The organism is Allobosea massiliensis, assembly GCF_042655245.1.
GTDB classification, from domain to species: domain Bacteria; phylum Pseudomonadota; class Alphaproteobacteria; order Rhizobiales; family Beijerinckiaceae; genus Allobosea; species Allobosea massiliensis.
Genome location: NZ_JBHSLU010000008.1, coordinates 1 through 111,834 on the forward strand (window position 1 = coordinate 1; position 111,834 = coordinate 111,834).

General features: G+C 67.6%; 105 protein-coding genes and 3 tRNA genes. 69 read left to right on the top strand and 39 right to left on the bottom strand.

The genetic code is table 11. The features are described from left to right. Positions 1–303 precede the first annotated feature (303 nt). From urtA to urtE, 5 genes are all read left to right on the top strand, one after another. A complete protein-coding gene (gene urtA / locus ACFPN9_RS05250) occupies positions 304–1,533 on the top strand; it encodes an urea ABC transporter substrate-binding protein (RefSeq protein WP_082732986.1) in 1,230 nt (409 codons plus the stop codon). A gap of 148 nt (positions 1,534–1,681) precedes the next feature. Beyond that, complete coding sequence (gene urtB / locus ACFPN9_RS05255; protein ID WP_377815811.1) at positions 1,682–3,283, top strand: urea ABC transporter permease subunit UrtB; 1,602 nt, start codon at positions 1,682–1,684, stop codon at positions 3,281–3,283. Continuing rightward, positions 3,280–4,419, top strand: coding sequence for an urea ABC transporter permease subunit UrtC (gene urtC / locus ACFPN9_RS05260; protein ID WP_066716484.1), 1,140 nt, complete (start codon positions 3,280–3,282; stop codon positions 4,417–4,419). The genes urtB and urtC overlap by 4 nt, the downstream gene beginning before the upstream one ends. A gap of 5 nt (positions 4,420–4,424) precedes the next feature. Further along, entirely contained in the window at positions 4,425–5,189 is a 765-nt protein-coding gene (urtD, locus tag ACFPN9_RS05265) for an urea ABC transporter ATP-binding protein UrtD (RefSeq protein ID WP_066716481.1), read from the top strand. Positions 5,190–5,191: 2 nt separating this feature from the next. After that, complete coding sequence (gene urtE, locus ACFPN9_RS05270) at positions 5,192–5,887, top strand: urea ABC transporter ATP-binding subunit UrtE (RefSeq protein ID WP_066716478.1); 696 nt, start codon at positions 5,192–5,194, stop codon at positions 5,885–5,887. Between the two features lie 117 nt (positions 5,888–6,004). Here urtE and ACFPN9_RS05275 read toward each other — a convergent pair whose 3' ends face one another. After that, positions 6,005–6,466: an Lrp/AsnC family transcriptional regulator gene (locus ACFPN9_RS05275; RefSeq protein ID WP_377815815.1), complete on the bottom strand. Its 462-nt coding sequence runs from the start codon at positions 6,464–6,466 to the stop codon at positions 6,005–6,007. 159 nt (positions 6,467–6,625) lie between these two features. On the opposite strand from ACFPN9_RS05275, the gene ACFPN9_RS05280 reads away from it, so the two are divergent. Then, positions 6,626–7,636: a 1-aminocyclopropane-1-carboxylate deaminase gene (locus ACFPN9_RS05280; protein ID WP_066716472.1), complete on the top strand. Its 1,011-nt coding sequence runs from the start codon at positions 6,626–6,628 to the stop codon at positions 7,634–7,636. Between the two features lie 5 nt (positions 7,637–7,641). Further along, on the top strand, positions 7,642–7,944 hold the full coding sequence (locus tag ACFPN9_RS05285; RefSeq protein WP_066716469.1) for a hypothetical protein: 303 nt from the start codon (positions 7,642–7,644) through the stop codon (positions 7,942–7,944). Between the two features lie 52 nt (positions 7,945–7,996). On the opposite strand, the gene ACFPN9_RS05290 is transcribed toward ACFPN9_RS05285, so the two are convergent. From ACFPN9_RS05290 to argH, 4 genes are read right to left on the bottom strand one after another with little or no spacing between them, the layout of a single operon-like run. Further along, positions 7,997–8,827 carry an ABC transporter substrate-binding protein gene (locus tag ACFPN9_RS05290; RefSeq protein WP_066716600.1) on the bottom strand — a complete coding sequence of 277 codons (831 nt, stop codon included), beginning with the start codon at positions 8,825–8,827 and terminating at the stop codon, positions 7,997–7,999. Between the two features lie 49 nt (positions 8,828–8,876). Further along, the gene (locus ACFPN9_RS05295) at positions 8,877–9,653 is read right to left on the bottom strand and encodes an amino acid ABC transporter ATP-binding protein (protein WP_066716598.1); all 777 of its coding nucleotides are present in this window, start codon (positions 9,651–9,653) and stop codon (positions 8,877–8,879) included. Then, positions 9,646–10,515, bottom strand: a complete 870-nt coding sequence (locus ACFPN9_RS05300) for an amino acid ABC transporter permease (protein ID WP_377815820.1) — start codon at positions 10,513–10,515, stop codon at positions 9,646–9,648. The genes ACFPN9_RS05295 and ACFPN9_RS05300 overlap by 8 nt, the downstream gene beginning before the upstream one ends. Continuing rightward, positions 10,512–11,936, bottom strand: coding sequence for an argininosuccinate lyase (argH, locus tag ACFPN9_RS05305; protein WP_066716464.1), 1,425 nt, complete (start codon positions 11,934–11,936; stop codon positions 10,512–10,514). Before argH ends, ACFPN9_RS05300 begins: the two co-directional genes overlap by 4 nt. A gap of 138 nt (positions 11,937–12,074) precedes the next feature. Here argH and ACFPN9_RS05310 point away from each other — a divergent pair, with 138 nt between their 5' ends. Genes ACFPN9_RS05310 through ACFPN9_RS05320 form a run of 3 tightly spaced genes read left to right on the top strand, consistent with a single transcriptional unit; the run spans position 12,075 to position 14,550 of the window. Next, positions 12,075–12,983, top strand: coding sequence for a LysR substrate-binding domain-containing protein (locus ACFPN9_RS05310; protein ID WP_066716461.1), 909 nt, complete (start codon positions 12,075–12,077; stop codon positions 12,981–12,983). A 46-nt stretch (positions 12,984–13,029) separates the two neighbouring features. Next, complete coding sequence (gnd, locus tag ACFPN9_RS05315; protein WP_066716458.1) at positions 13,030–14,016, top strand: phosphogluconate dehydrogenase (NAD(+)-dependent, decarboxylating); 987 nt, start codon at positions 13,030–13,032, stop codon at positions 14,014–14,016. 6 nt (positions 14,017–14,022) lie between these two features. After that, positions 14,023–14,550: a gluconokinase gene (locus ACFPN9_RS05320; RefSeq protein ID WP_066716455.1), complete on the top strand. Its 528-nt coding sequence runs from the start codon at positions 14,023–14,025 to the stop codon at positions 14,548–14,550. A gap of 15 nt (positions 14,551–14,565) precedes the next feature. Here ACFPN9_RS05320 and ACFPN9_RS05325 read toward each other — a convergent pair whose 3' ends face one another. Further along, a complete protein-coding gene (locus tag ACFPN9_RS05325) occupies positions 14,566–14,967 on the bottom strand; it encodes a DoxX family protein (RefSeq protein WP_066716451.1) in 402 nt (133 codons plus the stop codon). After that, positions 14,967–16,403 (bottom strand): multicopper oxidase family protein, encoded by a 1,437-nt coding sequence (locus ACFPN9_RS05330; RefSeq protein ID WP_066716448.1) that lies wholly within the window; start codon positions 16,401–16,403, stop codon positions 14,967–14,969. The genes ACFPN9_RS05325 and ACFPN9_RS05330 overlap by 1 nt, the downstream gene beginning before the upstream one ends. A 190-nt stretch (positions 16,404–16,593) precedes the next feature. Between ACFPN9_RS05330 and ACFPN9_RS05335 the strand changes: the two genes are divergently transcribed. The 5 genes from ACFPN9_RS05335 to lon all read left to right on the top strand — a co-directional run bounded on the left by ACFPN9_RS05335 (position 16,594) and on the right by lon (position 23,420). After that, positions 16,594–16,678 (top strand) — tRNA-Leu (locus ACFPN9_RS05335). An 87-nt stretch (positions 16,679–16,765) separates the two neighbouring features. After that, complete coding sequence (gene tig, locus ACFPN9_RS05340; protein WP_066716445.1) at positions 16,766–18,208, top strand: trigger factor; 1,443 nt, start codon at positions 16,766–16,768, stop codon at positions 18,206–18,208. 176 nt (positions 18,209–18,384) lie between these two features. Further along, complete coding sequence (locus ACFPN9_RS05345; protein WP_066716441.1) at positions 18,385–19,008, top strand: ATP-dependent Clp protease proteolytic subunit; 624 nt, start codon at positions 18,385–18,387, stop codon at positions 19,006–19,008. A 287-nt stretch (positions 19,009–19,295) separates the two neighbouring features. Beyond that, positions 19,296–20,564, top strand: coding sequence for an ATP-dependent Clp protease ATP-binding subunit ClpX (gene clpX / locus ACFPN9_RS05350; RefSeq protein ID WP_066716439.1), 1,269 nt, complete (start codon positions 19,296–19,298; stop codon positions 20,562–20,564). Positions 20,565–20,996: 432 nt separating this feature from the next. Then, positions 20,997–23,420 (top strand): endopeptidase La, encoded by a 2,424-nt coding sequence (gene lon, locus ACFPN9_RS05355; RefSeq protein WP_066716438.1) that lies wholly within the window; start codon positions 20,997–20,999, stop codon positions 23,418–23,420. A gap of 63 nt (positions 23,421–23,483) precedes the next feature. Here lon and ACFPN9_RS05360 read toward each other — a convergent pair whose 3' ends face one another. After that, on the bottom strand, positions 23,484–23,657 hold the full coding sequence (locus ACFPN9_RS05360; protein ID WP_197426509.1) for a hypothetical protein: 174 nt from the start codon (positions 23,655–23,657) through the stop codon (positions 23,484–23,486). Between ACFPN9_RS05360 and ACFPN9_RS05365 the strand changes: the two genes are divergently transcribed. Beyond that, on the top strand, positions 23,656–25,338 hold the full coding sequence (locus ACFPN9_RS05365; protein ID WP_377815828.1) for a methyl-accepting chemotaxis protein: 1,683 nt from the start codon (positions 23,656–23,658) through the stop codon (positions 25,336–25,338). The genes ACFPN9_RS05360 and ACFPN9_RS05365 overlap by 2 nt on opposite strands. A 10-nt stretch (positions 25,339–25,348) precedes the next feature. On the opposite strand, the gene ACFPN9_RS05370 is transcribed toward ACFPN9_RS05365, so the two are convergent. Continuing rightward, positions 25,349–25,424: transfer RNA gene (locus tag ACFPN9_RS05370), tRNA-Val, on the bottom strand. Positions 25,425–25,614: 190 nt separating this feature from the next. On the opposite strand from ACFPN9_RS05370, the gene ACFPN9_RS05375 reads away from it, so the two are divergent. Both ACFPN9_RS05375 and ACFPN9_RS05380 read left to right on the top strand, forming a co-directional pair. After that, a tRNA-Asp gene (locus ACFPN9_RS05375) sits at positions 25,615–25,691 on the top strand. Positions 25,692–25,848: 157 nt separating this feature from the next. Then, a complete protein-coding gene (locus ACFPN9_RS05380; RefSeq protein ID WP_066716595.1) occupies positions 25,849–27,045 on the top strand; it encodes an amidohydrolase family protein in 1,197 nt (398 codons plus the stop codon). Positions 27,046–27,054: 9 nt separating this feature from the next. Here ACFPN9_RS05380 and ACFPN9_RS05385 read toward each other — a convergent pair whose 3' ends face one another. From ACFPN9_RS05385 to ACFPN9_RS05415, 7 genes are all read right to left on the bottom strand, one after another. Beyond that, positions 27,055–28,539, bottom strand: coding sequence for an amidohydrolase family protein (locus ACFPN9_RS05385; protein ID WP_066716436.1), 1,485 nt, complete (start codon positions 28,537–28,539; stop codon positions 27,055–27,057). A 43-nt stretch (positions 28,540–28,582) separates the two neighbouring features. After that, positions 28,583–30,298 carry a dipeptide ABC transporter ATP-binding protein gene (locus ACFPN9_RS05390; RefSeq protein ID WP_377815831.1) on the bottom strand — a complete coding sequence of 572 codons (1,716 nt, stop codon included), beginning with the start codon at positions 30,296–30,298 and terminating at the stop codon, positions 28,583–28,585. Continuing rightward, positions 30,295–31,134 carry an ABC transporter permease gene (locus tag ACFPN9_RS05395; RefSeq protein WP_082735425.1) on the bottom strand — a complete coding sequence of 280 codons (840 nt, stop codon included), beginning with the start codon at positions 31,132–31,134 and terminating at the stop codon, positions 30,295–30,297. Before ACFPN9_RS05395 ends, ACFPN9_RS05390 begins: the two co-directional genes overlap by 4 nt. Positions 31,135–31,199: 65 nt before the next feature. Continuing rightward, entirely contained in the window at positions 31,200–32,168 is a 969-nt protein-coding gene (locus tag ACFPN9_RS05400) for an ABC transporter permease (RefSeq protein ID WP_066716429.1), read from the bottom strand. Positions 32,169–32,196: 28 nt separating this feature from the next. Further along, entirely contained in the window at positions 32,197–33,765 is a 1,569-nt protein-coding gene (locus ACFPN9_RS05405) for an ABC transporter substrate-binding protein (RefSeq protein ID WP_066716426.1), read from the bottom strand. 86 nt (positions 33,766–33,851) lie between these two features. Further along, entirely contained in the window at positions 33,852–35,246 is a 1,395-nt protein-coding gene (locus ACFPN9_RS05410; RefSeq protein ID WP_066716423.1) for an amidohydrolase family protein, read from the bottom strand. Next, positions 35,243–36,733 (bottom strand): chlorohydrolase family protein, encoded by a 1,491-nt coding sequence (locus ACFPN9_RS05415; RefSeq protein WP_066716422.1) that lies wholly within the window; start codon positions 36,731–36,733, stop codon positions 35,243–35,245. Before ACFPN9_RS05415 ends, ACFPN9_RS05410 begins: the two co-directional genes overlap by 4 nt. 21 nt (positions 36,734–36,754) lie before the next feature. On the opposite strand from ACFPN9_RS05415, the gene ACFPN9_RS05420 reads away from it, so the two are divergent. Beyond that, entirely contained in the window at positions 36,755–37,690 is a 936-nt protein-coding gene (locus ACFPN9_RS05420) for an EAL domain-containing protein (protein ID WP_068075045.1), read from the top strand. A 9-nt stretch (positions 37,691–37,699) separates the two neighbouring features. On the opposite strand, the gene ACFPN9_RS05425 is transcribed toward ACFPN9_RS05420, so the two are convergent. Both ACFPN9_RS05425 and ACFPN9_RS05430 read right to left on the bottom strand, forming a co-directional pair. Then, on the bottom strand, positions 37,700–38,956 hold the full coding sequence (locus tag ACFPN9_RS05425) for a pilus assembly protein TadG-related protein (RefSeq protein ID WP_066716418.1): 1,257 nt from the start codon (positions 38,954–38,956) through the stop codon (positions 37,700–37,702). A 1-nt stretch (position 38,957) separates the two neighbouring features. Beyond that, on the bottom strand, positions 38,958–39,395 hold the full coding sequence (locus ACFPN9_RS05430) for a response regulator (RefSeq protein ID WP_197426507.1): 438 nt from the start codon (positions 39,393–39,395) through the stop codon (positions 38,958–38,960). A gap of 143 nt (positions 39,396–39,538) precedes the next feature. On the opposite strand from ACFPN9_RS05430, the gene ACFPN9_RS05435 reads away from it, so the two are divergent. Both ACFPN9_RS05435 and ACFPN9_RS05440 read left to right on the top strand, forming a co-directional pair. Further along, positions 39,539–42,187: an ATP-binding protein gene (locus ACFPN9_RS05435; RefSeq protein ID WP_377815837.1), complete on the top strand. Its 2,649-nt coding sequence runs from the start codon at positions 39,539–39,541 to the stop codon at positions 42,185–42,187. 140 nt (positions 42,188–42,327) lie between these two features. Next, positions 42,328–43,098 carry a molybdate ABC transporter substrate-binding protein gene (locus ACFPN9_RS05440; RefSeq protein ID WP_066716413.1) on the top strand — a complete coding sequence of 257 codons (771 nt, stop codon included), beginning with the start codon at positions 42,328–42,330 and terminating at the stop codon, positions 43,096–43,098. A 3-nt stretch (positions 43,099–43,101) separates the two neighbouring features. Here ACFPN9_RS05440 and ACFPN9_RS05445 read toward each other — a convergent pair whose 3' ends face one another. Then, entirely contained in the window at positions 43,102–43,728 is a 627-nt protein-coding gene (locus tag ACFPN9_RS05445) for a YcbK family protein (protein WP_377815839.1), read from the bottom strand. A gap of 5 nt (positions 43,729–43,733) precedes the next feature. Next, entirely contained in the window at positions 43,734–44,048 is a 315-nt protein-coding gene (locus ACFPN9_RS05450) for an HdeA/HdeB family chaperone (RefSeq protein WP_066716408.1), read from the bottom strand. 297 nt (positions 44,049–44,345) lie between these two features. Between ACFPN9_RS05450 and ACFPN9_RS05455 the strand changes: the two genes are divergently transcribed. From ACFPN9_RS05455 to der, 28 genes are all read left to right on the top strand, one after another. Continuing rightward, complete coding sequence (locus ACFPN9_RS05455) at positions 44,346–44,711, top strand: NADH-quinone oxidoreductase subunit A (RefSeq protein WP_156446405.1); 366 nt, start codon at positions 44,346–44,348, stop codon at positions 44,709–44,711. A 70-nt stretch (positions 44,712–44,781) separates the two neighbouring features. Beyond that, positions 44,782–45,360 (top strand): NuoB/complex I 20 kDa subunit family protein, encoded by a 579-nt coding sequence (locus tag ACFPN9_RS05460; RefSeq protein WP_377815898.1) that lies wholly within the window; start codon positions 44,782–44,784, stop codon positions 45,358–45,360. Between the two features lie 128 nt (positions 45,361–45,488). Then, entirely contained in the window at positions 45,489–46,094 is a 606-nt protein-coding gene (locus ACFPN9_RS05465) for an NADH-quinone oxidoreductase subunit C (protein WP_066716591.1), read from the top strand. A gap of 12 nt (positions 46,095–46,106) precedes the next feature. Next, positions 46,107–47,297, top strand: coding sequence for an NADH-quinone oxidoreductase subunit D (locus ACFPN9_RS05470; protein ID WP_066716400.1), 1,191 nt, complete (start codon positions 46,107–46,109; stop codon positions 47,295–47,297). Then, entirely contained in the window at positions 47,297–48,226 is a 930-nt protein-coding gene (gene nuoE, locus ACFPN9_RS05475) for an NADH-quinone oxidoreductase subunit NuoE (RefSeq protein WP_066716394.1), read from the top strand. Before ACFPN9_RS05470 ends, nuoE begins: the two co-directional genes overlap by 1 nt. A gap of 10 nt (positions 48,227–48,236) precedes the next feature. Next, positions 48,237–49,541 carry an NADH-quinone oxidoreductase subunit NuoF gene (gene nuoF, locus ACFPN9_RS05480; RefSeq protein ID WP_066716391.1) on the top strand — a complete coding sequence of 435 codons (1,305 nt, stop codon included), beginning with the start codon at positions 48,237–48,239 and terminating at the stop codon, positions 49,539–49,541. Between the two features lie 5 nt (positions 49,542–49,546). Then, a complete protein-coding gene (locus ACFPN9_RS05485; RefSeq protein WP_066716589.1) occupies positions 49,547–49,777 on the top strand; it encodes a hypothetical protein in 231 nt (76 codons plus the stop codon). A gap of 11 nt (positions 49,778–49,788) precedes the next feature. Next, positions 49,789–51,852, top strand: a complete 2,064-nt coding sequence (gene nuoG, locus ACFPN9_RS05490; protein ID WP_066716388.1) for an NADH-quinone oxidoreductase subunit NuoG — start codon at positions 49,789–49,791, stop codon at positions 51,850–51,852. Positions 51,853–51,858: 6 nt separating this feature from the next. Then, complete coding sequence (gene nuoH, locus ACFPN9_RS05495; protein ID WP_066716386.1) at positions 51,859–52,878, top strand: NADH-quinone oxidoreductase subunit NuoH; 1,020 nt, start codon at positions 51,859–51,861, stop codon at positions 52,876–52,878. Continuing rightward, the gene (locus ACFPN9_RS05500; RefSeq protein WP_066716384.1) at positions 52,878–53,087 is read left to right on the top strand and encodes a hypothetical protein; all 210 of its coding nucleotides are present in this window, start codon (positions 52,878–52,880) and stop codon (positions 53,085–53,087) included. The genes nuoH and ACFPN9_RS05500 overlap by 1 nt, the downstream gene beginning before the upstream one ends. 2 nt (positions 53,088–53,089) lie before the next feature. Further along, positions 53,090–53,320 (top strand): hypothetical protein, encoded by a 231-nt coding sequence (locus ACFPN9_RS05505; RefSeq protein ID WP_066716381.1) that lies wholly within the window; start codon positions 53,090–53,092, stop codon positions 53,318–53,320. An 18-nt stretch (positions 53,321–53,338) separates the two neighbouring features. Continuing rightward, a complete protein-coding gene (nuoI, locus tag ACFPN9_RS05510) occupies positions 53,339–53,827 on the top strand; it encodes an NADH-quinone oxidoreductase subunit NuoI (RefSeq protein ID WP_066716373.1) in 489 nt (162 codons plus the stop codon). Between the two features lie 131 nt (positions 53,828–53,958). Next, on the top strand, positions 53,959–54,582 hold the full coding sequence (locus ACFPN9_RS05515; protein ID WP_066716370.1) for an NADH-quinone oxidoreductase subunit J: 624 nt from the start codon (positions 53,959–53,961) through the stop codon (positions 54,580–54,582). Next, on the top strand, positions 54,579–54,887 hold the full coding sequence (nuoK, locus tag ACFPN9_RS05520) for an NADH-quinone oxidoreductase subunit NuoK (RefSeq protein WP_066716367.1): 309 nt from the start codon (positions 54,579–54,581) through the stop codon (positions 54,885–54,887). The genes ACFPN9_RS05515 and nuoK overlap by 4 nt, the downstream gene beginning before the upstream one ends. A gap of 24 nt (positions 54,888–54,911) precedes the next feature. Then, positions 54,912–56,957 carry an NADH-quinone oxidoreductase subunit L gene (gene nuoL / locus ACFPN9_RS05525; RefSeq protein ID WP_066716364.1) on the top strand — a complete coding sequence of 682 codons (2,046 nt, stop codon included), beginning with the start codon at positions 54,912–54,914 and terminating at the stop codon, positions 56,955–56,957. A gap of 4 nt (positions 56,958–56,961) precedes the next feature. Beyond that, a complete protein-coding gene (locus ACFPN9_RS05530) occupies positions 56,962–58,473 on the top strand; it encodes an NADH-quinone oxidoreductase subunit M (protein WP_066716586.1) in 1,512 nt (503 codons plus the stop codon). A gap of 11 nt (positions 58,474–58,484) precedes the next feature. Next, complete coding sequence (gene nuoN / locus ACFPN9_RS05535; RefSeq protein ID WP_377815848.1) at positions 58,485–59,912, top strand: NADH-quinone oxidoreductase subunit NuoN; 1,428 nt, start codon at positions 58,485–58,487, stop codon at positions 59,910–59,912. Positions 59,913–60,071: 159 nt separating this feature from the next. Then, positions 60,072–60,848 (top strand): biotin--[acetyl-CoA-carboxylase] ligase, encoded by a 777-nt coding sequence (locus ACFPN9_RS05540; RefSeq protein ID WP_066716357.1) that lies wholly within the window; start codon positions 60,072–60,074, stop codon positions 60,846–60,848. A gap of 119 nt (positions 60,849–60,967) precedes the next feature. Beyond that, entirely contained in the window at positions 60,968–62,638 is a 1,671-nt protein-coding gene (locus ACFPN9_RS05545; RefSeq protein WP_066716354.1) for a ribonuclease J, read from the top strand. Positions 62,639–62,666: 28 nt separating this feature from the next. Further along, entirely contained in the window at positions 62,667–63,071 is a 405-nt protein-coding gene (mce, locus tag ACFPN9_RS05550) for a methylmalonyl-CoA epimerase (RefSeq protein WP_377815851.1), read from the top strand. Between the two features lie 4 nt (positions 63,072–63,075). Next, the gene (locus tag ACFPN9_RS05555; RefSeq protein WP_066716350.1) at positions 63,076–63,486 is read left to right on the top strand and encodes a RidA family protein; all 411 of its coding nucleotides are present in this window, start codon (positions 63,076–63,078) and stop codon (positions 63,484–63,486) included. After that, the gene (locus ACFPN9_RS05560) at positions 63,483–63,713 is read left to right on the top strand and encodes a DUF1467 family protein (RefSeq protein ID WP_066716349.1); all 231 of its coding nucleotides are present in this window, start codon (positions 63,483–63,485) and stop codon (positions 63,711–63,713) included. The genes ACFPN9_RS05555 and ACFPN9_RS05560 overlap by 4 nt, the downstream gene beginning before the upstream one ends. A gap of 401 nt (positions 63,714–64,114) precedes the next feature. Next, the gene (locus ACFPN9_RS05565) at positions 64,115–64,669 is read left to right on the top strand and encodes a peptidylprolyl isomerase (RefSeq protein ID WP_066716346.1); all 555 of its coding nucleotides are present in this window, start codon (positions 64,115–64,117) and stop codon (positions 64,667–64,669) included. A 4-nt stretch (positions 64,670–64,673) separates the two neighbouring features. Further along, entirely contained in the window at positions 64,674–65,339 is a 666-nt protein-coding gene (locus ACFPN9_RS05570; protein WP_066716344.1) for a hypothetical protein, read from the top strand. Next, a complete protein-coding gene (locus tag ACFPN9_RS05575) occupies positions 65,339–65,809 on the top strand; it encodes a peptidylprolyl isomerase (protein WP_066716341.1) in 471 nt (156 codons plus the stop codon). Before ACFPN9_RS05570 ends, ACFPN9_RS05575 begins: the two co-directional genes overlap by 1 nt. Before the next feature lie 7 nt (positions 65,810–65,816). Further along, positions 65,817–66,914 carry a tRNA preQ1(34) S-adenosylmethionine ribosyltransferase-isomerase QueA gene (queA, locus tag ACFPN9_RS05580; RefSeq protein WP_066716339.1) on the top strand — a complete coding sequence of 366 codons (1,098 nt, stop codon included), beginning with the start codon at positions 65,817–65,819 and terminating at the stop codon, positions 66,912–66,914. Positions 66,915–67,025: 111 nt separating this feature from the next. Then, entirely contained in the window at positions 67,026–67,688 is a 663-nt protein-coding gene (locus ACFPN9_RS05585) for a tetratricopeptide repeat protein (protein WP_066716336.1), read from the top strand. 172 nt (positions 67,689–67,860) lie between these two features. Continuing rightward, positions 67,861–69,288 (top strand): ribosome biogenesis GTPase Der, encoded by a 1,428-nt coding sequence (gene der, locus ACFPN9_RS05590; protein WP_377815857.1) that lies wholly within the window; start codon positions 67,861–67,863, stop codon positions 69,286–69,288. Between the two features lie 86 nt (positions 69,289–69,374). Here der and ACFPN9_RS05595 read toward each other — a convergent pair whose 3' ends face one another. The 10 genes from ACFPN9_RS05595 to rpsF all read right to left on the bottom strand — a co-directional run bounded on the left by ACFPN9_RS05595 (position 69,375) and on the right by rpsF (position 79,382). Beyond that, complete coding sequence (locus ACFPN9_RS05595) at positions 69,375–70,115, bottom strand: SDR family NAD(P)-dependent oxidoreductase (protein WP_066716330.1); 741 nt, start codon at positions 70,113–70,115, stop codon at positions 69,375–69,377. Positions 70,116–70,279: 164 nt separating this feature from the next. Beyond that, complete coding sequence (gene purF / locus ACFPN9_RS05600) at positions 70,280–71,767, bottom strand: amidophosphoribosyltransferase (RefSeq protein ID WP_067254953.1); 1,488 nt, start codon at positions 71,765–71,767, stop codon at positions 70,280–70,282. 43 nt (positions 71,768–71,810) lie between these two features. Continuing rightward, positions 71,811–72,491: a CvpA family protein gene (locus ACFPN9_RS05605; RefSeq protein ID WP_066724860.1), complete on the bottom strand. Its 681-nt coding sequence runs from the start codon at positions 72,489–72,491 to the stop codon at positions 71,811–71,813. A 106-nt stretch (positions 72,492–72,597) separates the two neighbouring features. Beyond that, a complete protein-coding gene (gene radA, locus ACFPN9_RS05610) occupies positions 72,598–73,995 on the bottom strand; it encodes a DNA repair protein RadA (protein ID WP_066724861.1) in 1,398 nt (465 codons plus the stop codon). Between the two features lie 156 nt (positions 73,996–74,151). After that, on the bottom strand, positions 74,152–75,282 hold the full coding sequence (gene alr / locus ACFPN9_RS05615) for an alanine racemase (protein ID WP_082735417.1): 1,131 nt from the start codon (positions 75,280–75,282) through the stop codon (positions 74,152–74,154). Continuing rightward, positions 75,279–76,766, bottom strand: coding sequence for a replicative DNA helicase (locus tag ACFPN9_RS05620; protein ID WP_066724863.1), 1,488 nt, complete (start codon positions 76,764–76,766; stop codon positions 75,279–75,281). The genes alr and ACFPN9_RS05620 overlap by 4 nt, the downstream gene beginning before the upstream one ends. Before the next feature lie 168 nt (positions 76,767–76,934). After that, complete coding sequence (gene rplI / locus ACFPN9_RS05625; protein ID WP_066724865.1) at positions 76,935–77,498, bottom strand: 50S ribosomal protein L9; 564 nt, start codon at positions 77,496–77,498, stop codon at positions 76,935–76,937. 37 nt (positions 77,499–77,535) lie between these two features. After that, complete coding sequence (locus ACFPN9_RS05630; RefSeq protein ID WP_066724867.1) at positions 77,536–78,495, bottom strand: DUF2232 domain-containing protein; 960 nt, start codon at positions 78,493–78,495, stop codon at positions 77,536–77,538. A 179-nt stretch (positions 78,496–78,674) separates the two neighbouring features. Next, positions 78,675–78,920 carry a 30S ribosomal protein S18 gene (gene rpsR / locus ACFPN9_RS05635; protein ID WP_038367644.1) on the bottom strand — a complete coding sequence of 82 codons (246 nt, stop codon included), beginning with the start codon at positions 78,918–78,920 and terminating at the stop codon, positions 78,675–78,677. Between the two features lie 3 nt (positions 78,921–78,923). Then, the gene (gene rpsF / locus ACFPN9_RS05640) at positions 78,924–79,382 is read right to left on the bottom strand and encodes a 30S ribosomal protein S6 (RefSeq protein ID WP_067990871.1); all 459 of its coding nucleotides are present in this window, start codon (positions 79,380–79,382) and stop codon (positions 78,924–78,926) included. Between the two features lie 346 nt (positions 79,383–79,728). Here rpsF and fabD point away from each other — a divergent pair, with 346 nt between their 5' ends. The 7 genes from fabD (at position 79,729) to gmk (ending at position 86,485) form a co-directional block, all read left to right on the top strand. Beyond that, positions 79,729–80,664, top strand: a complete 936-nt coding sequence (gene fabD, locus ACFPN9_RS05645) for an ACP S-malonyltransferase (RefSeq protein ID WP_066724871.1) — start codon at positions 79,729–79,731, stop codon at positions 80,662–80,664. 41 nt (positions 80,665–80,705) lie between these two features. Next, the gene (gene fabG / locus ACFPN9_RS05650) at positions 80,706–81,443 is read left to right on the top strand and encodes a 3-oxoacyl-[acyl-carrier-protein] reductase (protein WP_066724874.1); all 738 of its coding nucleotides are present in this window, start codon (positions 80,706–80,708) and stop codon (positions 81,441–81,443) included. A gap of 257 nt (positions 81,444–81,700) precedes the next feature. Then, positions 81,701–81,934, top strand: a complete 234-nt coding sequence (locus tag ACFPN9_RS05655; RefSeq protein ID WP_056713189.1) for an acyl carrier protein — start codon at positions 81,701–81,703, stop codon at positions 81,932–81,934. A 54-nt stretch (positions 81,935–81,988) separates the two neighbouring features. After that, positions 81,989–83,260, top strand: coding sequence for a beta-ketoacyl-ACP synthase II (gene fabF / locus ACFPN9_RS05660; protein WP_066724875.1), 1,272 nt, complete (start codon positions 81,989–81,991; stop codon positions 83,258–83,260). Positions 83,261–83,453: 193 nt separating this feature from the next. After that, positions 83,454–84,830 (top strand): endolytic transglycosylase MltG, encoded by a 1,377-nt coding sequence (gene mltG / locus ACFPN9_RS05665; RefSeq protein WP_245282483.1) that lies wholly within the window; start codon positions 83,454–83,456, stop codon positions 84,828–84,830. Between the two features lie 122 nt (positions 84,831–84,952). Continuing rightward, positions 84,953–85,834, top strand: a complete 882-nt coding sequence (locus ACFPN9_RS05670; protein ID WP_066724877.1) for a YicC/YloC family endoribonuclease — start codon at positions 84,953–84,955, stop codon at positions 85,832–85,834. Positions 85,835–85,840: 6 nt separating this feature from the next. Then, positions 85,841–86,485, top strand: a complete 645-nt coding sequence (gmk, locus tag ACFPN9_RS05675; protein ID WP_066724880.1) for a guanylate kinase — start codon at positions 85,841–85,843, stop codon at positions 86,483–86,485. A gap of 9 nt (positions 86,486–86,494) precedes the next feature. On the opposite strand, the gene rsmA is transcribed toward gmk, so the two are convergent. The 5 genes from rsmA to lptF are packed head-to-tail and all read right to left on the bottom strand — an operon-like array spanning position 86,495 to position 93,276. Further along, the gene (gene rsmA / locus ACFPN9_RS05680) at positions 86,495–87,343 is read right to left on the bottom strand and encodes a 16S rRNA (adenine(1518)-N(6)/adenine(1519)-N(6))-dimethyltransferase RsmA (protein WP_066724882.1); all 849 of its coding nucleotides are present in this window, start codon (positions 87,341–87,343) and stop codon (positions 86,495–86,497) included. Next, the gene (gene pdxA, locus ACFPN9_RS05685; RefSeq protein ID WP_066724885.1) at positions 87,340–88,362 is read right to left on the bottom strand and encodes a 4-hydroxythreonine-4-phosphate dehydrogenase PdxA; all 1,023 of its coding nucleotides are present in this window, start codon (positions 88,360–88,362) and stop codon (positions 87,340–87,342) included. Before pdxA ends, rsmA begins: the two co-directional genes overlap by 4 nt. Before the next feature lie 45 nt (positions 88,363–88,407). Next, the gene (locus tag ACFPN9_RS05690) at positions 88,408–90,942 is read right to left on the bottom strand and encodes an LPS-assembly protein LptD (RefSeq protein WP_377815866.1); all 2,535 of its coding nucleotides are present in this window, start codon (positions 90,940–90,942) and stop codon (positions 88,408–88,410) included. 58 nt (positions 90,943–91,000) lie between these two features. Further along, complete coding sequence (lptG, locus tag ACFPN9_RS05695; protein WP_066724891.1) at positions 91,001–92,089, bottom strand: LPS export ABC transporter permease LptG; 1,089 nt, start codon at positions 92,087–92,089, stop codon at positions 91,001–91,003. Next, complete coding sequence (gene lptF / locus ACFPN9_RS05700) at positions 92,089–93,276, bottom strand: LPS export ABC transporter permease LptF (protein WP_066725007.1); 1,188 nt, start codon at positions 93,274–93,276, stop codon at positions 92,089–92,091. Before lptF ends, lptG begins: the two co-directional genes overlap by 1 nt. 165 nt (positions 93,277–93,441) lie before the next feature. On the opposite strand from lptF, the gene ACFPN9_RS05705 reads away from it, so the two are divergent. The 4 genes from ACFPN9_RS05705 (at position 93,442) to ACFPN9_RS05720 (ending at position 96,111) form a co-directional block, all read left to right on the top strand. Further along, positions 93,442–94,935, top strand: coding sequence for a leucyl aminopeptidase (locus ACFPN9_RS05705; RefSeq protein ID WP_066725010.1), 1,494 nt, complete (start codon positions 93,442–93,444; stop codon positions 94,933–94,935). Between the two features lie 50 nt (positions 94,936–94,985). Continuing rightward, a complete protein-coding gene (locus tag ACFPN9_RS05710) occupies positions 94,986–95,438 on the top strand; it encodes a DNA polymerase III subunit chi (protein WP_066724893.1) in 453 nt (150 codons plus the stop codon). Then, entirely contained in the window at positions 95,435–95,857 is a 423-nt protein-coding gene (locus ACFPN9_RS05715) for a hypothetical protein (protein ID WP_245282485.1), read from the top strand. Before ACFPN9_RS05710 ends, ACFPN9_RS05715 begins: the two co-directional genes overlap by 4 nt. Before the next feature lie 74 nt (positions 95,858–95,931). Then, a complete protein-coding gene (locus ACFPN9_RS05720) occupies positions 95,932–96,111 on the top strand; it encodes a hypothetical protein (protein WP_066724901.1) in 180 nt (59 codons plus the stop codon). Between the two features lie 95 nt (positions 96,112–96,206). Here the strand turns inward: ACFPN9_RS05720 and ACFPN9_RS05725 are convergent, their stop codons facing one another. The 3 genes from ACFPN9_RS05725 to ACFPN9_RS05735 form a co-directional block, all read right to left on the bottom strand. Beyond that, positions 96,207–96,551: a DUF6968 family protein gene (locus tag ACFPN9_RS05725; protein WP_066724903.1), complete on the bottom strand. Its 345-nt coding sequence runs from the start codon at positions 96,549–96,551 to the stop codon at positions 96,207–96,209. An 8-nt stretch (positions 96,552–96,559) separates the two neighbouring features. Next, positions 96,560–96,967 carry a hypothetical protein gene (locus tag ACFPN9_RS05730; RefSeq protein WP_156446656.1) on the bottom strand — a complete coding sequence of 136 codons (408 nt, stop codon included), beginning with the start codon at positions 96,965–96,967 and terminating at the stop codon, positions 96,560–96,562. A 72-nt stretch (positions 96,968–97,039) separates the two neighbouring features. Further along, positions 97,040–98,914 (bottom strand): ABC-F family ATP-binding cassette domain-containing protein, encoded by a 1,875-nt coding sequence (locus ACFPN9_RS05735; protein ID WP_377815872.1) that lies wholly within the window; start codon positions 98,912–98,914, stop codon positions 97,040–97,042. 152 nt (positions 98,915–99,066) lie between these two features. Between ACFPN9_RS05735 and ACFPN9_RS05740 the strand changes: the two genes are divergently transcribed. From ACFPN9_RS05740 to dnaE, 8 genes are all read left to right on the top strand, one after another. After that, the gene (locus tag ACFPN9_RS05740) at positions 99,067–99,189 is read left to right on the top strand and encodes a hypothetical protein (RefSeq protein WP_280939919.1); all 123 of its coding nucleotides are present in this window, start codon (positions 99,067–99,069) and stop codon (positions 99,187–99,189) included. A gap of 117 nt (positions 99,190–99,306) precedes the next feature. Beyond that, complete coding sequence (locus ACFPN9_RS05745) at positions 99,307–100,185, top strand: hypothetical protein (RefSeq protein ID WP_377815874.1); 879 nt, start codon at positions 99,307–99,309, stop codon at positions 100,183–100,185. After that, a complete protein-coding gene (locus ACFPN9_RS05750) occupies positions 100,169–101,392 on the top strand; it encodes a methyl-accepting chemotaxis protein (protein ID WP_377815876.1) in 1,224 nt (407 codons plus the stop codon). The genes ACFPN9_RS05745 and ACFPN9_RS05750 overlap by 17 nt, the downstream gene beginning before the upstream one ends. Positions 101,393–101,448: 56 nt before the next feature. Then, on the top strand, positions 101,449–101,961 hold the full coding sequence (coaD, locus tag ACFPN9_RS05755) for a pantetheine-phosphate adenylyltransferase (RefSeq protein WP_066725012.1): 513 nt from the start codon (positions 101,449–101,451) through the stop codon (positions 101,959–101,961). Positions 101,962–102,083: 122 nt separating this feature from the next. Continuing rightward, complete coding sequence (proS, locus tag ACFPN9_RS05760) at positions 102,084–103,415, top strand: proline--tRNA ligase (RefSeq protein ID WP_066724908.1); 1,332 nt, start codon at positions 102,084–102,086, stop codon at positions 103,413–103,415. Continuing rightward, entirely contained in the window at positions 103,412–104,710 is a 1,299-nt protein-coding gene (locus tag ACFPN9_RS05765) for a lipoprotein-releasing ABC transporter permease subunit (protein WP_066724911.1), read from the top strand. Before proS ends, ACFPN9_RS05765 begins: the two co-directional genes overlap by 4 nt. 6 nt (positions 104,711–104,716) lie before the next feature. Then, positions 104,717–105,415 carry an ABC transporter ATP-binding protein gene (locus ACFPN9_RS05770; protein WP_066724914.1) on the top strand — a complete coding sequence of 233 codons (699 nt, stop codon included), beginning with the start codon at positions 104,717–104,719 and terminating at the stop codon, positions 105,413–105,415. Positions 105,416–105,770: 355 nt separating this feature from the next. After that, positions 105,771–109,247 carry a DNA polymerase III subunit alpha gene (gene dnaE / locus ACFPN9_RS05775; RefSeq protein ID WP_066725015.1) on the top strand — a complete coding sequence of 1,159 codons (3,477 nt, stop codon included), beginning with the start codon at positions 105,771–105,773 and terminating at the stop codon, positions 109,245–109,247. Between the two features lie 21 nt (positions 109,248–109,268). Here dnaE and ACFPN9_RS05780 read toward each other — a convergent pair whose 3' ends face one another. Beyond that, positions 109,269–110,435, bottom strand: coding sequence for a GGDEF domain-containing protein (locus tag ACFPN9_RS05780; RefSeq protein ID WP_066724916.1), 1,167 nt, complete (start codon positions 110,433–110,435; stop codon positions 109,269–109,271). A 260-nt stretch (positions 110,436–110,695) separates the two neighbouring features. On the opposite strand from ACFPN9_RS05780, the gene ACFPN9_RS05785 reads away from it, so the two are divergent. Then, positions 110,696–111,706 (top strand): 30S ribosomal protein S2, encoded by a 1,011-nt coding sequence (locus ACFPN9_RS05785; RefSeq protein ID WP_066724919.1) that lies wholly within the window; start codon positions 110,696–110,698, stop codon positions 111,704–111,706. Positions 111,707–111,834: the final 128 nt, after the last annotated feature.

A 111,834-nucleotide genomic window follows, 5' to 3' on the forward strand; every position in this document is an offset into this window, starting at 1 on the left:
CGGGGATCTCTCGGTTCAGGGTTGGCGTTCACAACCCAAACCTAACCGGCAATCGCCGGTGACCACCGTCAGCTACACCACGCTATGGGACACGACCTCGGGCGGCCTCTGGTGACAGAGATTTGTGGTGCGGTGCAGCGGTATTCCCGAGGTTGGCACGTCCTTTGCCAGCCACCTGAACCGGGCCGGGGAGGCCCGCCGACGCCTCGGTCCGCAGGCGCGGCCAACCAGGGTCGGTTCGGGGGATCATCCGTGAACACCACACGTCGCACAGTTCTAGGCGCCGCTCTCGCGGGCGCCACCATGCTTGCCACCCTTCTGCCGGCGGCGGCGCAGGAGACCATCAAGGTCGGCATCCTCCACTCGCTCTCGGGCACGATGGCCATTTCCGAGACGACGTTGAAGGACGTCATGCTCATGCTCATCGAGGAGCAGAACAAGAAGGGCGGCGTGCTCGGCAAGAAGCTCGAGCCGGTCGTGGTCGACCCTGCCTCGAACTGGCCGCTCTTCGCCGAGAAGGCGCGCGAACTCATCACTAAGGACAAGGTCTCGGTCGTGTTCGGCTGCTGGACCTCGGTGTCCCGCAAGTCCGTGCTGCCGGTCTTCAAGGAGCTGAACTCGATCCTGTTCTACCCCGTCCAGTACGAGGGCGAGGAGAGCGAGCGCAACGTGTTCTATACGGGCGCCGCGCCGAACCAGCAGGCGATCCCCGCCGTCGACTATCTCGCCAAGGAAGAGAAGGTCCAGCGCTGGGTGCTGGCCGGCACCGACTACGTCTATCCGCGCACGACCAACAAGATCCTCGAGGCCTATCTGCTCGCCAAGGGCGTGGCCAAGGAGGACATCATGATCAACTACACGCCGTTCGGGCATTCCGACTGGCAGACGATCGTCTCCGACATCAAGAAGTTCGGCACCGCCGGCAAGAAGACGGCCGTGGTCTCGACCATCAACGGTGACGCCAACGTGCCGTTCTACAAGGAGCTCGGCAACCAGGGCATCAAGGCGACCGATATCCCGGTCATCGCCTTCTCGGTCGGCGAGGAAGAGCTGGCCGGCATCGACACCAAGCCGCTGGTCGGCCATCTCGCCGCCTGGAACTACTTCCAGTCGGTGAAGACGCCGGAGAACGAGGCCTTCATCAAGCAGTGGAAGGCCTTCAAGAAGAACGACAAGGCCGTCACCAACGACCCGATGGAGGCCCATGTCATTGGCTTCGCCATGTGGGTGAAGGCGGTCGAGAAGGCCAAGAGCTTCGATCCCGACAAGGTGATCGACGCGCTGCCGGGCATCACCGCGCCGAACCTGACCGGGGGCATCTCGACGATGCTCCCCAACCACCACATCACCAAGCCCGTCCTGATCGGCGAGATCAAGGCCGACGGCCAGTTCGACGTGGTCTCGAAGACCGATCTCGTTCCCGGCGACGCATGGTCCAAGCACCTCGAAGGCTCCAAGGACCTGATCGGCGACTGGGTCGAGAAGAAATGCGGCAACTTCAACACCAAGACCGGCAAGTGCGGCGGCGCCTGACGACTTGAGAGGGGGAGGGCCGGCACGGGCGCCATAAGGCCCGGCCGGCCCTCGCAATCAGCGGCACCCCCGGCTCGGGCCGGGGGTGTTCGCCACAGACGATCCGGCGCCGCGCCCCGCCCGCCGACGGACCATGCGAAGCGAGCCCATGCGGATCCTGCCCTGCCTCCTGCGCACCCTGGCGCTGGCGATGTTGCTCGCGCTCCATCCGGGTGCAGCCCCCGCCCAGAGCGCCGACGACGCCTTTGCCCGGCTCGGTGCCGACAGTTTCTCCGAAACCAACCGCGCCATCGAGCTGCTGATCGCCCAGGCGCATCCGCAGGCGGCGTTGATCATCGAGGCGCTGGCCGAGGGCCGGCTGCTGGCCGGTGGCGGTGCCGTCGTGGTGCGGATGCCCGACGGCCGCATCCTCGACGCCCGCACCGGCGCGACCCTGCCCGCGGCGCCCGCGGGTCTTGCGGCCGTGCGGCTCAACAACAGCGTGCGCCGCACCATCCAGGGCGCGCTCGGCGGGCTCGGCCTGCTCAATCCCGACGCCGGCAAACGCATCGCCGCGGCGGAGGCCGTGTTCAAGTCGCGCGACGCCTCGCTGCTGCCCGTGCTCGAAGGCGCCATCGCCAAGGAGACGAATGCCCGCGTCAAGGCGGCGCTGCGGCAGGCACAGGCCGCCATCCTCGTCGCGAAATCCGACGCGCCCCCCTTCGACCGGATCGCCGCCATCGACGTGCTGCGCGAGCGCGGCGACCAGGATGCGCTGGCGACGCTGCGCTCCCTGCCGGCCGATGCCTCCGCCTCGCTGAAGGAGGCGCAGGCCCGCGCCATCTCCGACATCGAGGGCCGGCTGGCGCTCTGGCGGGCCGGACAGAACCTCTGGTATGGGCTCTCGCTCGGCTCGGTCCTCCTGCTCGCCGCCATCGGGCTCGCCATTACCTTCGGTGTGATGGGCGTGATCAACATGGCCCATGGCGAGATGGTCATGATCGGCGCCTACACGACCTTCATCGTCCAGGAGGTCATCCGCGCCCGCTTCCCGGGCCTGTTCGACTATTCGCTGCTGATCGCCGTGCCGCTCGCCTTCCTCGTGGCGGGGCTGGTGGGCATCGCCATCGAGCGCGGCGTGATCCGCTTCCTCTATGGCCGGCCGCTGGAGACGCTGCTGGCGACCTGGGGCATCAGCCTGATCCTGCAGCAGGCGGTCCGCACCGTCTTCGGGCCGACCAACCGCGAGGTCGGCGCGCCCGCCTTCATGTCGGGCGCCTTCGAGATCGGCGAGATGGCGATCACCTGGAACCGGCTCTGGATCATCGTCTTCGCGATCCTCGTCTTCGCGGCCCTGCTGGCGATCCTGAAGCTGACGCCGATCGGCCTGCAGATGCGCGCCGTCACCCAGAACCGGCGCATGGCCTCGGCCATGGGCATCCGGACCGGCCGCGTCGATGCGCTCACCTTCGGGCTGGGCTCCGGCGTGGCGGGGCTGGCGGGCGTCGCGCTCTCGCAGATCGACAATGTCAGCCCCAATCTCGGCCAGAGCTACATCATCGACAGCTTCATGGTCGTGGTCTTCGGCGGCGTCGGCAATCTCTGGGGCACGCTGGTCGCCGCGATGACGCTGGGTGTCGCCAACAAGCTGCTCGAACCCTATGCGGGGGCGGTGCTCGGCAAGATCGCGCTGCTCGTCTTCATCATCCTCTTCATCCAGAAGCGCCCGCGCGGCTTGTTCGCGCTCAAGGGCCGGGCGGTGGAAGCATGATCGCGCGCTTTCTCCTGCAGGACATGGACCGGCGCGGCGCGATCTTCCTCGCCCTCATCGCCGGGCTTGCCATCCTGATCCCGGCTTTGAACCTGCTCGTGCCGGCCGGCTCGCCCTTCCACGTGCCGACCTCGACCATGTCGCTCTGGGGCAAATATCTCTGCTACGCGCTGCTGGCGATCTCGCTCGACCTCGTCTGGGGCTATTGCGGCATCCTCTCGCTCGGCCACGGCGCCTTCTTCGCGCTCGGCGGCTATGCGATGGGCATGTATCTGATGCGCCAGATCGGCTCGCGCGGCACCTATGGCAACCCGATCCTGCCGGATTTCATGGTCTTCCTGAACTGGAAGGAGCTGCCCTGGTACTGGTACGGCTTCGACTCCTTCCCCTTCGCGATGCTGATGGTGCTGCTCGCGCCGGGGCTGCTCGCCTTCGTCTTCGGCTGGTTCGCCTTCCGCAGCAGAGTCACCGGCGTCTATCTCTCGATCATCACCCAGGCGCTGACCTACGCCCTGCTGCTCGCCTTTTTCCGCAACGACATGGGCTTCGGCGGCAACAACGGCCTGACCGATTTCAAGGACATCCTCGGCTTCAACGTCCAGGCGCAAGCGACTCGTGCGGCTCTGTTTTCCATGACCTGCGTCATGCTGATCGCGGGCTTCCTGATCGCGCGCGGCATCGTCGTCTCGAAGCTCGGCAAGGTCGTCATCGCGATCCGCGACGCGGAATCGCGCACGCGCTTCCTTGGCTACCGGGTCGATCGCTTCAAGCTCTTCGTCTTCACCGTCTCGGCCTGCATGGCGGGTGTCGCGGGGGCGCTCTACGTGCCCCAGGTCGGCATCATCAATCCCAGCGAATTCGCCCCGGCCAACTCGATCGAGACCGTCATCTGGGTCGCGGTCGGCGGCCGCGGCACGCTGGTGGGTGCGGCGCTCGGCGGCGTCGTCGTCAACTACGCCAAGACGATCTTCACCTCCGGCTTCATGGCACCCTACTGGCTGTTTGCGCTCGGCGCGCTCTTCGTCTTCGTCACCCTGTTCATGCCCAAGGGCATCCTCGGCACGGCGCAGGACTGGTGGGAGAAGCGGCGCAGGCCCGCTCCCGCGACGACGCCCGAACCGGCCCCGGCGGAGTGACGCGCATGAACGCTCCCACCCCCGGCCAGCTCACCTCGTCACTGCTCTATCTCGACGGCGTCAGCGTCTCCTTCGACGGCTTCAAGGCGATCCGCGGCCTCTCGCTGACGATCGAGCCCGGCGAAATGCGCGCCATCATCGGCCCCAACGGTGCCGGCAAGACGACGATGATGGACATCATCACCGGCAAGACCAAGCCAGACGTCGGCACGGTGATGTTCGGCGGCTCGATCGACCTGACGCGGCTCGACGAGGCGGCGATCGCCAATCTCGGTATCGGCCGCAAGTTCCAGAAGCCGACCGTCTTCGACTTCCACACCATCGAGGACAACATCCTTCTGGCGCTGAAGGCGCCGCGCACGGTGGCGCGGACCCTGTTCTGGAAGACGGCGGCGGCGCAGCAGAAGCGCATCGACGACATCCTCGGCATCATCAAGCTGGGCGATGCGCGCGAGCGGCTCGCGGGTTCGCTCTCGCACGGCCAGAAGCAGTGGCTCGAGATCGGCATGCTGCTGGCGCAGGACCCCAAGCTCCTGCTCGTGGACGAGCCCGCCGCCGGCATGACCGACGGCGAGACCGCCGAGACGGCCGTGCTCCTCAAGGAGATCGCCAGGGACCATTCGGTCATCGTGGTCGAGCACGACATGGGCTTCATCCGCGAACTCGGCGTGAAGGTCACGGTGCTGCACGAGGGCTCGGTCCTGGCCGAGGGGCCGCTCGACCAGGTCAGCGCCAATGAGCGCGTCGTCGAAGTCTATCTGGGGCGCTGAGCATGCTGACCGTCGACGCCATCGACCTGCATTACGGCGCCGCCCAGGCGCTGCGGCGCGTCTCGATCACCGCGCAGGCCGGCCAGGTCACATGCGTGATGGGCCGCAACGGCGTCGGCAAGACCACGCTGATGCGCGCCATCGTCGGCCAGCAGCCGATCAGCGGCGGCAAGATCGGCTTTCGCGGCGAGGATATCTCGACCTTGCGCACCGAGGACCGCGCCCGTGCCGGCATCGGTTTCGTGCCGCAGGGCCGCGAGGTCTTCCCGCTGCTCAGTGTGAAGGAAAACCTCGAGACCGGCTTCGCGCCGCTGCCGCGCCGGGAGCGCTATGTCCCGGACGAACTCTTCGACCTGTTCCCCGTGCTCAAGTCCATGCTGGGCCGACGCGGCGGAGACCTCTCGGGAGGCCAGCAACAGCAACTCGCGATCGCGCGGGCGCTGGTGACCCGACCCAAACTGCTGGTGCTCGACGAGCCGACCGAGGGCATCCAGCCCTCGATCATCAAGGATATCGGCCGCGCGATCGATTATCTGCGCTCCAAGGGCGACATGGCGATCGTGCTGGTCGAGCAGTATTTCGACTTCGCCCGCGATCTCGCCGACACGATGTTCGTGATGGACCGCGGCGAGGTCGTGCTGTCCGGCGCGATGAAGGACCTCGACGCCAACCAGGTGCAGCGGCTGATCCAGGTGTAGGGGCGACCTTTCGCCGTCATTGCGACCGAAGCGAAGCAATCAAGGAGACGTAGATTACTGCCGCTCTGGATTGCTTCGCTCCGCTCGCAATGACGGAAGGGCCAGCCACGGCCCCCGTCAAAACGCCAGCGGCGCGTTGTCGACGACCTCCTTCATCACGAAGAAGGTGCGGGTCTGCCGCACGCCGGGAAGCGCGATCAGCTTGTCGCCGTGGAGCTTGTTGAAATCCGCCATGTCCCGCACGCGGATCTTCAGGATGTAGTCGAAGTCGCCGGCGACGATGTGGCAGTCGAGCACGACCGGCATCGCCCGGATCGCCGCCTCGAAATCGCCGAAGCTCTCCGGCGTCGATCTGTCCAGCACCACGACGAAGGCCAGCGTGCCCATCTCGACCTTTTGCGGCGAGACCTGCGCCCGCACACCCGTGACGTAACCCTCCGCGAACAGGCGCTGGATCCGCCTGTGGCAGGTCGCGGCGCTGGTGTTCACGCGCTTGGCGATCTCGGCATTGCCCATCCGTCCGTCGCTCTGCAGCAGCCGCAGAATCTTGAGGTCGGTCCGGTCGAGTTTGGGCTCCATGAAAGGATCTTCCAGAACAGCCGCCGATTATGGTTTGATATGTAAGCAGCCGAGCAGCCATCGTCGTCAAGACGTCATCCACGCCTCCCACTTCGGAAGCACCTTTCAGGCAATTCTCGCTAGTTTTTTCCGAACTTCAATCCGGAGCAAGCAAGAACCATGCTGTCGAAATTCGAGCGCTATCCGCTGACCTTCGGCCCGACGCCGATCGAGCCGCTGCCGCGTTTGTCGGCCCATCTCGGCGGTCAGGTCGAGCTCTTCGCCAAGCGCGAGGACTGCAATTCCGGCCTCGCCTTCGGCGGCAACAAGCTGCGCAAGCTCGAATACATCGTGCCGGATGCGATCGCGTCTGGAGCCGACACGCTGGTCTCGATCGGCGGCGTCCAGTCCAACCACACCCGCATGGTCGCGGCGACCGCCGCCAAGATCGGCATGAAGTGCCGCCTCGTGCAGGAGAGCTGGGTGCCGCATGACGATGCCGTCTATGACCGCGTCGGCAACATCCTGATGTCGCGGGTGATGGGCGCGCATGTCGAGCTGGTCGACGAGGGCTTCGATATCGGCATTCGCGCAAGCTGGGAGAAGGCGCTGGAGGATGTGAAGGCGAAGGGCGGCAAGCCCTATCCGATCCCCGCCGGCGCTTCCGTCCACAAATTCGGCGGCCTCGGCTATGTCGGCTTCGCCGAGGAGGTGCGGGCGCAGGAGGAACAGCTCGGCTTCAAGTTCGACTACATCGTCGTCTGCACCGTGACGGGCTCGACCCATGCCGGCATGGTCGTCGGCTTCGCCAAGGACGGCCGCCAGCGCAACGTCATCGGCATCGACGCCTCCTTCACCCCGGCCCAGACCAAAGCGCAGGTGCTCGACATCGCGCAGAAGACCTCGGCCCTGGTTGGCGGCAAGGACATCGTCGCAGACGACATCGTTCTGAACGAGGACTACGCCTATCCGGTCTACGGGGTCCCCTCGAAGGAAACGATCGAGGCGATCCGGCTCTCCGCCAGGCTCGAGGGCATGATGACCGACCCCGTCTATGAGGGGAAATCGATGCAGGGCATGATCGACCTGGTGAAGAAGGGCTTCTTCCCCGCCGGCTCGAAGGTGCTCTACGCCCATCTCGGCGGCGTACCGGCGATCAACGGCTACAGCTACACCTTCCGTAACGGCTGAGCGCGATGGAGGTCGTCCTCCTGGTCGAGTTCGAGGCGGGGGCGCCAGAACGCGCCGCTCTGCTGGAGCGGCTCGGTGCGCTTGCGCTGACGGGGCGAGGCCGGCTCAGCTTTCTCGGCACCGCCCCGGGCGAGGCGGGTCGGCCGGGCCGCGAGGTCCTGGCTGTCGGGGTGACGCGGGCGGCCGAGGCCACCGCGCTCGTCGCGCGCTGGCGCGAGGAGGGGGCGCTTCCGGTCGAGGCCTCGGTGCGGCCTCTCGCCGTCCAGCCGCTCTGGTCGATGGAGCCCTTAGCGCTGATGTTTCCCTGAAACGGCACGCTCGCCCGGCGGCCTGCGGCACACCGGGCGAGGGCAGGAGGGCTCACTTGCCTGCGTTGACCGTGATCGCCGGCAGGGCGCTGCTCTGCAGGCCGTATTTCGCGAAGATCGCGTCATAGCCGCCCTTGGCCTTGAGCCGGTCGAGAGCGCCCTTGACCGCGTCGCGCAGCTGGTTGCCCTCCGCGGTCTTGGCGAAGGGGATGCCGGCGCGGACATCGGTGAAGGGCGTGCCCAGCGGCACATAGGTGTTGGGCTCGAGCTTCAGGAAATAGGGCATCGTCTCGCTGCCCTGGACAGCCGCCTGCAGCCGCTGCGTCTTGAGCTGCGTGCGGGCATCGACCGAGCCCTCGGTCCCGACGATCGTCATCGCCGGCTTGCCCTTGGCGACGCAGTTGGCCTGGCTCCACTTCTCCATTTCGGCCGGCCAGGTGGTGGAGCGGCTGGCGCCCACGCTCTTGCCGCAGAGGTCGTCGGTGGTCTTGATGCCCGAGGCCGCCAGCGCCGTGATCGTGTAGAACTGCGCGCCGGACGCGAAGTAGTTGACGAAATCCACGGTCTCGCGCCGGGCTGCATTGTCCGACATGCCGGCCATGACCATATCGACGCGGCCCGTCTGCAGCGAGGGCAGCATCTGCGCGAAGGCGGTTTCCTGCCATTCGATCTTGACGCCGAGTTCGGCGCCGATCGCCTCGCCAAGCTCGATGTCGAGCCCGGTCAGCGTGTTGGTCGCCGTGTCCTTGAAGGTGATCGGCGGGTAGTTCGGCTGCGTTGCGACCACGATCTTGCCGGCGGACTTGATGCGCGCCGGAAGCTCCTGGGCCGAAGCGGCGGCAGGCAGGGCGAGGGCGAGCGCGGCGATCAGGCTGCGGGTCATCTGGGACATGGGAAACTCCTCTGGAAGCGGCGCTTGATGATGGGGTGGGTCAGCTCAGGACGGCGGCGATGAAGTCGCGGGTGCGCTGCTGCTGCGGCGCTCCCAGAACCTGGGCCGGCGGGCCCTGCTCGACGAGCCGGCCCTGGTCCATGAAGACGACCCGGCTGGCGACTTCGCGGGCGAAGCCCAGCTCATGCGTCACCACGATCATCGTCATGCCGCTGCGGGCGAGGTCGCGCATCACGGCCAAGACTTCGCCGACGAGTTCGGGATCGAGCGCCGAGGTCGGCTCGTCGAACAGCATCAGGCGCGGCTTCATGGCCAATGCGCGGGCGATGGCGACGCGCTGCTGCTGGCCGCCGGAGAGTTCGGACGGATAGGCGTCGCGTTTCTCCGCCAGGCCGACGCGCGCGAGCAGCGCCTCGGCTTCGGCGATCGCATCGCGCCGCTGGCGCTTCAGGACCGTCACCGGCCCCTCGATGATGTTCTGCAGCGCCGTCATATGGGCGAAGAGATTGAAGCGCTGGAAGACCATGCCGCTGGCCAGCCGCTGCCGGGCGATGTCGCGGTCGGTCAGCTCGACCAGCCGTCCGCCCTCCTGCCGGAAGCCGGTGAGTTCGCCATCGACCCAGATCGCGCCGGAGTCGATGCGCTCGAGCTGGTTGATGCAGCGCAGCAGCGTCGATTTGCCGGAGCCCGAAGGCCCGACGATGCAGACGACCTCGCCGGGTGCGATCTCGAGCGAGACGTCGTCGAGCGCGGCCAGCGTGCCGAAGCGCTTGGTGACCGACAGCGCCTTGACCATCGGGATGCCGGTCTCAGCCATGTCGACCTCCCGCGCCGGCACGCCCCTTGGCGAAATGCCGTTCGAGCGCGATCTGGCCGAGCGACAGGATCGACACCACGATCAGGTACCAGCCGGCGGCGACGATCAGCAGTTCGATGACGCGGGCATTGGCGTAATAGATCGTCTGGGCGTTGCGCAGGATCTCGGAGAACTGGATCACGCTGGCGATCGAGGTCAGCTTGACCATGCTGACCACCTCGTTGCCGACGGGCGGGATGATCACCCGCATCGCCTGCGGCAGCACGATCCGGCGCAGCGTCGTCAGCCGTGTCATGCCGATCGCCTTGGCGGCTTCGGTCTGGCCGTGATCGACCGAGAGGATGCCGGAGCGGACGACCTCCGCCGTATAGGCCCCCTGATTGATGCCGAGCCCCAGCAGCGTCGCCATGAAGGGCCCGATCACGTCGATCGTCCGGACCGAGAACAGGCCGGGGATGCCGAGGGTCGGGAACACCAGCGCGAGGTTGAACCAGATCAGCAGCTGCAGGATCAGCGGCGTGCCGCGGAAGAACCAGATGTAGAAGGCGGCGCAGCCCCGCATCACGCCATTGGGCGACATCGCCATGATGGCGAAGAGGACGCCCAGCGCGATGCCCAGCGCCATGGCGGAGACCGTCATGATGACGGTGTTGACGAGCCCGCCGAGGATGGCCGGCGCGGTGAAGAACTGGCCGACGACCTTCCAGGCGATGTCGCCCTCGGCGAAGGCCTTGATCACCAGTGCCAGGGCCAGCAGCACCAGCGCGGCCGAGAGCCAGCGCCCGAGATGCAGGCGTCCGACCCGGGGCAGGCTCAGGATGGCTGGGTCGAAGTGAGATGCCGTCCGCGTGGGCTGGGTCATGGCGTCGGCCCCCGGTACTCCAGCGCCCAGGCGCGCTGCCGGGCCAGATCGCGCGACAGCCGCTCGATCTGCTCGGCGACGCGTGCTGGCGAGGTACCGCCCCGGGCCATGCGGGCGTCCAGCGCGGCCTCGAGCGTCAGATGCTCGCGGATATCGGGCGTCAGGCGAGGATCGACGGCCGCCAGATCGGCATCGTCGATCTCGTGGAGCTCGCAGTCGCGCTCCTCGCAGAGTCGCACCAGCGCGCCGGTGATGTCATGCGCCGTGCTGAAGGGAACGCCCTTGCGCGCCAGGAAATCGGCGACCTCGGTGGCGAGCGTGAAGCCCTGCGACGCGGCCTTCCGCATCGTCTCGGTCTCGACGGTCATCGTCGCGACCATGCCCGCCATCGCCGGCAGCACCAGCGCCAGCCCGTCGACGGCCTCGAAGGCGGCGCGCTTATCCTCGGCGAGGTCGCGGTTGTAGGACAAGGGCAGGCTCTTCAAGGCGGCCAGCATCGTGGTCACGCCGCCGATCAGCCGGGCCGAGCGTCCGCGCGTCAGCTCGGCGATGTCGGGGTTCTTCTTCTGCGGCATGATCGAGGAGCCGGTCGCGAAGGAATCGTGCAGCGAGATCCAGCGATAGGGCTGGGTGCACCAGATCACGATCTCCTCGGCCAGGCGCGACAGATGCACCGCGAGCATTGCGGCGACGAACAGGAATTCGGCGACATGGTCCCGCGCGCCGACCGCGTCGACCGAATTCTCGAAGGAGGCGTCATAGCCGAGCTCTTCGGCCGACAGCTCGGGATTGAGCGCAATCGCCGAGCCCGCCAAGGCCGCGGCCCCCAGCGGGGAGACGGCATTGCGCGCATCCCAGTCCATCAGCCGGCCTGCATCGCGCGAGAAAGCCTGGGCATGGGCGAGAAGATGATGGCCGAAGGTGATCGGTTGGGCCGCCTGGAGATGGGTCACGCCGGGCACCGGCGTCGCCTTGTGGGCCTGCGCTTGGGCGACGAGCGCATCCTGCAGCGCCATGAGCTCCGTCATCAGCGTCCGCGCCCGGTGGCGCAGGAACAGCTTGAGATCGTTGGCGGCCTGGTCGTTGCGCGAGCGCCCGGCGCGGATCTTCCCGCCGAGCGGTCCGAGCTTCTGGGTCAGCACCCGCTCCAGGAAGGTGTGGACGTCCTCGTCCTCCGGCCAGGGCTCGATCAGCCCGGCGGCATGCTGCTGCGCCACCTCGTCGATGGCCCTCAGGATTGTGGCGATCTCGCCATCGTCGAGAAGCCCGGCGCGGCCGAGTTCGCGGATATGGGCGCGCGAACCGGCCAGATCATAGGGCGCGAGCCGGAAATAGCTCGGCTCCGAGCGGGAGAGGCGAGTCAAAGACGGATCGGGCTCGGCGCCGAAGCGGCCACCCCAGAGGCGCAAGGGCTGGTTCACAGATCAACTCCGGCACGATGTCTCTTCGGGGAAGCCTAGGGCGAGGACGGCCCCGCCGGCAAAGGAGATGATTTCCCACGATCATTCCATTTCGGAATACCTCTTTGCCGGATCGGCAACGTCCCTTAAAATGTCGGGATGAGCGGGCCGTCGCATCCCTTGCCGTCGACCACCGGCCTGCGCGTCGTCGAGGCCGTGGCGCGTCACGCCTCCTGCTCCGGCGCGGCGCTCGAACTCAACATGACGCAGAGCGCGGTCAGCAAGCAGCTCAAGGCCGTCGAGCAGATCGTCGGCGTGCCGCTGTTCAGGCGCAACCGCCGCGGTCTCGAGCCCACCGAGGCCGGCCGCGCCTTCATCGAGCCGGCGCGCGCGGCCCTGTCGGGTCTGGTGGCGGCCGTCGCCGGGATGGCGCCGTTTCGCCCGGCACAGCACCGCGTCAGGCTGCATGTGCTGCCGATCCTGGGCGATCGCTGGCTGGTGCCGCGCTTCTCGGGCTTTTCCGACCGGCATCCCGAGATCGACGTGCAGTTCACCACTTTCGTCACCCATGACACCAGTGAGCCGCCCGACGCCATCTTCCGCTTCGGCGAGGGCGACTGGCCCGGCCAGGTCTGCGACTATCTCTTCGGCCGCGACGTGGTTCTGGTCGGCGCTCCCGATGTCTTCGGCCGCTTCGGCGGTCTCGAGAGCGCAGCCGACGTCGCGCGATTTCCGGTGCTCGACCATTTCCAGACGCCGCTGCGCTGGAGCGACTTCGGCGAGGCGAACGGCGTCGTCGGCCTCGCGCCCCAGCGGGTGATTCGGTTCGGCTTCTATGCGCTCGTCATCCGCGCCGCCATCGCCGGCCAAGGACTGGCGCTGGTGCCCCGCACGCTGGTCGGCGAGGAATTGGCGAGCGGCCAGCTCGTCAATCCGGCCGGGCTCGGTTTTCGCAGCCGCCACGGCTACTGGCTGACCTATCCCTCCGATCGCCCCCCGAGCCCGGCCTTCGCGCTGTTGCGGGACTGGCTTGTCGCGGAGGCCGCCGGGATGCGAGAAGCGCGCTGAAAATCCGTGGCCTCGCATCGCGAGGGCGGCGACGAAAGGATTCCCGATGCAGCTTGGAATGGTCGGCCTCGGCCGGATGGGTGGCAACATCGTGCGCCGGCTGATGCGCGCCGGGCATGACTGCGTCGTCTACGACCGCGATCCCAAGCCCGGCGCGGCCTTGGCGGCGGATGGCGCGGTCGTCGCGGCCGATCTCGCCGACATGGTCGCCAAGCTCCAGGCGCCGCGCGCGATCTGGGTGATGCTGCCGGCCGGCAAGATCACCGAGGCGACACTGGCCGAGCTCGCCGGCCTGCTCTCGCCGGGCGACACGCTGATCGACGGCGGCAACGCCTTCTGGAAGGACGATGTCCGCCGTGGGCGCGAACTGGCGGCCAAGGGCCTGCACTACATGGATGTCGGAACCTCGGGCGGCGTGCATGGTCTCGACCGCGGCTACTGCCTGATGATCGGCGGCGACAAGGCGGCCTTCGACCGGCTCGAGCCGATCTTCGCGACGCTCGCGCCCGGCAAGGGCGAGATCGAGCCGACGAAGCATCGCGAGGGCCGCAATCCGACGAGCGAGCAGGGCTACCTTCACTGCGGACCCGTCGGCGCCGGCCATTTCGTCAAGATGGTCCATAACGGCATCGAGTACGGCATGATGCAGGCCTTCGCCGAGGGCTTCGACCTGCTGCGCAACGCCTCCGCGACGGAAGGCCTGCCGCCCGAATACGGCTTTTCCTTCGATACGGCCGAGATCGCCGAAGTCTGGCGCCGCGGCTCGGTCGTGACCTCCTGGCTGCTCGACCTGACGGCCGAGGCGCTGGCCGCCGACGAGGAGCTCTCGGCCTATTCCGGCCATGTGTCCGACTCGGGCGAGGGGCGCTGGACCGTCGATGCCGCGGTCGAGACCGCGACGCCGGCGGAGGTGCTGACCTCGGCGCTGTTCGCGCGCTTCCGCTCGCGCGTCGACCACACCTTCGGCGAGAAGGTGCTCTCGGCGATGCGGGCCGGCTTCGGCGGCCATGTCGAACCCAAAAAGCAGGGCTGATTCCGGATGGTTGCCTCGCATGCGACGGTCAAGCCGGCCGTCATCGTCGTCATGGGCGTCGCCAGCTCGGGCAAGACCTCGCTGGGGGAGCGCCTCGCCGGCCAGCTCGGCTGGCCCTTCCGCGACGCCGATTCGTTTCACCCGCCGGAGAACGTCGCCAAGATGGCGGGCGGCACGCCGCTGACCGACGAGGACCGCAAGCCCTGGCTCGCCGCCATCGCCGCCTGGATCGACGATCTGCGCGCGTCGGGCGGCCACGGCATCGTCACCTGCTCGGCGCTGAAGCGCGCCTATCGCCGCGTCATCGTCGGCGACCGGGCGGATGTCGCGCTGGTCTATCTCAAGGGCTCGCGCGAGCTGATCGGCGAGCGCATGGCACAGCGGCAGCATCACTTCATGCCGACGGCGCTGCTCGACAGCCAGTTCGCCACGCTCGAAGAGCCAGGCGAGGACGAGCGACCGCTCGTCGTCTCGGTCGAATCGTCGAAGGACGCGATCGTCGCCGACGTGCTGACTCGGCTCTCGCTGGCTTGAGCCCGGCGGGGAGCGTCAGGGGCGCTTGAACGGCCAGCGGATGACACCGCCGGCCTGGAGCGCCCACCAGACCAGCACCGGCTGCAGCGCCAGGCGCGGCGCGTGATACCACCAGCTCGAGGGAAGGCCTGTCACGGCAACGCCTTCCAGCGCATGCTTGATGTTGGCCGGGAACACGCAGGCCGCGTAGAGCGCGAGCCCGATGCCGGCCGCCGGGCGCAGGCGCGGGATCATCAGGCCGACGGCACCGGCGATCTCCGCAACGCCGGTGGCGATCACGACCGCAAGAGGCGCCGGCACCCAGTCCGGCACGATCGGCAGGAAACCCTCGGGTCGGGCGAGATGCAGCAGGCCGGCCGCGAGATAGAACGCCGCCAGCAGCCACCGCATCCCCCGGCGCCAGCGGCTTTCAGCCATCACGTCACCTCGAACCAGGTCCACAGGCCGCGGTCGAAGCGCTCCAGCACGGTCGAAGAGATCAGCCAGCGGCCGGGATTCTCGGCGATGAAGGCGATGTGCAGGCGCTTGCCGTCCGGGATCTGCACGGTGTCGAGGAAGTAGGGCTCCCAGCCATCGTCGAGCGGGTGAAGCAGGCGGAAGCAATGGCCGTGGACATGCAGCGGCTGCAGGAAGGCGGTCCGGTTGTCGATCGCGAGCACGATCGGCGTGCCGCGCTTGACGCTGAAGAGCGGCTTGCCCGCGGCATCGCCGACCCCGCCATTGAGGCGCCAGGGCCGCGCTGGATCGACGCTCGCCATGTCGAGCTTCAGGTCGGCACCGAGCTTCGCCCCGCCCTCGATCACGATCTGCGGTCGCACCGCATCCTGCAGGCGCACCGCCGCCGGCAGCGTCGGGTTGGCCTTGAGGGCCATCGGCGCGGTCGAGACCGGCCGGGCGGTGCCCTCGGTGACAAGCCGGACCAGCGGCACGCCCGAGCCGACGAGCGCCGTGACGATCGCGGTCGCCCCGGCCTCCGCCGGCATGTCGACCAGGAGGTCGTAGCGGGTCCCCGGCGCGAAGGGCAGTTGCGAGCGCACCGGCTCGAAGGATTCGGTCGGTTGCCCGTCGACCGCGATGACCACCGCCTTGATGCCGTCAAAGCGCAGCCGCATGATCCGGGCGTTGCAGGCATTGGCGAGCCGCAGCCTCACCCGCGCTCCGGGCGCCACCGGCACACGCTGCGGCGGCGCCGCGCCGTTGACGGTCACCCAGCTCCCGAGCCGCCCGGCGGCCGCAACGGCAGGGCTGTCGGGCGCGAAGGGCTGGACCGCATTGTCGTCGCCGAGCAGCCAGTCGGTGACCAGAACGGGCAGGTCGAGCGTGACCGGTGGCGGTTCGGGCTCCTCGACGACGAGCAGGCCGCTGAGCCCCCGCCCGGCGGGCTCGGCGGCACCGCCGAGCACCAGCGGCCGATACAGGATGGTGCCCGAATCCGGCGGCTTCAGGCGATAGGTGAAGCGCTCGCCTGGCGCGATCGCGGGCTGGCTGAAGCCGCCGACCCCGTCCATCGCCGCGTCGCCCCGCAGCCCGTGCCAGTGCAGTGACAGCGGCCCGCTGGTGTTGTTGAGCAACTCGAGGCGCAGCGCCTCGCCCTGGCGGATCCTCAAAGTGGGCCCCGGCGTGGCGCCATCGAAGGCCCAGATCTCGCTGTCGAGCGCCGGTGCCGGGCGCAGACGCGCTTTCGCAGGCGCCGCGGTGAGCGTGCGCAGGGGCGGCTCGGCGGCAGCCGCCGGGGGCGAGGCCGACTGGGCGCTGGCCCCGCCGGGCAGGGCGGCGAGCGCGCTCGCGGCGGCCAAACCGGTCAGCGCGGCGCGGCGGGTCGGTAGGGCGGGGCTGTCGATCGTGTCGGTCATGCACAACCGCATAATCGGCGGCGGGAGCGAAGGCGAGAGGCCGTGCCCTTGCGATCGCGTGAGGACGGCCGCCCGGCGTCTTTTGCAGAACCGTCATTTTTTTGCTGCATGGGCCGCCTGAAATGCGTATAGCACCGGCGCCCAATGATGGCCGCGCTGCGCTTTTGCGCATGCTGGCGCCATCGGGCCGGCGGGCGTGGCGGAACTGGTAGACGCACTGGTTTTAGGTACCAGCGGCGAAAGTCGTGGGGGTTCGAGTCCCTCCGCCCGCACCATCGAATGGTTTTCGTGAGCGCGGCGGCGGTCTCCCCGGCGTCGCGCTTTGGACATTGAAGTAACGAGCTGTTGGCGGATCGAAAACGATGAACGTGACCGAAACCCTCTCGCAGGGCCTCAAGCGCGAATTTCAGGTGGTGCTGAACGCCGCCGACCTCAAGACGCGGCTCGATGACGGCCTCCAGGGTCTGCAGGGCAAGGCGCGCATCAACGGCTTCCGCCCCGGCAAGGTGCCGGTCGGGCATCTGCGCCGGCTCTATGGCCGCTCGGTCATGGCCGATGTCGTCCAGAACGCGGTCAACGAAGCCAATCAGAAGATCGTCGCCGATCACGGCCTGAAGCTCGCCTTCGAGCCGCAGATCAAGTTCCCCGAGAACAAGGACGAGATCGAGGCCGCGATGGAGGCCAAGGGCGATCTCGCCTTTACCGTCGCGCTCGAGGTCCTGCCGAAGATCGAACTCGCCGACCTCTCGGACGTGGCGCTGACCAAGCCGGTCGCCGAGGTTCCGGACGCCGATGTCGACGCCGCCCTGGAGCGGATGGCGTCCTCGAACCGCAGCTTCTCCAACAAGGGCGAGAAGGCCAAGGCCGAGAAGGGCGACCGCCTGATGATCTCCTTCGTCGGCACGCTCGAGGGCAAGCCCTTCGACGGCGGCACGGGCGAGGGCATCGCGCTGGACGTCGGCGCCGGCCAGTTCATCCCCGGCTTCGAGGAGCAGCTCGAGGGCGCGAAGGCCGGCGAGACCCGCACCGTCAAGGTGACCTTCCCGGAGAACTATACCGCCCAGCATCTCGCCGGTAAGCCGGCCGAGTTCGAGGTCACCGTCACCGAGGTCCAGGCTCCCGAGCCGGTCAAGATCGACGACGAGCTCGCCAAGGCGTTCGGCCTGGAGTCGCTCGACGCGCTGAAGACCGCGATCCGCGAGCAGATCGGCCGCGACTTCGCCACCCAGTCGCGCCGCAAGCTCAAGAAGAGCCTGCTCGACGCGCTCGACGGCAAGTACACCTTCGAGCTGCCGCCGACGCTCGTCGAGCAGGAGTTCGGCAGCGTCTGGAGCCAGGTCGAGGCCGACATGAAGGACGCCAAGAAGTCCTTCGAGGACGAGGGCACGACCGAGGAGGCCGCCCGCGCCGACTACCGCAAGATCGCCGAGCGCCGCGTCCGTCTTGGTCTCGTGCTGGCCGAGATCGGCGAGCAGGCCAAGGTGCAAATCTCGGATGACGAGGTCACTCAGGCTCTCGTCGAGCGCGCCCGTCAGTTCCCGGGCCAGGAGAAGCAGGTCTGGGAGTTCTACCGCAAGAACCCGCAGGCTCTCGCCGAGATCCGCGCGCCCATCTTCGAGGAGAAGGTCGTCGACCACCTGCTCGGGCAGGTGAAGGTCGAGGACCAGACCGTCTCGCGCGAGGCGCTCTTCGCCGACGAGGACGCCGACGCGGCCGCCGAGGCCAAGCCGAAGAAGGCGGCCGCCAAGAAGGCGAAGAAGGCCGACAAGGCCGAGGATTCCTCCGGCGACGACGCATCCGTCTGACGATACGGAAACCTTATTCTCAACATTCGCGCCGCTCGGCCCCGTGCCGGGCGGCGCTTCTCTTTTCAGCCGCGTTTGCCGTGCTTATGTGTGTGGCTCTCACGACAGTCACGATTCGACCGACCGCCGGTTCCCGGCCTCCGCTCTTCCGGCCTCTTCCATCCAAGGACATCTCCATGCTTCGCGATCCGATCGAGACCTACAACAATCTCGTCCCGATGGTGGTCGAGCAGTCGAGCCGCGGCGAGCGTGCCTTCGACATCTATTCGCGCCTGCTGCGCGAGCGGATCATCTTCCTGACCGGGCCGGTCGAGGATTACTCGGCGTCGCTGATCGTGGCGCAGCTCCTGTTCCTCGAGGCCGAGAACCCCAAGAAGGAAATCTCCTTCTACATCAACTCGCCCGGCGGCGTGGTCACCTCCGGCCTGTCGATCTATGACACGATGCAGTTCATCCGCTGCCCGGTGACGACGCTCTGCGTCGGCCAAGCCGCCTCGATGGGCTCGCTGCTGCTGACCGCCGGCGCCAAGGACATGCGCTTCGCCCTGCCGAATGCCCGCATCATGGTGCATCAGCCCTCCGGCGGCTATCAGGGCCAGGTCACCGACATCCTGATCCATGCCCGCGAGGTCGAGAGCCTGAAGCGCCGGCTGAACGAGATCTATGTCAACCACACCGGCCGCACCTATGCCGAGATCGAGGCGGCTCTCGAGCGCGACAATTTCATGACCGCCGAGGCGGCCCGCGAGTTCGGGCTCATCGACAAGGTCATCGACAAGCGCCCCGAGGACCCGGCCTGATCGCGGCTGCGACCAGCGGGCGCGTTGCAGATGGGTTGGCTCGGCCTCGCCGAGTCCCCATATTGCCAGGTGGCCGGCCCCGTGTTTGCATGGGGAATCGGACGGATGCGGGATGATCCCGCCGGTGTCCCACGCTGATCCGCTTGTGGATCAGCCGCGAAATCAGGCGTCTCGGAACGGGCCGTTAACCTGATGATCGTGAACTGGACGCCTATGATGACGAAGAGACGACGGTTGCATCCGCTTAGGGCTGATGTGGTCTCCGGCTCCGAGAATGGAGATGGACGATGAGTAAGGTCAGCGGCGGCGATTCCAAGAGCACGCTCTACTGCTCCTTCTGCGGCAAGAGCCAGCACGAGGTTCGCAAGCTCATTGCGGGTCCGACCGTGTTCATCTGCGACGAATGCGTCGAGCTCTGCATGGACATCATCCGCGAGGAATCGAAGTCCGCGCTGGTCAAGTCCAAGGACGGGGTGCCGACGCCGAAGGAGATCCGCAAGGTTCTGGACGACTACGTCATCGGCCAGGAGCACGCCAAGAAGGTGCTCTCCGTCGCTGTCCACAACCATTACAAGCGCCTCTCGCACGCGACGAAGCACAACGACGTCGAGCTGGCGAAGTCCAACATCCTGCTGATCGGGCCGACCGGCTCGGGAAAGACGCTGCTCGCGCAGACGCTGGCCCGCATCCTCGACGTGCCCTTCACCATGGCCGACGCGACGACGCTGACCGAAGCCGGCTATGTCGGCGAGGATGTCGAGAACATCATCCTCAAGCTGCTCCAGGCCTCCGACTATAATGTCGAGCGGGCGCAGCGCGGCATCGTCTACATCGACGAGATCGACAAGATCAGCCGCAAGTCCGACAACCCGTCGATCACGCGCGACGTCTCGGGCGAGGGCGTGCAGCAGGCCCTGCTCAAGATCATGGAAGGCACCGTCGCCTCCGTGCCGCCGCAGGGCGGGCGCAAGCATCCGCAGCAAGAGTTCCTGCAGGTCGACACCACCAACATCCTCTTCATCTGCGGCGGCGCCTTCGCCGGCCTCGACAAGATCATCGCGGGCCGCGGCAAGGGCACCTCGATCGGCTTCGGTGCGACCGTGAAGGGCCCCGACGAGCGCCGCACGGGGGCGATCTTCCGTGAGGTCGAGCCCGAGGATCTGCTGAAGTTCGGTCTGATCCCGGAATTCGTCGGCCGTCTGCCGGTCCTGGCGACGCTGGAGGATCTCGACGAGGCCGCGCTGAAGACCATCCTGACCGAGCCGAAGAACGCGCTGGTCAAGCAGTATCAGCGTCTCTTCGAGATGGAGGACACCGAGCTGACCTTCACCGACGAGGCGGTTGGCCTGATCGCCCGCAAGGCGATCGAGCGCAAGACCGGCGCGCGCGGCCTGCGCTCCATCATGGAGGGCATCCTGCTCGAGACGATGTACGAGCTGCCGGGCCTCGAGGGCGTCGAGCAGGTCGTGATCGGCCCGGAGGCCGTGGAATCCAAGTCTCGCCCTCTGTTCATCTACTCGGAGCGCGAGGACGAGGCGAAGTCGGCCTCGGCCTGAGACGCCGCGTGATCGGGCCGGGCTGGTATTGGGCGGGTGTCCGAAGCGGCCCTGCCTGTGCCTTGCCAGATAACAAATCGTCGAACGCGCGCCGTCTGGCGCGCGTTTTGCGTATCCGGCCCGGCGTCTGCTTGGGCCCTCGCGGCGAATGCTTGACCGGTCTGTCTCCTGCCCTGGTGGCGGTGGCGCGAAATCGGGCCGCCGTCTCGGCTGGAGCAAATTGACGCGGTGCAATTGTCTGGGGCCAACTGTCGCCGGATCGCTTGAAAGCCGGTGAGGAAGTCTCCACTTTAGGCTCACTCGCGAGAGTCGCATGCCTGTCGAGGGTGCGATGCGCGGGGGCGGATGGGCGAATGGTCGCCACGTCCGCTTACGTCCGGCGCCGACGCCCATTGCGGGGAAGACGGCGGGCGCAACCACAAAGGAATAGTCATGACTGGCTCGGCGCCCCGCGCTCCTTTCGTGCCCGGTGAAACCGGCACCTATCCGGTTCTCCCCCTGCGCGACATCGTCGTTTTCCCCCACATGATCGTGCCGCTCTTCGTCGGCCGCGAGAAGTCGATCCGTGCGCTCGAGGAGGTCGTGAAGACCGACGGGCTGATCCTGCTCGCCACGCAGAAGAACGCCGGCGACGACGATCCGGAAACCAAGGACATCTACGAGATCGGCACGCTCGCCCGCGTGCTGCAGCTGCTCAAGCTGCCTGACTCCACCGTCAAGGTGCTGGTCGAGGGCGTCGGCCGCGCCAAGGCGACGGCCTATGTCGCCGACGAGGCTTTCTACCAGGCCGAGGCCGTCGGCCTCGCCGAGGAGGAGGGCAAGAAGGTCGAGGTCGAGGCGCTGGGCCGCTCGGTCGTCAGCGAGTTCGAGAGCTATGTGAAGCTCAACAAGAAGATCTCGCCCGAAATCGTCGCCGCCGTGTCGCAGATCGAGGAGCCCTCGAAGCTCGCCGACACCGTGGCCTCGCATCTGGCCGTCAAGATCGCCGACCGTCAGGCGGTGCTCGAGATCACCCATGTCGCGCATCGGCTCGAGAAGGTGCTCTCGCTGATGGAAAGCGAGATGTCCGTGCTCCAGGTCGAGAAGCGCATCCGCTCGCGCGTCAAGCGCCAGATGGAGAAGACCCAGCGCGAATACTACCTCAACGAGCAGATGAAGGCGATCCAGAAGGAGCTCGGCGACGGCGAGGAAGGCCGTGACGAGCTCGCCGAGCTGGAAGAGCGCATCGCCCGCACCAAGCTCTCCAAGGAGGCCCGCGACAAGGCCATCGCGGAGATGAAGAAGCTGCGCCAGATGTCGCCGATGTCGGCCGAGGCGACGGTCGTGCGCAACTATCTCGACTGGATGCTCGGCATTCCGTGGGGCAAGAAGTCGAAGATCAAGAAGGACCTGCCGGCCGCCCAGGCTGTGCTGGACGACGATCATTTCGGTCTCGACAAGGTCAAGGACCGCATCGTCGAGTACCTCGCCGTGCAGCAGCGCGCCAACCGGCTCGCCGGCCCGATCCTGTGTCTCGTCGGTCCTCCCGGCGTCGGCAAGACCTCGCTCGGCAAGTCGATCGCCAAGGCGACGGGTCGCGAATTCGTGCGCATGTCGCTCGGCGGCGTGCGTGACGAGGCCGAGATCCGCGGTCACCGCCGCACCTATATCGGCTCGATGCCCGGCAAGATCATCCAGTCGATGAAGAAGGCGAAGACGGCCAACCCGCTCATCCTGCTCGACGAGATCGACAAGATGGGCCAGGACTTCCGCGGCGATCCGTCGGCGGCCCTGCTCGAAGTGCTCGATCCGGAGCAGAACGGCACCTTCAACGACCACTATCTCGAGGTCGATTACGACCTGTCGAACGTCATGTTCGTGACGACGGCGAACACGCTGAACATCCCGCCGGCCCTTCTGGACCGCATGGAGGTGATCCGCATCGCCGGCTACACCGAGGACGAAAAGACCGAGATCGCCCGCCGCCACCTGATCCCGAATGCGATCAAGAAGCACGGGCTCGAGTCGAAGGAGTGGTCGATCGAGTCCGATGCGCTGCAGACCCTGGTCCGCCGCTATACGCGGGAGGCCGGTGTCCGCAATCTCGAGCGCGAGCTGTCCAACACCGTCCGCAAAGCGGTGAAGGACATCGTCCTGACCAAGAAGAAGAAGGTCACCGTCACGAGCGAGCTGCTAGAGGAGTATCTCGGCCCGCCGCGCTATCGCTACGGCATGGCGGAGACGGAGGATCAGGTCGGTGTCGTCACGGGCCTGGCCTGGACCGAGGTCGGCGGCGAGCTGCTGACGATCGAAGGCGTCATGATGCCCGGCAAGGGCAAGATGACCGTCACCGGCAACCTCAAGGAGGTGATGAAGGAATCGATCTCCGCGGCGGCGTCCTATGTCCGCTCGCGCGCCGTCGATTTCGGCATCGAGCCCCCGCTCTTCGACCGTCGGGACATCCATGTCCATGTTCCCGAAGGAGCGACCCCCAAGGACGGACCGTCGGCCGGTATCGCGATGGCGACCTCGATCGTTTCGATCCTGACCGGCATCCCGACCAACCGCGACGTCGCCATGACCGGCGAGGTCACGCTGCGGGGCCGGGTGCTGCCGATCGGCGGGCTGAAGGAGAAGCTCCTCGCGGCGCTGCGGGGCGGCATCAAGAAGGTGCTGATCCCCGAGGACAACGCCAAGGATCTGGTCGATCTGCCGAAGTCCGTGAAGGAGGGCATGGAGATCGTGCCGGTTTCGCGGATGGAGCAGGTCCTGCAGCATGCCCTGACGCGGCAGCCCGTGCCGATCGTCTGGGAAGAGGATCTGAAAGCGCCTCCCAAGGTGGCCGAGGACGATGCGGCCGGCGTCGTCGCTCACTGAAGCTGGCTGACGTTCAATCGAAAGGCCGCCGGGCAACCGGCGGCCTTTCCCTATGGGAAAGCCTTAACCATCCGCTGGCATGTTCGGAGCGTCCGAGTTGGTCGCAGCGGTCATGGCTAAGGCGAGAGTAAGTTTGGGAGACGCGCCCGGAAGGCCGGCCCCGCCCGCCGCGTTCGGTTCCAGATCGCTGATCTGGTCCATCGTGCTACCGGGCGTCTCGGCCATCATGATGCTCATGATCGCGCTCTCTGCCTATTTGCCGGGCTCGATCATCGCGGTCGAGGTGCGCGCGGCGCGAGAGCGGGCCGTCGCGGGCGCGATGCGGCTCGTGGCGCTGCGGGCCTTCTACTCCGACGCCGTCATCGCCCGCTTGTCGCCCAAGGCCGAGGGGGCGGCCAAGTCCGGATACGGCCCGGATCTGCATGCGATCCCCGTGCCCACCAGCTTCCTGCTCGACTACACCGAGAAGCTGGCCGCCGGGGGCGATCAGATCAGGCTCGTCAGCCCCTTTCCCTGGCCACAGCGGCCGCGGCGGGAGAGCCTCGACGCCTTTCAGGCGGCCGCCTGGAAGGCCCTGACGGAGGACAGGACGCCCTCCTTCAGCGCGATCGAGGGCGAGGGCGCCGAGGCCATCCTGCGCGTCGCCGTGGCCGATCGCATGACGCAGAGCTGTGTGGACTGTCACAACAATCATCCGGCCTCGCCGGCGCGGCACTGGAAGGTCGGGGATGTGCGCGGCCTGATCGAGATCAGGCAGCCTCTCGCCACCGTCACGCGGGAGGCGCGGGAGATCGGCTGGCGGCTGGCCCAGGGCGGGCTGCTGGCGGCTGCGATCCTCGATCTCACCTTCATCGCCGTCGGGCTTCGCGTGGTCCGGCCCCTGCGCGACCTGACCGCCACCATCGGGCAGCTCGCGCATGATCGTGGGGGAGAGGTCGCGATACCCTATGTCGGCCGGCGTGACGAACTGGGCGTTGTCGCGCGAGCCCTGGAGATGTTGAAGCAGGAACGACGCGCGGCTCACAGCGCGCAGCGGGAAGCGGATGAGGAGGCCCGTCAGCGGCTGGAGCGCGCCGGCCGTCTGCATCGCTTCAGCGCCGGGTTGGGCGAGGATCTCCACCGCCTGCGTGCCGAAGCGGCGTCGTCCTCGGAGGCGATCCGCGGGGCGGTGGACGAAGTCGCCACGCTGTCGGTCGTTAGCGGCGAGCTCGTGCATCAGGCCGGCACCCACGCCGCCCGGCTGGACGAGGCTGGGCGGGCGGTGATCGCGCTCGGCACGGACATCGGCACGGCCGTGCAGGCGGTGGAAGCCCATCTCGATCTCGTCGGCCATCAGGCCGAGCACGCCGTGCGTCGTTCGCGCGATGCCGAGGAGCGGACCCGCCGCCTCGCCGCCGAAGCCACCCGGGTCGGCGATGTCGTCGGGGTGATCCGGGACATTGCCGAGCAGGTCAATCTGCTCGCCCTCAACGCGACCATCGAGGCCGCCCGGGCAGGGCCGGCCGGGCGCGGCTTCGCCGTCGTCGCCGGCGAGGTCAAGGCGCTGGCCGAGCGCACGGCATCCGCGACCGAGGATATCGCCGATCGGATCCGCCAGATCCAGCAGGCCTCGGGGGAGGTCGCCGCCCAGATCACCGACATGACCGGCGGTCTCGTCGGCGACGGGGCCACGGCCCGCGATCTGGCCCAGCGGCTGCGCGACGACGTTGCCGTCTCGGCCGATATCGAGCGCCATATGCGGACGGTGTTCGAGGAGGCGAATGCCCTGGTCGCCGCTCTTGATCGCGTCCGGAGCGAAACGGCGGCCGCGGGCGGCACCGTGCAAGCGCTCGACGAGGCGTCTTCGCGGGTCGCGGACGCGGTCAAGCAGCTAGACCGCCACGCCGAATCGCTCTCGCGCGAGATCGCCACAGCCTGAGGGGGCTGGATGGTGGGCGGTGACGGGCTCGAACCGCCGACCCTCTCGGTGTAAACGAGATGCTCTACCGACTGAGCTAACCGCCCGCGCAGCCGCATGTAAGCCGTGCGGAGGCGGCCATCAAGCTTTCCGTGGTGGGAGGACGGGATGGACGGTGGACGCATCGCCTGCTCCATCCCGGCCATCTGCATTTTGCCGGCGCTGCGCGCTTGACACTTCGGGCCGGTCGCCATAATCCACACCTCGCCGACGGCCACAGCGCCTCGGATGCCCTGCGCGGGCGTAGCTCAGTTGGTTAGAGTGCCGGCCTGTCACGCCGGAGGTCGCGGGTTCGAGCCCCGTCGCCCGCGCCATTTCTTCAATAATCTCAAAAAATTGCCGGCAGAAGCGGATCCGTTGGTTCGGATGCCGCTTGAGGCGCTTTTGCGTGCTGCCTATGCTGGAAGCCGGCTGCGATTTGCCTCGATGTCGAGGACGCTTTGGCCGCGAATCCGCGAGGCTTTTCCGCTCATGACGGCTTCCCTTTTGCTGCGCGACGTCCGCCCCTTCGGCGCTGCGGCGACCGACATTCTGATCGAGAACAGCCGCATCGCCCGGATCGCGCCGGCCATCGCGGCGCCCGGCGTCGCGGTAGAGGAGGGACGCGGCGAGATCGTCGTGCCCGGCCTCGTCGAGGCCCACACCCATCTCGACAAGAACCTGCTCGGCCTGCCCTGGTATGTGAACGAGGTCGGCCCGAATCTGCTCGACAAGATCGACAATGAGCGGATGAACAAGAAGAGGCTCGACATCGAGCCCGCCCGTCAGTCGGCCCGGCAGGCGGTGCGAGCCTCGGTCTTCGGCGCGACGCATATCCGCAGTCATGTCGATGTCGACACTGAGCATGGCCTTTGGGGCATCGAGGGCGTCATGGCGACGCGCGACGCCTGGCGCGACATCGTCGACATCGAGCTGGTCGCCTTCCCGCAATCGGGCCTGCTGCGCCGCCCGGGAACGCTCGAGGTCATGGACGCGGCCATGAAGGCCGGTTGCGAGGTCGTTGGCGGGCTCGACCCCTGCGGCATCGACCGCGACCCCAAGGGCCATCTCGACGCGATCTTCGGGCTCTGCCAGCGCTACGGGAAGCCGCTCGACATCCATCTCCACGAGCCCGGCGAGATGGGTGCCTTCTCGCTCGACCTGATCATCGAGCGCACGCGGGCGCTGGGCATGAAGGGCAAGGTCGCGATCAGCCACGCCTTCTGCCTGGGCACGCCCGATCCGGCGCTGGTCGATCCGCTGATCGAGCAAGTTGCGGCGCTCGACATCGCCATCGTCACCACCGCGCCGGCGAGCCGCCCGGTTCCCGCGGTCAAGCGCATGCTCGCCGCCGGCATCCGCATCGCCGCCGGGTCCGACGGTATCCGCGACACCTGGAACCCCTATGGCAATGGCGACATGCTAGAGCGCGCCGTGCTGGTCGGCCTGCGCAACAATCTCCGCCGTGACGACGAGGTCCGGCTCGCGCTCGACACCTGCACCGTCGAGGGCGCGAAGCTGATGGAGGTGGCCGATTACGGGCTGGCCGAGGGCTGCGCCGCCGATCTGCTGATCCTGCCCGGCGAGACACTGGCCGAGGCGGTCGTCAACCGCTCGCCCAACCGCCGCGTCCTGAAGCGCGGCCGCATCGTCGCCCGCGACGGGGTGCCGCTTCGGCCTGCGACCTGAGGCTGCAGCTCAGTTCTTCTTGAGCCCCGACAGGCTGCGCGCCTCGACCTGGTCCATGGCGCGCACCTGGCCCCAGAAGCTCGCCGGCGTCTCCAGCAGAGGCCGGAATCCGCAATAATCTAGCATCCATTCCGTCTGCGCCTGCGCCGTGTCGAGCACCGCATCCTCGTTGACGAATAGCGCCTTGCGGCCACGCAGCGCGATCCGGCCGTCGACGATGACGGTGTCGACGTCGTTGCCATTGGCGAAATAGACCAGCCGGAACAGCGGCATGTTGGCCGGGTAGAGATGTGGCCGGCGCCAGTCGAGCAGCACGACATCGGCCTTCTTGCCGACCTCGAGCGAGCCGATCTCGTCGGCCATGCCGAGCGCGCGCGCGGCATCCACCGTGCACATCTCCAGCACGCGGCCCGGCGGCAGCCAGCTCGGATCGTGGTGGAAGGTGCGGTGGTAATGCATGCATTGCTGCATATGCCGGAACATGTCGCCCGAGCGGTCCGGCGCCGTCGCATCCGAGCCGAGGCAGACATTGGCACCGGCCTCGAGCAGCTCCGTCACCGGGCAGCGGGCCAGGATCGAGGCGACGGCGGACGGATTATGGACGATATGCGTGCCGGTATCGGCGACGATCGCGATCTCCTCGTCGGTCAACGCTGTCGAATGCGAGAGCAGCGCATGGGGCCCGAGAACGCCGAGCTCCCTGGCATAGGCGACGCTGCCCTTGGTGTGCCCGTCCTGCGTGAAGACGAGGCCGGCCTCCCGGGCGAAATCGGACATGCGACGGCCCTGCGCACGCGCATCGGCCAGATCCGACGCGCTGAGCCCGGCCTCGTGCTCGGCCCGCAGCGTCGGCGTGATCAGCGCGATGTTGAGCCGCTTTCCGAGCCGGCCATGCTGCGACTCGACCAGCGATTGGCAGGTCGCGAACATGTCTTCAAAACTCGTGGCGTGTTCCTTCACCTCGCCGTTCTCGAAGCGGGCATAGGTGCGCGGGAAGGGCGGGCGCGTCGCGCCGACCGCCAGCACCGAGCGCGTGCCGACCTCGGCGACGCCGTCGAGATGCGCCTCGCCATAAACCGGCTCGTCGCAGCGCATGATGGTGTCACCGCCGCCGAGCAACGCGACCGCCGTGGTCACGCCGAAACGCAGTCGCTCCAGCGCCGCGAGCTGCGCCTCCGCGCGCCACCATTCCGGCGTCGAGGCGACGGTGTAGACGGTGTGGCAGACCTCGTACCATTCGTCGCTGCGCCCGCCGCCCATGGTCTTGATCAGGCCGTGGCCGGCATGGGTGTGCGCGTCGATCAGGCCCGGCATCACGATCTTGCCGCCCGCGTCGATGATGGTCTCGGCATCGCCATGGCTGATCGCGAGCTCGGCGCTGGTGCCGACGGCGACGATGCGGTCGCCTTTGATCGCGACGGCGCCGTCCTCGATGACGCGGCGGGTGCCGTCCATCGTCACGACCACGCCGTGCTGGATCAGGATGTCGGTCATGGTCGTCTCCTCAGGCCGGATGTTTGGTTCGGTGAAGCGGCCGTCAGGCCTCGCCGCGAATGCGCTCGAGCGTCGGCACGAGCGAGAGCAATTGCCGGGTGTAGTCGGCCTGGGGCGCCGTGAAGAGCGTCTCGGCGGCCGCCATCTCGACGATGCGACCCGCCCGCATCACCGCGACCCGGTCGCACATCTGGCGGATGACCGCGAGGTCATGACTGATCAGCAGAAGCGTCAGCCCGGTCGCGTCGCGCAGATCCTTCAGCAGGTTGAGGATCTGCGCCTGGACCGAGACGTCGAGCGAGGAGGTCGGCTCGTCGCAGACGATCAGCCGCGGCCGCGCGCCCAGCGCCCGCGCGATCGAGAGCCGCTGGCGCTGGCCGCCGGAGAAGGCATGTGGGAAGCGCTGCGCGGCTTCCGCCGGCAGGCCGGCGGCCTCGATCAGCAGGCCGACATCGGCCTCGGCCTCGGCCCGCGTCCGGGCCAACTCGTAGAACAGGATCGGCTCCGCCAGGATGCGGCCGACCCGCATCCGCGCGTTCAGCGAGGAATAGGGATCCTGGAAGATCATCTGGATCGCGCGCCGGGCCTTGCCCTTGCGCGGGGCCGCCTCCGCGCCGGCGATCACCTGGCCATCGAAGCGGATGCTGCCGCCGGTCGGCGCCCGCAGGCCCGCCACCACATTGGCGATCGTGGTCTTGCCGCAGCCGGATTCGCCGACGAGGCCGAAGACCTCGCCTTGCCGGATCTCGAAGCTCACCCCGTCGACGGCCCGGAAGGCGCGGGCGCCACGGCCGGCCAGGAAGCCTGCCCCGTAGTCGACGCTGAGATTGTCGACGCTGAGTAGCGGCACGTCGCGACCCGACGACGGGTCCCCGACGGCCAGGGCCTTTTCCCGTAGCTGGTCTCGCGCGGCGCCGGCCTCGGTCTGGTTCGCCCCGTCGAGCATGGGAAAACGGTCGAGCCGGATGTCGATGCGCGGCACGGCGCCGATCAGGGCCTTGGCATAATCCGCCTGCGGCGTGCGCAGCACCTGCGCCACCGGCCCGCTCTCGACGATGCGGCCGCGGTGCATGATCGTCACCGTATCGGCGATCTGCGCGACGACGCCCATATTGTGCGTGACGAGCAGGATGCCGATGCCGCGCTCATCCGCCAGCCCGCGCAGCAGATCGAGGATCTGCGCCTGAATCGAGACGTCGAGCGCCGTCGTCGGCTCGTCGGCCACCAGCAGCCGCGGCTCGCAGGCCAGGGCGCAGGCGATGACGACGCGCTGGCGTTGCCCGCCGGAGAGCTGGTGCGGATAGGCCGACAGCCGTCGCTCCGGCTCGGGAATGCCGACCGCCTTCAACAGATCGAGGGCGCGCGCCCGCGCCGCGGCCCGGTCGAGCGGCAGATGCGCCCGCAGCGTCTCGACGATCTGGCTCTCGATCGTGAAGAGCGGGTTCAGGCTCGTCATCGGGTCCTGGAAGACCGCGCCGATGTCGCGCCCGAGCCGGATCGCGCCCGGCTTCAGCGGGTCGAAGGGCTGGCCGTCGAGGGCGATCGTGCCCGAGGCGATGCGGCCCGGCTTTTCGAGCAGGCCGAGCACGGCATTGCCGATCGTCGTCTTGCCCGCGCCGGATTCGCCGACCAGCGCATGGATCTCGCCCGGTGCGATGGTCAGCGACGCGCCTTCCACCGCCGTCAGCACGCCACCATCCGCAAGCGGGTATTCGATCCGCAGCCGGTCGATGGCGAGGATGGGGGCAGGGGCGCTCATCCGCGCCCCCGCAGCTTCGGGTTGAACAGGTCGCGCAGCCAGTCGCCGACGATGTTGACGCCGAGCACCAGCAGCACCAGCAGAAGCGCCGGGAACAGCGCGATCCACCAGACGCCGGAGAAGACGAACTCGTTGCCGATGCGGATCAGCGTGCCGAGTGAAGGGTAGGTCGGCGGCATGCCGACGCCGAGAAAGGAGAGGGTGGCTTCCGTCAGTACGGCAGCCGCGAGGTTGATCGTCGCGATGACCAGCACCGGCCCCATCACATTGGGCAGGATGTGCCGCAGCATGATCTGGCGGGAAGGCAGGCCGATCACCTTGACGGCGCGGACATAGTCGCGCGCGCTCTCGACCATCGTCGCGGCCCGCACGGTGCGGGCATACTGCACCCATTCATGGATGGCGATCGCGCCGACGAGGATGAAGGGCGCCCATTCGGCCGAACTCGCGGCCGGAAACAGCATCCGCGTCACGCCCGCCACCAGCAAGGCGAGCAGGATGGTCGGGAAGCTCAGGATGATGTCGCCGAAGCGCATGATCGCGGCATCGACCCAGCCGCCGAAATAGCCCGCGACCAGGCCGAGCCCGACGCCGACCACTGCGGCGACCAGCACCGCCCCGCCGCCGATCAGGATCGAGACCCGCGCGCCATAGAGCATGGCCGAGAGCAGGTCGCGGCCCTGGTTGTCGGTGCCGAGCAGGAAGCGCGGATCGCCCTCGGGCGAGAAGCGCGGCGGCAGCTCCGCATCGATCAGGTTGAAGCTGGTCAGGTCGGTCGGATCGAAGGGCGCGATCAGCGGCGCGAGCGCGGCCGCCGCGACGATGACGACGGCCATCAGCCCGGCGAGCCAGACCGACAGCGGGACGCGTCTCAGGCGGCGGGAGAGGGAGGCGGCCACGCTCAACCCCTCACGCGCAGGCGCGGATCGACCAGCGCATAGAGCAGGTCGACGGCGGTGTTGATCAGCACGAAGAGCAGACCGACGAAGAGCAGATAGGCCGCCATCACCGGCACGTCCGAGAAGCTGACCGCCTGGATGAAGAGCAACCCCATGCCCGGCCACTGGAAGACGGTCTCGGTGACGATGGCGAAGGCGATCAGCGAGCCGATCTGCAGGCCGGTGACGGTGATCACCGGCATCAGCGCATTGCGCAGAGCCAGCGTGAAATGGATGTGCCGGGCCGATAGGCCCCGCGCCCGGGCGAAGCGGATATAGTCGCTGGAGAGCACGTCGATCAGCTCCGATCGCACCAGTCGCATGATCAGGGTGAGCTGGTACAGCGCCAGCGTGATCGAGGGCAGGATCAGCGCCTTGAGCCCGCTCGCGGTCAAAAGCCCGGTCGACCAGGGTCCGATCTGCACGGTCTCGCCCCGGCCGAAGGAGGGCAGGAGCCCGAGCGTCACCGCAAAGGTCAGGATCAGCACGATTCCCGTCACGAAGGTCGGCGTCGAGATGCCGATCAGCGACACCGCCTGCACCAGTCGTGCCGCGATCCCCTCCGGCTTCAGCGCGCAGAGCACGCCGAGCGGGATGCCGAGCGCCAGCGAGAGGATCGTCGCGACCAGAACCAGTTCCAGCGTCGCCGGCAGCCGCTCCGCGATCAGCGCCGCCACGGGGCGCTGGTTGCGGAAGCTGATCCCGAAATCGCCCTGCACGATGCGGCCGAGGAAGCCGGCGTATTGCACCAGCACCGGCCGCTCGAGCCCGAGCGCCTCCCGCAACTCTTGTTTCTCCTCCACCGTCGCGTTTTCGCGCGACAGGGCCGAGACCGGATCGCCGACGAAACGGAACATCCCGAAGGAGACCGCCGAAACCGCGAGCATCACGAGCACGGCCTGTCCGAGCCGGGCGATCAGGAGGGGCAGCATGGCAGCCGGTCCGGCCTCTATCGGCGCGTCACTTCACCTGTGCGAACCAGAGGCGGACATACTCGTCCGGGAACTGCGGCACATCCAGGCCCTGGCGCGAGGCCCAGGCCACCGGCTGCAGATGCAGGGGAATATAGGCGACCGTGTCCTTCGCAACCTTCAGCGCCTGCACCATCATCGCGCGGCGCTTGGTCTCGTCGAGTTCCACGGCCGCCTCCCGGGTCAGCCGCTCGATCTCGGGGTTGGTGTAACCCATCGGGTTCGACCCGCCATAGCCGTCCTTCGGCGCGGTCAGCAGGGCCGAGAGCACGCTGAATCCGTCCATCGGTGGCAGGGTGGCCCAGCCGAGCATGAACGCGTCGAACTCGCCGCGGTCCTGCTTCGGGAAATAGGTCGCGCGCGATTCCGTCTTCACCTCGGTCTGCACGCCGATGCGGCTCCACATCGCGGCGACGGCGACGCAAATGGCCTCGTCGTTGATGTAGCGGTCGTTGGGGCAGTTCAGTCCGAGCTTGAAGCCGTTGGGATAGCCCGCTTCGGTGAGCAGCGCCTTGGCCTTGTCGGCGCTGTAGCCGGGCAGGGTGTCGTTGGCCTTGTCGTAGCCCGGCACCGGCGGCGCCACGAGCGTGCCGGTGTTCTGCGACTTGCCGCGCATGACGCGCTTCTGGATCGCGTCGAGATCGATGCCCTGCCAGAGCGCCTGGCGGACCTTGAGCTCTTTGAGCGGGTTCTTCTGCCCCGGCATCGACTTCAGTTCGTCACGCTGGCTCAGGCCGAGGAAGATCAGGCGCAGGGATGGCTCCTCGATCACCTTGAAGGCGCTGTTGGCGCCGATGCGGGCGAGGTCCTGCAGCGGAGCCGGCGCGATCAGGTCGAGCTCCCCCGAGAGCAGGGCGGCGACGCGCGTGGCGTCCGACTTGATCGGTTTGAACTCGATGCGGGTGACATTGTGGGCCGGCTTGTCCCACCAGTCGGGATTCACGACCATCGTCGTCCCGGCATCCGGCTTGAAGGATTCGAGCTTGAACGGCCCCGTGCCGATGGCGGTGTTGGAGGCGGCGGTGCTGACGCCGGTGGCGATGTTGCCGGGCTTGAGCGAGCCGGTCTGCTCCATCCACTCCTTGTCGAGGATGTAGATGCCGGCGAGGTCGTTCAGCAGCAGGGGGTAGGGGCCCTTGGTGATCAGATCGACCGTGAAATCGTCGACCTTCTCGGCGCGGATCACCTGCGAGAGATTGCCGCGCGCCCGTGCACCGGGGTCGAGCAGACGGGTGATCGAGGCGACGACGTCGTCGGCCGTAAAGGCATTGCCGTTGTGGAACTTCACGCCCTTCCGCAGCTCGAAGCGCCAGGTGTCGGGCTTGACCGTCTTCCAGCTCGTCGCCAGCGCCGGCTCGAGCTGCATCGTCCGCCCGCGGCGCACCAGCGGGTCGAAGACGTGGTGGAGCATCGCCGTGGTGAAGCTCTCGGTCTGGGCATAAGGGTCGAGGGTGGCGATGTCGGTCGGCGCGGACCAGCGCACCGTGTTCGCACCAGCCGCGGTGGCAGCGAGAGCGACTGCCGAGGCAGCCACCAGAAGCGTGACGATCCGGTTCATCTGATACCCCCCACAGCAAAGAATTGCATGCTGTATCTTACGCAAACTGCATGCAATTGCGTCAAGCGGGGAATCCGCGCTCTCGCTCAGATTCCTGCCCGTTCTTTCATCAGCGCATAGGCAGCGCCCGCCCGGTCGAGAACCGCGCCGGCATCCATTGTGAGTGGCGCGCGGTCGCGCAGCAGGAGGCGGCCATCAACCATGACATGGCTGACATCGGCGGCGTTGGCGAAGAAGACCAGTCGTTCTACCGGCAAGTCGGCGGGATGGAGATGGGCGCCCCGCATCGACACCACGACGAGATCGGCCCGCTTGCCCGGTTCGATCGAGCCGAGGCTGTCGCCGAGACCGAGCGCGGCGGCGCCACCCCGTGTCGCCATCTCCAGGATCGTCCAAGCGTCGATGGCGGACGGGTCCTTCCAGCGGATCGCTTGGTGGCGATGGGCCATGAACATCGTTCGGAACAGATCGAGCGAGCGATCCGGCGCCGGTCCGTCGGTGCCGAGCCCGACGCGCAGCCCCGCGGCGAGCATGGCGGGCGCCGGGCAATAGCCGAACACCGCCATCAGCGAACTCGGCGTGTAGGCGGCCGCGCAGCCGCGCGCGACCATCGTGGCGATGTCGGACTCCGTCAGGTCGATGCAATGGGCCAGGACCGAGTGTTCGTCGAACAGGCCGAAGCGCTCGGCCATGAAGGCGACCGACCCGTCGCGATGGCCGTCCTGCACGAAGCGGCTGCCGCTGCGACGCGCGAGGTCCCAGGCGGCGATGACGCTGTCGGCGATGGCACGCTGCGCCTGCGGATCGCCGGCTGCGAAATCGGCCGCGCTGACGACCGGAGCGGACACGGCGACGTCGATCCGGCCATCGGCGGCCTCCCGCCAGGATGTGACGACAGCCTCAATGGTCGCGAGCTGGTCCGCGAGCCCGATGGCGCGCTCGGCCCCGCCGCGGCCCCAGTCGCGTCGGCGCTTCGGAAAGGGCGGGCGATCGATGCCCATCACCAGAATTTCGCGCAGGCCGCTCGCCGCCACGGCGGCGAGATGCGCCTCGGCGAAGGCGGGGTCCTCGCTGCGCATGACATTGTCGCCGCCGCCGAAGAAGGGCACGGCGAGCGTCGTCCCGCCCATCAGCCGCTCCAGCGCCTGGAGCTCGGCATCCGCCGTCCAGAAGGCGAGATCGGAATGCAGCGCATAGACGTCGCCGACCGTCGCCATCCAGTTGTCGACGCCGCCGCCGAGATTCTTCGTCAGGCCGTGGCCGGCATGCAGATGCAGATCGATCAGGCCCGGGATCAGGATGGCACCCTCGCAATCGAGGCGCTCGGCCTCGGCGGGAAACGGCTCGGGCCAGCGCCCCTCTGCGACCGTGATGATCACGCCGTCCGAGACGACGACATGGCCGCGGTCGAGGATCAGTCGGCTCCCGTCGACGGGAATGACGACGGCGTTACCGAGGACCGTGAGCCTAGCCTCCGTCATGGCGCCGCCTCGACGGGATAACTCGGCTGGAAGATCTCCGAAACCGGAGGGTGCCCCCAGGTCCTCTCTGGATACTTGGCGATCAGCCCGTCGAACTGCCGCTGCGCGCGGGCATGGGCTGCTGCCGCGTCGAAGCCGGGGATGGCACCGTCCACGAGCACATGGCGCCCCTCCACGAAGACGTCGGTGACGTCGCGCCCCGCGCTGGACTGCATCAGGGTCTGGATCGGGTCGATCACCTGCCCGATCCGGTCATGGCCGAAATCGATCGCGATCAGATCGGCCCGCGCGCCGGGCATCAGCCGCCCGAGATCGGGGCGACCGAGTGCATCGGCTCCGGCCGAGGTCGCGGCGTCGAATAGCTGCGCGCTGCTCGGCTGGCTGACCGAGCCGGCCATCACCCGGCCGAGCATCAGCCCGACCTGCATGTTGAGGATCATGTCCGGCGGCCAGGTGTCGGTCCCGAGCCCGATGCGCAGTCCCCGTGCGACGAGATCGGACAGGCCTGCGAGCGCCGCGCCGTTGCGCGCCATCACCACCGGGCAATGGACGACCGTCGCATCGGCCGCGAGCAGGGCGGCGAGGTCGGCGTCGCGCGTCGAAACGCCGCCGACGCTCGGAAAATCCGTGAAATGCGGCAGCAGCACACGGGGGCCGAGCACGCCGAGACTGTCCAGCCACGAGGTCGGCGAGAGCCCGTGCAGCCGCATCACCGTCTCGACCTCGAAGCGCGACTGGTGGCAGTGCAGCCGCAGCGGTACGTCGAGATCGCGCGCCGCGGCCGCGGTGCGGCGCAGAAGTTCCGGCGTGCAGCTCTCGATCCGGTCCGGTGCCAGCATGGTCCGGACCCGTCCGCCAGCCAGCCCTTCCATGTCGCGGCAGAAGCGGATCGCCTCGTCGAGACCCGCGAGCCCGCGCGCCTCGTCCATGAAGAGGCTGACCGCGCCGGCCTCGTCGACTTGCGTGTGGCCGCTGCGATAGGCCGGTCCGAGATAGACCCGCAGGCCGAGATCCTCGGCCGCTTCGGCGGCCGCGGCGAATTCCTGATAGGTCTCGCCCCAGGCGCGGTAGAACAGGGACGCGATGGGCAGCGCCGTGGTGATGCCATTGCGCAGAAGCTGCGCCAGTCCATAGCGCTTCTGGAAGGCGAGTTCCTCGGGCCTGTACATCTCATAGGGCCCGCGCGCGATATAGCTTGTCGGCCAGATGCGCCCCTTGCGCCAGGAGGGCGTGTTGTCGAGGCTCAGCACGGCGGTATCGAGATCGCAGACCGCATCGAGATCGATGAAGCCCGGTGCGATCAGGGCGTCCGGCCGGTCGACCCGGCGCGCGACCTCGCCGGGAAAACCGTGCCCGACGAAGACGATCTCGCCGCCCTCGAACACCACCTCGCCGCGCTCGATCAGGACATGCCGGCCGCCGCGATGGCCGACGACCCATCGCCCGCTGACCAGCGTGCGTCCCCTGCTGTCCGTGCCGAATGTCATGCGGCGGCTCCTGCAACCCATGTGCCGCCCGCCTCGCAATCTGCGGGTTGGCCGACCAGGAGAACCATTCAAACGCCCCATCACGGCCGCGGCAATGATGTCGCCGGTTGCAGATCCACGCCACCACGCCCGGGCATTGAGCCGGCGCGGCGCTTCGCCTACATCTGGAAGAGACGAATCCCCCGCAGGATCGGCGTCGGCTCAACCTCCGAGGACGACATTCTCGACAGCGCTCGACTTTACTATCAGCCGCAGGTCGGTTCGGACGGGAAGACGTTCGTCGGGGTCGAATGCCTGCTGCGATCGGTCAACGCCGACGGATCGGTGGCGGGGCCGGGAGGCATCCTCGACAAGGTGGTCGATGATGCGACGGCCGATGCGCTGGACTGGTGGGTGATCCGGCAGGCCTGCACGGATGGGCTGCGCTGGCCGCAGCTCACGATTGCGGTGAACATCAGCGCGCGGCAGTTCCAGGCGCCGGACTTTGCCGCAAGGCTGCTGGCGGTCATCGCGGAATTGGGTAGCGCGCCCGCCCAAATCGAGCTCGAACTGCTCGAGAGCGGGATCATCGAGAATTTCGAGCGGGCCATCGAAACGATGGAGGTGCTGCGGCGCGCCGGCATCCGCATCGCGCTGGACGATTTCGGCACGGGCTATTCGAGCCTCGGCTATCTGCAGAAGCTCCCGATCGACAAGCTCAAGCTCGACAAGTCTCTGGTGGACGGCACCGGCGAGCTGAAAGCGGCCGCGATCGTTCAGGCAGTGACGGCGCTGTCGCGGGCACTCGGCCTCAAGGTCGTGGCGGAAGGGGTCGAGACCCGCGCGCAGCAGCAGTTCCTGCGCATTGCCGGCTGCCACCTGCTTCAGGGCTATCTGTTCTCGCCAGCTGTCCCCGCCGAACGGATCGATCAGTTCTTGCGCGGGGGCTGGCCGGCGGTCGCCGACACGCCGGCCTGAGGCGGCGGGTCAGCGCGCTAGATGCGCCGCCGTCGAGCCGGGACCGACGCCTTCCGGCACCGGGATGTTGGTCGACGAGTACTTCGCGTTCATCACCATGGTCGGCCCGGCCGAAAGGGTGAACCGCCGTGCCACCACGATGGTGTAGGCCGAATCAGCCGCGACAGGCTTGTTGGCGCCGATGTTCAGTTCGCCCTGCGGCAGGTAGAGCGTGCCGAGCAGAACCTTGGCGTCGTTGCTCAGGATCTCGTGTTTCTGGTTCAGCGGCGAGCTGCGGTCCTCGAAAACCAGCATGCCGGCCATCACACCGTCACGCGGCGCGGTCAGATCGATCTTCGTATCGGCATCGAAGCGCAGAACGGCGCCCTTTCCGGTGAAATAGAGCCCGACATTCGCCCCTTTGAGCGTCGCGCCGCCGGAGACGTCCAGCTTTCCGTCCTTGAAGGCGTAGATTCCCGGGTTCAGCGTGACGACGGCGCCCTTGCTGATGCGCACGCCGCCACAATAGGTGCCGGGGCTGAGCGTGGTGCTGGATGTCACCTTCAGATCCGTGGCGGCGCAGGCGCCGGTCGACGGGGGCGGGCGCGAAGCGAGTGGGTCCTTCAGCACCGGGCAATCCAGCGTCGGGCTCGGCACGAAGCTGTCGTATTTGTCCTTGTAGCTGCCGCCGGCCGAGCAGATGAAGCGGGCGCGGATCTGCGAATTCTGCATCGCCTTGAGGCCATGCGTCATGTTCGAGTTGGAATAGACGGCGCATTCCGGCGCCTCGAGCTTGGCTTCCTTCTCGAGATAGATCGTCTCGTTCTTCGTGGTTTCGAGCCCGACGACGCAGATCGAGGCCGTGCCGAGCACGCGCGCGGTCGCGCTCGCCGCCACCGTGACCATGTCCTGGCCGAACATGTGCATGATGTTGGTCCGCGCCACGGTCGACACGTCGACCGTCACCGAGAACTTCTTGAGGTCGACGGAGGTCGCGACGGTAGCGGTCTGGTTGACGGCCGCGAGCTGTGCCTTGGCGAACTTCTCGGCGGCGGTCTGGACCGTCGCCGGCGTGGCGTTGGCGAGGCGGAACTCGCGGGCGGCCGCCAGGGCCGAGGCGTCAGCGACGGTCTGGAAGGCCTGGCGCTGCTCGGACAGGATGCCGTAATCGACGACAACGCCGGCGCCCATCGCCAGCACCGGCAGCGCGACGCCCATCGCGACGATGGTGCCGCCCCGCTCGCAACCGAGCAGGCGCCGCAGCAGCCCTGTCAGCCGCGCCGCCATCTCAGGCCGCCGCCAGGGCGCGATGCGCCCGGACCATGAAGCGGATCTGGTGGCCGAGCAGCCGCCAGTTGACCGGCTTGCACATGAAGGAGGTCGCGCCGGCCGCATAGGCCTCGTCGATCGACAGGACGTCCTCGCGGCCGGTGATGACCATCACGGGGAGGTCGTCGAAGCGCCGGTCGGCCCGCAGACGGCGGACCATTTCGATGCCGTTGATCCCCGGCATGTCGACATCGACCAGCGCGACGCCGAAGGCGGTGGTCTCCAGCAGCGCGAGGCCTTCTTCCGCGGAGGCGGCCGTGGTGACGTCGGCCTGCGGGCCGGCGAGATAGACGGCGCAGAATTCGCGCTGGATCGGGTCGTCATCGACCGCCAGGATCGAGAGTCGATCGTTCAGCACGTAAGTGAATGGGATGCAGGCTTCGCCCGTCATCGTCATCGCAACGCTCCCGCGGCACCGTTCTGGTGCCTGAGCGAGAACCCTGACGCGCAGATGCAAATAAACCGTTCCGACTCTTTCGACTTATTCGCAATCGAGTTTGGAATTGGGAAAGCATGGGCGGCCTATCGTCAGGCATGCGCATGCGTCTTCAGCTGTCGATCCGTACCCGCCTGATCCTCCTCGTCGTGGCTTCGACGCTGCTGGCGAGCGGGGTGCTCGTGGCCGTCTCGGTGTGGCGCGAGACTGAGAGCTATGGTGTCTCGCGGCGCGACGCCGTGCTCGACACCGGCTTCGCCATCGCCGCCGCCGCTGCCCGTCCCACGGCCGACCACGATTCCGCAGCAGCTCAAGAGGCGATCAACGCGATTTCGCGCCTGAAGGGCATCACCTATGCCGGCATCGAGACCAGCGACGGTCGCGCTTTGGCCGAGATCGGCGCGACCGAGCAACTCGCGGGCGATCTCGTCGTGGACGGGCCGCAGACGCGCTGGTCGCTTTCGGCGATCCTCCGCAGCCGCTCGATGGAGGCCGTCGTGCCGGTCATTCATGGCGGCGCCGCGGTCGGCAGCCTGCGGGTCATCGCCGACACGCGCGACCTGCCGGCGCTGATCCGCCGCGCTGTCGAGGAGACGCTGCTGACGGGCGCGGTGGCGACGCTGGTCGCGATTGCGCTGGCGCTGCGCCTGCAGGGACGCATCACGGGTCCCCTCGGCGTGCTGACGCAGACCATGATGCGCGTGCGCCGGGAGCACGACTACACGGTGACGCTGCCGGCCGGGCCCCGCGACGAGATCGGCATCCTGGTCGACAGCTTCAACAGCATGCTCGGTGACATCCGCGAGCGCGACCAGAGGCTTGCCGACCACCGCAACCGGCTGGAACGCGAGGTCGCCGACCGCACCGCCGACTATCAGCGCGCCGCGCTCTCGGCCGACCGCGCGAACCAGGCGAAGTCCGACTTCCTGGCGACGATGAGCCACGAGATCCGCACGCCGATGAACGGCATCCTCGTGATGGCCGAGCTACTGGCCGCCGGCGAGCTGCCGCAGCGCGCCCGCCGCCAGGCGGAGGTCATCGCGCGCTCCGGCACCAGCCTGCTCGCGATCATCAACGACATTCTCGACATTTCGAAGATCGAGGCTGGCAAGCTCGAGGTCGAGACGCTCGAGATCGACCCCGAGGAATCGGTGGACGCGGTACTCCAGCTCTTCGGCGATCGCGCCCTGTCCAAGGGACTCGACCTCTGCGGCCTGTTCGAGACGCCGCCAGGTCTGACGATCACGGCCGATCCCGTGCGCCTCGGCCAGGTGCTGGGAAATCTCGTCAACAATGCACTCAAATTCACGGAGGCGGGCGGCGTCACCGTGGCGCTGACGCGGGAAGGCGAGGGGGCGCTTCGCTTCTCGGTCACCGACACCGGCATCGGCATCCCGGCTGACAAGCTCGGCACGATCTTCGAATCCTTCTCCCAGGCCGACCAGTCGACCACCCGCACCCATGGCGGCACGGGGCTTGGGCTCTCCATCGCGCGCCAGCTCGTCGCCGCCATGGGCGGAACGCTCGAGGTCCGCAGCACACTCGGACAAGGCAGCACCTTCTCCTTCGCACTGCCGATCGCCGCTGTCCCCGCGCTCAACGAGCGGCCGGCGCTCTCCGGTCAGCGCCGGAGTGCGGCCATCCTGCTCGAACAGGGCCAGACGGCGGCCATGCTGGCGCGCGCGCTGGCCGTGGGAGGCTACGAGGCGGGCGAGCCCGCGGCCGCCGGCCTCGATCTGATCGTGACCTCGCCCGCGGGGCTTGCGGCGGCCAAGGGCAGGGCGGCGGTGGTCCTCGTCGTCGCAGCTGCGACCCAGGATCCCAGCGCCCTGATCGAAGCGGGCGCGGACGAGGTGCTGACCTGGCCGGTTCAACAGCGCGATCTCCGGGCGGTGCTATCGGCGCTGCGCGAGGGCGCGCCGCTGCGGCGTGCGGAGATCCGCCGCGCCGTGGCGGGCGAGACCCCGCACTATCCGGCTCTGCGCGTGCTCGTCGCTGACGACAGCGAGGTCAACCGCGAGGTCGCCGATGCCGCGTTGCGTCGCTTCGGCATCGTGGCGCGTTTCGTCGAGGACGGGCTGCAGGCCGTCGCCGCGGTGGAGCGCGAGGCCTTCGATCTCGTGCTGATGGACGGCAGCATGCCCGGCCTGGACGGTTTCGAGGCCGCCCGCGCCATCCGAACCCGCGAGGCCGAGACGGGGCGGGCCCGCTTGCCCATCGTCGCCCTGACCGCTCATGTCGTCGGCACGGCGGCCGATGCCTGGCGCGAGGCCGGCATGGATGACGTGGTCCACAAGCCCTTCACGCTTGCACGACTAGGTGAGGTTCTCTCGGCCTTCGCGGCGGGAGAGGAAGGCCGGCCCGCGCCGGAGGCTGTGTCCGAAGCGGCGCCCGACGAGACACCCTGCCTGAACGAGTCGGTGCTGCAGGATCTGATCGCCATGACCAATGGCTCGATCGAGACTGCTCAGCGCATCGCCGAGCTCTACAGGGTGAAGTCGCTGGAGGAGGCGGACCGTCTGGCCGAAGCCACGCGGGCCGGCGATGTCGACAGGATCGCAGCCTGTGCCCATGCGTTGAAATCGATGAGCGCGAACCTCGGTGCCAAAAGGCTGGCGGCGTCTGCGGCCGAGATGGAGCGCGCGGCGCGCGAGGACCAGACACCGCCGGGCGCGGAGCAGATCGCGGAGGTCTCGGGCCTGTTGCTGCAGACCCATCGCGAGATCGCGGCGGCGATGGCCCGCGCTGCGTGAGGACGCTGCGCTCCCCAGCTCACCAGCCTGTGATCGGCGGCCGCGAAACAGTGGCATCTGTCCCGTTGCTGCGGTCACGGACAGCCCCTAGTCGTGACGCCACCAGAGGGAGCCCGGTCGCGCGGGCGGGGGAGTTCACCATGCGTCTTCGTTCAGCCATTGTCCTGGCCGCCGCCGGCCTGCTGTCCTGTCTCTCCGCACCGGCCTCGGCCCACGAGATCAAGATCCTGACGGCGGGGGCCTTCAAGCCGATCGTGACCGCCGTCGCACCGGAGTTCGAGAAGAGCACCGGCCACAAGCTCGTCATCGACAACGATACGGCCGGCGGACTGCTGCGCCGCATCGGCGGGGGCGAGGCCTTCGATGTCGCGGTGCTGACGCCCGCCGCGGTGAACGAACTGGTGGCCAGCGGCAAGATGGCAGCGGGGACCCCGGTCAATCTGGCGCGGACCTCTGTCGGCGTCGCGGTGAAGGAGGGGGCGCCGCGTCCCGACATCGCCACAGTCGCTGCCTTCAAGACGGCGCTGCTGGAAGCCCGCAAGGTGGCCTATATCGACCCGGCCGCCGGCGGCTCGAGCGGCATCTACTTCTCGAAGCTGCTCGAGACCATGGGCATCGCCGAGCCGATCCGTGCCAAGGCCGTGCTGGTGCCGGGCGGACTCGTCGCCCAGCGGCTGGTCACCGGCGAGGCGGATCTCGCCATCCACCAGATCAGCGAGATCCTCGCCGTTCCCGGCGCCGTCTTGGTCGGGCCGCTGCCGGCCGAGATTCAGAACTACACCGTCTACACCGGCGGTCTCGCCACCGGCTCGGCCAGCTCGGCTCCGGCGAAGGCGTTCCTCGCCTTCCTGCAGGGCGATGCCGCGCGGCGCATCTTGGCCGAGAAGGGCATGGAGCGCGCGCCGGAGTGAGCCTCACCAGGGGCGCCGCGGCCCCGTGTCGATATGCAGGATGCCGTTCCAGTAGACCTTGTGCCCGCCGACCTCGGGCAGGGTCCGGACCCATTCGATGACGGCGCGCGGTCGGACCCCCGGCACGCGGAAGTCCATCGCCTCGCAGCGCTTGTGATAGGAGCCGCGCCGCGCCCGCCAGGGCGGGCGCCAGGTCGAGGTGACCTTCACCGCCCCGTATTTGTCGGAAATCTGGTTCAGGATTGTCTTCAGCCGTGGCGGCAGGCAGGCGATCGAGGTGCCGGGATCGGTTGAGATGCCGGGACGCTCCGGCTTTTCGTTGGGGTCGAAAGCGGGCTCGGCGCCAGCCTTCTGTCCCGGCGTGAGTTGCGGCCATTCCGGCCCCTCATCCTCGTCCGGCTCGCTGGTCAGCGGAGCGTTGGCGGCCGGGGGAGGGCCGTCGGCAGCCGGAGCCGGCGGCACGATGATCGGCGGCAAGGGCGGGCTGCCCAGAAGATCCAGATCGAAGGGACGTTGCGGCGGCAGCGGCGCGCGCATCATCTGCCCCTCCTGCTGCGCCAAGACGGTGCCAATCGGCGCGCAGGACAGGGCCAGCGCCAGGCTCGGCGCGATCGGGAAGCGTCGGGCCATGAAAATCAGGGCGTCGGCGCCGGGATGAAGACGGCGCGCGTCTCGGCCCCGACGAGGGCGAGTTGCGGGGATTTGGCACAGAGTTCCGCCAGCGCGGCGGGCGCGGCTGTCACCTTGTCGGTGTCCAGCAGCGGACGCATCGCACTCCCGGCGAAATAACCCGCCAGCCAGAGCGAGAGCTGGGTGCGGTCGTTCTCGTTCATCGAGACGAAATCGGCACAGCTCGCCCGCGACAGGTCGAGCGCCTCAGCCTGCGCGAGCTGCAGCCCGGCGACCAGGAGGAGCGGGGCGGCGAACAGAGACCGGAGATGCGCGGGCATGGGTGCCTCTTCTGGGACATCGCGGCGAAACGCGGATGAGTCGATTCGACGCGAGTGTGTCGTGTCGCGTCCTGTGCGGCTAGCGGGAAGCCGGCATTCTGCGGCGAAATTCGGGCGATGCCGCCGGAGGCCGCGGCGCGATCGAGAGAAATCGTTCATCCTGCGCGGTATTCAACCCCGCTGCGCGATGCTGCAGCGCGGCAGAGTCTTGCTTCATTCTAAAGCAAGGTCTAATCGACAGCGGCGGCGCGGTGCCGCGTCCGTTTTGAGGCGGGATCGTCCATGCAAGCTCTTCCGGTGCCGTCGCTGCTGAACGACTATCTGCCGCTGGTGATCTTCCTCGGCGTCTCGGCGTTCATCGGCCTGGCGCTGCTGATCGCTCCCTTCGCGATCGCCTATTCGAAGCCGGACCCCGAGAAGCTCTCGGCCTATGAGTGCGGCTTCAACGCCTTCGACGATGCGCGCATGAAGTTCGATGTGCGCTTCTATCTGGTGGCGATCCTGTTCATCATCTTCGACCTCGAAGTCGCTTTCCTCTTCCCCTGGGCGGTCGCTTTCGGCGAGCTCGGCTGGTATGGTTTCTGGTCGATGATGGTCTTCCTGGGCGTGTTGACCGTCGGCTTCGTCTACGAATGGCGCAAGGGTGCGCTCGAGTGGGACTAACTGTCGCCTCGCAGGCGCAAAGCGCGAGGCATATCTGACGGTTACGGTTCACGAGGATACGAGAATGGCAATGACAGCGATCGACCGCGGGAACCCGCTCGTCGCGCCCGCGCCCAAGGGGCTCGTCGGGCCGGACGGCTTGCCGGTCGGCCAGCGCGACCCCTTCTTCACGGCGATCAACAGCGAACTCGCCGACAAGGGCTTCCTCGTCACCGCGACCGACGACCTGATCAACTGGTCGCGCACCGGCTCGCTGATGTGGATGACCTTCGGCCTTGCCTGCTGCGCGGTCGAGATGATGCAGCTCTCGATGCCGCGCTACGATGTCGAGCGCTTCGGCTTCGCGCCGCGCGCCTCGCCGCGCCAGTCGGACGTGATGATCGTCGCCGGCACGCTGACCAACAAGATGGCTCCGGCGCTGCGCAAGGTCTACGACCAGATGCCCGAGCCGCGCTACGTCATCTCGATGGGCTCCTGCGCCAATGGCGGCGGCTACTACCACTACAGCTATTCGGTGGTGCGCGGCTGCGACCGCATCGTGCCGATCGATATCTATGTGCCGGGCTGCCCGCCGACGGCGGAGGCGCTGCTCTACGGCGTGCTACTGCTGCAGAAGAAGATCCGGCGCACGGGCACGATCGAGCGCTAGGCCGTATCCGTCGGTCGGGCCTCGCCCGGCCGGCTCGCGACGGACAGGACAGGGATTGGGCCCAATCCTGCATGAGACGGTCGGGCCAGACCCCACCGTGACGCAGATGGGTCAACGAAGGTGAGATGATGAGCGAAGCGCTCGTACAACTCGGCGAAGAGATCAAGGCGGCGCTGCCGGGCGCGGTCACCGAGGCCGTCGTCGCCTTCGACGAGCTGACCATCCATGCCGAAGCGGCCTCGATCGTCGAGGTGATGAAGACGCTCTGCGGCGACCGCCGCTTCCGCTTCGTCAATTTCACCGACATCGCCGGCGCCGACTATCCCGGCCGCGAGAAGCGCTTCGACATCGTCTACCATTTGCTGGCGCCCTATTCGAACCGCCGCATCCGCGTGAAGGTGCAGACCGACGAGGCGACGCCGGTCCCGTCGATCATCGAGGTCTTCCCGGCCGCGAACTGGTACGAGCGCGAGGCCTATGATTTCTACGGCATCCTGTTCTCGGGCCATCCGGATCTGCGCCGCATCCTCACCGACTATGGCTTCGAGGGTTATCCGCTGCGCAAGGACTTCCCGCTGACCGGCTATGTCGAGGTCCGCTACGACGACGAGCAGAAGCGCGTCGTCTACGAGCCGGTGAAGCTCAACCAGGAATTCCGCAACTTCGATTTCCTCTCGCCCTGGGAAGGGACGGATTACGTCCTGCCGGGCGACGAGAAGGCGAAAACGGTCTGATCGGAGCCGGACATGACCGAGCACAACATCCGGAACTTCTCGATCAATTTCGGCCCGCAGCATCCGGCGGCCCATGGCGTTCTGCGCCTCGTGCTGGAACTCGACGGCGAGATCGTCGAGCGCGTCGATCCGCATATCGGCCTGCTGCATCGCGGCACCGAGAAGCTGATCGAAGCGAAGACCTATCTCCAGGCGATGCCCTATTTCGACCGGCTCGACTATGTCGCGCCGATGAACCAGGAGCATGCCTACTGCCTGGCGGTCGAGAAGCTGATGGGCGTCGAGGTCCCGCGCCGCGGCCAGCTCATCCGCGTGCTCTATTCCGAGATCGGCCGCATCCTCTCCCATCTGCTCAACGTCACCACGCAGGCGATGGACGTCGGCGCGCTGACGCCGCCGCTTTGGGGCTTCGAGGAGCGCGAGAAGCTGATGGTCTTCTATGAGCGGGCCTCGGGCGCGCGCATGCATGCGGCCTATTTCCGGCCCGGCGGCGTGCATCAGGACCTGCCGCCCTCGCTGATCCACGACATCGCCGAGTGGTGCGACCCGTTCCTGCAGACCTGCGACGACCTTGAGGGTCTGCTGACCGACAACCGCATCTTCAAGCAGCGCAATGTCGACATCGGCGTCGTCGATCTCGAGACCTGCTGGAAATGGGGCTTTTCGGGCGTGATGGTGCGCGGCTCCGGCGCCGCCTGGGACCTGCGCAAGTCGCAGCCCTATGAGTGCTATGCCGAGATGGATTTCGACATCCCCATCGGCAAGAACGGCGACTGCTACGATCGCTACTGCATCCGCATGGAAGAGATGCGCCAGTCGGTGCGCATCATGAAGCAGTGCTGCGAGAAGCTGCTCTCGGCCGATGGCGGCGGGCGGATCTCGGCGCTCGACGGCAAGATGGTGCCGCCCAAGCGCGGCGAGATGAAGCGCTCGATGGAAGCGCTGATCCATCACTTCAAGCTCTACACCGAGGGCTTCAAGGTCCCCGAGGGCGAGGTATACGCCGCCGTCGAGGCGCCCAAGGGCGAGTTCGGCGTCTATCTCGTCGCCGACGGCACCAACAAGCCCTACCGCGCCAAGATCAAGGCGCCGGGCTTCGCCCATCTCCAGGCAATGGACTTCATGTGCCGCAAGCACATGCTGGCGGACGTTTCCGCGATCCTCGGCTCCCTCGATATCGTCTTTGGTGAAGTTGACCGCTGATGTCCGTCCGTCGTCTCGCCCCCGATGCCGTCCAGCCCGCCTCCTTCGCCTTCGACGCGGCGAACGAGAACTGGGCCGACCAGCAGATCGCCAAATATCCGGAGGGGCGTCAGGCCTCGGCCGTGATCCCGCTGCTGTGGAAGGCGCAGGAGCAGCATGACGGCTGGCTGCCGCGGGCCGCGATCGAGGCGGTCGCGCGCAAGCTGGGCATGGCGCCGATGCGGGTGATGGAGGTCGCGACCTTCTACACCATGTTCAACCTGCAGCCGGTCGGCGAGCATTTCGTCCAGCTCTGCGGCACCACGCCCTGCGCGCTGCGCGGGGCGGAGGCGCTGAAGAAGGTCTGCCTCGACGTGATCGGTCCGCAATCGACGGTCAGCGCCGACGGCAAGCTTTCCTGGCTCGAGGTCGAGTGCCTCGGCGCCTGCTGCAACGCTCCGATGGCGCAGATCAATTTCGACTATTACGAGGATCTGACGCCCGAGAACTTCAAGGCGCTGCTCGAGGATCTGCGCCATGGCCGCCCGGTCAAGACGGGCTCGCAGATCGGCCGCTCCGGATCCGAGCCGGTCGGCGGCGGCGAGACGCTGAAGGACCCGGCCCTCTATGACGGCTCGGTGATCGGCGCCGGCGACTGGCAGAAGCGCGTCACCGAGCAGCGCAAGGCGGCCGCCGAAGCCGCCGCCGCCAAGGCCGCGGCCGAGGCGGAGGCCAAGAAGGCTGAAGCGAGCAAAACCGACGCGACGCCGGCTGCGGCGACAAAGCCGGCGACGGAGACCGCGGCGCCGGGCCGCCCGAAGCCGTCCGAACCGGGCCAGCCGACGAGCGCCGCCAACGACACCCCGGCCGCCGGTGGCAAGGTCGATGCGAAGTCCGCCGCGGAGTCGGCCAAATCCGCCGGCGCGCCCGCCGACAAGCCGGTGAAGTGAGGTCAGGACGATGCTCGCCGATCGCGATCGTATTTTCACCAATCTCTACGGCCTTCACGACCTCTCGCTGAAGGGCGCCATTGCGCGCGGCGCCTGGGACGGCACCAAGTTCCTGCTGGAGCAGGGGCGCGACTGGATCATCGACGAGATGAAGAAGTCGGGCCTGCGCGGGCGCGGCGGCGCCGGCTTCCCGACCGGGCTGAAATGGTCCTTCATGCCCAAGCAGAACGACGGGCGGCCGCATTACCTCGTCGTCAATGCCGACGAGTCGGAGCCCGGCACCTGCAAGGACCGCGAGATCATGCGCAACGACCCGCATACGCTGGTCGAGGGCTGCCTGATCGCCTCCTTCGCCATGGGTGCCCATGCGGCCTACATCTATATCCGCGGCGAATATATCCGCGAGCGCGAGGCGCTGCAGCGCGCCGTCGACGAGGCCTATGAGGCGAAGCTGATCGGCAAGGACAACGTCCACGGCTATCCCTTCGATCTCTACGTACATCACGGCGCCGGCGCCTATATCTGCGGCGAGGAGACGGCCCTGCTCGAAAGCCTCGAGGGCAAGAAGGGCATGCCGCGGATGAAGCCGCCATTCCCGGCCAATGTCGGCTTGTATGGCTGCCCGACCACGGTGAACAACGTCGAGTCGATCGCGGTGGCACCGACCATCCTGCGCCGCGGCGCGGCCTGGTTCTCGGCGCTGGGCAACCCCAACAATGTCGGCACCAAGCTATTCTGCGTCTCTGGCCATGTGAACAAGCCGTGCAATGTGGAAGAGGTGATGGGCATCACCTTCCGCGAGCTGATCGACCGGCATTGCGGCGGCATTCGCGGCGGCTGGGACAACCTCAAGGCGGTCATCCCGGGCGGCTCCTCGGTGCGCATGGTCCCGGCCGAGCAGATCATCGACACGCCGATGGATTTCGACTCGCTGTCGAAGCTGAAGTCGGGCCTCGGTACGGCGGCCGTGATCGTCATGGACAAGTCGACCGATATCGTCCGCGCCATCGCCCGCATCAGCCATTTCTACAAGCATGAGAGCTGCGGCCAGTGCACGCCCTGCCGCGAGGGCACGGGCTGGATGTGGCGCGTCATGGAGCGCATGGCCGAGGGCCGCGCCCAGAAGCGCGAGATCGACATGCTGCTCGACGTCACCAAGCAGATCGAGGGACACACGATCTGCGCGCTCGGCGATGCCGCCGCCTGGCCGATCCAGGGCCTGATCGCGCATTTCCGTCACGAGATCGAGCAGCGCATCGACGACTATGCCGCCAACCCGCACAGCGAGCCCGTGCGCATGATGGCGGCGGAGTGACGACGATGAGCGAAGAGCCCGACAACATCGTGCTGGTGATGCTTCGGCGCATGGACGCGAAGCTGGACCGTGTCATCGACGATGTCCGGGATCTCAAGGTTCGCATGACGAACGTCGAAGAAGGCTTGGCGAAGGTCGAATTGTCGATCGCCGGCGTGAATCGGCGTATCGACGGGGTTGAAGCGCGGCTGGACCGGATCGAGCGCAGGTTCGATTTGGTCGACATGCCGCACTGAGAGAAAATACGATGACCAAACTCATCATCGACGGCATCGAGGTCGACGTACCCGCCGAATACACGGTCCTGCAGGCCTGCGAGGCGGCGGGTGCGGAGGTGCCGCGCTTCTGCTTCCATGAGCGGCTCTCGATCGCCGGCAATTGCCGCATGTGCCTCGTCGAGGTGAAGGGCGGCCCGCCCAAGCCCCAGGCCTCATGCGCCATCGGCGTGCGCGATCTGCGCCCCGGCCCGAATGGCGAGCCGCCGGTCGTCTCGACCAAGTCGCCGATGGTCAAGAAGGCGCGCGAGGGGGTGATGGAGTTCCTCCTCATCAACCACCCGCTGGATTGCCCGATCTGCGACCAGGGCGGCGAGTGCGACCTGCAGGACCAGGCGATGGCCTATGGCGTCGACACCTCGCGCTATGCCGAGAACAAGCGCGCCGTCGAGGACAAGTATATCGGCCCGCTGGTCAAGACCTCGATGACGCGCTGCATCCAGTGCACGCGCTGCGTCCGCTTCACCACGGAGGTCGCGGGCGGTTCCGATCTCGGCGCCATCGGGCGCGGCGAGGATATGGAGATCACCACCTATCTCGAGCAGGCGATGAGCTCGGAGCTGCAGGGCAATGTCGTCGATCTCTGCCCGGTCGGCGCGCTGACCTCGAAGCCCTACCAGAACAAGGCCCGGCCCTGGGAGCTGTCCAAGACCCAGTCCATCGACGTGATGGACGCGGTCGGCTCGGCCATCCGCGTCGATTCCCGCGGCAAGGAGGTCATGCGCATCCTGCCCCGCCTCAACGAGGCGGTGAACGAGGAGTGGATCTCCGACAAGACCCGCCACATCGTCGACGGGCTGCGCACGCAGCGTCTCGACCGGCCCTATATCCGCGAGAACGGCGCGCTCCGCCCGGCCTCGTGGAACGAGGCCTTCGCGCTGATCGCCGGCAAGGTGAAGGCGGCGAAGCCTGAGAAGATCGGCGCCATTGCCGGCGATCTCGCGGCGGTGGAGGAGCTGTTCGCGCTGCAGAGCCTGATCGGCTCGCTCGGCTCGCCCAATCTCGATGCCCGCCAGGACGGCACCAGGCTGCATCCGAAGTTCGGCCGCGCCAGCTACGTTCTCAATGCTGGCATCGCAGGCATCGAGGAGGCGACCTCGCTGCTGATCATCGGCGCCAATCCGCGCCGCGAGGCGCCGATCCTGAACGCCCGCATCCGCAAGCGCTGGCTGCGCGGCGATTTCAAGATCCAGCTCATCGGCGAGCAGGCCGACCTGACCTATGACTATGATTACCTCGGCGCCGGCACCGACACGCTGGCCGATCTCGCCGGCAAGGCGGAGAAGGCGGGCGAGCGGCCGATGGTGCTGATCGGGCAGGGCGCTCTCGCCCGCGCCGACGGCGAGGCCGTGCTGGCGCTGGCGGCGAAGGCCGCCCAGTCGCTCGGCGCCGTGAGCGAAGGCTGGAACGGCTTCGGCGTGTTGCACACCGCCGCCGCCCGCGTCGGCGCGCTCGATCTCGGCTTCGTGCCGGGCGAAGGCGGTCTCGACGTCGCCGGCATGCTCGCGCCCGGCGCGCTCAATGTGCTGTTCCTGCTCGGCGCCGACGAGGTCGAGGTGCCGGCAGGCGCCTTCGTGGTCTACCAGGGCACCCATGGCGACCGCGGCGCCCACCGCGCCGACGTCATCCTGCCCGGCGCCGCCTACACCGAGAAGTCGGCGACCTATGTGAACACCGAAGGGCGCGTGCAGATGACCGCGCGCGCCACCTTCCCGCCGGGCGATGCCCGCGAGGATTGGGCGGTGCTGCGGGCGCTCTCGGCCGCGCTCGGGAAGACGCTGCCCTTCGACTCGCTGGCCGGGCTGCGCCAGGCGCTCTATGCGGCGCACCCGCATTTCGCCGCGCTCGACACGCTGCAGACGACGGATGCCAGCGGCTTGGCTTCTCTCGCCGGGCTCGGCGGCAAGCTCGACAAGGCGGGCTTCGCCTCGCCCGTCGCGGATTTCTACCAGACCAACCCGATCGCGCGCGCTTCCGCCGTGATGGCCGAATGCTCGGCGCTGGCCTCGGGCCGGCTTCGGCAGGCGGCGGAGTAACCGGCCATGAACTGGGACCTCGTTCTCGATCTCGCGATCATGCTGGGCAAGAGCCTGCTACTGCTGGTCTGCCTGCTCGTCTTCATCGCCTACATCCTGCTGGCGGACCGCAAGATCTGGGCGGCGGTGCAACTGCGGCGCGGCCCCAACGTGGTCGGCCCCTTCGGCCTGTTCCAGAGCTTCGCCGACCTGCTGAAGTTCGCCTTCAAGGAGCCGATCATTCCGTCGGGCTCGAACAAGGGCGTCTTCATCCTGGCGCCCTTCGTCTCCTGCCTGTTGGCGCTCGGCGCCTGGGCGGTGATCCCGGTCGCGCCGGGTTGGGCGATCGCCGACATCAATGTCGGCATCCTCTACATCCTCGCCATCTCCTCGCTCGGCGTCTACGGCGTCATCATGGCGGGCTGGGCGTCGAACTCGAAATACCCCTTCATGGGCGCGCTGCGCTCGGCCGCGCAGATGGTCTCCTACGAGGTCTCGATCGGCTTCGTCATCATCACCGTGCTGCTCTGCGTCGGCTCGCTGAACCTCACCGCCATCGTCGAGGCGCAGAACACCAAGGCCGGCCTGCTGGGCTGGTACTGGCTGCCGCTCTTCCCGATGTTCGTGATCTTCTTCATCTCGGCGCTGGCCGAGACGAACCGCCCGCCCTTCGATCTGCCGGAGGCGGAGTCGGAGCTCGTCGCGGGCTATATGGTCGAGTACTCCTCGACCCCGTATCTGCTGTTCATGCTCGGCGAATACGTGGCGATCATGACCATGTGCGCGCTGACCACGATCCTGTTCCTCGGCGGCTGGCTGCCGCCGTTCCCGATCGCGCCCTTCACCTGGCTGCCGGGCGTGTTCTGGTTCGCGCTCAAGGTCTGCCTGGTCTTCTTCATGTTCGCGATGGTGAAGGCCTTCGTGCCGCGCTACCGCTACGACCAGCTGATGCGGCTGGGTTGGAAGGTCTTCCTCCCGCTCTCGCTGGTCTCCGTGGTGGTGGTCGCCTTCGTGCTGCAGCTGACGGGCTGGGGCCCGGCGCGCTGATGGTTGCGTCCGTCCTCGGCGGGGTGGCCGGGATGGTGGCGGGCGGCGGGCTGTTCTTCGCGGGGTGCTACTTCGCTTGGCGCGGTCAGTGGTTCGGTGCAGTCGACGCGATGTTCGACTTCGCCTGGAACGGGTGGATCTTCGCGGTCTTTCTCGGGGGCCTCCTCGGGAGCCGCGCCGTGCAATGGCTGGGGCTGGTGCCGGGATGAGCATGGCGGGCGCGATCGGAGCCGTCCTCGGCTTCGCGTTGGGGCTGCTGGAATACAGGATCGTGTCGGGCGTCGTCATCGCGGCGCTGCGCCGGACCGATCGTTCGACGACGCAGGCGGAACGCGACGACTACGAGCGCCGCATCCGCGTGCTGAAGCTGGCGCTGGCCGTTCTGATGATCGGTGTCACGCCGGTGCTGGGTTATGTGATCGGCCGGACGCTGTTCGGCTGAGAGGGAAGGACGAAGGCGATGTCGCTCGCACAAGCCGCCAAGGGCCTGCTGCTGAAGGAGTTCGTCGGCGCGTTCGCGCTGTCGATGCGCTATTTCTTCAAGCCGAAGGCGACCATCAACTACCCCTTCGAGAAGAACCCGCAGAGCCCCCGCTTCCGCGGCGAGCATGCGCTGCGCCGTTATCCGAACGGCGAGGAACGCTGCATCGCCTGCAAGCTCTGCGAGGCGATCTGCCCGGCGCAGGCCATCACCATCGAGGCCGGCCCGCGTCGCAACGACGGCACGCGCCGCACCACGCGCTACGACATCGACATGACGAAGTGCATCTATTGCGGCTTCTGCCAGGAGGCCTGCCCGGTCGATGCGATCGTCGAGGGGCCGAATTTCGAGTTCGCCACCGAGACCCGCGAGGAACTGTTCTACGACAAGGACCGGCTGCTCGCGAACGGCGCCCGCTGGGAGCGCGAGATCGCGCGCAACATCGCGATGGACGCTCCCTATCGCTGAGGGTCCGGCAGGCTCAGGGCGCGGTTGTCGCAGCCGGTGGGCCTGACTATAGACGCTCCAAACGACGCCCGGCGAGAGTCGGGCGGCACGGAACACGAGAGCCGCCGGCAGGGGCGGAAAGGCTGACCGAGATGAATGCCGCAGCGGCCTTCTTCTATCTCTTCGCAGGTGTCACCGTCGCCTCGGCGTTCATGGTGGTGGCCTCGCGCAACCCCGTCCATTCGGTGCTCTACCTGATCCTCGCCTTCGTCAACGCGGCGGGGCTCTTCCTGCTGCTGGGCGCCGAGTTTTTGGCGATGCTGCTGATCGTCGTCTATGTCGGCGCGGTGGCGGTGCTGTTCCTCTTCGTCGTGATGATGCTCGACGTCGATTTCGCCGAGTTCCGCCAGGGCTTCCTGAACTATCTGCCGATCGGGGCGCTGATCGGCCTCGTCTTCGCGGTCGAGCTGCTCCTTGTGGTCGGCGCCTGGGTGATCGACCCGCAGATCGTGCGCGCGCCCGTCGCAGCGATCCCATCCGGCATCACCAACACCGAGGCGCTCGGGCGGGTACTCTACACGCAATATGTCTACTACTTCCAGGCGGCGGGCCTCGTCCTGCTCGTCGCGATGATCGGCGCGATCGTGCTGACCCTGCGCGAGCGCGTCGGCATCAAGCGCCAGGACATCGTGCAGCAGAACGCCCGCACCAAGGCGACCGCGATGGACGTCAAGAAGGTGCAGCCGGGCGCGGCCCTGCCGGAGGAGACCGTCTGATGATCGGCCTTGGCCACTATCTCGCTGTCGGCGCGATCCTGTTCACGCTGGGCGTGCTCGGCATCTTCCTGAACCGGAAGAACGTCATCGTCATCCTGATGTCGGTCGAGCTGATCCTGCTCTCGGTCAACCTGAACTTCGTCGCCTTCTCGAGCTTCCTGAACGACATCGTCGGGCAGGTCTTCGCGCTGCTGGTCCTGACGGTGGCGGCGGCCGAGGCGGCGATCGGCCTCGCCATTCTCGTCGTCTACTTCCGCAACCGCGGCACGATCGCGGTGGAAGACATCAACATGATGAAAGGCTGAGGCGCCAGCGCCCGGATCCGCCCCATGTATCACGCGATCGTCTTCCTCCCCCTGATCGGCTTCCTGATCGCCGGCCTCTTCGGCCGGCTGATCGGCGCGCGCGGCTCGGAAATCGTCACCACCTCGCTGCTCGTCGTCTCGGCCGTCCTGTCCTGGATCGCCTTCTTCAATGTCGGCTTCGGCTCGGGCACCACGCGCGTCCAGGTCGCGACCTGGATGTCCTCGGGCGGGCTGCAGGTGGACTGGGCCTTCCGCATCGACACGCTGACCGTGGTGATGCTGGTCGTCGTGAACACCGTCTCCTCGCTCGTGCACCTGTACTCGATCGGGTACATGCACGAGGATCCGCACCGGCCGCGCTTCTTCGCCTATCTCTCGCTCTTCACCTTCGCCATGCTGATGCTGGTGACGGCGGACAACCTGCTGCAGATGTTCTTCGGCTGGGAGGGCGTCGGCCTCGCCTCCTATCTGCTGATCGGCTTCTGGTACCAGAAGCCCTCCGCCTGCGCCGCCGCCATGAAGGCCTTCATCGTCAACCGCGTCGGCGATTTCGGCTTCCTGCTCGGCATCTTCCTGGTCTTCGTGCTGACCGGCTCGGTCGCCTTCGACACCATCTTCCCGCAGATCGCCGGCCTGACCGAGAAGAGCTTCCGCTTCCTCGGCTATGACTGGAACGCGCTGACGCTGACTGCGCTGCTGCTGTTCATGGGCGCGATGGGCAAGTCGGCCCAGTTCCTGCTGCACACCTGGCTGCCGGACGCGATGGAGGGCCCGACCCCGGTCTCGGCCCTGATCCATGCGGCGACCATGGTCACCGCCGGCGTTTTCATGGTGGCGCGCCTGTCGCCGATCTTCGAATACGCACCTGTGGCGCTCACCGTCGTCATCGTCGTCGGCGCGACGACCGCCTTCTTCGCCGCCACGGTCGGCCTCGTTCAGAACGACATCAAGCGCGTCATCGCCTATTCGACCTGCTCGCAGCTCGGCTACATGTTCGTCGCGCTGGGCGTCGGCGCCTATTCGGCCGGCGTCTTCCACCTCTTCACCCACGCCTTCTTCAAGGCGCTGCTGTTCCTCGGCGCCGGCTCGGTCATCCACGCGATGCATCACGAGCAGGACATGCGGAACATGGGGGGACTGCGGAAGCACATCCCGCTGACGGCCGCCGCCATGACGATCGGCACGCTGGCGCTGACCGGCTTCCCGCTGCTCGCCGGCTACTTCTCCAAGGACGCGATCATCGAGAGCGCCTATGCCGCCGTGGCGCATAAGGGCTTCGCGGCGTCTTACGCCTTCGTGCTGCTGGTCGTCGCCGCCTGCTTCACCTCCTTCTACTCCTGGCGGCTCTACTTCATGACCTTCGAGGGCAAGCCGCGCTGGGCCGGCCACGGCCACGACGCGCATGGTCATGCTGATCAGGCTCACGCCGCCCATGGTCACGACGATCACGCCCACGCCCATGCCGCTCATGCGCATGACGACCACCACGGCCATGGCCATGACCACAAGCCGCATGAGAGCCCGCTGGTGATGCTGATTCCGCTCGCCGTGCTCTCGCTCGGCGCGCTGGGCGCCGGATGGGCCTTCAAGGAGGCGTTCATCGGCCACGACTACGAGCACTTCTGGAAAGCCGCGCTCTTCACGGGCAAGGACAACCACATCCTGCACGAGATGCACGAGGTGCCGAAATGGGTGATCTGGTCGCCCTTCGTCGCCATGCTGATCGGCCTGGCGCTGGCGTGGTACATGTATGTCCGCCGGCCTGACGTGCCGGGCAAGCTCGCCGCCGCCAATCCGGTCCTGTACCGCTTCCTGCTCAACAAGTGGTATTTCGACGAGATCTACGACTTCCTGTTCGTGAAGCCGGCGATGTGGATCGGGAAATTTCTCTGGAAGAAGGGCGACGGCTTCGTCATCGACGGCATGGGCCCGGACGGCATCTCCGCCCGCGTCGTCGACGTCACCAACCGGGTCGTGCGGCTGCAGACCGGCTATCTCTACCACTATGCCTTCGCCATGCTCATGGGCGTCGCGGGCCTGGTGACCTGGTATCTCGTGGCGCGCGGGTGAGATGATGTTCGGTTTCGGAATCCTCACCGGTCTTCTCGTCCTGCCGCTGGTCGGCGCGGCCTTCATCCTGGCGCAGCGTGGCGACCAGGCCTCGGTCGAGTCCAATGCGCGCTATGCCGCGCTCGCCGCCACGGTCGCGACCTTCGTCCTGGCCTGCGTCGCCTGGGCGAAGTTCGACCCCGCCAATCCCGGCTTCCAGATGGTCGAGACCCATGCCTGGGTCTCCGACGCCATCCAGTTCAAGCTCGGCGTCGACGGTTTCTCCTTCCCTTTCGTGGTGCTGACCGCCTTCCTGATGCCGTTCTGCATCCTGGCGTCCTGGCATGCGATCACGAAGCGGGTGCGCGAATACATGGTCGCGTTCCTGATCCTCGAGACGCTGATGATCGGCGTCTTCGTGGCGCTCGACCTCGTGCTGTTCTACCTCTTCTTCGAGGGCGGCCTGATCCCGATGTTCCTGATCATCGGCATCTGGGGCGGCAAGCGGCGCGTCTACGCCTCCTACAAGTTCTTCCTCTACACGCTGCTGGGCTCGGTGCTGCTGCTGCTGGCGCTGATGGCGATGTACTGGAACGCTGGCACCACCGACATCCCGACGCTGCTGGCGCACAAGTTCCCGGCCGGCATGCAGACCTGGCTCTGGCTGGCCTTCTTCGCCTCCTTCGCGGTGAAGATGCCGATGTGGCCGGTCCACACCTGGCTGCCCGACGCCCACGTGGAGGCGCCGACCGCCGGCTCCGTCGTGCTTGCCGCGATCATGCTGAAGATGGGCGGCTACGGCTTCATCCGCTTCTCCATCCCGATGTTCCCGGAGGCCTCGGCCTATTTCGCCTCCTTCGTCTTCGCGCTGTCGGTCATCGCCATCGTTTACACCTCGCTGGTGGCGCTGATGCAGGAGGACATCAAGAAGCTCATCGCCTACTCCTCGGTGGCGCATATGGGCTTCGTCACCATGGGCCTCTTCACCCTGACGCCGCAGGGCATCCAGGGCGCGATGTTCCAGATGGTCAGCCATGGCCTGGTCTCCGGCGCGCTCTTCCTCTGCGTCGGCGTGATCTATGACCGCATGCACACCCGCGAGATCGCGGCCTATGGTGGATTGGTGAACCGAATGCCGGTCTACGCCGTCATCTTCATGGTCTTCACCATGGCCAATGTCGGCCTCCCGGGCACGGCCGGCTTCGTCGGCGAGTTCCTGACGCTGATGGGCGCCTTCCGCGCCAACCCCTGGGTCGCCTTCATCGCCTGCTCGGGCGTCATCCTCTCGGCCGCCTATGCGCTCTGGCTTTATCGCCGCGTCGTCTTCGGCGAACTGGTCAAGCCCGAGCTGAAGGACATCGCCGATCTCGATCGCCGCGAGATGGCGATCCTGGTCCCGCTCGTCCTGCTGACCGTCTGGTACGGCATCCGCCCGGGCACGATCCTGGACGCCTTCGCCGCGCCGACCGAAGCGCTCATCAAGAATTATCAGGCCGCTCTCACCGCCGCGAAAACGGCGATGCTGGTCGTTCAGTAAGGTCTCGCAGGATGGCTCTGCCCGCTCTCGGCCCGGCACTCCCGGAAATCGTCCTCGCCATCGGCGCCATCGCGATGGTGCTGGTCGGCGCGATCCGCGGCGAGAAGGCGACGCGCCTGCTCGAGGGCGTGGCGCTGGCGCTGTTCGCGCTGACGCTCGTCCTGGTGCTGTCTGGCACGGGCCGGGCTCTGACGTTCAATGACGGCTTCATCGCCGACGGCTTCGCCCGCTTCTTCAAGGTGCTGACGCTGCTGGGCGCGGCGGCCGCGATCCTGCTCTCGGCCGACAGCCTGCGCCGCGATGGCTCGATGCGTTTCGAGTTCCCGATCCTGGTCGTGCTCGCCACCATCGGCATGATGATGATGATCTCGGCGAACGATCTCATCAGCCTCTATGTCGGCCTCGAACTGCAGTCGCTGGCGCTCTATGTCGTCGCCGCCTTCGACCGCGACAACGCCCGGTCGACGGAAGCGGGCCTGAAATACTTCGTCCTCGGCGCGCTCTCGTCGGGCATGCTGCTCTACGGGGCCTCGCTGGTCTATGGCTTCACGGGCACGGTGACCTATCCGGGCATCGCCGCGGCCGTGCAGCACGGCCATGCCGGCCTCGGTCTGATCTTCGGCATCGTCTTCATCGCCGCCGGCGTCGCCTTCAAGATCTCCGCCGTGCCCTTCCACATGTGGACGCCGGACGTCTATGAGGGCGCACCGACCCCGGTCGCCGCCTTCTTCGCCTCCGCACCCAAGATGGCGGCGATGGCGATGGTCGTGCGCATCTTCGTCGGCGCCTTCCCGGGCGCGCTGCATGAGTGGCAGCAGATCGTGATCTTCATCGCCATCGCCTCGATGGCGCTCGGCGCCTTTGCTGCGATCGGCCAGACCAACATCAAGCGCCTGCTCGCCTATTCCTCCATCGCCAATATGGGCTACGCGCTCGTCGGTCTCGCGGCCGGCACCGTCAGCGGCGTCCAGGGCGTGCTGGTCTATATGGCGATCTATCTGGCGACGACGCTGGCGGCTTTCGCCTGCGTGCTGCTGATGCGCCGCGACGGCAAGCCGGTCGAGGAGATCGGCGAGCTCGCCGGCCTGTCGCGGACCAATCCCTGGATGGCCTTCGCGCTGTCGATGATGATGTTCTCGTTCGCCGGCATCCCGCCGCTCGCCGGGTTCTGGGCGAAGTTCTACGTCTTCCTCGCCGCGATCGACGCCAAGCTCTACGTGCTCGCCGTGGTCGGCGTCGTCACCAGCGTGATCGGCGCCTATTACTATCTGCGCCTCGTCAAGGTGATCTATTTCGACGAGCCCAAGCCGGCCTTCGAGAAGGGCGACATCGGCGTTCGCGCGGTGCTGCTGATCTCGGCGCTCTTCGTGATGGCGCTGTCGCTGCTGCCGGCCCCGCTGCTGAACTCGGCCGGGGCTGCGGCGAAGTCGCTGTTTTGAGCTTGGCGCTTCCGGGAGCCCTCCTGAACCACCGCCGTCATCCCGGACAAGCGGCAAAGCCGCGCCGATCCGGGATCCATGCCGGAACCGTTCAGGCATGGATCCCGGGTCTCCGCTTCGCTGCGCCCGGGATGACGGCGAGGTGGCCGGATCTGTCATATGCTCGGTGAGGCCGCCCGCGCCGCCGGCTACCGGCTGATCATCCGCGACGAGGTCGGCTCGACCATGGAGGAGGCGCGGCGCGCGCTCCACCAGGGCGACCCCGGCCTGCTCTGGATCGTCGCCCGCAGCCAGAATGCCGGGCGCGGCCGCCATGGCCGGCACTGGACCTCGCCGCCGGGCAATCTCTACGCCAGCCTTCTTCTGGTGAACCCGTGCGAGCCGGCGCTCGCGCCGCAGCTCGGCTTCGTCGCGGGGCTGGCGTTGCACGATGCCGCCGCCCGCGTGACCGGGCTCGTGGCGCCGCGGCTGGCGCTGAAATGGCCGAACGATCTCCTGATCGACGGCGCCAAATGCTCGGGTCTGCTGCTCGAAGGCGAGAGCGGGGCAGGGCGCTTCGCCGTCATCGCGGGCCTCGGCATCAACATCGCGTCCTGCGCGCAAGGGACGCCCTATCCTGCGAGCTTCCTGCGCGCCCATGCGCCCGATGTCACGATCGAGGCGGTGCTGGAGGCGCTGGCGGAGGCCTGGGCACAGCGTTTCGCGATCTGGTGCCGGCCCGGCGGCTTCGGCCCCATCCGAGAGGCCTGGCTGGAGCGGGCGGCCTTCCTCGGCGAAACGATCACGATCCGGCCGCCCTCGGGCGCCGTCACCGGCGTCTTCGTCGGCCTCGACCCCGGCGGCCGGCTGCTGCTCGAGACGTCGACGGGGACACAAACCTTCGATGCCGGCGATCTGTTCTTCGGTGCCGCTGTTGTGGAGGATGCGCCCCGCTGACGGCGCCCCCCGCTTAGGCACATGGGCGACATGCCGCCGCTATGGAGCCCTGCGGCGCCGCGTGTTAGGGCTCCCCCATCCTCCCGGCGTCGCCGGCTGCCGACCAGTCAGGACTCTTCGTGACCCGCTCCAAAGACCAGCTCGTCTTCGTTCCCCTCGGTGGCCTCGGCGAGATCGGCATGAACGCCGCTCTCTACGGCTATGGGCCGGAGGGCAGGCGGAAATGGATTCTGGTCGATTGCGGCCTGTCCTTTGCGGGGCCCGAGGTTCCGGGCGTCGACATCGTCCTGCCGGACCTGCGCTACATCGTCGAGGAGCGGGCCAACCTCCTCGGCATCATCATCACCCATGCCCACGAGGACCATATCGGCGCGCTCGCAGCGCTGTGGCCCTCGCTGCGCGCCCCGGTCTACTGCACGCAATTCGCGGCCGGCCTCCTCGCCACGCGCCGCCTCTCGGAGCCCGGTGCGCCCAAGGTGCCGATGCATACCGTCGCGCAGGGCGGCCGGATCACGCTCGGCCCCTTCGACATCGAGTTCGTGCCGGTCGCGCATTCGATCCCCGAATCGAACGCGCTCGCCATCCGCACCCCCGTCGGCCTCGTCGTCCATACCGGCGACTGGAAGATCGACCCGACGCCCCAGGTCGGTCTGCCGACCGACGAGAAGCGCCTGCGCGAACTCGGCGAGGAGGGCGTGCTGGCGCTGGTCTGCGACTCGACCAATGTCATGCGCGACGGCACCTCGCCGAGCGAGGCGGATGTCGCGGCCAAGCTCAAGGAACTCGTCCATTCCGCGCCGGGCCGCGTGGCCGTCACCACCTTCGCCTCGAACGTCGCTCGTCTGCGGGCGGTGGCCGAGGCGGCGATGGCCGACCAGCGCGAGGTCGTCGTCGTCGGCCGCGCCATGGATCGCGTCATCGATGTCGCGCGCGAATGCGGCTATCTCGATGGCATCCCCGCCTTCCGCTCGGCCGACACCTATGGCTACCTGCCGCGCGACAAGGTCGTCTGCCTGCTCACCGGCAGCCAGGGCGAGCCGCGCGCCGCGCTCTCCCGCATCGCCTCCGACGACCATCCCGAGATCGCGCTCTCGCCCGGCGACCGGGTGATCTTCTCCTCGCGCACGATTCCCGGGAACGAGAAGGCGGTCGGCGCCATCCAGAACGCGCTCGCCCGCGACAACATCGAGATCATCACGGACCGCACCCATCTGGTCCATGTCTCCGGCCATCCGCGCCGCGAGGAGATGGCGCGCCTCTATGGCTGGCTGAAGCCGCAGATCGTGATCCCCGCCCATGGCGAGGATCTGCACCTGTCCGAGCATGCGATTTTCGCCCGCGGGCTCGGCGTGAAGACGGTGGTGCGCGCCGGCAATGGCGATGTCGTCGCGATCGCGCCCGAGGGCGCCGGCAAGATCGACGAGGTCACCCATGGCCGGCTCTACCAGGACGGCAACCTTCTGGTGAACGCACTCGAAAAGACGATTCCCGAGCGCCGCCGGCTGTCCTTCGTCGGCATGATCTCGGTCGCAGTGGCGATCGACGAGAAGGGCGGTCTCGCCGGCGATCCGGAGATCGCGGTGCTCGGCTTGCCGCCCTATACGCGCGACGGCACCGGCTTCGACGAATATGTCGCCGATGCGGTGTCCGAGCTGATCGACGGCATCCCCAAGGCGCGCCGGCGCGACCCCGAAGCGCTGCGCAACGCGCTCGAGCGCGGTCTGCGCAGTGCGGTCAACGAGGAGTGGGGCAAGAAGCCGCTGGTGCATGCGCTCGTGATCGAGGTTTAGGATCGGCCGGAACCAGCAGGGGAGCACCATGATCGGACGCCTCAACCACGTCGCCATCGCCGTGAAGGATCTCGCGGCCGCGACCGCGCTCTATCGCGACACGCTCGGCGCCCGCGTCTCGCAGCCGCTGCCGCAGCCGGAGCATGGCGTCACGGTCGTTTTCGTCGAACTGCCGAACACCAAGGTCGAGCTGCTCGAACCGCTCGGCGCCGAGTCCCCGATCGGCAAGTTCCTCGAGCGCAATGCCGATGGCGGCATCCACCACATCTGCTACGAGGTCGACGACATCCTCGCCGCGCGCGACCGGCTGAAGGCGCAGGGTGCGCGGGTGCTGGGCACGGGCGAGCCGCGCATCGGCGCGCACGGCAAGCCCGTCCTCTTCCTGCACCCGAAGGACTTCACCGGCACGCTGGTCGAACTCGAGCAGGCCTGAGGCGATGGACGCGTCCCCGATCAGCTTCTTCGGCCAGCCGGAGCCCGGTTCGCCGCGGCCCTTCAGCGCGGCGACACGTGCCGGCGGCCTCGTCTTCGTCTCCGGCCATTCCGCACCGCACGATCCCGCCCGCGGCATCCACCGTGGCGAGACGCAGGCAGACGAAGTGCGCAACGCGCTGGCCCATATCGCCGGGATCCTGACGGAGGCGGGCAGCTCGCTCGCACGCGTCGTGCAGATGACCATGCTGATCACCGATCCGGCGGACTATGCCGCCTGCAACGCCGAATATGTGAAGCACTTCCCGGGCGGACTGCCGGCGCGCCACACCGCCCGCTTCGGCGTCCCGACTCAGGCGCGCGTCGCCTTCTCCTGCATCGCGCTGGCGGGCGCCGAGGGAGTTGAGCGCCGATGACCTTCGCCAGCGCCTTTGCCGTCTATTTCGTGATCTGGTGGACCGTGCTCTTCGCGGTGCTGCCCTTCGGCATCCGCAGCCAGGTCGAGAGCGGAGAGGTCGTCGAGGGCACCGAGCCCGGCGCGCCGGCTCTGCCGGGCCTGATGCGGAAGGCCGTCATCACCACGCTGATCGCGGCGGTGGTCTTCCTCTTCGTCTGGTATGGCTGGGCGGCGCTCGACATCTGAGCCCCGGAGCGGAGCGGCGGCGCTGCCTTCGCCGGACAGCAGACAAAGAAAAAGGCAAGGCCGATGCCTTGCCTTCTCTAGTCTGTTTTTACCGCAGTAACGGCGCACATCTTCCTGAGTGCGACTCGTATACTTGGCGGGCGTTTGTCCTCCCGAGACCTGGTCCGCGGCGCTTCGATCAACAAAGCGTGTCCAGCAAGGGTTTGATAACCGATCGCCATACGCTTGTCATCACTTTAGGCAGGCGGAGCCTCAACTTTTTGCAAATTTATTCTGCGCTGCACTTGTGCGGTGCAACATCGTGCTAGAGGGCCCCGCAAGCGCCTTGTTCCGGCCAAAGGATGCCGTTACGACGCCCGCGTTGACAGACACGCCGGTGTCCGGCGGCCCAGGAGACGATCATGCTGCGCAACTCGCTTGCCACCCTCGCTTTTCTCGCCTCGCTCGGCCTCGCGGCGGCCCCCGTCGGCGCCCAGACGCCGGACCCCGCCAACACCCTGATCCTCGAGACCAAGGACGGGCCGGTGACGATCCGCCTGCGGCCCGATCTCGCGCCCAAGCATGTCGAGCAGATCAAGACGCTGACCAAGCGCGGCTTCTATGACGGCATCGTCTTCCACCGCGTCATCGACGGCTTCATGGCCCAGACCGGCGATCCGACGGGCACGGGCACCGGCGGCTCCGACCTGCCCAACATCAAGGCCGAGTTCACGCCCACCCCCTACAAGATCGGCTCGGTCGGCATGGCCCGCTCGCAGTCCCCCGATTCGGCGAATTCGCAGTTCTTCATCTGCTATGAGGGCTGCGGCTCGCTGACCGGCCAGTACACCCTCTTCGGCGAGGTCGTTTCGGGCATGGAGGCCGTCCGCAAGATCAAGAAGGGGGCTCCCGGCAGCGGCATGGTCAGCGGCCCCGACAAGATCATCCGCATGCGTCTCCAGTCGGACGCGAAGTAACCCGATGGCGGGCAGGGCGCAGCGCGCCGTCGGCGGTGCGCTCGCCCTCGCTCTGCTCGCGCTCGCGGCGGACGGGGCCGTTGCCCAGGGTACGACCGATCTCGGCCTGCCACCGGCATCGGGATCGCAGAACCCGGTCCTGCCGCCACCCTCCGGGTCGCAGAACCCGGTGCTGCCGCCCCCCTCGGGCCAGCGCTACCTTCCCGGCGTCGGTGGCCGCTTCGGCGGCGATGCCGACGGGCCGGGTGCCGCGATACGACCGGTCCCGTCGGCGCCACGTCCGGGCAGCGGCGAGATCGGTGTGGTCGGCACCGTCGAGCCGGCGATGAAGTCGCCCGACGGCGGCGCGCTCGACCGCCTCGCCGACATCGCCCCGGCACTGCGGCGCTGCTGGACTCCGCCCGCGATGGATGGTCCCGAAAGCGGTGCGATGGCGACGGTGCGCTTCAGCCTGCGCCGCGACGGCTCGCTCTTCGGGCAGCCGCGCGTGACCTGGCAGACGCAGAACACCGAGTCCGATCTGCGCCGTCGTTTCACCGACTCCGTCGTTGCGGCCGTTCGCAGCTGCACACCTATGAGGTTGTCGCCGCAGCTCGGAGCCGCTATCGCGGGGCGACCCTTGTCCATCCGCTTCCACGGCCGCGCGCCGTCTAATGAAAGGCCGATCTGATGTCGCTCGATCCCGAGAACACCCTCGTCATGGAAACCACCAAGGGCAAGGTGGTGATCAAGCTGCGCCCCGACCTCGCGCCCAAGCATGTCGAGCGCATCAAGCTGCTCGCGCGCGAGGGCTTCTATGACGGCATCGTCTTCCACCGCGTCATCGACGGCTTTATGGCCCAGGTCGGCTGCCCGCACGGCACCGGCACCGGCGGCTCGAAGCACCCGGACCTGGCGCAGGAGTTCAACGCCGAGCCGCATGTCCGCGGCATCTGCTCGATGGCCCGCGCCCAGAACCCGAACTCGGCCAACAGCCAGTTCTTTATCGTCTTCGAGGACGCCCGCTTCCTCGACAAGCAGTACACGGTCTGGGGTCAGGTCGTGGAAGGCATGGAGAATGTCGACAACATCAAGCGCGGCGAGCCCGTGCGCGACCCCGACTCCATCGTCTCGATGAAGGTGATGGCCGACGCGGCCTGACATCGCCGTGGATGTCGGGCTCTTCGACTTCGACCTGCCCGAAGACCGCATCGCGCTGAGGCCCGTCAGCCCGCGCGATGCGGCGCGGCTGCTCGTCGTCCGGCCCGATGCCCCGCAGCCCTTCGAGGATCGCGGCATCCGCGATCTCGTCCAGCTGCTGCAACCCGGTGACGCGCTCGTCCTGAACGACACGCGCGTCATCCCCTCGCGGCTCTATGGCCGCCGCCGACGGGGCGAAGCCTCCGCCCGCATCGAGATCATGCTGCACAAGCGCGAGGCGGCCGATCGCTGGCGCGCCTTCGCGCGACCGGCCAAGAAGCTGGCGCTCGGCGAGACCGTCACCTTCGGCGACGAATCCGAGAGCAGCGCCTGCGAGCTCGGCCGCCTTCAGGCCGAGATCGTCGCCAAGGCGGAGGGCGGAGAGGTCGAGCTGCGCTTCGCGCTTGCCGGTCCGCATCTCGACGAGGCCATCGCCCGCCTGGGTGAGTTGCCGCTGCCACCCTATATCGCGGGCAAGCGCGCGACCGATGCCGCCGATGCGCAGGACTACCAGACCATGCATGCCAGCAAGGACGGCGCCGTCGCGGCGCCGACGGCCGGACTGCACTTCACGCCCGAGCTCGTGGCCGCGCTGGAGGCGAGGGGTGTCACCCGTCATCTCGTCACGCTCCATGTCGGCGCCGGCACCTTCCTGCCGGTGAAGGCCGAGGATACTCAAGACCACCGCATGCACGCCGAATGGGGGACGATTGCCCCCGAGACGGCCGCAGCCCTCAATGCCGTGCGGGCGAGAGGCGGGCGCATCGTCGCCGTCGGCACCACCTCGCTGCGGTTGCTCGAAAGCGCGACCGGCGAAGACGGCGTCATCCAGCCGTTTTCGGGCGACACCGCGATCTTCATCACGCCGGGCTACCGTTTCCGCGCGGTCGATCTGCTGCTGACCAATTTCCACCTGCCGCGCTCGACGCTGTTCATGCTCGTTTCCGCCTTCTGCGGCCTCGACGTGATGAAACGGGCCTACGCCCATGCGATCGCGCAGAACTATCGCTTCTACTCCTACGGCGACGGCAGCCTGCTGCATCGGGCCCAGCCGGGCTCCCCCTAACTGCCAGCCTGATGACGAATGCGTCGTCGGACCCAGGAAAATCCTGTTCCGGCTCGCCATTGCCGGGTGGAAATGCTACCGGGCAGCACCACACAGGATATCTGACGGACCATGGCCGATATTTTCCGCGAGATTGACGAGGAAGTGCGCCGCGACAAGGCGGCGGAGCTCTGGAAGAAATATGGCTGGCTCGTCACGGGCCTGGCCGTTCTCGCGGTTGCGGCCGTGGCCGGCTGGCAGTTCTGGCTTTACCGCGAGCAGCAGGCCTCGCAGGTCGTCGGCGCCCGGCTCGAGGCGGCCCTCAAGGCCTCGCGCGACGGCAACGGGACCGAGGCCGAGACGATCCTCGGCGAACTCGCTGCGAACGCGCCGGCGGGGTACCGCCAGATCGCCCGCTTCCGCCTCGCGGCCGAGACGGCCAAGCGCGATGCTGCCGCCGGAGCGACTGCCTTCGACCAGATCGCGGCCGACGGTTCGCTGGGGCAGCTCTATCGTGATCTCGCCCGCTTGCGGGCCGGCATGCTGCGCGTCGATCTCGTGCCCTTTTCCGAACTGCGGACGGCTCTGGAGCCGCTGGCGACGCCGCAGGGGGCCTGGCGCCACTCGGCCCGCGAATTCCTCGGCATCGCCGCGCTCAAGGCCAATCTCTTCGAGGATGCCGGCCGCTGGTTCGATGCCATCGTCACCGACCCGCAATCCCCCGCCGTCCTGCGCCAGCGCACCGAACTCTACCTCGCTCTGGTGCGTGGCGGGCCGGTCGAGACGAAGAACTGACGATCGCGGGCAAGTCGCCAAAAACGAGACTCGACGCCGTCATCCCGGGCGACCGCTGGTCGACCCGGGATCCATGCCTGAGCCTGCCCGTGCTGCGTTCCGGCATGGATCCCGGATCGGCGCCGCTTCGCGGCTTGTCCGGGATGACGGCGTAACGGAATATGCAATCAGAATGACCGCCACTGTCGCCATCATCGGCCGTCCCAATGTCGGCAAGTCGACGCTGTTCAACCGGCTCGTCGGCAAGAAGCTCGCTCTGGTCGATGACCGGCCGGGCGTGACGCGCGACCGCCGTGAGGGCGACGCCGCGCTCGGCCATCTGCGCTTCACCATCATCGACACGGCGGGGCTGGAAGAGGCCGATCCCGGCTCTCTCGCCGGCCGCATGCGCGCCCAGACCGAGGTGGCGATCGCCCAGGCCGATGTCATCCTGTTCATGATCGACGCCAGGCTCGGCCTGACGCCGATGGACCAGCCCTTCGCCGACCTCGTCCGCAAATCCGGGAAGCCCGTCATCCTGCTGGCCAACAAGGCGGAGGGGAAGAAAGGCCTGGACGGCATTTTCGAAGCCTATTCGCTCGGCCTCGGCGATCCCGTGCCCTTCTCGGCCGAACATGGCGAGGGCACCTCCGACCTGCTCGAGGCGCTGGCGCCTTTTGTCGATGTCGAGCCCGAGGAAGACGAGCCCTTCGACGAGAGCTATGGCGACAAGCGCTGGGTCGATGCCCCCGCCGCCGCGCCGGAGGGCGAGGAGGAGGGCGCCTATGACGACCCGAGCAAACCGCTCCGGGTCACCATCATCGGCCGCCCCAACGCCGGCAAGTCGACGCTGGTCAACCGCATGATCGGCGAGGACCGGCTGCTCGTCGGCCCCGAGGCCGGCATCACCCGCGACACGATCTCGGTCGACTATGAATGGCGCGGCCGCCCGGTGAAGCTGTTCGACACGGCGGGCATGCGCAAGCGCGCCCGCATCGAGGAAAAACTCGAGAAGATGTCGGTGCAGGATTCGCTGCGTGCGATCCGCTTCGCCGAGGTCGTCGTGGTGCTCCTCGACGCCACCATCCCCTTCGAAAAGCAGGACCTGACGCTGGTCGACCTGACCGAGCGCGAAGGCCGCTGCGTCGTCATTGGCCTCAACAAATGGGACCTGGTGGCCGACAAGAACGGCCTCCTCGCCGAGCTGAAGGAGAAGGCGAGCCATCTCCTGGCGCAGGTGCGCGGCGTGCCGATCATCCCGCTCTCGGGCCTGGCCGGCGAAGGCATCGACCGGCTGATGCAGGCCGTCTTCACCGCTTATGAGGTCTGGAACCGCCGCATCTCGACGGCCAGGATCAACCGCTGGCTCGAAGGCGTGCTCTCGGCCCATCCGCCTCCGGCCGTGGCGGGGCGGCGCATCAAGATCCGCTACATGACGCAGGCCAAGGCGCGCCCGCCGACCTTTGCACTGTTCGGCAACCAGCTCGACCATCTGCCGGTGTCCTACACCCGCTATCTGGTCAACAATCTGCGCGAGGCCTTCGATCTGCCGGGCACGCCGATCCGCCTGCACACCCGCGGCGGCGACAACCCCTACGACAGGAACAAGCGCGCCGGGTGACGATCCCGCGTGTCATTCTCGGGCGAAGACCCGAGAATCTGCGGCAAGAGACGCTCGGGTCTTCGCCAGAGCATGACGCGTGAACCTCAGCCCGGCATCTGCGGGCTGAGCACCTTGCCCTGCGGGAAGTCGAAGATCTTGCCACTCTCGGCCCAGTTCGGCGAGGCGATGGCGACCAGATGCGGCGCCAGCTCCTCCGGCGTCTTCAGCGTCAGCGGGTCTTCGCCCGGCATCGCCTCAGCCCGCATGCGCGTGCGCAGCGGCCCCGGATTGACCAGCATCACCTTGAGCGGCGTCGTCGCCGTCTCGGCGGCATAGGTGCGCCCCATCGCCTCGACGGCCGCCTTGGAGATCGAATAGGGGCCCCAATAGGCGAGGCATTTGTGGGCTGCGCCCGAGGACATCAGGATGACGCGTCCGGAATCGGAGGCCTGCAGCGCGGGCTCGACCGACTTCAGCAGCCGCCAGTTCGCCGTGACATTGGTGTCGAACACCTTGGCCCACTCCTTGGGCGAGGCATGGGTCAGCGGCGAGAGCGGGCCGAGGATACCGGCATTGGCCAGGAGGATGTCGAGCTTGCCCCAGCGCTGCAGCAGGGCCGGGCCGAGCTTCTCGACCGCCGGAGCGTCGCCGAGATCGAGCGGGACCAGCGTGGCGCTGCCGCCTTCGGCCCGGATCTCGTCGTCCAGTTCCTCGAGCGCACCGCTGGTCCGCGCCAGTGCGACGACATGGGCGCCGGCTTTGGCGAAGGCGAGCGCCGCCGCCCGACCGATCCCGCGCGAGGCGCCGGTGACGAGCGCGACGCGCCCGGAAAGAGGTTGGGTCATTCCTGGTCCCCCGTGCCCACATCCGCAGCCCTCATCCTGAGGAGCGCCGAAGGCGCGTCTCGAAGGATGTCCTAATGGGGCTCCGGAGAAATCTGGATCATCCTTCGAGACGCCGCGTTCCGCGGCTCCTCAGGATGAGGGCTGCGGAGAGACCGGCCTCTCGATCAGCCAGCCTCGGCCAGCAGCGAGATCTGCTGCTTGGCGCTCTCGCCGATCACGTCGGTCAGCGAGGTCGGATAATCGCCGGTGAAGCAGTGATCGGTGAATTGCGGCCGGATCGGATCGCGCCGCTCATGGCCCATGGCGCGATAGAGCCCGTCCACCGAGATGAAGGCCAGCGAATCGGCGCCGACGAATTCGCGCATCTGCTCGAGCGAATGCGTCGCCGCCAGCAGTTTCTCGCGATCGGGCGTGTCGATGCCGTAATAGTCGGGATGCGTGATCGGCGGCGAGGAGATGCGGAAATGCACCTCGCGCGCCCCGGCCTCGCGCATCATCTTCACGATCTTGAACGAGGTCGTTCCTCGCACGATCGAGTCGTCGACGAGCACGATGCTCTTGCCCTCGACCACCGAGCGGTTGGCCGAATGCTTCAGCTTGACGCCGAGCTCGCGCACCTTCTGCGTCGGCTCGATGAAGGTCCGGCCGACATAGTGGTTGCGGATGATGCCGAGCTCGAAGGGAATGCCGCTCGCCTGCGCATAGCCCAGCGCCGCCGGAACGCCGGAATCCGGCACGGGCACGATCACGTCGGCCTTTGCCGGAGATTCCAGCGCCAGCTGCGCGCCCATCGCCTTGCGGCGCTCATAGATGCTGCGCCCCTTCACGATCGAATCGGGGCGGGCGAAATAGATGTATTCGAAGATGCAGGGCCGCTCGGGCACCGCCGGGAAGGGCTTGTGGCTCTCGATGCCGCTCTCCGAGATGACGACCACCTCGCCATTCTCGATCTCGCGGATGAAGCGTGCGCCGATGATGTCGAGCGCGCAGGTCTCCGAGGTCAGGATGGGGGCGCCGTCGAGTTCGCCCAGCACCAGCGGGCGGATGCCGAGCGGATCGCGCGCGCCGATCAGCTTCTTGTTGGTGATGCCGACGAAGGCATAGGCGCCCTCGATCTGGCGGATCGCCTCGACGAAACGGTCGATGAAGCGCGGCTTGCGGGAGCGCGCCACGAGATGCAACAGCACCTCGGTGTCGGAGGTCGACTGATAGATCGCGCCGTCGCGGACGAGGTTGCGGCGCAGCGTCAGGCCGTTGGTCAGGTTGCCGTTATGAGCGACCGCGAAGCCGCCGCCATGCAGCTCGGCGAAGAGCGGCTGGACGTTGCGCAGGATGGTTTCGCCGGTGGTCGAGTAGCGGACATGGCCGACGGCCTGCGACCCCTTCAGCTTGTCGATCACGGCCGCTTCCGAGAATGCATCGCCGACGAGGCCGAGGCGGCGCTCGGAATGGAAACGCCCACCATCGAAGGTGACGATGCCCGCCGCCTCCTGGCCGCGATGCTGGAGCGCGTGCAGGCCGAGCGCGGTCAGCGCCGCCGCATCGGCATGCCCGAAGATGCCGAAGACGCCGCATTCCTCGCGCAGCCGGTCGGCATAGGGATCGAAGGCGGCCTCGTTTGCCGAAGCCTTCATCGAGGATTCTGCGACCATGTCTGGGCTCCTGGCGGCGGGACGAGGGGCTTCTAGGCGCGAATTAAGGGCGAGTTGGGGCAGGGGCGGCGCGCGTGCCGTCGATGGCCCGCTGCAGGGCCTGGCGGTCGGTCGCGCTCGGGGCATCTGTGCGGCGCTGCGGGTCCGCGCCGGGGGTGGCGGGCTGGCGCGGCTCTTCGGCCGGGGCTTCCGTCGGCTCCGGGCCGGATTTCGGCTTCAGCAGCGTCTTCAGGAAGTCGGCGTTGACGTCCTGCGGCAGCATGGTGATCAGCGAGCGCCCCGTTTCCTCGAGCATGGGCTTGGCCTTGGCGTCGCGCGCCCAGGGCGGCATCTTGTCGGCGCCGACCAGCGCCGCGAAGAACAGGTAGCCGATCACGGCCAGGAGCAGCCCGCGCCCCGCGCCGAAGACGAAGCCGAGCGTGCGGTCGAGCGCGCCGATGCGCGAATCGAGCACGAAATCCGAGATCCGCGCCGTCACCAGCGACACCACGATCAGCGTCACCAGGAACAGCGAGGCGATCGCCGCGATCAGCGCGATCGTGTCGTTCGGGATGTACTGCTTCATGATCGGCAGCAGCTGCGGATGGAAGATCCAGGCGACGGCGGCCGCCGCGGCCCAGGACGCGATGGCGAGCACCTCGCGCGTCAGCCCGCGCACCGCCGCCAGCAAAGCCGAGATCAGAATCACGCCGATGACGACGAGATCGAGAATGGTCACAGGCATGGATGAGCCGCTTCGTTATGGTCTCGGAATGGCCTGCAACAGATGGGCTGGCCGCATCGCGTTTGCTATACGCGCTCGCGCCCGCGGCGTCACTATTGTGACGGGCTCATTTCACATCCCGGCGAGGCGCGCGCGCGGCGATATCGGCAACGAGTTCCGTGACATGGCCGAAGCGTCGTAGCGCAAGACCGCCGCCGTCGCCGGCATCGGCGCCGCCCGCCGGCATCAGCGCCGCCTCGAAGCCGAGCTTGGAGGCCTCTCGCAGCCGCGCCGCCGCGACCGAAACGGGCCTGATCGCCCCCGACAGGGCGATTTCGCCGAAATAGACCGATTCGGGCGGCAGGATCGCGCCCGTCAGCGAGGAGACGAGAGCCGCCGCCACCGCCAGATCGGCGGCCGGCTCGTTCACGCGCAAACCGCCAGCGACGTTGAGATAGACGTCATGCTGCCCCAGCCGCAGCCCGCCATGCGTCTCGAGCACGGCCAGCACCATCGACAGGCGGCTGTTCTCCCAGCCGACCACGGCGCGCCGCGGCGTGCCGAGCGAGGTCGGCGCGACCAGCGCCTGGATCTCGACCAGCACCGGCCGCGTGCCCTCGATGCCGGCGAAGACCGCCGCGCCCGGTGCGGCCTGGTCGCGCCCGGCCAGGAACAGCGCGGACGGGTTGGAGACTTCGGACAGGCCCTTGCCGGTCATCTCGAAGACGCCGATCTCGTCGGTGGCGCCGAAGCGGTTCTTCTGCCCGCGCAGGATGCGGAAGGCGTGCGCGCCTTCGCCCTCGAAGGACAGCACGGCGTCGACCATGTGCTCGACGACGCGAGGCCCGGCGATCTGCCCGTCCTTGGTGACGTGGCCGACCAGAATCATGCAGGCGCCGCTGGTCTTGGCATGGCGGATCAGCGCCTGGGCCGAGCCGCGCACCTGCGTCACGGTGCCCGGCGCGCTCTCGACCTCGCCGGACCACATGGTCTGGATCGAATCGATCACGACGAGGGCTGGCCGCAGCCCCTGACCGAGCGTCGCGACGATGTCCTCGACATTGGTTTCGGCCGCGAGTTCGACCGGCGCCTCCGACAGCCCCATGCGCTCGGCGCGTAGCCGCACCTGCCCGGTCGATTCCTCGCCCGAGACGTAGACGACGCGACGGCCCGCCGAGGCGAGCGCCGCGCAGGCCTGCATCAGCAGCGTCGACTTGCCGATGCCGGGGTCACCGCCGATCAGCAGCACGGAGCCCGGCACGAAGCCGCCGCCCGTGACGCGATCGAGTTCACCGATGCCGGAGACGATGCGCGGTGCATCCTGCGTCTCGCCCTTCAGCCCTTCCAGCGCGAAGACGCGTCCGCGCGCCCGGCCGGACGAGGCCCCGCGCGCGCCGGGCACCGGGGCCGCCTGCGCCTCCTCGGACAGAGACGACCAGGTGCCGCAGGCGTCGCACTTGCCCTGCCAGCGGTGATAGACCGCGCCGCAGGCCTGGCAGATATAGGTGGGGCCGCGCTTGGCCATCGCTAACCTGTCATTCCGGGGCTTCGCTTCAGCGAAGAACCCGGAATCCACGACCGGCTGTGCGCTTCCCACCGGGGTCGACAAAGGTCGAGGCCCGTCACGGGTTCCGGGTTCACGGCTGCGCCGTGCCCTGGAAGGACACCGGAGCCGCTCACCTCAAACCCCGACATAGCGCCGCGCATGGCGCCGGCCGAGGCTGGTCAGGATCTCGTAGCCGATCGTCTTGGCCCCCGCGCCGACCGTCTCCAGATCGAGCGCGCCGCCGATCAGCGTCACCGGCTCGCCGCGCCGCGCGGCGTTCTCCGGCGCCTCGGTGACGTCGAGGATGATCAGGTCCATCGAGACCGAGCCGACGAAGGGGCAGGGGACGCCTCCCACGAGCGCGGTTCCGCCGGGCACCGTATCGGTGCCGCTGGCGTTGCGCGGATAGCCGTCGGCATAGCCGAGGCAGATGGTGGCGAGGCGGCTGCGGCGCTTCGCGGTCCAGCGGCCATTATAGCCGACCTGCGTCCCTGCCTCGACGTCGCGCAGCTGGATGATGCGCGACTGCAGCGAGACGACCGCCTGCATCGGGTTGGGCTGGCCGGGCGTCGGGTTGCCGCCATAGAGCGCATAGCCCGGGCGGGTCAGCTGGTAGGCCGGGCAGCCTTTCAGGAAATGCCCCGACGAATTCATCAGCGAGGCCGGCAGCTCCGGGAACGCCGCGGCGATCCCGGCAAAGGCCGCGATCTGGCGCGCATTGGCCGGATCGCCCTCGTCCTCGGAAGCGGCGAAATGGGTCATCAGCAGGCCGACACCCGCCGCATCGACGAGCTCGGACCCGTCTCCGGCGAGCGACAGCGCCTCGTCCGGCGCCAGCCCCAGCCGGTTCATGCCTGAGTCGACATGCAGCGCCGCCGGCCTGACCGCGCCACTGCCCTGCCGGAAGGCGGCCCATTCCTGCAATTCCGCGACGGAGCCCAGGACCGGTGACAGGTCGTGGCGGGCGAAGGCGGCGCTTTGACCGGGCAGGAGGCCGTTGAGGACGTAGATCGTCGCCTCGGCGGCGACGGCACGCGCGCGGACGGCCTCCGAGAGATGCGCGACGAAGAAGCTGCGGCAGCCGGCGCGCGACAGCGCCGTCACGGCGGGCTCGATGCCGATGCCATAGGCGTCGGCCTTGACCACCGCGCCGGCCTCCGTGCCGGCGCGGGCGCCGAGCGCGCGCCAGTTGGCGACGAGCGCCCCGAGATCCAGGGTGAGGAGCGTGCCGCGGGTCTCGGCCTCGGGCGTATCGAAAGGGCTCATTCGCGGTCAGGCAGCCTCAGTTCGTCGGCCCGGTCGGAGAAGCGCGTCACATCGGCGTCGAACTGCAGCGCGATCGTCCCGGTCGGGCCGTGGCGCTGCTTGCCGATGATCAGCTCGGCCACGCCATGCGCGGCCTCCATCTCGATCTGCCACTTGTTGTGTTCCTCGGTGCCGGGACGCGGCTCCTTGCCCTTGAGGTAGTACTCCTCGCGGTAGACGAACATGACCACGTCGGCGTCCTGCTCGATCGAGCCGGACTCGCGCAGGTCGGAGAGCTGGGGGCGCTTGTCGTCGCGGCTTTCGACCTGTCGCGAGAGCTGGGACAGCGCGATGATCGGCACCGACAGCTCTTTCGCGAGCGCCTTCAGGCTGGTCGTGATCTCGGTCAGCTCCTGCACGCGGTTCTGGCCGTTCTTGGCCGAGCCCGACAGCAGCTGGAGATAGTCGATGAACAGGACGTCGAGGCCCTTTTGGCGCTTCAGCCGGCGCGCCCGGGCGACGAGCTGGGCGATCGAGATGCCGCCGGTCTGGTCGATATAGAGCGGCAGCTTCTCGATCTGCGCCGCGACGTCGGTCAGCCGCGCGAACTCGGCCTCGGTGATGCGGCCCTGCCGGATCTTGTAGGAGGAGATGCCCGACTGCTCGGCGACGATACGCGTCGCCAGCTGGTCGGCCGACATTTCGAGCGAGAAGAAGGCGACGATGCCGCCATCGACCGTCTTGATCGTGCCGTCTGTCTGGCGCTCGCCGCGCCAGGCCTTGGCGATGTTGAAGGCGATGTTGGTCGCCAGCGACGTCTTGCCCATGGCGGGGCGGCCGGCGAGCACGATCAGGTCGGAGGGCTGCAGCCCGCCCATGCGCTGGTCGAGATCGCGGAGGCCGGACGAGATGCCCGAGAGGCCGCCGGCGCGCTGATAGGCATTCGCGGCCATGTCGATGGCGGTGTAGAGCGCCGCGTCGAACTTCTGGAAGCCGCCCTCGTAGCGGCCCTTTTCCGCCAGCTCGTAGAGCTTGCGCTCGGCCTCCTCGATCTGCTCGCGCGGCGCCATGTCGACGGGCGCGTCATAGGCGACATTGACCAGATCCTCGCCGACGCCGATCAGCTGCCGCCGGATCGCCAACTCATAGATGGTGCGGCCATAGTCGCCGGCATTGATGACGGTCGTCGCCTCCGCGGCCAATCGCGCCAGATACTGCGAGGCGGTCAAGCCGCCCAGATCCATCTCGCCGACGAAGGTTTTCAGCGTGATCGGCGTGGCGATCTTGCCGGCGCGGATCAGGCTCGCGGTCAGCTCGAAGATGCGCTGGTGGATCGGCTCGAAGAAATGGTCCGGCAGCAGGAAATCGGAGACGCGGTAGAAAGCGTCGTTGTTGACCAGGATCGCGCCCAGCAACGCCTGCTCCGCCTCGATGTTGTGCGGCTGGACGCGGTATTCGGCCTCGCGGGTTTCGAGGCGGGTGACGAGGGCGGTTGCTGTGGCCATGAGGGCGCGAATGTCTCGGGTCTGCGGCTATCCGACTCTGCGCTTACTCTACCACTCTGACGGATCATGCCAGCAGCGATTGGACGATCCACGCCTTTGCACAGGCTGCAACGAAAAAGGGCGCCGCGTTGCCGCGGCGCCCTTGACTTGACGAAGCGAGCGATCGGCTCAGCGGTCGTCCTCGCCGGCTTCCGCCAGCGCCGCACCGACCTCGAGGCCGAGATCGTCGAGGTCGAACTCCTCGCGGGCCGTGACGTTCTCGCCGCGGACCTGGCGCTCGGCTTCCTCGGCCGAACGGGCGACGTTCACGGTGACGGTGACCGAGACTTCCGGATGCAGGACGACCGGGACGGTGTGCAGGCCGAGCGTCTTGATCGGCGCGTTCAGCGTGATCTGGCTGCGCGAAACGTGGAAGCCCTCGGCGGTCAGCGCCTCGGCGATGTCGCGGGTCGAGACCGAGCCGTAGAGCACGCCCGACTCGCCCGACTGGCGCAGCATCACGACGCTCAGACCGTCCAGGCTCTCGGCGACCGACTCGGCTTCCGACTTCAGCTCGAGATTGCGGGTCTCGAGCTCGATCTTCTGGCTCTCGAAGCGCTTCTTGTTCTCCTCGGTCGCGCGCAGAGCCTTGCCGCGGGCGAGCAGGTAGTTGCGGCCGAAGCCGTCGCGGACGCGCACGACGTCGCCCATCTGGCCGAGCTTGGCGACGCGTTCGAGCAGGATCACTTCCATGGTGTTGTCTCCTTTGAGAGCGGTTCGAAATTGAAGATCAGGCCTGGGGAGGCGGGGGAGGCATCGCGGCCCGCTTGCGCAGCCCGAGAAGGGTGTCGATCATGCCGGCGAGCGCCAGCAGCGGCGTCAGCACGGCCTGCATCACGATCAGCGCGACATAGACGCTGATCAGCATCGGCGTGCGCCAGGTCTGGCCGCGCGAAAGGTCGTGCAGCATCGCGAGGCCGGAGAACATGAAGGCGGCGAGCAGCGCGCCGACCAGCGAGGCGCCGGCGAGGCCGACGAACCCGTCGAGCATGGCGGTGACCAGACCCACCGCCAGAAGCGGCAGCGCCGTGCGCGGCAGCGTCGTCGAGGGAATAAATGGCCAGGGCCGCGGCAGACGGCCGGAGAACTGCACCGTCTTGGCGGCCAGCCAGAGATTGGCGGTGATGGTGGTGACGATCGAGGCGGCGATGCCGAGCGGCACGGCGCGCACCAGCAGCGGCGTGATATCGGCCGAGAGATCGGCGGCGGTCTTCCCCTGCGGCAAGGTCAGCATCTTGCTGCGCACCATCTCCGCCAGGAGATTATCGACGATCCGCGCGATGACGGCGCGGTAGGTTTCGTAATCGGTTGTCATCACCAGGGCGCTGGCGACGCTGGCGAGCGTCGCCGTGCCGGCGATCCAGACCATCAGGTGCCCGAGCGGGTACCATTCGACGGCACCGCTCTCGTCGGAGCGCGCCAGCAGCGCCAGATAGGCGATCCACCAGGCCGGCAGTGCGATGATGCAGGCGAAGGCGAAGCCGGCCGGGAGGCTCAGGCCTAGCGTCACGGCGAGCGCGCCCGCGGCGGAGGCATAGAGCCCGGCGCGGTGGTTCCAACCGAGCGCGGCGATGAAGATCGGAAGCGGGGCGGCCGAATACAGCAGCACGGCCAGCGGCGATCCGGTGATCACCACTGAAAAGAGCAGGGCCGCTACGAGGCCCGCGCCGATGCCGACGGCCGGAATCATTCTCTGTCCTGCTGTCCCGCTGCTCCCGGGCCTATCGGCCGGGCAGGGTGAGAGGCTTTTCGCCTCAACGAACCCGGTGGGGTTTCACCACAGGGCGACTGGTCGGGTGGTCGAAACCGGCGGCGATCGCTCGCCGCCGGTCGATCTTGGAGCCCCCAAAGCGGGAGGCGAAAGCGATCTCAGCGGATCACGTAGGGCAGCAGGCCCAGGAAGCGGGCGCGCTTGATCGCCTGGGCGAGCTCGCGCTGCTTCTTGGCGGAGACCGCCGTGATGCGCGACGGCACGATCTTGCCGCGCTCGGAGATGTAGCGCGAGAGCAGGCGCACATCCTTGTAGTCGATCTTCGGAGCGCCCTCGCCCGAGAAGGGGCAGGACTTGCGGCGACGGAAGAAGGGGCGACGGGCGCCGGCGGATGCAGTCGACATGGCTCAGGCCTCCGCGCCGGTCGTTTCGGGAGCAGCTTCGTCGTCGCGACGCGGACGGTCACGACGCGGGCCGCGGTCGAAGCGGTCGCCGCCGCCGGGACGGTCGAAGCGGTCGCCGCGATCACCACGATCGTCGCGGTCGCGCTTCTGGAGCATGGCCGACTGGCCTTCCTCAAGCTCCTCGACGCGCACGGTGAGGAAGCGCAGGACGTCCTCGTTAATGCGCATCTGGCGCTCCATCTCCGCGACCGCCGCGGCGGGAGCGTCGATGTTCAGCAGCGAGTAATGCGCCTTGCGGTTCTTCTTGATGCGGTAGCCGAGGGACTTCACGCCCCAGTACTCGACCTTGGGGACCGAGCCGCCATTCGCCTCGATGATGCCCTTGAACGTCTCGACAAGGGCCTCGACCTGCTGCGCGCTGACGTCTTGCCGCGCGAGCAGGACATGCTCGTACAATGCCATGATTGGCCTTCCTTTTTTCACCCTGCTTCGCCCGGCGCGGAGCCCTCCGAGCCCTGGATAAGGCCCGACAGGATTTCATCGAAGGCGGAGACACGGGATGACGGCGCCCGGGGGAGCCTGCAGCGCAACAGCCGGTAGCCGGCCAAAGCGCTGCCATCCGTTCAGCCTCCGGCCGAACAAGCAGGAGGCGGTCGTTACAGGTTGCAGCCCGTCGATGCAACCGAAATCGGCTTTTGGCCGCGGACGACCCGGCCGATCGGGCGGCTTCGGCCTTGACTTGCACTCCAAGGCAGTGTGACAGCGCCGTGAACTGGCTCAAATCGTTTGAAAATCCGAGGCCTTCCGCATGACGACCGCGTTCATCTTCCCCGGCCAGGGCTCCCAGGCCGTCGGCATGGGCAAGACCTTGGCCGATGCCTTCCCCGTCGCCCGTGCCGTGTTCGACGAGGTCGATGCCGCCCTGTCACAGAAGCTGTCGGCCCTGATGTGGGAGGGACCCGCGGAGGAACTCACGCTGACGGCGAATGCGCAGCCGGCGCTGATGGCCGTGAGCCTGGCGGTGGTGCGGGTCCTCGAGGCCGAGGCTGGCCACGATCTGAAACGTGACGCCGCCTTCGTCGCGGGGCATTCCCTGGGTGAGTACTCGGCGCTGGCCGCCGCCGGCACCTTCGGCATCGGTGATGCCGCGCGCCTGCTGCGCATCCGCGGCGATGCGATGCAGAAGGCCGTGCCGGCCGGGCAGGGGGCAATGGCCGCCCTGCTGGGAGCGGATCTCGACCTGGCGCGCGCCATCGCTGCCGATGCGGCTGAGGGCGAAGTCTGCGAGGCCGCCAACGACAACGGCGGCGGGCAGGTCGTGCTCTCCGGCGCGAAGGCCGCGATCGACCGGGCGATCGCGCTAGCCGGCGAGCGCGGTGTCCGTCGCGCCATGCTGCTGCCGGTTTCGGCGCCCTTCCATTGCTCCCTAATGCAGCCCGCCGCGGAGGCGATGCGCGCGGCGCTGGCCGATGTCGCGATGCAGGCGCCGGTCGTTCCCGTCATGGCCAATGTCGGTGCCGCGCCGCTGTCGGATGTGGCGGCGATCCGCGATTCGCTGGTGGCGCAGGTCACCGGCACGGTGCGCTGGCGCGAATGCGTCGAGGCGATGGCGGCCGCGGGCGTCGACCGTTTCGTCGAACTCGGCAGCGGCAAGGTGCTGGCCGGTCTGGTGAAGCGCATCGCGCCGACTGCGACGCCGCTCTCGGTGGGAACCGCCGAGGACGTGTCCGCTTACAAGCCCTGAATGGGCAACAGAGAACGGCAGAACGCCGAAAGGGAGAGACGATGCTGGATCTGACGGGCAAGAAGGCGCTGGTGACCGGCGCCACCGGGGGGCTGGGCGGGGCCATCGCGCGCGTTCTTCATGCGCAGGGCGCCAGCGTCGCGCTGTCGGGCACGCGCGCCGAGGCGCTGGAAGCGCTCGCCGCAGAACTGGGCGAGCGAGCGGTCGTCGCGCCTTGCAACCTGGCTGACAAGGACTCGGTCGAGGCCCTCGTGCCGGCAGCCGAGGAGAAGCTCGGTGGGCTCGACATCCTCGTCAACAATGCCGGCGTCACCAAGGACAACCTCTTCCTGCGCCTCAAGGACGAGGACTGGGACAGCGTCATCGCCATCAACCTGACGGCGGCCTTCCGCCTCTCGCGCGCGGCGGTGAAGTCGATGATGCGCCGCCGTTATGGCCGCATCATCTCGATCGGCTCGGTCGTCGGCACCACCGGCAATCCGGGGCAGGGCAACTACGCCGCCTCGAAGGCCGGGCTGATCGGCATGTCCAAGGCGCTCGCCGCCGAGGTCGCCAGCCGCAACATCACCGTCAACGTCGTTGCGCCGGGCTTCATCGAGTCACCGATGACCCAGGCTCTGAACGACAAGCAGCGCGAGGGCATCCTCTCCGACGTGCCGATGGGTCGCCTGGGGACGGGCGCCGATGTGGCGGCGGCAGTGGCCTATCTCGCCAGTGCGGAAGCCGGCTACGTGACGGGGCAGACGCTTCATGTCAACGGCGGAATGACAATGATCTGAAAGACTTGTCGGGTTTTCTGGAAGAGTTCGATCCGTGGTTTCGCGCTCTCGCCAGCCAAGATCGGCTGTGTTAACTAGCGCCGTCGGGCCGCTGCGCACGATCCGGGGGACTTGACGGGAACCCGGTTGTTGCGTTTGTGCAGGCTTCGAGTTCCGGCCCGGCCGCACCGAGTTCCGGTGCGTCGGGGGTCAGGAGTGACGGTCCCTCTCTGCGGCGCGGTTCGGTGCTGCATGTTCAATCTTTAAGGATAAATCCCATGAGCGATGTCGCCGAGCGCGTGAAGAAGATCGTGGTCGAGCATCTCGGCGTCGAGCCTGAGAAGGTCGTGGATGGCGCGAACTTCATCGAGGACCTCGGGGCGGACAGCCTCGACACGGTCGAACTCGTCATGGCCTTCGAGGAAGAGTTCGGCGTCGAGATTCCGGACGATGCGGCCGAGACGATCGTCACCGTCGGCGATGCCGTGAAGTTCCTGTCGAAGTCGGCCTGATCGACTTCAAGGTCGGTCGCTGCAGAAAGAGCCATGGTTTCACGTAGTCTTCCGATGCGACGCGTGGTCGTGACCGGTCTGGGCATGGTGACGCCGCTCGGCTGCGGCGTCGAGGCGACTTGGTCTCGCCTTCTCGCCGGCGCCAGCGGCGCCGGCCCCATCACCAGCTTCGACTGCAGCGATCTGCCGGCGCGGATTGCCTGCAACATCATTCGCGGCGACGGCACCGACGGCACCTTCAATCCCGATGAGTGGATGGAGCCGAAGGAGCAGCGCAAGGTCGACGATTTCATCGTCTTCGCCATGGCCGCTGCCAAGCAGGCGCTGGCCGATGCAAATTGGCAGCCCGAAAGCTACGAAGACCAGATCGCCACCGGCGTCGCGATCGGTTCCGGCATCGGCGGTCTCGGCGGCATCTACGAGGCGTCGATCCTGCTCAAGGAGCGCGGTCCCCGCCGGCTGTCCCCCTTCTTCATTCCCGGCCGCCTGAGCAATCTTGCCGCCGGCTACGTCTCGATCGAGCACGGGCTGAAAGGCCCCAACCACGCCGTCGTGACGGCCTGCTCGACCGGCGCCCATTCGATCGGCGACGCCTCGCGAATGATTGCGCTCGGCGATGCCAAGGTCATGGTCGCGGGCGGCACCGAATCGGCGATCAACCGGCTCGGCATCGCCGGCTTCTGCGCCTGCCGCGCGCTGTCCACCGGCTTCAACGAGACGCCGGAAAAAGCGTCGCGGCCCTATGACCGCGACCGCGACGGCTTCGTCATGGGCGAGGGCGCGGGCATTGTCGTGCTCGAAGAGCTCGAGCATGCGCTGGAGCGCGGTGCGCGGATCTATGCCGAGGTCATCGGCTACGGCATGTCGGGCGACGCCTATCACATCACCTCTCCGGCCGAGGACGGCGACGGCGCCTATCGTTGCATGAGTGCCGCGCTCGAGCGCGCCGGGATCGCGGCGTCCGACCTCGACTACATCAACGCCCACGGCACCTCGACGCCGCTGGGCGACGAGATCGAACTGCGCGCCGCCGAGCGCCTCCTCGCCAACGCGCCGAAGAAGCCGGCGATGTCCTCGACCAAATCGTCGACGGGCCATCTGCTCGGTGCCGCCGGCTCGGTGGAGGCGATCTTCTCGATCCTCGCCATCCGGGACCAGATCGTCCCGCCGACGATCAATCTCGACAATCCCTCCGTCGAGACCGATCTCGATCTCGTGCCCCATGTCGCGAAGCCGCGGGCGATCGACCATGTGCTGTCGAACTCGTTCGGGTTCGGCGGCACCAATGCTTCGCTGGTGATGCGGCGCTACACCGGCGACGCCTGATCGCTGCCGAAGCGCGCTTTCGCCATAATCTGCGCTAGAGTGCACGCTTCCGATGGAAGCGCGAATTCGCTTTCGCAGGCGCCGTGAATCCGGTTCAATCGCGACCGGCCGAATAGCCGTCGTCTCGGGTCCGTCTCCTGGAAGATGGGCCGGGCGTTGCCGTGACGAAGTCCCAAGTGCGAGTTCTGAGACCGTGAACGATTCGCCCCGCGTCGCCCCGAAGAGCCCCAGCGAGGCGCTGAAGCCGGTTGCGCCGCCGGCGCCGCCGCCCAAGGCGCGTCGTCGGCGGCGCAGCAGTCCGTTCGTGGCGATGATGAGCGGCCTGTTTACGGCGCTGCTCGTGCTGGGCGGACTGGTCGGGGCGGGCATCGCCGTCGTGTCGAGCCAGAGCCGTTCGCCCGGTCCCTTCGCCAGCGACCGCGTGCTCATCATCCCCAAGGATAGCGGTCTGGCCGAGATCGCGGATCTCCTGCAGCGCGAGGGCATGATCGAGCACCCCTGGGTGTTCCGCGTCTCGGCGCTGATCAGCGGCAACTGGACCAAGCTCAAGGCCGGCGAATACCTGTTCAAGGCGCGCGCCAGCCAAGCGGACATCCTCGACATCATCGCCGAGGGCAAGGTGGTCGAGCATTCGATCACCATCCCCGAGGGGCTGACCAGCGAGCAGATCGTCGCCCGCCTGCGCGAGAACGACCTGCTCAGCGGCGACATCATCCAGGTGCCGCGCGAAGGCTCCATCCTGCCCGACACCTACCGGATCCCGCGAGGCTTCGGGCGGCAGGCGATCATCGACCGCATGGCCCGCGATCAGCGTGCCGTTCTCCAGCGGATCTGGGAGCGCAAGCCCGCCGATCTGCCGATCAAGACGCCGCAGGAACTCGTCGTCCTCGCCTCGATCGTCGAGAAGGAAACCGGGCGCGCAGACGAGCGCCCGCGTGTCGCAGGCGTCTTCATCAACCGGCTGAACCGGCGCATGAAGCTGCAATCGGACCCGACCATCGTCTACGGCCTCGTGGGCGGGAAGGGGACGCTCGGCCGCTCGATCCTGCGCAGCGAGATCACCCAGCCGACGCCCTATAACACCTATGTCATCGACGGATTGCCGCCGGGGCCGATCGCCAATCCCGGTCGCGCCGCCATGGAGGCCGTGGTCAACCACTCCCGCACCAAGGAACTCTACTTCGTCGCCGATGGCAGCGGCGGTCATGCCTTCGCCGAGACGCTCGAGCAGCACAACCGCAATGTCGGGCGCTGGCGCCAGATCGAGGCGGCGCGCCGCGATCCCGGCAAGCCGCCGGCGGAAGCCTCCGTCGACAAGGTCGAACCGCCGCCATCGCCCGATACGCGCTCCGAGGCGCCGGCCACGCAGCCGAGCGAGGGGGAGGCGATCGAGACCTGGCCCGTGCCGGGCAACCGTCGTGCGGCGGCGGGGCAGCCGCAGCAGGGCACCGCGCTGGCCGGTGGCCGGGTGCGCGCCTTCGACGCGTCCGAGGGCACGCCGCGCGATCCGCTGCTGAACAAGACCTTCGATCTGAACTCGCCGAAGCAGATCCCCGCGCTGCGCCCCTGACGGCGCAGGCCGCCCGTCCGGTCCGTCCCCAGTTTCCTGACAGCCGCGCGACGGCGCGCTTGCCCCTTGCCCGGGCCGCCACTACGGTCCCGCCGCGTCAAAAAGGGCGGAGGCGGACGAAGTTGGCGATCGAGAGCATGACGGGCTTCGCCCGGGCGGCGGGGACGGTGGGCATCCATGCCTGGGCCTGGGAAATCCGCAGCGTCAATGGACGCGGCCTCGATATCCGTGTCCGTGTCCCGCCAGGGCTGGAAGTGCTGGCCGAGGCGGCGCGCAAGCGCCTGACCGGCGCCTTCGCGCGCGGCACCCTCCACGTCAACCTGCAGGTCACCAGCGATGCCGGCCCCCCACGTCCGCGCATCAACGAGGCGGCGCTGGCGGCGCTGCTCCAATCGGTCGAGCGGCTGCCAGTCTCCGCGACGGTGACACCGCCTTCCTATGACGGGCTGCTCGGCATCCGTGGCGTCGTCGAATTCGCCGAGGAGGGCGGGGATACGCTCACGGCCCTCGAAAAGCCGGTTCTCGCCGGGCTCGAAGAGGTCGCGGCCGGTCTCAAGGACGCTCGAGCCGCCGAGGGGCGGGCGCTCGAGGCCGTGCTGCGCGGCCATCTCGACGCCATCGAGCGTCTGACCAAGGACGCCGAGAGCCATCCCGCGCGCGGCGTCGACGCCATCCGCGAGCGCATCAAGACTCAGGTCGCGCTGCTGCTGGAGGCGAGCCAGGCGCTCGATCCGCAGCGCCTTCATCAGGAGGCGGCTCTGCTCGCCGTGAAGGCCGACATCCGCGAGGAGATCGACCGGCTCCACGCCCATGTCGCGGCGCTGCGCCTGCTGCTCGACCAGGGCGGGCCGATCGGCCGCAAGCTCGATTTCCTGTCGCAGGAGTTCGGCCGCGAGGCCTCGACGCTCTGCGCCAAGGCGGGCGATGCCGGTCTCTCGCGCATCGGCCTCGAACTCCGCACGGTCGTCGACCAGATGCGCGAGCAGGTTCAGAATGTGGAGTGAGTGGTGATGGCCGAAGTGGCGCGCCCGGCCCGTCGCGGGCTGATGCTGATCCTGTCCTCTCCTTCGGGTGCGGGCAAGTCGACCCTCACGCGCAATCTCAAGACCGAGAACAACCTCGATCTCTCGGTCTCGGTGACGACCCGCGCCAAGCGCCCCTCCGAGATCGACGGCGTGCATTACCGCTTCATCGACCGGCCGACCTTCGACCAGATGAAGCAGCACAACGACCTGCTCGAATGGGCCGAGGTGCACGGCAATGGCTACGGGACCCCCCGCAAGGAGGTCGAGGCCTCGCTGGCGGCCGGCCGGGACGTGCTCTTCGATATCGACTGGCAGGGCACGCAGCAGATCGTCGCGAAGGCGCGGGCGGACGTCGTGACGATCTTCATCCTGCCGCCTTCCATGGCCGAGCTGCGCTCGCGGCTGGTGCGCCGGGCCGAGGATGCGCCCGATGTCATCGCCAAGCGCCTCGGCAACGCCCGCGACGAGATCGCCCGCTGGAACAAATACGACTACGTGATCATCAATGACGATCTGCAGGCAGCCTATGAATCGGTGAAGGCGATCCTCACCGCCGAGCGCCTGAAGCGCGAGCGCGCCACCGGCCTCTCGGAGTTCGTCAACGGCCTTCTGTCGGAACAGCTGCCCTGAGCCTCGACGTCAGAGTCGTGGTGCCAGGGTTTGCGCCAGACGCACGAAGCCGCTGACCGGCACCTCTTCGGCCCGGGCCGTCGGCACGAGCCCGGCCTCCTCGATCCAGTCCCCAGGGTCGGGCAGCACCGCTTTCAGGCTCTGGCGCAGCATCTTGCGACGTTGGCCAAAGGCCGCGAGCGTGATCCGCTCAAGCAGCCGGCGGTCGCAGGGCTCTGGACTGGCCCGCGGCACCAGCTGCACGATGGCTGAGGTGATCTTGGGCGGTGGCACGAAGGCGCTCCGCGGCACATCGAACAGAATCTTCGTCTCGCAGCGCCAATTGCAGAGCACGGCCAGGCGGCCATAGTCGGCGCGCTGCTCCGGTGTGGCGACGATCCGTTCGGCGACCTCGCGCTGGAACATCAGCGTCAGCGAGGTCCACCAGGGCGGCCAGGCCTCGGAGCTGAGCCAGCCGACGAGCAGCGGCGTGCCGATGTTGTAGGGCAGGTTGGCGACGATCCGTGCCGGGCCGCCGCCGAGCCGCTCCGACAGATCGACGGCGAGCGCATCGCCATCCACCACTTCGAGCCGGCCTGGATAATGCGCGCCGATCTGCTCCAGCGCGGGCAGGCAGCGTCGGTCGCGTTCGATCGCGATGACGCGGCCCGCACCCGCCGCCAGCAGGGCCCGCGTCAGCCCGCCTGGGCCGGGGCCGATCTCGACGACGGTCTCACCCTCCAGCGGTCCGGCGGAGCGGGCGATCCGCGAGGTCAGATTGAGGTCGTAGAGGAAGTTCTGGCCGAGCGACTTCTGCGCCATCAGGCCATGGCGCTCGACGACCTCGCGCAGCGGCGGCAGGGTGTCGATCTGGCTCATCCGACGACCTGCTCCTGCGCGGCCATGCGCGCCGCCAGCCGCAGCGCCGCGATCAGGCTGTCGGGTCGGGCAATGCCTTTGCCGGCGATGTCGAAGGCCGTGCCGTGGTCGGGCGAGGTTCGGATGAAGGGCAGGCCGAGGGTGACGTTGACGCCCTCGTCGAAGGCGATGGTCTTGATCGGGATCAGCGCCTGATCGTGATACATCGCCAAGGCGCAGTCATAGCCGGCCCGCGCTCGGGCATGGAACATCGTGTCGGCCGGGTAGGGGCCGCTGGCGTCGATGCCCTCGGCGCGTAGGGCCTCGATCGCGGGCCGGACCACCGTATCGTCCTCGTTCCCGAGCGCGCCCGATTCCCCGGCATGGGGGTTGAGCCCGCTGAGGGCCAGGCGCGGTCGCTCGACGCCGAAGCTGCGCCGCAGGCCCGCAGCGACGATGCGTCCGGTGCGGACGATCAGCTCCGTCGTCAGCAGCTCCGGCACCCGCCGCAGCGGCACATGGATGGTGACCGGCACGACGGCCAGCTCCTCGCACCACAGCATCATCACCGGGAGCGGCGTCTCGCCGCCATCGCTGGCCAGATGCGCTAGGAACTCGGTGTGACCCGGATGGGCGAAGCCGGCCGCGTAGAGCACGGATTTGGCGATCGGGTTGGTGACGACGGCGCTCGCCCGTTTTTCCCGCACGGCCGCCACCGCGCCGGTGATCGCCGCGATCGTACCGGGAGCACTGGCCGGGTCGGGCCGTCCCGGTTCGACGGCCGGTCCGGGCGCGAGCGGGACCACCGGAAATGCCTCGACGAATACGGAGGAGACCTCCTCCCAGGCGCAGGCGGCCAGCGGCACGTCGAGGCCGAGGCGCCGGGCGAGCTTGGCGAGGTGGTCGATGTCGGCGAGGCAGACGAAAGCGGGCAGCGCCAGCTCGCTCCGGCGGAGCCAGGCGAGCAGCGCGAGCTCCGGCCCGATGCCAGCCGGATCACCTTGGGTGAGGGCGAGGGGCGCGGCAGGCGCGAGGGGCATGGGGCGTGTCTCCCGCCTGCTGCGCGGCGCTGGGACCCGAGTCGCTCAGCGGCTGGAGGTCACGCCGTCGCCGACCGTGGAGCCGTCGAGATTCTGCGAATAGCTGAGTTCGCCCAGCGTGCGCAGCTCGAGGCGGAACATCACGGTGCGCGTATCCTTGGTCGCGCCGCTCTGGCGGTCGGCATAGCTCTGCGAGTAGCTGACGTCGAAGACGGTGCACTCGTCGGTGTAGTTGATGCCGAACGAGGTCGAGGCCGTCTGAAGCAGCCGCGAATCGATATAGCGCGGCTGTGTGACTGTCGAGGGCGATGCCGCCCAGGTCGTGAACTGGGAGATCCGAACCTCGCGGTCGTATTTGTACTTGTCGAGGTCGAACAGGACGCCGGCGCGCAAGCGCCAGTTCGGGGTCACGAGCACCGAGCCGTGGAGCGAGAGGCCCTCGCGACGGCGGAAGATACCGAGATCAGGCTGAGGCTCGTAGCGGCCATAGCCCACCGAGGTGGTCACGACGCTGGTGGCGTAAGTCGCCGCCGCATCGATGCGCTGCGCCTCATAGGTGGTGGCATTCAGCCGCGCCGCGCCGGTGAAGAAAAGACCGGTCATCGGCGAGACCTGAGCCCGCGCGACGATATCGGAGGTATTGGTCTCCAGTCCCGAATTCAGCCCCGTATTGACAAGGTCGCCGGTCGCGAAAGAGTTGCGCCCCGCGAGGTGATACGACTGGCCGAGCAGCAGATTGGCGAAGGCGTCCTTGCCGAAGCGCCCGGTGTAGAGGGCACCGACATTGGCGCGCGTGCCGCCCTCGACGCGGTCGTAGCCGGAGAACTTGCCACTCCACTCGAACAGATTGTTGGCATCGAACACGAGGCTCTGGGCATCCTCGTTGGCGACGCGCAGGCTGCTGGTCTCGTTCGGCCGCGCCACGATCTGTGCCACGGGCTCGATAATGTGCGTGCCCCAGGACGTCTTGGCGACGAAGGGGTAGCGATACATCAGGCCGATTGCCGGCATGGCGCGCCCGAACACCTCGTCGGACGTGTCGACGATGGTGCGCACATTGGCGTTCGCATAGCTCGTCGTGTTCGGATTGACCGAGAAGATATCGGCCCTGACTGAGGCATAGGGGGTCCAGACCTGGCCGATGGAATCGATGACGTTGCGGCGCCAGGACAGTTCCGCGGTGGCGCGGGCGACATTGCCCGCCAGCCCGCGGACGAGACAGGTGTTCTTCTGATAGACGGCGCAGCCGTCATAGAGCGAATAGCCGACGCCGGTCGTCGTCGTGCCGCTGATCAGATAGTTCGTCTGCCGCGGCAGCTGCGAGAACGCCGCCGCCTCGCGCGTCAGATGCGTGACATTAGCGTTGAGCGTGATCTCGCCGCCGAGGAAGCTCGGCTTGTGGATGCGCTTGTTGTAGTCGATCACCGGCAGCACGACGGGCTGCTGCTTTTGCCAGTCGGTCGAGGTCAGCGGCTGGAAATAATAGCCGCGCATGTCAAACCAGCCCGTGGCGGTCTGGCCGTTGAGGTAGGCGGTCGAGATCGATTCCTGCAGATAGGTCGTCGAGCTGACGGCCTCGTTGAGGATGCGGTAGTTCTTGTAGAACCAGCGATCGGTCGACATCGCCGCGTTCCAGCCGAAGGTCCAGCGCGGGTTGATGAAGAACTTGCCGTTGGTCTGGATCGAGCCGCGGAACTCGTCGTCACCGGCGCCCAGCGGCGCGGCGAGGAACGCCTCCTTCTCCTGCTGGAAGATGCCGGAGGCCCGGATCGTGTAGGACCCGTTCATCAGGCGATGGCGCCACTCAACCTGGCCGAGCAGGCCCTGCCGGCTCAGATAGGTCGGTGTGACGGTCAGGTCGTAGTTCGGCGCCAAGTTGAGGAAATAGGGCAAGCCGACGCCGTAGCCGAGCGGCCCGGTGTTGAGGAACTTCGGCGACAGGAAGCCGGACTTCCGCTTCACCGTCGAGTCGGGGCCCGACATATACGGGATGTAGGCGAGCGGCACGCCGGCGAATTCGAGCCGGGCATCCTCGTAGTAAATCGTCTGCTCGGCCTTCTTATGGATGATCCGGGCCGAACGGACCTGCCAGAGCGGTGGCCGCTCGGGGTTGTCCTTACAGGGCTCGCAGGCGGTGTAGATGCCCTTCTCGAAGATGAAGGTCTCGCCGTCGGTGCGCTCGGCGCGCGGCGCCGTAAAGCGCGTCCGGTCGGGGTTCACCACCCGCAGCGAGTCGATGAAGCCGTCGCGGAAATCGTCGGTGAGGTTGAAACGCTCGCCGGTGATGACGGTCCCGTTGGCCTCGGTGATCCGGGCATTGCCAACGGCGATGACGCGCTTCGACGCCTGGTCGTAGGTCACCTTGTCGGCTTCGATCGTGCGGCCCTGATACAGGATCTGCACGTCGCCGACCGCCGAGACGGTCTTCTTGTCGTTGTCGTAGACGAGTTCGCGCGCGTCGACGACCATGCGGTCCTGCGGCTTGGCGGCCGCCGGAGCCTGGGCGAAAGCCGTCCCCGCCAGGGCGAAGACTGAGGCAAGGCTCGAAACCAGGGCGGTCGCCGCGGCAAATCGAGCCATGCGTTTCACGCCGGGAACCATACGCTCAATCCTAAATTAACCATAGGCACAGTACGATTCACCCGTCTTCCTGATGCAGGAGGGCGAGAGCGCCCAGCATCGCACCGATCGCTGCGGGCAGCCAGGCTGCGACCACAGGATTGACGATACCGGACGAGCCCAGCTCCTCCGACAGCTGCGTCGCAACATACAGCACGAAGCCGGCCGCGACGCCAGCTATCACCAGTTTGGTCACACCACCAAAGCGGAAAAATCTTAAGGAAACGGATGCTGCCACGAGCACCATCGCCACCAGCAGCAGCGGCCGCGCCAGCAGCGACTGGTAGCGCAGTTCGTACCGCGTCGTGTCGAGGCCAGCCCGCTGCGTGCGCTCGATCACGCTGGGCATCGCCCAGAAGCCGACGGCCTCGGGCGGTGTGAAACTCTGCCGCATCTGCTCGGGCTCCAGCGTGGTGGCGAGCAGATAGGTCTTGTAGCTCTGTGGCTCTTCCATGGCCGAGACGACACGGGCGTCGGTGAGCTCCCAGTAGCCCGGATGGAGCACGGCCTGACGTGCATCGACCCGCTCGCTGAAACCGCCGCCCGGCGAGAAGCTGAAGATCGCCACATTGGCGAGGCCGTTGCCCTCGGGAAGGGAGCCGGCGGCCCGGATGATCGCCTGGCCGTCGATGCTGCGTTGCCGCAGCCAGATCTCGGGCGAATTGCTGGTCGCGGCCCCGCGCACGAAGAGCCGAGTCTCGAGCGCCGTCGCCTTGCGCTTCAGCTCGGCCGCGACGGGGTTGTAGATCAGGATCGAAACCAGCCCGATTGCTCCTGCGACCACGGCCGCCGGCTGCAGAAACTGCCAGGCCGAGACGCCGACCGAGCGGGCGACGACGAGTTCGAGCTTCCGGCTCAGCGTCAGCAGCGCGAACATGCCACCGAAGAGCACGGCGAAGGGGAAGATCTGTTCGGCGACGCTCGGCACGCGGAACAGGGCGAGCTGCACGATCAGCGGCGTGGTCGCGGCCGGAGAATCGCCGGCGCGACGCATCAGTTCTACGAAATCGAGTGTGCCGATCAGGAAGAAGAAGGTCCCGAACACCCCCAGGATGGAGCGCGTGAACTGCTTCGTGAGATAGCGGCCGAAAGTGGTGACGAGCAGCATCAGGCGCGCCTGAAACGGGCCGTCAGCCCTGCTAGGGGCAGCATCAGCGGGGCCGTCGCCCGCGCCAGCAGCGGCCGGACCGTCTGGCCGTGCAGAATGACCGCAGATGCGAGCGCGATCGCCCCGATCGGCAGAATGTAGAGCATGGCAGCGGCCAGCGGCGAGCGCACACTGGCGGTCCAGGCCATATAGGCCCCGATGCGCGTCGCCGCGACGATCAGGATGGCCGACTGGATCGCGAAGGCGCGGCCCTGGCGCGTGGTTCTCGCTTCTCCGATACAGGCGAATGCGATCAGCATGAAGGCCAGCGGATAGAGCGGCGCCGACAGCCGGTTATGCAATTCGGCCCGGAAGCGGCCCGCTTGCAGCTTGTAATAGGGCTCGTTCGGATCCTGGTTCAGCAGCTGCCAGGTCGTACGCTCGCGCGGCTTGTAGATCGCCTTGTCGCCGTCGCCTTCGCCGGCCCCTCCGGTCGGATCGCCGGACAGTGCCGAGAGATTGAGCGCATAGCGCTCGAAGGAGATGATCGAACTCGTATCCGTCCGTTTCGTCTCGCGCTGGATCGTGCCCTTCTCCAGCATCAGGAAGCTGTTGCCATCGACCTCGACGGTGCGCCCGCGCTCGGCGATGTAGATCGAGGGCTGGTTCGGGTCGCGCCGGTCCTGCATGAAGATGCCGACCAGCGCGTCGCCTGAGCGTTCGCGGTAGTGGAACGTCACGCCAGAATCGAGCGCGACGAACTGGCCCTCCTTGACGACATTGGCGACGAAATCGGCGCGGATCAGCGTGATCAGGTCGCGAAGCATGCGAAAGCCGGCGGGCATGACCGACAGTGTCATCCACCCGACCAGCAGCGAGGTCGCGATGGTCAGCACAATGAACGGCCGCGTCAGGCGCTGCGGCGCGACGCCGGCCGCGTTCATCACGATGAGTTCAGAATCGCTGTTCAGCCGGTTCAGCGTGTAGAGCGTCGCCATGAACAGGGCGACGGGCGCGATACCGGCGATCAGCGCCGGGAGCGATAGCAGTGTGACCGTGAAGAAGATCAGAACGGTCTGACCCTTGCCGGTGATGAGATCGACCTCCCGCAGCGCCTGCGTGACCCAGATCACGCTGGTCAGGCCGATCAGCAGCACGATGGCCGCGATCGTCGCCATCTTCAGGATGTAGCGGTCGAGACGCTGCAGCAGCACGCTTGTCGTTCCGGTGGGGCGGCGCGGGACGAAAATCCGCGTCGGTGTTCGCGCCGAACAACCCTATGGTATAGGCGCAATCAAGGCGCAAACAGGAATCGTTTGCGGCAGCCGCGTTTCGCCCGTTCCACGCCCCATCGCAAGATCGTGAGTCTCCTCATGTCGCAACGCCTGAAGCTCGAGAGCAAAGCCCTCGGCGAGATCACGGGTCAGGATCTCGTCATCCTGCTGTCGGACACGCTCGCTGTGCCGGCTGAGGCTGACGAATGGATCGATGCCGAGACGAAGGCCCTGCTGGCGCGCGCCGCCAAGGCCGAGCGCTTCGAGGGCAAGGCCTATGGCGCTCTGAACCTTCTCGCGCCCGAAGGCGCGGGCTTCGAACGGCTGATCGCCGTCGGGGTCGGGCCCGAGGCCGATCGCGATACGCTCGACTTCGTGAAGCTCGGAGGCGCCATCGCCGGCCGGCTCGGCCGCGGTCGCAGCGCCGATGTGGTGCTCGCCTTGCCGGAGGGCGAAATCTCGTCCCGGCAGGCCGCCGACATCGCGCTCGGCCTGCGCCTGCGCGCCTATGCCTTCGATCGCTACAAGACGAAGACGCGCAAGCCCGAGGACGCCGAGCCGCTGGCGGTGACTCTTCGGCTGCCAGACCCCGCCGCCGCAAAAAAGGCGATGAAGGTGGCCGAGGCGCTGGCAGGCGGCGTCGAGATCGCGCGCGACCTCGTCAACGAGCCGCCCAACGTCCTTTATCCCGAAGAGTTCGCCGACCGGGCGTCGAAACTCGCCAAGCTCGGCGTCGAGATCGAGATTCTCGATGAGAAGCAGCTCAAGAAGATCGGCATGCGTGCGCTGCTCGGCGTCGGCCAGGGCTCGCGGCGCGAGAGCCGCGTGGCGATCATGCGGTGGAACGGCGCCAAGGAGAGCGTCCAGCCGGTCGCCTTCGTCGGCAAAGGCGTGACCTTCGACACCGGCGGCATTTCGCTGAAGCCCGGCGCCGGCATGGAGGACATGAAGGGCGATATGGCCGGCGCGGCCTGCGTCGTCGGTCTGATGCATGCGCTCGCCGCGCGCAAGGCCAAGGTCAACGCGATCGGCGTGATCGGCCTCGTCGAGAACATGCCGGACGGCAACGCGCAGCGGCCTGGCGACATCGTCACCTCGCTATCGGGCCAGACCATCGAGATCATCAATACCGATGCCGAAGGCCGCCTCGTGCTGGCGGACGTGCTCTGGTACACGCAGGAGCGCTTCAAGCCGCGCTTCATGATCAATCTCGCGACGCTGACAGGCGCGATTATGGTGGCGCTGGCGCAGGAGCATGCCGGCCTCTTCACCAACAGCGACGAACTGGCGGAGCGGCTTTCGGCCGCGGGCAAGGCGACCGGCGAGACGGTCTGGCGCATGCCGCTCGGCAAGGCCTACGACAAGATGATCGATTCGAAGTTCGCCGACATGAAGAACTCGGCCGGACGCCATGGCGGCTCGATCACGGCCGCCCAGTTCCTGCAGCGCCATGTCAATGACACGCCCTGGGCGCATCTCGACATCGCCGGCACCGGCATGGGCGCCAAGGACAGCGAGATCAACCGCTCCTGGGGGCCGGGCTGGGGCGTGCGCCTGCTCGACAGGCTGGTGGCGGAGCATTACGAGGGCTGATTCGATTTGGCAGCCTCGCCGCTCAACCCATTGTCGCGCAAAGGCTCCTGATGGCCGAGATCCTGTTCTTCCATCTCCAGTCGCGGCCGCTCGAACAGGTGCTGCCGACGGTGCTGGAGCGCGCTCTGGCGCGGGGGCAGAAGGTCGTCGTCCAGCTCTCCAGCCAGGAGCGGCTGGGCGTCGTCGACGATCATCTCTGGACCTATGCCGATGACAGCTTCCTGCCACATGTCACGGCGATGGAAGCCGATGCCGCCGCCAATCCGGTCGTGCTGACAACGCTCGACCACAATCCCAACGCGGCTCAGGTCCGCATCTGCGCCGAAGGGGTCCGCATTCCCGACGCAATGGGCGATTATGAGCGTATCGTTCTGGTATTCGATGGTGACGATCACGACGCGCTGACCGCGGCGCGCGAGGATTGGAGAAAGGCCAAGGCTTCGGGCCATGCCGCCAGCTACTGGCAGCAGGACGAGACCGGCCGCTGGGAGAAGAAAGCGTGAGACTGTCCGTATTGCTGCTCTGTGCCGCCACGCTCGGCGGCTGCTCCGTCGACATGGGCGGCTTCGCCTTCACCTCGGAGACCCGCGAGGGCCGCTCCGGCCCGGTAACCACCACCACGACCAGCAGCATCACGGCCCGCGCCTCGACGCAGGAGGCGATGCTGACGCCCGAGGGCGAGTGTAGCGCCGGCGTCTCGCTCGACCCCTCGACCCGCCCGCTGCCGCCCGCGATCGCCGAGGGCATCACCGAATGCGAGCTGGTGAAGATCAAGGGCACCAAGCCGACCGACGTGCTGATCGGCGACAGCGGCAAGGGCCAGCGTGAGGTCCAGGTGCTCTATTCCGAGCCCGGCGGCCGCGAGATCTACCTCTTCACCGACAACCGCCTCAGCCGGATCGTCAGGCCGGGGCAGGGGTGAGACGGGGCGAAGGCCGGAACGTCTCCTGAGCCTGCCCGCCGATTCGTCGTCCCTCGAACAGCCAGGAGCCGGTCATGGCCGAGCGTTTCGAACGTCATCGCCAGCCCTGGACGGGCGAGGAACTCGACAAGCTGAAGACGCTCGCCAAAAAGGGCATGGCGCTGAAGGCGATCTCGAAAGCGCTGACCCGCAGCGAGGAATCGATCAAGGACCGCGCCAAGCTCGACGGAATCGGGATCGCGAAGTTGCGATAGGAGCGCCTGGCGCGCACTCGAGCTTCAGGACGAGCGCCGAACGCGAAGCGCATCGGTCAAAGCCGTCGGTTGCAGCCGCAACGTCGCGAGGCCTATCACCTCCGCAAACCGGCATTCGCTGCGTCGCCTCCGACCAGAAGGTGGCTGATGGTCGCTGGCACGGGAAAGCCATAGCCATCGCCGGGGTCCAGCCACCGCAATCGGCCTGATCGGTGGTAGTCGCTCGTGTAGATGTCGGTGCCGATCGCCTGCATCGCCAGCAACAGTGCCTGCGTGGCGTCGACTCCGTAACCGGCCCCCGTATAGGGCCCGTCCGGCCAATCGATCCGATAGAGGCAGGACCAATCGCGGTCACCTTGTACGGGGAGATCGATAGAGATCGGGATCTCGATATTGCCCCGGGCCGACGAATAATGAAGGATCCTCTCGAGGATTTTCATATGGCCACTCAATAGTTGAACGGCGGAATCGGCTGGCGAGCCAGACAAGACGCGTAGCGCTGATAGGCCTGCTCATAGCACGATCGGAGCCCCACCATCCGGCATTGGAAGATGTCTCGATCGAGCTGAGCTTCACAAACGGCACGCAAGCCACGGTTTGTCGCGGCAATGAGCGATTGCAGCGGGTTGCCGTCTGATCCAGGGCCAACAGAAGGTTCTCCCGACGTCCATTGTCCCGCATCGGGACCTCCTGCTGGAACGCGCGGCTGGTCCGGGTTGAAGCCGTCTTTGGCGATGAGTCCGCAGAGACGATCGAATGCCGCCATCATGCGGTCGCCCGCAAGTCGTGAGGCCAGTCCGAGATCGCGCCCACAACCGATCAGCCGACGATTCGAGGCCGCTCTTATTTTCTGCATGGTCTGACTCCGAAAGGAACCCGACCTCGGAATACATCAGCTTGCACCACGCGGGGATAAATCGGCGACTGGCTACGCGCTCTCCAACTCCGCGCTCAGCTCCAGCCACTCTTCCTCCGCGGCCTCCAACGCCGCGGCGAGGTCGGCGCGCTGGCGTGACAGCGTCAGCGCCTTTTCCGGATCGCGGGCGAAGGCCGCGCCATTGCCGAGCACGCCGTCGACCTTCTCGATCAGCCCGGTGAGCTTGGCGATCTTGGCCTCTGTCAGGTTGAGCTTCTGGCGCAGCGGCCCCTGCGCCATGCGCTTCGTCGCCGCCCCCTTGCGTTCCTCGGTCTTGGGCTTGGCGCCCGACGCCTCGGCCGCCTTTTTGCGCCGAGCCGCCTTGCCGGCACCGAGCACCAGCGCACGGTAATCCTCCATGTCGCCGTCGAAATTCTTCACCGTCCCGTCGCCGACGATCCAGAGCCGGTCGGCGCAGGATTCGATCAGGAATCGGTCGTGGCTGACCAGGATCACCGCGCCGGGATAGTCGTTGATGGCGTTGACCAGCGCCGTGCGGCTGTCGATGTCGAGATGGTTGGTGGGCTCGTCGAGGATCAGCAGATGCGGCCCCGCGAAGGCCGCCAGCCCCAGCATCAGCCGCGCCTTCTCGCCACCCGAGAGGTTCTTCACCGGCGTGTCGGCCTTGGAGGCGGGAAAGCCGATCTGCGCCGCCTTGGAGCGGACCTTCGCCTCCGGCGCGTCCGGCATCAGCTCGCGCAGATGCCCGACCGGCGTGTCCTCCATGCGCAGTTCGTCGAGCTGGTGCTGGGCGAAATAGGCCGTCTCCAGCTTGGCCGACTTGCGCATCGTCCCCGACAGCGGTGCGAGCCGCCCGCCGATCAGCTTGCAGAAGGTCGATTTGCCATTGCCGTTCGAGCCGAGCAAGGCGATCCGGTCGTCCGGCAGCAGCGTCAGGTTCAGCTTCGAGAGCACCTTGCGCTCGCCATAGCCGGCGCTGGCGTCGTCGAGCACGATCATCGGCGGCGCCAGCGGCCGCTCGGGACCGGGCAGGCTGAAGGGCTGGACGTCGCGGTCGACGATCGTCGCGATCGTCTCCATCTTCTCCAGCCGCTTGACGCGGGATTGCGCCTGGCGCGCCTTGGTCGCCTTCGCCTTGAAGCGGTCGACGAAGGCCTGGAGATGCTTGCGCTCGGCGTCCTGCTTCTCCTTCGCCTTGGCGAGCTGCATCTGCTTTTCGGCGCGCTGCTTGGCGAAGGAGGTATAGCCACCGCGATAGATCGTCAGCTTGCCCTGGTCGAGATGCAGGATGTGGTCGACGCAGGTGTCGAGCAGCTCGCGGTCATGGCTGACGACCAGCACGGTGTGCGGATAGCGCTCGAGATAGTCGTAGAGCCAGAGCGTGCCCTCGAGGTCGAGATAGTTGGTCGGCTCGTCGAGCAGCAGCAGGTCGGGCTGCGAGAACAGCACGGCGGCGAGCGCCACCCGCATCCGCCACCCGCCGGAGAAGTCGGAGCAGGGGCGCTGCTGCGCCGCTTCGTCGAAGCCGAGGCCATAGAGCACGGTCGCGGCCCGCGCCGGGGCCGAATGCGCGTCGATATCAGCCAGGCGCGTGCCGATCTCGGCGATGCGGTGCGGATCGGTGGCGGTCTCGGATTCGGCTAGCAGGGCGGCTCGCTCCGTATCGGCGGCGAGCACCACCTCGATCAGCGACTCCGGCCCGCCCGGCGCCTCCTGCGCGACCCCGCCGATGCGGCGGCCCTTGGGCAGGCTGATGCTGCCGCCCTCGGGCGAGAGATCGCCCGTGATCATCCGGAAGAGGGTGGTCTTGCCGGTGCCGTTGCGACCGACGAGCCCGACACGCGATCGGTCCGGCAGCGAGGCGCTGGCGTGGTCGAGCAGCAGTCGCTCGCCGAGACGATAGGTGATGTCGTTGATCGTGAGCATGCCCGGCTTGTGGCGCGAAGGTCAGGCGAAGGCAATCACGAAAACGTTGGGGCTGCGGCAGCCACGGTTCCGCCATCTTCCCGCCACGAGCCCGCAGGGTGATGGAGTCACGAAAGGTAAAGCGAAGTCTGTCGATTCGCGGAGGAGGTTTCATGCATTTCGACCTGAGTGCTTCCGGCCGCCGCCGCCGCTCCGTTGCTGCCACGATGCTGGTGCTGATCTCGGCCGCGGTAGGCAGCGCGATGGCGCTGCTCGTTATCGTTCCGCATTCGTGAGCGGGGCCTTTCAGTCATCCTTAACCTGAATCGGTCGTTAATCGCCGCCATCCATTCCGTTGCGGAATTGGGGGGGCGAATACCTTGGCGAGTCTCCGAGTCAGACTTCCTGCGGCCATGCTGCTGCTGGCGTGCCTGGCCGTGCTCGCGGTGGGCCTGTCCGGCTATAGGGCCGTCTCTCTCTGGGCTCAGGAAGCGGTCAACGAGAGACTTGGCGTCCTGGCCGATGGGCGGGCCAAGGCGCTCGAACGGCGCTGGGATCGGCTGCTGGCGGAGCTGGCAGTACAGGCGCACAGCGCCCATCAGGTGTCCAGTCTGGACGAGATCCGCGGCTGGATGGAACTCTCCGAGCATCGCGCGCTGATCCTGAATTATTTCCAGCAGGGCGGGGCCCTCAATGCCGACGAACGGATGCTCCGCGCCGGGCGCGGCCAAAGCCATGGCTACCTCAAGCGCCACCTCGAGTTCCACGACATCTATCTCGCGGCGCTGCGACAGTTCGACTATGCCGACATCTTCCTCGTCGCCCCCAATGGACGTGTCGTCTACAGCGTGACCAAAGGGGCAGAGTTCGGCCGCCAGGTCACGGAGAATGATCTGGCCGGCACCGGTCTCGGGCGGGCCGTGTCGGAGGCGGCGGAGGCGCGCGACCGTCCGGTCTCGGTGGATTTCGCCCCTTACGATATCGCCGGCGGGGCGCCGCGCGCTTTCGTGGCACAGCGCTTCCACAACCCGGCTTCGGGTCAGCCCGTGGGTACCGTCGTTGTCGCCATCGGCGCCAGTTTCGTCGATGCCGCTTTGGCGACCGTGGCTGGAAGCTACCTCGACATCCAGACTTATGTGGTGGGCTCGGACGGCTTCCTGCGCTCGGACCAGGCGACGCGGCTCTCGGGTCCGCGGTCCACGCGAAAGCCTCGATCGCAGCCGTCTGACCGGCACCGGCCTGCTGCATCTGACCAGTCGAGACGGCGAGCCGCTGGTGGCGGTCGGCCGTGAGGTTCGTATCGGAGACAACACCTGGCTGCTCTGGCTCGCCAAGCCGCATAGCAAGGCCTTTGCCGTGATGAGGAAGTTGGATCGGGCGATCCTCGTCAGTGCGTTGACCGTGATCGGGCCACTGCTCATCCTTGCCCTGCTGATGGGGCTCTCGGTCACCCGGCCTATCGCCGGCCTCGCCGAGGCCCTGGCGGGCATTGCCGCGGGGCGGACCGATCTCGCCATTCCGGGGTCCCGCCGGCGCGACGAGATCGGCGCCATCGCGGCTTCGGTGGCGAAGATCCGCGAGAACCTGCTCCGCGACGAACGCGAGCGGCTGCGCGAACGGGAGGAGCGGGAGCACGAGGCCTCGGCCCAGCGTTCGACCCTGCTCGCCGATCTCGCCAGCGATCTGGAGCGGTCCGTGCTCGGCGTCACCGCGGCCGTCTCGGCGGCGGCCGAGCAGCTGAGCGTCACCGCCCAGGAACTGTCAGGCGGCGCGAACCGGACGCAGGAGAACGCCATCACCGTCCATGGCGCGGCATCGCGCGCTGTCGACAGCATCCGCTCGATCGAGGGCGCCGCCCAGCAACTGCGCCAGGCGATCGACCGGCTCGACGCAGACGTGCAGTCCTCGGACCGGTCGGCCCGCACGGCCAAGGATCACGCCGATGCGATGGGCAGCGTCGTTGCGGGGCTGGCTGCTGGCGCCGCCCGCGTCTCCGACGTCATCGGCCTCATCTCGGATATCGCGGACCAGACTAACCTGCTCGCGCTCAACGCGACGATCGAGGCCGCCCGCGCGGGCGAGGCGGGGCGCGGCTTCGCCGTCGTCGCCAATGAGGTGAAGGGGCTGTCGGGCCAGACCGCCCGCGCGATCGACGACATCTCGCGCCAGATCAGCACGATGAACGAGGCCACCACCGCGACCGTGGAGGCCATCGGTGGCATTCGGGACATGATCGGCGGCCTGAGCGAGGTCGTGCGGCGTACCGCCGAAACCATGCGCCACCAGCATGGTGTCACCCATGCCATCGCCGAAGATGTCGGCCTCGCGACCAACGAGTTCTCCCGCATCGGCGAGGCGACGAGCCTGGTTTCGGCCGCCTCGCAGCAGACCTCGGAGGCCGCCGCGGCGGTGTCGCGCGCCTCGGTCGAGCTGACCGATCTCGCCCATCAGCTCAAATCCCGTGTCGCCGGTTTCATCGTGCAGGTCAGGGCGGCCTGAGGCGTTCCGCCGGGTCGGCGCTTGTCGCCACGCGAGGCAGCGACTAACCCTTGAACATGACCAGCTCCGCGCCTCGCACCGCCTTCTACACCGGCTCCTTCGACCCCGTGACCAATGGCCATGCCGATGTCATCGCCGGGGCCGCCCGGCTCTGCGACCGGCTCGTCCTCGCCATCGGCGTGCATCCCGGCAAGACGCCGCTGCTTCCGGCCGAACAGCGGGCCGCGCTGCTGCGCGAGATCGCGACACCGCTGCTGGCGGCCTCCGGCGCGACCCTCGACGTGGTCACCTTCGACGATCTGGCGGTCGATGCGGCGCGGCGGGCGGGCGCTACGATCGTCGTTCGCGGTCTGCGCGACGGCACCGATCTCGACTACGAGATGCAGATGGCGGGGATGAATGCTGTCATGGCGCCCGAGATCCAGACGGTGTTCCTGCCTGCCTCGGGAGCGGTGCGCCATATCACGGCCACGCTGGTGCGGCAGATCGCTGCGATGGGCGGCGATGTTTCGCCCTTTGTCCCGGCGGCGGTGCTGCCGGTGCTGGCGGAACGCTTCGCGCGGCGCTGAGCCTCGAAGCGGGCCGCTCCGGCCGGGCGAATTTGGTTTGCATTTTGTGCAAAGCGATGGTGTCTGGGCGAAGTGACTCGGCGGGCCCGCGCGCCCGCCATCCCCCCGATCGAGTGCCCCCGATGCGTCTCTCCCGCTACTTCCTGCCGATCCTGCGCGACACGCCCAAGGAGGCCGAGATCGTCTCGCACCGGCTGATGCTGCGCGCCGGCATGATCCGCCAGCAATCGGCCGGTATCTACTCCTGGCTGCCGCTGGGCCTGCGCGTCCTGAACAAGATCAGCGCCGTGGTGCGCGAGGAGCAGAACCGCTCCGGCGCCGTCGAGGTCCTGATGCCGACGATCCAGTCGGCCGATCTCTGGCGCGAAAGCGGCCGCTACGACGCCTATGGCAAGGAGATGCTGCGCATCAAGGACCGCCATGAGCGGGACATGCTCTACGGCCCGACCAATGAGGAGATGGTCACCGAGATCGTGCGCGCTTACGTCAAGTCCTACAAGGACTTGCCGCTCAATCTCTACCACATCCAGTGGAAGTTCCGCGACGAGGTCCGCCCCCGCTTCGGCGTGATGCGCGGCCGCGAGTTCCTGATGAAGGACGCCTATTCCTTCGATCTCGACAAGGATTCGGCGCGCCACGCCTATAACCGCATGTTCACGGCCTATCTGCGCACCTTCGCGCGGCTGGGCCTGAAGGCGATCCCGATGCGCGCCGACACCGGGCCGATCGGCGGCGATCTCAGCCACGAATTCATCGTGCTCGCCTCCACCGGCGAGAGCGAGGTTTTCTGCCACAAGGACTATCTCGACTTCGAGACGCCGCCCGCCGACACCGATTTCGACAGCGTCGAGGGGCTGAAGGGCATCGTCGACAAGTGGACGAGCCTTTACGCCGCGACCGAGGAGATGCACGACAAGGCGGCCTTCGACGCGCTTCCGGCGGAGAAGCAGGTCTCGGCCCGCGGCATCGAGGTCGGCCACATCTTCTATTTCGGCACGAAGTACTCCGAGCCGATGGGCGCGAGCGTCACCGGGCCGGACGGCCAGCAGGTGCTGCTGCATGGCGGCTCCTACGGCATCGGCCCGAGCCGTCTCGTCGCCGCGCTGATCGAGGCCGGCCATGACGAGGCCGGCATTGTCTGGCCCGAGGAGATCGCCCCCTTCGACGTCGAGGTGATCAATCTGAAGGTCGGGGACGCCGCCACGGACGCCGCCAGCGAGCAGCTTTACAAGCACCTGTTGGCGAAGGGCTATGACGCACTCTACGACGACACGCAGGAGCGGCCGGGCGGCAAGTTCGCGACGGCCGATCTGATCGGCGTGCCCTGGCAGATCATCGTCGGCCCCAAGGGGCTGGCCGAGGGCAAGGTCGAGATCAAGCGCCGCGCCGGGGGCGAGCGCGAGATGGTCTCGCTGGAGGCTGCGCTCGACCGGTTCAAGGGCAAGGCGGCGTGAGCGTCGCCACAGAAACCGACCGTCAGGGCGAGGCACCGAGCGGCACACGACCCTTCGCCGGCTTCGAATGGCTCCTCGCCGGGCGCTATCTGCGCACGCGGCGGCGTGAGGGCTTCGTCTCCGTCATCGCCGGTTTTTCCTTCCTTGGGATCCTGCTCGGCGTCGCGACGCTGATCATCGTGATGTCGGTGATGAACGGCTTCCGGAAAGAACTGCTCGAGAAGATCGTCGGCGTGAACGGCCACATCTTCGCGACCCCGATCGACCGCCCGCTCGACGATTACGACGTCGTGTCGCAGCGGCTGCGCTCGATTCCCGGCATCAAGATGGCGATCCCGCTGGTGGAGGGGCAGGCGCTCGCCTCGTCACAGACGGGCAATGGCGGCGTGCTCGTTCGCGGCATCCGCGAGGCCGACATCAAGGCCATTCCCTTCATCGGGGGCAATGTCCGACGCGGTACGCTCGACGGCTTCGACACCGCCGGCGGCGTTGCCGTCGGCAAGCGGCTGGCGGATTCGCTCGGGCTGCAGGTCGGCGATTCCATAAACATCATCTCCCCGAAGGGGGCTTCGACGCCCTTCGGCACCGCGCCGCGCATCAAGGCCTATCCGATCCAGGCGGTCTTCGAGATCGGCATGACCGAGTTCGACGCCTCCTTCGTTTTCATGCCGCTCGGCGAGGCGCAGGCCTATTTCAACCGCGACGGCGATGTGAACGTCATAGAGATCTTCGTCGACAATCCCGACCGCACCCAGGTGGTGCGCGACGCCATCGAGGCGGATGCGCCGCGCCCGCTCGTCCTCTCCGACTGGCGCCAGCGCAACCGCAGCTTCTTCAACGCGCTCGAGGTCGAGCGGAACGTGATGTTCATCATCCTCACGCTGATCGTGCTGGTCGCGGCGCTGAACATCGTTTCCGGCCTGATCATGCTGGTGAAGGACAAGACCGCCGACATCGCCATCATGCGCACCATGGGCGCCACGAGCGGCACGGTGATGCGCGTCTTCCTGATCACGGGGGCGGCGATCGGCGTCATCGGTACGATAGCGGGCCTCGCCCTCGGGATCGTCTTTGCCAAGAACATCAAGTCGATCATGGCCGCGCTGAACTGGGTCACCGGCGCCAATCTCTGGGACCCGACGGTGCGCTTCCTGAGCGACATTCCCTCCGTCATCGACTGGGGCGAGGTCACCAGCGTCGTCGTGATGGCGCTCGTGCTGTCGCTGCTGGCGACCCTCTATCCGGCCTGGAAGGCGGCGCGGCTCGACCCTGTCCAGGCGCTCAGGATGGGCTGAAGGCGCATGTCCGACACCCCGCTCCTTGAAACGCCGGCGCTCTTCCTCTCCCAGGTCGAGCGCTACTACCCTCAGGCCGATGCCCCGCTCGAAATCCTCCGCAAGGCGGATTTCGCGCTCTGGCCGGGCGAACTGGTCGCGCTGGTCGCACCCAGCGGCACCGGCAAGTCCACCCTGCTGCACGTCGCCGGGCTGCTCGAACGGCCCGATGGCGGCGAGGTCTTCATCGGCGGCCTGCCGACCACGAAGCTCGACGACAAGGGCCGCACGAGGTTGCGCCGCACCGAGATCGGCTTCGTCTATCAGGCTCATCATCTGCTGCCGGAATTCACGGCACTGGAGAACGTCGTGCTGCCGCAGCGCATCCGCGGTCTCGACAAGGCGCTGGCCGAGGAGAGGGCGGCCGAACTGCTGACCTTCATGGGTCTCGGCGAACGGCTCGACCATCTGCCGGGCGAGCTTTCCGGCGGCGAGCAGCAGCGGGTCGCGATCGGCCGCGCCGTCGCCAACACGCCGCGCCTGCTGCTGGCTGACGAGCCGACCGGCAATCTCGATCCGCACACCTCGCTCCATGTCTTCCAGACGCTGGTCGCGCTGGCCCGCGCCTCGGGACTGGCGGCGCTGATCGCGACCCACAATCTCGAGCTCGCCCATCGCATGGACCGGCAGGTCACGATCCGCGACGGGCATGTTGTGCCGCTCTGACGGCACGGCTCCTCTGTCGGCTCAATTCATCTTCCGTTAACCGTTTGAGGCATGTCAGTTCTGCTGATGACGCATGGATATTGACGAGAACAAATAAGGAACTAAAACGGACATATCGTAAACATGAGGGCTGGACCATGATCGTCGCGCGGAAAGTCGTAGCCGGTATCGCCGAGATCGCCTCGCTCGGGCTGTTCCTCGGCATGGTCTGGGTCTGGGCGGCGCTGTTCTGCGCCCCCGGCATCTGACGATCCACAGCGGCGACCATCGGCGCCATGGCGCCGCTCCGGACGGGGCCGCATAAAGGCGCAGAGGGCGGCCCGCGAGTCGCCCGCGGCAACCCTGCAGGCGGATGATGGCACGCGAACCCGACGACAGCCGCGTTCTCTCCGAGGTCGGCTTCGTCCATCTCCATGTCCATTCGAGCTATTCGCTGCTCGAAGGCGCCCTGATGGTCGGGACGCTGGCCAAGATGGCGGCGGCGGACGGCCAGCCGGCCCTGGCGCTGACCGACACCAACAACCTGTTCGGCGCGCTCGAATTCGCCGAGAAGATGACCGGCGTTGGCGTCCAGCCGATCGCCGGCGTCCAGCTCTCGCTTGATTGCGGCGACGAGACCGAAGCCGGCCGGGGCAGGGCGCTGCCACAGGTCCCGCCCCACATCGTCCTGCTGGCGATGAATGAGGCCGGCTACGGCAATCTGATGAAGCTGGTGACCCAGGCCGCGCTCGCCAGCGGCGGCAGCGGCCAGCCGGTCTCCAATGTCGACGCGCTCGCCGCCCATCACGAGGGGCTGATCGCCCTGACCGGCGGACGCGGCGGACCGATCGACCTCGCGCTGCGCAACAACCAGCTGCCGCAGGCCCGGACCCGGCTCGCGACGCTGGCGCGGATCTTCGGCGACCGGCTCTATGTCGAAATCCAGCGCCATGGCGGCGACGGCGATGCGGCGGTCGAGGCGCATCTGCTGAACCTCGCCTATGAGGCGGATCTGCCGATCGTCGCCACCAACGAACCCTTCTTCGCCAAGCCCGCCGATTATGACGCCCATGACGCGCTGCTGGCGGTGGCCGCGGGCCGGCTGGTCTCCGATGGCGAACGCCGCCGCGTCACGCCGGAGCACTATTTCACCAGCCGTGCCGAGATGAAGCGCCGTTTCGCCGATCTGCCGGAGGCGCTCGCCGCCACCGTCGAGATCGCGATGCGCTGCACCTGGCGCGTCGGCCTGCGCAAGCCGATCCTGCCGCGCTTTGGCGAGGAGGGGCGCGACGAAGCGGAGGAGCTGGAACTCCAGGCCAAGGCGGGTCTGGCCGCCCGGCTCGCCAAGCACGGTCCGGCCGAGGGCTACAGCGTCGAGGATTACGAGAAGCGGCTCGATTTCGAGCTGTCGATCATCACCCGGATGAAGTTCCCGGGCTACTTCCTGATCGTCTCGGACTTCATCAAATGGGCCAAGGATCACGACATTCCCGTCGGACCCGGCCGCGGCTCCGGCGCGGGTTCGCTCGTCGCCTATGCGCTGACGATCACCGACGTCGATCCGCTGCGCTTCGGCCTGCTGTTCGAGCGCTTCCTCAACCCCGACCGCGTCTCGATGCCGGATTTCGACATCGACTTCTGCCAGAACCGGCGCGAAGAGGTCATCGACTACGTCAAGCATCGCTATGGCGAAGAGCGCGTCGCCCAGATCATCACCTTCGGCACGCTGCTCGCCCGCGGTGTGCTGCGCGATGTCGGCCGCGTGCTGGAAATGCCCTATGGCCAGGTCGATCGGCTGACCAAGCTCGTCCCGCAGAACCCGGCCAAGCCGATCTCGCTGAAGGACGCCATCGAGGGCGAGCCCAAGCTGCAGCAGGCCGCGCAGGAGGAGCCGATCGTCGCCCGCCTGCTCGAGATCGGCCAGAAGCTCGAGGGGCTGCACCGCCACGCCTCGACCCACGCCGCCGGCGTCGTCATCGGCGACCGCCCGCTCGAACAGCTCGTCGCGCTCTCGGTCGATCCGCGCACGGGCATGCGCGTCACCCAGTTCAACATGAAATGGGTCGAGCAGGCTGGGCTGGTGAAGTTCGACTTCCTCGGCCTCAAGACGCTGACGACCCTGACGACCGCCGTGAAGCTCATTGCCCAGCGAGGTATCGAGATCGACCTCGCGAGCCTGCCCTTTAACGATCCGCCGACCTACGCCATGCTGGCGCGCGGCGAGACGGTCGGCGTGTTCCAGGTGGAATCGGCGGGCATGCGCAAGGCCCTCGTCGAGATGAAGGCGGACCGCATCGAGGACCTGATCGCGCTGGTCGCGCTCTACCGGCCGGGCCCGATGGACAACATCCCGACCTATTGCCGCCGCAAGCTCGGTCTGGAGGAGCCGACCTATCTCCATCCCGGCATGGCGCCCTATCTCTCCGAGACGCATGGCATCATCGTCTATCAGGAGCAGGTGATGCAGGTGGCTCAGGCGCTCTCGGGGTATTCGCTCGGCGAAGCCGACCTGCTGCGCCGCGCCATGGGCAAGAAGATCAAGGCGGAGATGGACGCCCAGCGCGACCGCTTCGTGAAGGGCGCGATCGCCAACGGGATCAGCAAGGATACGGCATCCGAAATCTTCGATCTGCTGGCGAAATTCGCCGACTACGGCTTCAACAAGAGCCATGCGGCGGCCTATGCGGTCGTCGCCTTCCAGACCGCCTATCTCAAGGCCAACTACCCGGTCGAGTTCCTCGCCGCGTCCATGACGCTCGACATGGGCAACACCGACAAGCTCTCGGAGTTCCGCCGCGATGCCGAGCGGCTGGGCATCAAGGTGCTGCCGCCGGCGATCAACCGCTCCGGCGTCGAGTTCGACGTGCATGAGGGCGCGATCCACTACGCACTGGGCGCCATCAAGGGCGTCGGCCGGGCCGCGGTGGAATCGGTCGTCGCCGCGCGCGCCGAAGGCGGTCCCTTCCGCGACCTTGCCGATTTCGCCCGCCGCATCGACACCAAGCTCGTCAACCGCCGCACCATCGAGGCCCTGATCGCGGCCGGCGCGCTCGACGCGCTCGAGCCCGAGCGAGCCCGTGCCATGGCGGCGATCGACGGCATGCTGGCGCTTTCCAACCGCACCCGCGAGGCCGCGCTCGGCGGCCAGTCAGAGCTCTTCGGCGGGGGCACGGTCCAGGAGGCCTTCCGGATTCCGCCGGTCGAGCCCTGGGCGCCGGCCGAGCGGCTGAAGCGCGAGCATGATGCGGTCGGCTTCTTCCTCTCCGGCCACCCGCTGGACGACTATGAGCATGTCTTGAAGCGGCTGCGCGTCCAGCGTTTCGCGGATTTCGCCCAGACCGTGCGCGCCAACGGCACGGGCGTCGCCAAGGTTGCGGTCTCCGTGATCGACCGCTCAGAGCGGCGCACGAAGTCCGGCTCCAAGATGGGCATCGTCAACCTGTCTGATCCGAGCGGCCAGTTCGAGGCGATCCTGTTCTCGGAAGCGTTGCAGCGCTACCGCGACCTGCTGGAGCCGGGCCGGGCGCTGGTCCTGCGCCTCTCGGCCGTGCTGGACGGCGAGGATGTCCGCCCGCGCATCGAGGATGTCGAGGTGCTCGACGAACTCGCCGCCCGGCAGAAGCAGGACCTGCTGGTCTATCTGCGCGACGACAAGGCGCTCGCCTCGATCGCCGAACGCGTCCGCCCGCGCAGCGACGGCATCAAGGCCGACGGCAAGATCGCCCTGGTGATGATCCTCAACGACGGCGCCCAGGAGGTCGAGATCGAGCTGCCCGGCCGCTACCCGGTCAACCAGCAGATCGCCAACGCGGTGAGGGCGGCGCCGGGCGTGGTCAGCGTCGAACTGCGGTGAAAGGGCGAGGGCGGCGCCGGCTCATCTCGCGCGCTCCTCCTGCCGCGCCTGCACGCGGTCTCGGCCGAGGCGCTTGGAGCGATAGAGCGCGCTGTCGGCGTCTGCGAGCATCCGGTCGAATGGCAGCGAGGCTGTGTCACCTTCCGTGACGCCGATGCTGAGTGTCGATGTGCCTGGCAGGCCGGGACGCGCGGTGAGAGCGGTGGCAAAGGCCAGCCGCAGTCTTTCTGCGACGCGCATGCCCTCATCCAGTCCCAGCCCCGGCAGCATCACCACGAACTCATCGCCGCCATGGCGCGCCACCACGTCGCCCTCGCGCAGCTGGCTCCGGGCGACATCGGCGAACAGTCTCAGGATCTCATCGCCGGCCGCGTGGCCATGAGTGTCGTTCAGCGTCTTGAAGTGATCGATATCGACCAGCAGCAGTGCTGCACGCCGCGGGTGGTCGCCATCGCGGGCGAGGGCGGTGACGGCCTGTTCGAGCCCGCTGCGGTTCTTGGCTCCCGTCAGCGGGTCGTGCTGGGCGAGCGCCGCAAGCTGTCTCTCGCTGCGTTCGGTCGCGAGCAGCAACAATGCGTTGCCGCGGGCCAGGACGATCGCGGATCCGGCCACGGCCGTCCAGTGCAGCGGCACCGGATCGGGCGGGAAGAGTTCCTCGCCGAAATGGCCGTGCCAGGCCAGCACGGCGCGGGTAAGGAAGAGCAGGCTCGTCGGCAGGTAGAGCGCGACCAGGATCCAGGCCGAGCGCAGCCCACTACGGGTCGCGAGGCGGTAGCCCTCGCGGGCGACGGCACCATCGCAACAGGCCCAGAGCAGAGCCACCAGCGCCGCACGCTTGGGGAAGCCGCCCGGCTCCATCCACGCCACCAGCAGGATCATCGGCGCGATCACGCCGATGAGATAATGCGAAAGCCTGGTATGCAGGCCTGCGAAGCTGCGCACGCTGACGAGGACGAGCAGATAGCCCGCCCAGGCCAGCGTGTTCGCCAGCGCCATCGTGACCTCGTCCGGCAGCGTCCCGCGTAGAACGACGAGCACGACGCCCGTGCCGATCAGAAGGCTGCTGAGCCCCCACCAGAGCGGCCAGCGGCCGAAACGCCCGGTCGCGAAGGCACCGAGCTGGAGCAGGCCGAGGATGATCGAGGTGGCGGCGGCCACCGCATAGATCGTTCGCAGGTCGAGAGGCACAGGCGGCTGTCCGGTCGGGCTTCGCCTTCTCTAGCGGAAGGCTTGCGAATGGTCTTGCGTCTTTCGTCGCTGCCGACCTCTCGCAGAAGGCGACCGCATTTGCCGGCGCGGGCGCCTTGCATTCGCGGCGCTTCCCCTGTATGGCGCAGCCCATCCCACATGGGGAGCATCGCCTCGTTCTCGAGGCGTTCCGGTGACGCGGCAGCTCATGCCCTGTTCATTCGCACCCCAGAGGCTCAACCGGAAGGACGATCGACACCATGGCTCTGCCTGATTTTTCCATGCGCCAGCTCCTCGAGGCCGGTGCCCATTTCGGCCACCAGGCTCATCGCTGGAACCCGAAGATGTCGCCCTACATCTTCGGCACGCGCAACAACATCCACATTCTCGACCTGTCGCAGTCGGTGCCGATGCTGGCCCGCGCGCTGCAGGCGGTCTCTGACACCGTCGCCCGCGGCGGCCGCGTGCTCTTCGTCGGCACGAAGCGCCAGGCGCAGGATGCCATCGCCGATGCGGCGAAGCGCTCGGCCCAGTACTATGTCAATTCCCGCTGGCTCGGCGGCATGCTGACCAACTGGAAGACGATCTCGGCCTCGATCCAGCGCCTGCGCAAGGTCGACGAGCTGCTCGCCGGCGGCGGCAGCGGCCTGACCAAGAAGGAGCGCCTGATGCTCGCCCGCGAGCGCGACAAGCTCGAGAAGGCGCTCGGCGGCATCAAGGACATGGGCGGCACGCCCGACATGATCTTCGTCATCGACACCAACAAGGAAGCGCTCGCGATCAAGGAGGCCCAGCGCCTCGGCATCCCGGTCGCCGCGATCATCGACTCGAACTCGGATCCGGACGGCATCACCTTCCCGGTCCCGGCCAATGACGACGCCGGCCGCGCCATCCAGCTCTATTGCGACCTCGTCGCGCGCTCGGCGATCGACGGCATCTCCCGCGCTTCGGGCGACCAGGGTGTGGATCTCGGCGCCGCCGAGGCTCCGGTCCTCGTCGAAGAGGCGCTGGCCGAGCCGGCCGCCGCCGATGCAGGCGTCGCCTTCGAGCTGCTGACCGCGCCGCGCGGCGCGCCGGACGACCTGACCAAGCTCTCGGGCGCCGGTCCGGACGCCGTGCAGAAGCTCAACGACGGTGGCATTTTCCACTTCTGGCAGCTCGCCGCCGCCTCGCCGGCCGAGGTGACCAAGCTCGACCACGACCTGAAGCTCGGTGGCAAGATCGAGCGCGAGGGCTGGGTCGCCCAGGCGCGCGAACTCGCCGACGCCTGAGACCAACCATCCGGATGCGGCGCGTCATCGGCGCGTCGCAAACCGGCTGCTGATGAGACGAGACGAATGCCGGCCAGCGCCGACGACCGGAAACGGGGCGTCGGCGTTGCCCCATGAGGGGGCCGGCC

Bases quoted from the DNA above. Each gene is read 5' to 3' on its own strand.
- urtA (WP_082732986.1), top strand. From the start codon at position 304: ATGCTTGCCACCCTTCTGCCGGCGGCGGCGCAGGAGACCATCAAGGTC.
- urtB (WP_377815811.1), top strand. From the start codon at position 1,682: ATGCGGATCCTGCCCTGCCTCCTGCGCACCCTGGCGCTGGCGATGTTG.
- urtC (WP_066716484.1), top strand. From the start codon at position 3,280: ATGATCGCGCGCTTTCTCCTGCAGGACATGGACCGGCGCGGCGCGATC.
- urtD (WP_066716481.1), top strand. From the start codon at position 4,425: ATGAACGCTCCCACCCCCGGCCAGCTCACCTCGTCACTGCTCTATCTC.
- urtE (WP_066716478.1), top strand. From the start codon at position 5,192: ATGCTGACCGTCGACGCCATCGACCTGCATTACGGCGCCGCCCAGGCG.
- ACFPN9_RS05275 (WP_377815815.1), bottom strand. From the start codon at position 6,466: ATGGAGCCCAAACTCGACCGGACCGACCTCAAGATTCTGCGGCTGCTG.
- ACFPN9_RS05280 (WP_066716472.1), top strand. From the start codon at position 6,626: ATGCTGTCGAAATTCGAGCGCTATCCGCTGACCTTCGGCCCGACGCCG.
- ACFPN9_RS05285 (WP_066716469.1), top strand. From the start codon at position 7,642: ATGGAGGTCGTCCTCCTGGTCGAGTTCGAGGCGGGGGCGCCAGAACGC.
- ACFPN9_RS05290 (WP_066716600.1), bottom strand. From the start codon at position 8,827: ATGACCCGCAGCCTGATCGCCGCGCTCGCCCTCGCCCTGCCTGCCGCC.
- ACFPN9_RS05295 (WP_066716598.1), bottom strand. From the start codon at position 9,653: ATGGCTGAGACCGGCATCCCGATGGTCAAGGCGCTGTCGGTCACCAAG.
- ACFPN9_RS05300 (WP_377815820.1), bottom strand. From the start codon at position 10,515: ATGACCCAGCCCACGCGGACGGCATCTCACTTCGACCCAGCCATCCTG.
- ACFPN9_RS05310 (WP_066716461.1), top strand. From the start codon at position 12,075: ATGAGCGGGCCGTCGCATCCCTTGCCGTCGACCACCGGCCTGCGCGTC.
- gnd (WP_066716458.1), top strand. From the start codon at position 13,030: ATGCAGCTTGGAATGGTCGGCCTCGGCCGGATGGGTGGCAACATCGTG.
- ACFPN9_RS05320 (WP_066716455.1), top strand. From the start codon at position 14,023: ATGGTTGCCTCGCATGCGACGGTCAAGCCGGCCGTCATCGTCGTCATG.
- ACFPN9_RS05325 (WP_066716451.1), bottom strand. From the start codon at position 14,967: ATGGCTGAAAGCCGCTGGCGCCGGGGGATGCGGTGGCTGCTGGCGGCG.
- ACFPN9_RS05330 (WP_066716448.1), bottom strand. From the start codon at position 16,403: ATGACCGACACGATCGACAGCCCCGCCCTACCGACCCGCCGCGCCGCG.
- tig (WP_066716445.1), top strand. From the start codon at position 16,766: ATGAACGTGACCGAAACCCTCTCGCAGGGCCTCAAGCGCGAATTTCAG.
- ACFPN9_RS05345 (WP_066716441.1), top strand. From the start codon at position 18,385: ATGCTTCGCGATCCGATCGAGACCTACAACAATCTCGTCCCGATGGTG.
- clpX (WP_066716439.1), top strand. From the start codon at position 19,296: ATGAGTAAGGTCAGCGGCGGCGATTCCAAGAGCACGCTCTACTGCTCC.
- lon (WP_066716438.1), top strand. From the start codon at position 20,997: ATGACTGGCTCGGCGCCCCGCGCTCCTTTCGTGCCCGGTGAAACCGGC.
- ACFPN9_RS05365 (WP_377815828.1), top strand. From the start codon at position 23,656: ATGATCGCGCTCTCTGCCTATTTGCCGGGCTCGATCATCGCGGTCGAG.
- ACFPN9_RS05360 (WP_197426509.1), bottom strand. From the start codon at position 23,657: ATGAGCATCATGATGGCCGAGACGCCCGGTAGCACGATGGACCAGATC.
- ACFPN9_RS05380 (WP_066716595.1), top strand. From the start codon at position 25,849: ATGACGGCTTCCCTTTTGCTGCGCGACGTCCGCCCCTTCGGCGCTGCG.
- ACFPN9_RS05385 (WP_066716436.1), bottom strand. From the start codon at position 28,539: ATGACCGACATCCTGATCCAGCACGGCGTGGTCGTGACGATGGACGGC.
- ACFPN9_RS05390 (WP_377815831.1), bottom strand. From the start codon at position 30,298: ATGAGCGCCCCTGCCCCCATCCTCGCCATCGACCGGCTGCGGATCGAA.
- ACFPN9_RS05395 (WP_082735425.1), bottom strand. From the start codon at position 31,134: ATGGCCGTCGTCATCGTCGCGGCGGCCGCGCTCGCGCCGCTGATCGCG.
- ACFPN9_RS05400 (WP_066716429.1), bottom strand. From the start codon at position 32,168: ATGCTGCCCCTCCTGATCGCCCGGCTCGGACAGGCCGTGCTCGTGATG.
- ACFPN9_RS05405 (WP_066716426.1), bottom strand. From the start codon at position 33,765: ATGAACCGGATCGTCACGCTTCTGGTGGCTGCCTCGGCAGTCGCTCTC.
- ACFPN9_RS05410 (WP_066716423.1), bottom strand. From the start codon at position 35,246: ATGACGGAGGCTAGGCTCACGGTCCTCGGTAACGCCGTCGTCATTCCC.
- ACFPN9_RS05415 (WP_066716422.1), bottom strand. From the start codon at position 36,733: ATGACATTCGGCACGGACAGCAGGGGACGCACGCTGGTCAGCGGGCGA.
- ACFPN9_RS05425 (WP_066716418.1), bottom strand. From the start codon at position 38,956: ATGGCGGCGCGGCTGACAGGGCTGCTGCGGCGCCTGCTCGGTTGCGAG.
- ACFPN9_RS05430 (WP_197426507.1), bottom strand. From the start codon at position 39,395: ATGACGATGACGGGCGAAGCCTGCATCCCATTCACTTACGTGCTGAAC.
- ACFPN9_RS05435 (WP_377815837.1), top strand. From the start codon at position 39,539: ATGCGTCTTCAGCTGTCGATCCGTACCCGCCTGATCCTCCTCGTCGTG.
- ACFPN9_RS05440 (WP_066716413.1), top strand. From the start codon at position 42,328: ATGCGTCTTCGTTCAGCCATTGTCCTGGCCGCCGCCGGCCTGCTGTCC.
- ACFPN9_RS05445 (WP_377815839.1), bottom strand. From the start codon at position 43,728: ATGGCCCGACGCTTCCCGATCGCGCCGAGCCTGGCGCTGGCCCTGTCC.
- ACFPN9_RS05450 (WP_066716408.1), bottom strand. From the start codon at position 44,048: ATGCCCGCGCATCTCCGGTCTCTGTTCGCCGCCCCGCTCCTCCTGGTC.
- ACFPN9_RS05460 (WP_377815898.1), top strand. From the start codon at position 44,782: ATGACAGCGATCGACCGCGGGAACCCGCTCGTCGCGCCCGCGCCCAAG.
- ACFPN9_RS05465 (WP_066716591.1), top strand. From the start codon at position 45,489: ATGAGCGAAGCGCTCGTACAACTCGGCGAAGAGATCAAGGCGGCGCTG.
- ACFPN9_RS05470 (WP_066716400.1), top strand. From the start codon at position 46,107: ATGACCGAGCACAACATCCGGAACTTCTCGATCAATTTCGGCCCGCAG.
- nuoE (WP_066716394.1), top strand. From the start codon at position 47,297: ATGTCCGTCCGTCGTCTCGCCCCCGATGCCGTCCAGCCCGCCTCCTTC.
- nuoF (WP_066716391.1), top strand. From the start codon at position 48,237: ATGCTCGCCGATCGCGATCGTATTTTCACCAATCTCTACGGCCTTCAC.
- ACFPN9_RS05485 (WP_066716589.1), top strand. From the start codon at position 49,547: ATGAGCGAAGAGCCCGACAACATCGTGCTGGTGATGCTTCGGCGCATG.
- nuoG (WP_066716388.1), top strand. From the start codon at position 49,789: ATGACCAAACTCATCATCGACGGCATCGAGGTCGACGTACCCGCCGAA.
- nuoH (WP_066716386.1), top strand. From the start codon at position 51,859: ATGAACTGGGACCTCGTTCTCGATCTCGCGATCATGCTGGGCAAGAGC.
- ACFPN9_RS05500 (WP_066716384.1), top strand. From the start codon at position 52,878: ATGGTTGCGTCCGTCCTCGGCGGGGTGGCCGGGATGGTGGCGGGCGGC.
- ACFPN9_RS05505 (WP_066716381.1), top strand. From the start codon at position 53,090: ATGGCGGGCGCGATCGGAGCCGTCCTCGGCTTCGCGTTGGGGCTGCTG.
- nuoI (WP_066716373.1), top strand. From the start codon at position 53,339: ATGTCGCTCGCACAAGCCGCCAAGGGCCTGCTGCTGAAGGAGTTCGTC.
- ACFPN9_RS05515 (WP_066716370.1), top strand. From the start codon at position 53,959: ATGAATGCCGCAGCGGCCTTCTTCTATCTCTTCGCAGGTGTCACCGTC.
- nuoL (WP_066716364.1), top strand. From the start codon at position 54,912: ATGTATCACGCGATCGTCTTCCTCCCCCTGATCGGCTTCCTGATCGCC.
- ACFPN9_RS05530 (WP_066716586.1), top strand. From the start codon at position 56,962: ATGTTCGGTTTCGGAATCCTCACCGGTCTTCTCGTCCTGCCGCTGGTC.
- nuoN (WP_377815848.1), top strand. From the start codon at position 58,485: ATGGCTCTGCCCGCTCTCGGCCCGGCACTCCCGGAAATCGTCCTCGCC.
- ACFPN9_RS05540 (WP_066716357.1), top strand. From the start codon at position 60,072: ATGCTCGGTGAGGCCGCCCGCGCCGCCGGCTACCGGCTGATCATCCGC.
- mce (WP_377815851.1), top strand. From the start codon at position 62,667: ATGATCGGACGCCTCAACCACGTCGCCATCGCCGTGAAGGATCTCGCG.
- ACFPN9_RS05555 (WP_066716350.1), top strand. From the start codon at position 63,076: ATGGACGCGTCCCCGATCAGCTTCTTCGGCCAGCCGGAGCCCGGTTCG.
- ACFPN9_RS05560 (WP_066716349.1), top strand. From the start codon at position 63,483: ATGACCTTCGCCAGCGCCTTTGCCGTCTATTTCGTGATCTGGTGGACC.
- ACFPN9_RS05565 (WP_066716346.1), top strand. From the start codon at position 64,115: ATGCTGCGCAACTCGCTTGCCACCCTCGCTTTTCTCGCCTCGCTCGGC.
- ACFPN9_RS05570 (WP_066716344.1), top strand. From the start codon at position 64,674: ATGGCGGGCAGGGCGCAGCGCGCCGTCGGCGGTGCGCTCGCCCTCGCT.
- ACFPN9_RS05575 (WP_066716341.1), top strand. From the start codon at position 65,339: ATGTCGCTCGATCCCGAGAACACCCTCGTCATGGAAACCACCAAGGGC.
- ACFPN9_RS05585 (WP_066716336.1), top strand. From the start codon at position 67,026: ATGGCCGATATTTTCCGCGAGATTGACGAGGAAGTGCGCCGCGACAAG.
- der (WP_377815857.1), top strand. From the start codon at position 67,861: ATGACCGCCACTGTCGCCATCATCGGCCGTCCCAATGTCGGCAAGTCG.
- ACFPN9_RS05595 (WP_066716330.1), bottom strand. From the start codon at position 70,115: ATGACCCAACCTCTTTCCGGGCGCGTCGCGCTCGTCACCGGCGCCTCG.
- purF (WP_067254953.1), bottom strand. From the start codon at position 71,767: ATGGTCGCAGAATCCTCGATGAAGGCTTCGGCAAACGAGGCCGCCTTC.
- ACFPN9_RS05605 (WP_066724860.1), bottom strand. From the start codon at position 72,491: ATGCCTGTGACCATTCTCGATCTCGTCGTCATCGGCGTGATTCTGATC.
- radA (WP_066724861.1), bottom strand. From the start codon at position 73,995: ATGGCCAAGCGCGGCCCCACCTATATCTGCCAGGCCTGCGGCGCGGTC.
- alr (WP_082735417.1), bottom strand. From the start codon at position 75,282: ATGAGCCCTTTCGATACGCCCGAGGCCGAGACCCGCGGCACGCTCCTC.
- ACFPN9_RS05620 (WP_066724863.1), bottom strand. From the start codon at position 76,766: ATGGCCACAGCAACCGCCCTCGTCACCCGCCTCGAAACCCGCGAGGCC.
- rplI (WP_066724865.1), bottom strand. From the start codon at position 77,498: ATGGAAGTGATCCTGCTCGAACGCGTCGCCAAGCTCGGCCAGATGGGC.
- ACFPN9_RS05630 (WP_066724867.1), bottom strand. From the start codon at position 78,495: ATGATTCCGGCCGTCGGCATCGGCGCGGGCCTCGTAGCGGCCCTGCTC.
- rpsR (WP_038367644.1), bottom strand. From the start codon at position 78,920: ATGTCGACTGCATCCGCCGGCGCCCGTCGCCCCTTCTTCCGTCGCCGC.
- rpsF (WP_067990871.1), bottom strand. From the start codon at position 79,382: ATGGCATTGTACGAGCATGTCCTGCTCGCGCGGCAAGACGTCAGCGCG.
- fabD (WP_066724871.1), top strand. From the start codon at position 79,729: ATGACGACCGCGTTCATCTTCCCCGGCCAGGGCTCCCAGGCCGTCGGC.
- fabG (WP_066724874.1), top strand. From the start codon at position 80,706: ATGCTGGATCTGACGGGCAAGAAGGCGCTGGTGACCGGCGCCACCGGG.
- ACFPN9_RS05655 (WP_056713189.1), top strand. From the start codon at position 81,701: ATGAGCGATGTCGCCGAGCGCGTGAAGAAGATCGTGGTCGAGCATCTC.
- fabF (WP_066724875.1), top strand. From the start codon at position 81,989: ATGCGACGCGTGGTCGTGACCGGTCTGGGCATGGTGACGCCGCTCGGC.
- gmk (WP_066724880.1), top strand. From the start codon at position 85,841: ATGGCCGAAGTGGCGCGCCCGGCCCGTCGCGGGCTGATGCTGATCCTG.
- rsmA (WP_066724882.1), bottom strand. From the start codon at position 87,343: ATGAGCCAGATCGACACCCTGCCGCCGCTGCGCGAGGTCGTCGAGCGC.
- pdxA (WP_066724885.1), bottom strand. From the start codon at position 88,362: ATGCCCCTCGCGCCTGCCGCGCCCCTCGCCCTCACCCAAGGTGATCCG.
- ACFPN9_RS05690 (WP_377815866.1), bottom strand. From the start codon at position 90,942: ATGGCTCGATTTGCCGCGGCGACCGCCCTGGTTTCGAGCCTTGCCTCA.
- lptG (WP_066724891.1), bottom strand. From the start codon at position 92,089: ATGCTGCTCGTCACCACTTTCGGCCGCTATCTCACGAAGCAGTTCACG.
- ACFPN9_RS05705 (WP_066725010.1), top strand. From the start codon at position 93,442: ATGTCGCAACGCCTGAAGCTCGAGAGCAAAGCCCTCGGCGAGATCACG.
- ACFPN9_RS05710 (WP_066724893.1), top strand. From the start codon at position 94,986: ATGGCCGAGATCCTGTTCTTCCATCTCCAGTCGCGGCCGCTCGAACAG.
- ACFPN9_RS05720 (WP_066724901.1), top strand. From the start codon at position 95,932: ATGGCCGAGCGTTTCGAACGTCATCGCCAGCCCTGGACGGGCGAGGAA.
- ACFPN9_RS05725 (WP_066724903.1), bottom strand. From the start codon at position 96,551: ATGAAAATCCTCGAGAGGATCCTTCATTATTCGTCGGCCCGGGGCAAT.
- ACFPN9_RS05730 (WP_156446656.1), bottom strand. From the start codon at position 96,967: ATGCAGAAAATAAGAGCGGCCTCGAATCGTCGGCTGATCGGTTGTGGG.
- ACFPN9_RS05735 (WP_377815872.1), bottom strand. From the start codon at position 98,914: ATGCTCACGATCAACGACATCACCTATCGTCTCGGCGAGCGACTGCTG.
- ACFPN9_RS05740 (WP_280939919.1), top strand. From the start codon at position 99,067: ATGCATTTCGACCTGAGTGCTTCCGGCCGCCGCCGCCGCTCCGTTGCT.
- ACFPN9_RS05745 (WP_377815874.1), top strand. From the start codon at position 99,307: ATGCTGCTGCTGGCGTGCCTGGCCGTGCTCGCGGTGGGCCTGTCCGGC.
- coaD (WP_066725012.1), top strand. From the start codon at position 101,449: ATGACCAGCTCCGCGCCTCGCACCGCCTTCTACACCGGCTCCTTCGAC.
- proS (WP_066724908.1), top strand. From the start codon at position 102,084: ATGCGTCTCTCCCGCTACTTCCTGCCGATCCTGCGCGACACGCCCAAG.
- ACFPN9_RS05770 (WP_066724914.1), top strand. From the start codon at position 104,717: ATGTCCGACACCCCGCTCCTTGAAACGCCGGCGCTCTTCCTCTCCCAG.
- dnaE (WP_066725015.1), top strand. From the start codon at position 105,771: ATGGCACGCGAACCCGACGACAGCCGCGTTCTCTCCGAGGTCGGCTTC.
- ACFPN9_RS05785 (WP_066724919.1), top strand. From the start codon at position 110,696: ATGGCTCTGCCTGATTTTTCCATGCGCCAGCTCCTCGAGGCCGGTGCC.